This is a genomic window from Ktedonobacteraceae bacterium (assembly GCA_035653615.1).
GTDB lineage: Bacteria > Chloroflexota > Ktedonobacteria > Ktedonobacterales > Ktedonobacteraceae > DASRBN01.
The window spans coordinates 57,672-173,014 of the sequence record DASRBN010000044.1; the positions used below are offsets into that span (position 1 = coordinate 57,672).

Annotated in this window: 95 protein-coding genes, 2 pseudogenes and 1 riboswitch (2 of these 98 cut by a window edge); of the genes and pseudogenes, 48 read left to right on the forward strand and 49 right to left on the reverse strand. The window is 55.0% G+C overall.

What is annotated here, in order from left to right; genetic code table 11:
• Positions 1 to 723, forward strand: the 3' portion of a protein-coding gene (locus tag VFA09_27180; GenBank protein HZU70990.1) for an arylamine N-acetyltransferase. 162 nt of this gene lie to the left of the window's left edge; 723 of the gene's 885 nt are visible here — the last part of the coding sequence; its start codon lies off the left edge, out of view; its stop codon occupies positions 721 to 723.
• Between the two features lie 5 nt (positions 724 to 728).
• Here the strand turns inward: VFA09_27180 and VFA09_27185 are convergent, their stop codons facing one another.
• The 3 genes from VFA09_27185 to VFA09_27195 are packed head-to-tail and all read right to left on the reverse strand — an operon-like array spanning position 729 to position 3,040.
• Complete coding sequence (locus tag VFA09_27185) at positions 729 to 1,682, reverse strand: HAD family hydrolase (protein ID HZU70991.1); 954 nt, start codon at positions 1,680 to 1,682, stop codon at positions 729 to 731.
• Between the two features lie 15 nt (positions 1,683 to 1,697).
• Positions 1,698 to 2,204 carry an AAA family ATPase gene (locus VFA09_27190; GenBank protein ID HZU70992.1) on the reverse strand — a complete coding sequence of 169 codons (507 nt, stop codon included), beginning with the start codon at positions 2,202 to 2,204 and terminating at the stop codon, positions 1,698 to 1,700.
• Positions 2,205 to 2,245: 41 nt separating this feature from the next.
• Positions 2,246 to 3,040: a Uma2 family endonuclease gene (locus VFA09_27195; protein HZU70993.1), complete on the reverse strand. Its 795-nt coding sequence runs from the start codon at positions 3,038 to 3,040 to the stop codon at positions 2,246 to 2,248.
• Positions 3,041 to 3,353: 313 nt separating this feature from the next.
• Here VFA09_27195 and alaS point away from each other — a divergent pair, with 313 nt between their 5' ends.
• From alaS to VFA09_27210, 3 genes are all read left to right on the forward strand, one after another.
• Positions 3,354 to 6,017, forward strand: a complete 2,664-nt coding sequence (gene alaS / locus VFA09_27200) for an alanine--tRNA ligase (protein HZU70994.1) — start codon at positions 3,354 to 3,356, stop codon at positions 6,015 to 6,017.
• Between the two features lie 382 nt (positions 6,018 to 6,399).
• Positions 6,400 to 7,740: a cell division FtsA domain-containing protein gene (locus VFA09_27205; protein HZU70995.1), complete on the forward strand. Its 1,341-nt coding sequence runs from the start codon at positions 6,400 to 6,402 to the stop codon at positions 7,738 to 7,740.
• A 218-nt stretch (positions 7,741 to 7,958) separates the two neighbouring features.
• The gene (locus tag VFA09_27210) at positions 7,959 to 10,835 is read left to right on the forward strand and encodes a baseplate J/gp47 family protein (protein HZU70996.1); all 2,877 of its coding nucleotides are present in this window, start codon (positions 7,959 to 7,961) and stop codon (positions 10,833 to 10,835) included.
• A gap of 262 nt (positions 10,836 to 11,097) precedes the next feature.
• On the opposite strand, the gene VFA09_27215 is transcribed toward VFA09_27210, so the two are convergent.
• On the reverse strand, positions 11,098 to 12,063 hold the full coding sequence (locus VFA09_27215) for an aromatic ring-hydroxylating dioxygenase subunit alpha (GenBank protein HZU70997.1): 966 nt from the start codon (positions 12,061 to 12,063) through the stop codon (positions 11,098 to 11,100).
• A 254-nt stretch (positions 12,064 to 12,317) separates the two neighbouring features.
• Between VFA09_27215 and VFA09_27220 the strand changes: the two genes are divergently transcribed.
• The 4 genes from VFA09_27220 (at position 12,318) to VFA09_27235 (ending at position 16,188) form a co-directional block, all read left to right on the forward strand.
• The gene (locus VFA09_27220; protein ID HZU70998.1) at positions 12,318 to 13,142 is read left to right on the forward strand and encodes a Stf0 family sulfotransferase; all 825 of its coding nucleotides are present in this window, start codon (positions 12,318 to 12,320) and stop codon (positions 13,140 to 13,142) included.
• Positions 13,143 to 13,369: 227 nt separating this feature from the next.
• Entirely contained in the window at positions 13,370 to 14,485 is a 1,116-nt protein-coding gene (locus tag VFA09_27225) for a molybdopterin-dependent oxidoreductase (GenBank protein HZU70999.1), read from the forward strand.
• A 28-nt stretch (positions 14,486 to 14,513) separates the two neighbouring features.
• On the forward strand, positions 14,514 to 15,230 hold the full coding sequence (locus VFA09_27230) for a hypothetical protein (protein HZU71000.1): 717 nt from the start codon (positions 14,514 to 14,516) through the stop codon (positions 15,228 to 15,230).
• A 112-nt stretch (positions 15,231 to 15,342) separates the two neighbouring features.
• Positions 15,343 to 16,188, forward strand: coding sequence for a PhnD/SsuA/transferrin family substrate-binding protein (locus tag VFA09_27235; GenBank protein HZU71001.1), 846 nt, complete (start codon positions 15,343 to 15,345; stop codon positions 16,186 to 16,188).
• 53 nt (positions 16,189 to 16,241) lie between these two features.
• Here the strand turns inward: VFA09_27235 and VFA09_27240 are convergent, their stop codons facing one another.
• Both VFA09_27240 and VFA09_27245 read right to left on the reverse strand, forming a co-directional pair.
• Positions 16,242 to 16,412 carry a hypothetical protein gene (locus tag VFA09_27240; protein ID HZU71002.1) on the reverse strand — a complete coding sequence of 57 codons (171 nt, stop codon included), beginning with the start codon at positions 16,410 to 16,412 and terminating at the stop codon, positions 16,242 to 16,244.
• A gap of 135 nt (positions 16,413 to 16,547) precedes the next feature.
• On the reverse strand, positions 16,548 to 17,852 hold the full coding sequence (locus tag VFA09_27245; protein HZU71003.1) for a sulfatase: 1,305 nt from the start codon (positions 17,850 to 17,852) through the stop codon (positions 16,548 to 16,550).
• 307 nt (positions 17,853 to 18,159) lie between these two features.
• On the opposite strand from VFA09_27245, the gene VFA09_27250 reads away from it, so the two are divergent.
• Positions 18,160 to 19,005 carry a Stf0 family sulfotransferase gene (locus tag VFA09_27250; GenBank protein HZU71004.1) on the forward strand — a complete coding sequence of 282 codons (846 nt, stop codon included), beginning with the start codon at positions 18,160 to 18,162 and terminating at the stop codon, positions 19,003 to 19,005.
• A gap of 164 nt (positions 19,006 to 19,169) precedes the next feature.
• Here the strand turns inward: VFA09_27250 and VFA09_27255 are convergent, their stop codons facing one another.
• Positions 19,170 to 20,450: a DUF790 family protein gene (locus tag VFA09_27255; protein ID HZU71005.1), complete on the reverse strand. Its 1,281-nt coding sequence runs from the start codon at positions 20,448 to 20,450 to the stop codon at positions 19,170 to 19,172.
• The gene (locus tag VFA09_27260; protein HZU71006.1) at positions 20,444 to 21,817 is read right to left on the reverse strand and encodes a DEAD/DEAH box helicase; all 1,374 of its coding nucleotides are present in this window, start codon (positions 21,815 to 21,817) and stop codon (positions 20,444 to 20,446) included. The genes VFA09_27255 and VFA09_27260 overlap by 7 nt, the downstream gene beginning before the upstream one ends.
• Before the next feature lie 311 nt (positions 21,818 to 22,128).
• Between VFA09_27260 and VFA09_27265 the strand changes: the two genes are divergently transcribed.
• Complete coding sequence (locus VFA09_27265; protein HZU71007.1) at positions 22,129 to 22,599, forward strand: MGMT family protein; 471 nt, start codon at positions 22,129 to 22,131, stop codon at positions 22,597 to 22,599.
• Positions 22,600 to 22,627: 28 nt separating this feature from the next.
• Here VFA09_27265 and VFA09_27270 read toward each other — a convergent pair whose 3' ends face one another.
• On the reverse strand, positions 22,628 to 23,026 hold the full coding sequence (locus tag VFA09_27270; GenBank protein HZU71008.1) for a hypothetical protein: 399 nt from the start codon (positions 23,024 to 23,026) through the stop codon (positions 22,628 to 22,630).
• Positions 23,027 to 23,293: 267 nt separating this feature from the next.
• On the opposite strand from VFA09_27270, the gene VFA09_27275 reads away from it, so the two are divergent.
• Together VFA09_27275 and VFA09_27280 are read left to right on the forward strand one after the other, a co-directional pair.
• Entirely contained in the window at positions 23,294 to 23,797 is a 504-nt protein-coding gene (locus VFA09_27275) for a peroxiredoxin (protein ID HZU71009.1), read from the forward strand.
• 1 nt (position 23,798) lies between these two features.
• Positions 23,799 to 24,065 (forward strand): HAD hydrolase-like protein, encoded by a 267-nt coding sequence (locus VFA09_27280; protein ID HZU71010.1) that lies wholly within the window; start codon positions 23,799 to 23,801, stop codon positions 24,063 to 24,065.
• Positions 24,066 to 24,397: 332 nt separating this feature from the next.
• On the opposite strand, the gene VFA09_27285 is transcribed toward VFA09_27280, so the two are convergent.
• The 5 genes from VFA09_27285 to recQ all read right to left on the reverse strand — a co-directional run bounded on the left by VFA09_27285 (position 24,398) and on the right by recQ (position 32,080).
• Complete coding sequence (locus VFA09_27285; protein HZU71011.1) at positions 24,398 to 25,018, reverse strand: zinc ribbon domain-containing protein; 621 nt, start codon at positions 25,016 to 25,018, stop codon at positions 24,398 to 24,400.
• 278 nt (positions 25,019 to 25,296) lie between these two features.
• On the reverse strand, positions 25,297 to 26,802 hold the full coding sequence (locus VFA09_27290) for a cytochrome P450 (GenBank protein ID HZU71012.1): 1,506 nt from the start codon (positions 26,800 to 26,802) through the stop codon (positions 25,297 to 25,299).
• Between the two features lie 311 nt (positions 26,803 to 27,113).
• Positions 27,114 to 28,118 (reverse strand): TIGR03557 family F420-dependent LLM class oxidoreductase, encoded by a 1,005-nt coding sequence (locus VFA09_27295; GenBank protein HZU71013.1) that lies wholly within the window; start codon positions 28,116 to 28,118, stop codon positions 27,114 to 27,116.
• 237 nt (positions 28,119 to 28,355) lie between these two features.
• Positions 28,356 to 29,570: a glycosyltransferase family 9 protein gene (locus VFA09_27300; protein HZU71014.1), complete on the reverse strand. Its 1,215-nt coding sequence runs from the start codon at positions 29,568 to 29,570 to the stop codon at positions 28,356 to 28,358.
• A gap of 299 nt (positions 29,571 to 29,869) precedes the next feature.
• A complete protein-coding gene (recQ, locus tag VFA09_27305; protein ID HZU71015.1) occupies positions 29,870 to 32,080 on the reverse strand; it encodes a DNA helicase RecQ in 2,211 nt (736 codons plus the stop codon).
• 249 nt (positions 32,081 to 32,329) lie between these two features.
• Between recQ and ruvX the strand changes: the two genes are divergently transcribed.
• From ruvX to VFA09_27330, 5 genes are all read left to right on the forward strand, one after another.
• Complete coding sequence (gene ruvX, locus VFA09_27310) at positions 32,330 to 32,833, forward strand: Holliday junction resolvase RuvX (protein ID HZU71016.1); 504 nt, start codon at positions 32,330 to 32,332, stop codon at positions 32,831 to 32,833.
• Positions 32,830 to 33,984, forward strand: a complete 1,155-nt coding sequence (gene mltG / locus VFA09_27315) for an endolytic transglycosylase MltG (protein ID HZU71017.1) — start codon at positions 32,830 to 32,832, stop codon at positions 33,982 to 33,984. Before ruvX ends, mltG begins: the two co-directional genes overlap by 4 nt.
• Before the next feature lie 23 nt (positions 33,985 to 34,007).
• Positions 34,008 to 34,916, forward strand: coding sequence for an undecaprenyl-diphosphate phosphatase (locus VFA09_27320; GenBank protein ID HZU71018.1), 909 nt, complete (start codon positions 34,008 to 34,010; stop codon positions 34,914 to 34,916).
• Between the two features lie 137 nt (positions 34,917 to 35,053).
• Entirely contained in the window at positions 35,054 to 35,251 is a 198-nt protein-coding gene (locus tag VFA09_27325) for a hypothetical protein (GenBank protein HZU71019.1), read from the forward strand.
• 221 nt (positions 35,252 to 35,472) lie between these two features.
• Positions 35,473 to 35,688, forward strand: a complete 216-nt coding sequence (locus VFA09_27330) for a hypothetical protein (GenBank protein ID HZU71020.1) — start codon at positions 35,473 to 35,475, stop codon at positions 35,686 to 35,688.
• A gap of 281 nt (positions 35,689 to 35,969) precedes the next feature.
• Here the strand turns inward: VFA09_27330 and fmt are convergent, their stop codons facing one another.
• Entirely contained in the window at positions 35,970 to 36,944 is a 975-nt protein-coding gene (gene fmt / locus VFA09_27335; protein ID HZU71021.1) for a methionyl-tRNA formyltransferase, read from the reverse strand.
• Between the two features lie 144 nt (positions 36,945 to 37,088).
• Between fmt and VFA09_27340 the strand changes: the two genes are divergently transcribed.
• From VFA09_27340 to VFA09_27360, 5 genes are all read left to right on the forward strand, one after another.
• Positions 37,089 to 39,209 carry a tetratricopeptide repeat protein gene (locus VFA09_27340; GenBank protein ID HZU71022.1) on the forward strand — a complete coding sequence of 707 codons (2,121 nt, stop codon included), beginning with the start codon at positions 37,089 to 37,091 and terminating at the stop codon, positions 39,207 to 39,209.
• 305 nt (positions 39,210 to 39,514) lie between these two features.
• Positions 39,515 to 41,176, forward strand: a complete 1,662-nt coding sequence (locus VFA09_27345) for a fused MFS/spermidine synthase (GenBank protein HZU71023.1) — start codon at positions 39,515 to 39,517, stop codon at positions 41,174 to 41,176.
• A 66-nt stretch (positions 41,177 to 41,242) separates the two neighbouring features.
• Positions 41,243 to 42,052 (forward strand): cyclase family protein, encoded by an 810-nt coding sequence (locus VFA09_27350; GenBank protein HZU71024.1) that lies wholly within the window; start codon positions 41,243 to 41,245, stop codon positions 42,050 to 42,052.
• A 31-nt stretch (positions 42,053 to 42,083) separates the two neighbouring features.
• On the forward strand, positions 42,084 to 43,478 hold the full coding sequence (locus VFA09_27355) for a hypothetical protein (GenBank protein ID HZU71025.1): 1,395 nt from the start codon (positions 42,084 to 42,086) through the stop codon (positions 43,476 to 43,478).
• 49 nt (positions 43,479 to 43,527) lie between these two features.
• Complete coding sequence (locus VFA09_27360) at positions 43,528 to 44,892, forward strand: hypothetical protein (GenBank protein HZU71026.1); 1,365 nt, start codon at positions 43,528 to 43,530, stop codon at positions 44,890 to 44,892.
• A gap of 9 nt (positions 44,893 to 44,901) precedes the next feature.
• Here VFA09_27360 and VFA09_27365 read toward each other — a convergent pair whose 3' ends face one another.
• Complete coding sequence (locus tag VFA09_27365) at positions 44,902 to 45,420, reverse strand: hypothetical protein (protein ID HZU71027.1); 519 nt, start codon at positions 45,418 to 45,420, stop codon at positions 44,902 to 44,904.
• Positions 45,421 to 45,561: 141 nt separating this feature from the next.
• On the opposite strand from VFA09_27365, the gene VFA09_27370 reads away from it, so the two are divergent.
• Both VFA09_27370 and VFA09_27375 read left to right on the forward strand, forming a co-directional pair.
• Positions 45,562 to 47,325 (forward strand): NAD+ synthase, encoded by a 1,764-nt coding sequence (locus VFA09_27370; protein ID HZU71028.1) that lies wholly within the window; start codon positions 45,562 to 45,564, stop codon positions 47,323 to 47,325.
• 294 nt (positions 47,326 to 47,619) lie between these two features.
• Complete coding sequence (locus VFA09_27375; GenBank protein HZU71029.1) at positions 47,620 to 48,396, forward strand: ferritin-like domain-containing protein; 777 nt, start codon at positions 47,620 to 47,622, stop codon at positions 48,394 to 48,396.
• Between the two features lie 69 nt (positions 48,397 to 48,465).
• Here the strand turns inward: VFA09_27375 and VFA09_27380 are convergent, their stop codons facing one another.
• Both VFA09_27380 and VFA09_27385 read right to left on the reverse strand, forming a co-directional pair.
• On the reverse strand, positions 48,466 to 49,416 hold the full coding sequence (locus VFA09_27380) for an ABC transporter permease (protein ID HZU71030.1): 951 nt from the start codon (positions 49,414 to 49,416) through the stop codon (positions 48,466 to 48,468).
• On the reverse strand, positions 49,413 to 50,387 hold the full coding sequence (locus VFA09_27385; GenBank protein HZU71031.1) for an ABC transporter ATP-binding protein: 975 nt from the start codon (positions 50,385 to 50,387) through the stop codon (positions 49,413 to 49,415). The genes VFA09_27380 and VFA09_27385 overlap by 4 nt, the downstream gene beginning before the upstream one ends.
• Positions 50,388 to 50,747: 360 nt before the next feature.
• On the opposite strand from VFA09_27385, the gene VFA09_27390 reads away from it, so the two are divergent.
• Both VFA09_27390 and glmS read left to right on the forward strand, forming a co-directional pair.
• The gene (locus VFA09_27390; GenBank protein HZU71032.1) at positions 50,748 to 50,897 is read left to right on the forward strand and encodes a hypothetical protein; all 150 of its coding nucleotides are present in this window, start codon (positions 50,748 to 50,750) and stop codon (positions 50,895 to 50,897) included.
• A 248-nt stretch (positions 50,898 to 51,145) separates the two neighbouring features.
• Positions 51,146 to 53,020 carry a glutamine--fructose-6-phosphate transaminase (isomerizing) gene (gene glmS, locus VFA09_27395; protein HZU71033.1) on the forward strand — a complete coding sequence of 625 codons (1,875 nt, stop codon included), beginning with the start codon at positions 51,146 to 51,148 and terminating at the stop codon, positions 53,018 to 53,020.
• Between the two features lie 254 nt (positions 53,021 to 53,274).
• Here glmS and VFA09_27400 read toward each other — a convergent pair whose 3' ends face one another.
• Entirely contained in the window at positions 53,275 to 53,502 is a 228-nt protein-coding gene (locus VFA09_27400) for a type II toxin-antitoxin system MqsA family antitoxin (protein HZU71034.1), read from the reverse strand.
• Between the two features lie 661 nt (positions 53,503 to 54,163).
• Here VFA09_27400 and VFA09_27405 point away from each other — a divergent pair.
• A complete protein-coding gene (locus tag VFA09_27405) occupies positions 54,164 to 54,547 on the forward strand; it encodes a hypothetical protein (protein HZU71035.1) in 384 nt (127 codons plus the stop codon).
• A gap of 61 nt (positions 54,548 to 54,608) precedes the next feature.
• Here the strand turns inward: VFA09_27405 and VFA09_27410 are convergent, their stop codons facing one another.
• The 3 genes from VFA09_27410 to cobT form a co-directional block, all read right to left on the reverse strand.
• Complete coding sequence (locus VFA09_27410; GenBank protein HZU71036.1) at positions 54,609 to 55,019, reverse strand: VOC family protein; 411 nt, start codon at positions 55,017 to 55,019, stop codon at positions 54,609 to 54,611.
• Between the two features lie 170 nt (positions 55,020 to 55,189).
• Positions 55,190 to 56,056 (reverse strand): arginase family protein, encoded by an 867-nt coding sequence (locus VFA09_27415; protein ID HZU71037.1) that lies wholly within the window; start codon positions 56,054 to 56,056, stop codon positions 55,190 to 55,192.
• Positions 56,057 to 56,065: 9 nt separating this feature from the next.
• Positions 56,066 to 57,127 carry a nicotinate-nucleotide--dimethylbenzimidazole phosphoribosyltransferase gene (cobT, locus tag VFA09_27420; GenBank protein ID HZU71038.1) on the reverse strand — a complete coding sequence of 354 codons (1,062 nt, stop codon included), beginning with the start codon at positions 57,125 to 57,127 and terminating at the stop codon, positions 56,066 to 56,068.
• 146 nt (positions 57,128 to 57,273) lie between these two features.
• Here cobT and VFA09_27425 point away from each other — a divergent pair, with 146 nt between their 5' ends.
• The 4 genes from VFA09_27425 to VFA09_27440 all read left to right on the forward strand — a co-directional run bounded on the left by VFA09_27425 (position 57,274) and on the right by VFA09_27440 (position 60,960).
• Positions 57,274 to 57,972: a histidine phosphatase family protein gene (locus VFA09_27425; GenBank protein HZU71039.1), complete on the forward strand. Its 699-nt coding sequence runs from the start codon at positions 57,274 to 57,276 to the stop codon at positions 57,970 to 57,972.
• 19 nt (positions 57,973 to 57,991) lie between these two features.
• Entirely contained in the window at positions 57,992 to 58,795 is an 804-nt protein-coding gene (cobS, locus tag VFA09_27430) for an adenosylcobinamide-GDP ribazoletransferase (protein HZU71040.1), read from the forward strand.
• 138 nt (positions 58,796 to 58,933) lie between these two features.
• Complete coding sequence (gene cobU, locus VFA09_27435) at positions 58,934 to 59,560, forward strand: bifunctional adenosylcobinamide kinase/adenosylcobinamide-phosphate guanylyltransferase (GenBank protein ID HZU71041.1); 627 nt, start codon at positions 58,934 to 58,936, stop codon at positions 59,558 to 59,560.
• A gap of 41 nt (positions 59,561 to 59,601) precedes the next feature.
• Positions 59,602 to 59,815, forward strand: a riboswitch (cobalamin riboswitch).
• A 152-nt stretch (positions 59,816 to 59,967) separates the two neighbouring features.
• A complete protein-coding gene (locus VFA09_27440) occupies positions 59,968 to 60,960 on the forward strand; it encodes an ABC transporter substrate-binding protein (protein ID HZU71042.1) in 993 nt (330 codons plus the stop codon).
• A 69-nt stretch (positions 60,961 to 61,029) separates the two neighbouring features.
• On the opposite strand, the gene VFA09_27445 is transcribed toward VFA09_27440, so the two are convergent.
• The 5 genes from VFA09_27445 to VFA09_27465 form a co-directional block, all read right to left on the reverse strand.
• Positions 61,030 to 62,016, reverse strand: coding sequence for a GNAT family N-acetyltransferase (locus VFA09_27445; protein HZU71043.1), 987 nt, complete (start codon positions 62,014 to 62,016; stop codon positions 61,030 to 61,032).
• Positions 62,017 to 62,142: 126 nt separating this feature from the next.
• Positions 62,143 to 62,544: a VOC family protein gene (locus VFA09_27450; GenBank protein ID HZU71044.1), complete on the reverse strand. Its 402-nt coding sequence runs from the start codon at positions 62,542 to 62,544 to the stop codon at positions 62,143 to 62,145.
• A gap of 182 nt (positions 62,545 to 62,726) precedes the next feature.
• Positions 62,727 to 63,188, reverse strand: coding sequence for a nitroreductase/quinone reductase family protein (locus VFA09_27455; GenBank protein ID HZU71045.1), 462 nt, complete (start codon positions 63,186 to 63,188; stop codon positions 62,727 to 62,729).
• 79 nt (positions 63,189 to 63,267) lie between these two features.
• Entirely contained in the window at positions 63,268 to 63,897 is a 630-nt protein-coding gene (locus tag VFA09_27460; protein ID HZU71046.1) for an SDR family oxidoreductase, read from the reverse strand.
• A gap of 88 nt (positions 63,898 to 63,985) precedes the next feature.
• Positions 63,986 to 64,558, reverse strand: coding sequence for a TetR/AcrR family transcriptional regulator (locus VFA09_27465; GenBank protein ID HZU71047.1), 573 nt, complete (start codon positions 64,556 to 64,558; stop codon positions 63,986 to 63,988).
• Positions 64,559 to 64,714: 156 nt separating this feature from the next.
• On the opposite strand from VFA09_27465, the gene VFA09_27470 reads away from it, so the two are divergent.
• Both VFA09_27470 and VFA09_27475 read left to right on the forward strand, forming a co-directional pair.
• The gene (locus VFA09_27470) at positions 64,715 to 65,107 is read left to right on the forward strand and encodes a hypothetical protein (protein ID HZU71048.1); all 393 of its coding nucleotides are present in this window, start codon (positions 64,715 to 64,717) and stop codon (positions 65,105 to 65,107) included.
• A gap of 34 nt (positions 65,108 to 65,141) precedes the next feature.
• Complete coding sequence (locus tag VFA09_27475) at positions 65,142 to 66,008, forward strand: methionyl-tRNA formyltransferase (GenBank protein ID HZU71049.1); 867 nt, start codon at positions 65,142 to 65,144, stop codon at positions 66,006 to 66,008.
• A gap of 113 nt (positions 66,009 to 66,121) precedes the next feature.
• On the opposite strand, the gene VFA09_27480 is transcribed toward VFA09_27475, so the two are convergent.
• The 9 genes from VFA09_27480 to VFA09_27520 all read right to left on the reverse strand — a co-directional run bounded on the left by VFA09_27480 (position 66,122) and on the right by VFA09_27520 (position 75,837).
• Positions 66,122 to 67,423, reverse strand: a complete 1,302-nt coding sequence (locus VFA09_27480; GenBank protein ID HZU71050.1) for an MFS transporter — start codon at positions 67,421 to 67,423, stop codon at positions 66,122 to 66,124.
• A 188-nt stretch (positions 67,424 to 67,611) separates the two neighbouring features.
• On the reverse strand, positions 67,612 to 68,070 hold the full coding sequence (locus VFA09_27485) for a helix-turn-helix domain-containing protein (GenBank protein ID HZU71051.1): 459 nt from the start codon (positions 68,068 to 68,070) through the stop codon (positions 67,612 to 67,614).
• Between the two features lie 319 nt (positions 68,071 to 68,389).
• Complete coding sequence (locus tag VFA09_27490) at positions 68,390 to 68,812, reverse strand: ATP-binding cassette domain-containing protein (GenBank protein ID HZU71052.1); 423 nt, start codon at positions 68,810 to 68,812, stop codon at positions 68,390 to 68,392.
• Positions 68,779 to 69,081 (reverse strand): ATP-binding cassette domain-containing protein, encoded by a 303-nt coding sequence (locus VFA09_27495; protein ID HZU71053.1) that lies wholly within the window; start codon positions 69,079 to 69,081, stop codon positions 68,779 to 68,781. The genes VFA09_27490 and VFA09_27495 overlap by 34 nt, the downstream gene beginning before the upstream one ends.
• Before the next feature lie 19 nt (positions 69,082 to 69,100).
• Positions 69,101 to 71,860, reverse strand: coding sequence for an ABC transporter permease (locus VFA09_27500; protein HZU71054.1), 2,760 nt, complete (start codon positions 71,858 to 71,860; stop codon positions 69,101 to 69,103).
• A 21-nt stretch (positions 71,861 to 71,881) separates the two neighbouring features.
• On the reverse strand, positions 71,882 to 72,847 hold the full coding sequence (gene lepB, locus VFA09_27505) for a signal peptidase I (protein ID HZU71055.1): 966 nt from the start codon (positions 72,845 to 72,847) through the stop codon (positions 71,882 to 71,884).
• 621 nt (positions 72,848 to 73,468) lie between these two features.
• A complete protein-coding gene (locus VFA09_27510; protein ID HZU71056.1) occupies positions 73,469 to 74,020 on the reverse strand; it encodes a TlpA disulfide reductase family protein in 552 nt (183 codons plus the stop codon).
• A 42-nt stretch (positions 74,021 to 74,062) separates the two neighbouring features.
• Positions 74,063 to 74,584, reverse strand: a complete 522-nt coding sequence (locus VFA09_27515) for a MauE/DoxX family redox-associated membrane protein (protein ID HZU71057.1) — start codon at positions 74,582 to 74,584, stop codon at positions 74,063 to 74,065.
• Positions 74,585 to 74,898: 314 nt separating this feature from the next.
• Entirely contained in the window at positions 74,899 to 75,837 is a 939-nt protein-coding gene (locus VFA09_27520; GenBank protein ID HZU71058.1) for a tyrosine-type recombinase/integrase, read from the reverse strand.
• 96 nt (positions 75,838 to 75,933) lie between these two features.
• Between VFA09_27520 and VFA09_27525 the strand changes: the two are divergent.
• From VFA09_27525 to VFA09_27555, 7 genes and pseudogenes are all read left to right on the forward strand, one after another.
• A pseudogene (locus VFA09_27525) lies at positions 75,934 to 76,655 on the forward strand (Tn3 family transposase).
• Between the two features lie 244 nt (positions 76,656 to 76,899).
• Entirely contained in the window at positions 76,900 to 79,509 is a 2,610-nt protein-coding gene (locus VFA09_27530) for a tetratricopeptide repeat protein (protein HZU71059.1), read from the forward strand.
• A 296-nt stretch (positions 79,510 to 79,805) separates the two neighbouring features.
• On the forward strand, positions 79,806 to 81,671 hold the full coding sequence (locus tag VFA09_27535; protein HZU71060.1) for a hypothetical protein: 1,866 nt from the start codon (positions 79,806 to 79,808) through the stop codon (positions 81,669 to 81,671).
• 421 nt (positions 81,672 to 82,092) lie between these two features.
• The gene (locus VFA09_27540; GenBank protein ID HZU71061.1) at positions 82,093 to 83,598 is read left to right on the forward strand and encodes an FAD-dependent oxidoreductase; all 1,506 of its coding nucleotides are present in this window, start codon (positions 82,093 to 82,095) and stop codon (positions 83,596 to 83,598) included.
• Between the two features lie 44 nt (positions 83,599 to 83,642).
• Positions 83,643 to 85,376, forward strand: a complete 1,734-nt coding sequence (locus VFA09_27545) for an AMP-binding protein (protein ID HZU71062.1) — start codon at positions 83,643 to 83,645, stop codon at positions 85,374 to 85,376.
• 112 nt (positions 85,377 to 85,488) lie between these two features.
• Positions 85,489 to 86,134 (forward strand): annotated as a pseudogene (locus tag VFA09_27550) (hypothetical protein).
• Positions 86,082 to 86,258, forward strand: coding sequence for a hypothetical protein (locus tag VFA09_27555; GenBank protein ID HZU71063.1), 177 nt, complete (start codon positions 86,082 to 86,084; stop codon positions 86,256 to 86,258). Before VFA09_27550 ends, VFA09_27555 begins: the two are co-directional and overlap by 53 nt.
• 251 nt (positions 86,259 to 86,509) lie before the next feature.
• On the opposite strand, the gene VFA09_27560 is transcribed toward VFA09_27555, so the two are convergent.
• A complete protein-coding gene (locus tag VFA09_27560; protein ID HZU71064.1) occupies positions 86,510 to 87,259 on the reverse strand; it encodes a DUF998 domain-containing protein in 750 nt (249 codons plus the stop codon).
• Positions 87,260 to 87,302: 43 nt separating this feature from the next.
• Between VFA09_27560 and VFA09_27565 the strand changes: the two genes are divergently transcribed.
• Positions 87,303 to 87,722 (forward strand): hypothetical protein, encoded by a 420-nt coding sequence (locus VFA09_27565; GenBank protein HZU71065.1) that lies wholly within the window; start codon positions 87,303 to 87,305, stop codon positions 87,720 to 87,722.
• A gap of 131 nt (positions 87,723 to 87,853) precedes the next feature.
• Here the strand turns inward: VFA09_27565 and VFA09_27570 are convergent, their stop codons facing one another.
• From VFA09_27570 to VFA09_27585, 4 genes are all read right to left on the reverse strand, one after another.
• Complete coding sequence (locus VFA09_27570; GenBank protein ID HZU71066.1) at positions 87,854 to 88,726, reverse strand: ABC transporter ATP-binding protein; 873 nt, start codon at positions 88,724 to 88,726, stop codon at positions 87,854 to 87,856.
• 59 nt (positions 88,727 to 88,785) lie between these two features.
• Positions 88,786 to 89,745: a hypothetical protein gene (locus VFA09_27575; GenBank protein HZU71067.1), complete on the reverse strand. Its 960-nt coding sequence runs from the start codon at positions 89,743 to 89,745 to the stop codon at positions 88,786 to 88,788.
• 116 nt (positions 89,746 to 89,861) lie between these two features.
• Positions 89,862 to 90,704: a hypothetical protein gene (locus VFA09_27580; protein HZU71068.1), complete on the reverse strand. Its 843-nt coding sequence runs from the start codon at positions 90,702 to 90,704 to the stop codon at positions 89,862 to 89,864.
• 12 nt (positions 90,705 to 90,716) lie between these two features.
• Complete coding sequence (locus tag VFA09_27585; protein HZU71069.1) at positions 90,717 to 91,280, reverse strand: sigma-70 family RNA polymerase sigma factor; 564 nt, start codon at positions 91,278 to 91,280, stop codon at positions 90,717 to 90,719.
• Positions 91,281 to 91,553: 273 nt separating this feature from the next.
• On the opposite strand from VFA09_27585, the gene VFA09_27590 reads away from it, so the two are divergent.
• Entirely contained in the window at positions 91,554 to 91,664 is a 111-nt protein-coding gene (locus VFA09_27590; GenBank protein ID HZU71070.1) for a transposase, read from the forward strand.
• 69 nt (positions 91,665 to 91,733) lie between these two features.
• On the opposite strand, the gene VFA09_27595 is transcribed toward VFA09_27590, so the two are convergent.
• From VFA09_27595 to VFA09_27610, 4 genes are all read right to left on the reverse strand, one after another.
• Complete coding sequence (locus tag VFA09_27595; protein ID HZU71071.1) at positions 91,734 to 92,594, reverse strand: DEAD/DEAH box helicase family protein; 861 nt, start codon at positions 92,592 to 92,594, stop codon at positions 91,734 to 91,736.
• A 106-nt stretch (positions 92,595 to 92,700) separates the two neighbouring features.
• On the reverse strand, positions 92,701 to 94,731 hold the full coding sequence (gyrB, locus tag VFA09_27600; protein ID HZU71072.1) for a DNA topoisomerase (ATP-hydrolyzing) subunit B: 2,031 nt from the start codon (positions 94,729 to 94,731) through the stop codon (positions 92,701 to 92,703).
• A gap of 371 nt (positions 94,732 to 95,102) precedes the next feature.
• Positions 95,103 to 95,747 (reverse strand): zinc ribbon domain-containing protein, encoded by a 645-nt coding sequence (locus VFA09_27605; GenBank protein ID HZU71073.1) that lies wholly within the window; start codon positions 95,745 to 95,747, stop codon positions 95,103 to 95,105.
• Between the two features lie 245 nt (positions 95,748 to 95,992).
• Positions 95,993 to 99,073 carry a glycoside hydrolase family 38 C-terminal domain-containing protein gene (locus VFA09_27610; GenBank protein HZU71074.1) on the reverse strand — a complete coding sequence of 1,027 codons (3,081 nt, stop codon included), beginning with the start codon at positions 99,071 to 99,073 and terminating at the stop codon, positions 95,993 to 95,995.
• A gap of 342 nt (positions 99,074 to 99,415) precedes the next feature.
• On the opposite strand from VFA09_27610, the gene VFA09_27615 reads away from it, so the two are divergent.
• Complete coding sequence (locus VFA09_27615) at positions 99,416 to 100,315, forward strand: hypothetical protein (GenBank protein HZU71075.1); 900 nt, start codon at positions 99,416 to 99,418, stop codon at positions 100,313 to 100,315.
• On the opposite strand, the gene VFA09_27620 is transcribed toward VFA09_27615, so the two are convergent.
• From VFA09_27620 to VFA09_27635, 4 genes are all read right to left on the reverse strand, one after another.
• A complete protein-coding gene (locus tag VFA09_27620; protein HZU71076.1) occupies positions 100,305 to 101,726 on the reverse strand; it encodes a LuxR C-terminal-related transcriptional regulator in 1,422 nt (473 codons plus the stop codon). The two genes, VFA09_27615 and VFA09_27620, sit on opposite strands and share 11 nt — an antisense overlap.
• A gap of 202 nt (positions 101,727 to 101,928) precedes the next feature.
• Entirely contained in the window at positions 101,929 to 104,514 is a 2,586-nt protein-coding gene (gene clpB, locus VFA09_27625) for an ATP-dependent chaperone ClpB (GenBank protein HZU71077.1), read from the reverse strand.
• 148 nt (positions 104,515 to 104,662) lie between these two features.
• Entirely contained in the window at positions 104,663 to 105,346 is a 684-nt protein-coding gene (locus tag VFA09_27630) for a response regulator transcription factor (GenBank protein ID HZU71078.1), read from the reverse strand.
• Complete coding sequence (locus VFA09_27635; protein ID HZU71079.1) at positions 105,336 to 106,658, reverse strand: sensor histidine kinase; 1,323 nt, start codon at positions 106,656 to 106,658, stop codon at positions 105,336 to 105,338. The genes VFA09_27630 and VFA09_27635 overlap by 11 nt, the downstream gene beginning before the upstream one ends.
• Positions 106,659 to 106,955: 297 nt before the next feature.
• Between VFA09_27635 and VFA09_27640 the strand changes: the two genes are divergently transcribed.
• From VFA09_27640 to VFA09_27660, 5 genes are all read left to right on the forward strand, one after another.
• Positions 106,956 to 110,228, forward strand: a complete 3,273-nt coding sequence (locus tag VFA09_27640; GenBank protein HZU71080.1) for an FtsX-like permease family protein — start codon at positions 106,956 to 106,958, stop codon at positions 110,226 to 110,228.
• 46 nt (positions 110,229 to 110,274) lie between these two features.
• Positions 110,275 to 110,919: a hypothetical protein gene (locus tag VFA09_27645; GenBank protein ID HZU71081.1), complete on the forward strand. Its 645-nt coding sequence runs from the start codon at positions 110,275 to 110,277 to the stop codon at positions 110,917 to 110,919.
• A 113-nt stretch (positions 110,920 to 111,032) separates the two neighbouring features.
• Complete coding sequence (locus VFA09_27650) at positions 111,033 to 111,842, forward strand: ABC transporter ATP-binding protein (protein HZU71082.1); 810 nt, start codon at positions 111,033 to 111,035, stop codon at positions 111,840 to 111,842.
• Entirely contained in the window at positions 111,835 to 115,068 is a 3,234-nt protein-coding gene (locus tag VFA09_27655) for an FtsX-like permease family protein (GenBank protein ID HZU71083.1), read from the forward strand. The genes VFA09_27650 and VFA09_27655 overlap by 8 nt, the downstream gene beginning before the upstream one ends.
• A gap of 52 nt (positions 115,069 to 115,120) precedes the next feature.
• Positions 115,121 to 115,343, forward strand: the 5' end (the start) of a protein-coding gene (locus VFA09_27660; GenBank protein HZU71084.1) for a hypothetical protein. Its footprint extends 392 nt past the window's final position; only the first 223 of its 615 coding nucleotides appear in the window; it begins with the start codon at positions 115,121 to 115,123; its stop codon lies off the right edge, out of view.

The following is a 115,343-nucleotide window of genomic DNA, read 5'->3' on the forward strand; positions in this document are numbered from 1 at the left end:
TATGGGCAACCAATCATCTTGCAAGAAGATGCGCTCTTCGATAAAATCGTGCGGCGGCGCAGGGGCGGCTTCTGCTACGAACTCAACGGTCTCTTCGCGTGGTTGCTGCGCCAGCTGTGTTTCGAGGTAACACAGCTCTCCGCTGAAGTTGCCAATGATTCTGGTGCGTTCAGTCCTCCTTACGACCATCTGACGCTGCTGGTTCACGGGTTGGATGGCGCCGATTGGCTGGCAGACGTCGGCTTCGGCGATTCGTTCCGGCTGCCAAAACGCTTTGTAGCTGGAGTAGAGCAGGACGATACAGATGGACACAGGTATCGCCTGGTGCCAGATGTTGAGAACGAGGAGCACGCCAGAACCGGGTACTGGATATTGCAGCAATTTAATGACGAGCGGTGGGAGCCACAATATCGTTTCACCCTTGAACCTCACCGTTTGAGCGATTTTACAGATAGGTGTTATTTCCAGCAGAACTCGCCGGAGTCGCATTTCACCCAGCAGCGGGTATGCTCGCTCGCCACTCCAACGGGGCGTATTACCCTGTCGGCTCATAGCCTACGTTTCAACGCCGCCAGTGCTCAGTTGCCGCCACATGAGCAGGCAACAGAAGAAGCCGATTTGCGCCTGATTACGACGATTGATGGGCAAAAGGAAGAGCGGCGGTTGCAGTCGGAGGAGGAGTTTCAGGCACTCCTGGCACAGCTGTTTGGCATCATATTGTAGACAATTCACTCCAGTAAGTCCGTAACGGCGCCCACAATTATATCTGCCCCGCGCTGCTGGTACAGTTTGACCTCGTCCTGGTGTATGAGCATGACGGCCAGTATATCCGGCTCATGCGCCTGCTTTGTAGCGCGATAATTCAGCACCACATCGAGATCATCGCCGGTATCGCCAATGTATAGGCCGCCCTTGACACCCGGCCCAATGCCTTCGAGAGCCAGCCGAATAGCGCGTGGGTCGGGTTTGGGGCAGACATCGGCGGGAATGACCACATCCCACCAGCGCTCGCCGCAATAATCCTCTATTCGTTCCAGCACGCTATCCACTTCCGGTCCGACGCGCCCGGTGATCATGCCCATATGCCGGATGTCTCTTTTCCGCAAGCGCGTAAAGAAATCCGGTGGGAAGAGCATCTGCTCGTTCTGCACGAAGCCGGGAAAATCTGGCAGGTAGCGTGGCGGGTGGCCAAACCAGCGCTCGTATTCGGACGCGCCCCAATATAATTCATGATAGATATCACCAATGATATTATAAGGAAGCTGCGCGGTGGCCGGCATTACCTCTCGTACCCATGCAATTCCACCGTGACCCTCCACGTTGGCAGCTCGTGAGAGCGCCGCCCATTCCAGGCTGCTGCGCGCGGCAAACGATGTACCTTTCCATTCGCGCAAGCTAGCAACGCCAAGCGTTGCCAGCAGGTAACACATATCCCAATCGTTATTGTAACCACCTGCCTGCTTGAACGCGAGTACATCATCATGCGTGAATAGCGACTTTCCCTCATGTTGTCCCCAATCCAATCCGAAAATCGTGCCCGCGACATATTCTGCCGCCGCGATATCAGTGGCATGGAACGAATCTATGGTTTGCACCAGCACGCCGTCAATATCGAAAAGCATGGTATCGAGAGAAGAGGGGAAATCGACGCCCGGCCGCCGCCAAAAAATCGAGCTTCGCATTAAAAAGCCTTCCATTTAGACAATCTCAACCACCACATCCATATCATCTTCGCCCAGCACGTGAACCTGCTCCCATCCCTCATGTGGAGCGTCCTGTAATGCGCGCTGCAATAGTCCCGCATGATAGGCCACCACTTGCTCTCCTACAATACGATGGCGCATCTTATCGCGTGCCAGGCATACCTCCGCTGGAATATCGAAGATCAGCAGGCATCCCAGGTAGCCGAATTGACGCGATAGCTCACGCAGCTTGCGCCTGGCTTCGGATTGAAGAGCCGTGCTGTCCGCGACGGTAAAACGCCCCAGGAACAGGCGCTTGTGAATAATATAGTAGAAGAGATCGAAGGTATCGCGGTTGACCTGTTGATTGTTTTCATCGTCGCAGATCATAGCGCGGCAGTGATCAGATGAGACGATACTGGTTGGAATGAAGCGCTGAGCCGCGAAGGTGCTTTTGCCGGAGCCTGCCGGGCCGCAGAGGACAAGGAGGGTTCTACGAGGAACCTGTATAATTTTCGGCATGATTGGTGATTAAAACCCTCCTGAGTTGATAAAGTTCAAATTCAGACCAGCTGGTCCGGGTCTATGCCAAGTGAGCGCAAGCGTTCTGCCAATATCCTGGCTTTCTCGGCCTCGGACTCAGCTAAACGCATTGCCATCCTCCTCGCTTCCGCTTCTGCCTTGGCTAAACGTAGAGCGGCCCTTTTTGCCTCAGCTTCCGCCTCGGCCTCGGTCGGTCGAACATGCCAGGAACGATCATAGAGGCGCAGCTCAGGGCCATCGGGAACGAGCAGGCTATCAAGTTGCTGGCTCCATAAGCGCCCGCCTGGACCAGGGGTTATCTTCTGCATCAGACCACTTTCTTTATCTAATAGCCATCCACAGAGCCGGTAAGGTTCATTGCGCCACACCGGTGGCTGGTTCGGGTCATAGGCAAAATATTCCTGTACTCCCATACGTGCATACAGGTGGGGCTTTTCTTCCAGATCACGTTTCCAGGTCTCCTCCGACGCAATCTCGAAGACGACATGCGGAGCGGGTCCATGAACCCCAACTCGCCAACTGCGTTCCGGCCAACGCGCTACTCCTTTAATAATAGCGATATCAGGAGCCAGTGGCTTCTCATATTTATTGCGTGTCTGGTAGAAATTGAAGTTTTCATAGATAGCGCACAGTTGATCGCGAAAGAGCCATTTTAGAACCTCCATGAGATAATGCACCAGTTCCGCATGCAGCCGGGATTCCCCCATCAAATCCTCCTCGGTAGGATGGCGGTCGTAGTAATACTCTATCTCGTCCCTGGTCTGCTCGATCATGGCATGCTCCTTGTCCTGTATCCACTGCCTATCTAGCTGCATCCTGGTCGTCCCCTTGCGAGCCTTGATTCCTACCTTATCCTTTAGTAGAACTTCTGGTCTTTTCGGAGCCAGGGTAGGGCCTTGCCTCTAATAATAACATAACCGGCAGTGACTCTACAAGCCGATTTTCATACACCACATAGCCTGTTATGACTGTTTTTTAGATATAGACATTTATGTTATACTCGGATAAGGTGGCAAGGGACGAACGAAAAATTGAAGTTTAACAAAAAGAGGCCAGCTGATCGGCCAAATAGAATGCCCTTTCGCCCTCAATAAAAATACATACCTATCTCTGAGGAGGATTGATGCTGTGTCTATAGATATGAAATTGACGGGTACCGAAATTCGCCAGCTTTTCCTGGACTTTTTTGTCAGCAAAGGCCATATGCTTATGCCCAGTTCTTCGCTTGTGCCGCGCAACGACCCGACGGTGCTGCTGACAACCGCAGGTATGCAGCAGATGATCCCTTTTTTCCTGGGGCGTGAAACCCCACCTGCGTTACGGCTCACCTCTGCTCAGAAATGTTTCCGCACGACGGATATCGATAAGGTTGGCAACGAGCGCTCGCTTACTTTTTTTGAAATGCTGGGAAATTTTTCTGTCGGCGACTATTTTAAGCGCGACGCGATTGCTTTTGCCTGGGAATTTCTGACACAGGTGGTCAAGCTGCCTGCCGACCGCCTGTATCCAACGGTGCATCCAGAAGATGATGAAGCACCACACTGGTGGAACAAGATCGCGGGTTTCCCCGATGAGGCGATTGTGAGGCTCGAAGACAACTGGTGGGGGCCCCCGGGAGCCTCTGGTCCATGCGGGCCTGATTCCGAAATTTATTATGACCGCGGCGTCGAACACGGCTGTGGCCGGGCCGACTGCAAACCCGGCTGCGACTGCGAGCGCTTCCTGGAAATCTGGAACCTCGTTTTCATGCAGTTTTACCAGGACCTCGACGGCACGCGCACACCACTACCAAAGAAGAATATCGATACCGGCCTGGGCCTGGAACGGCTCTCGATGGTCTTGCAGGGCAAAGAATCGGTCTTCGATACCGATCTCTTCCGCCCCATCATCGATAGTTTTGCATCCCTTGCCGGCACCACCTATGGGCAAAATCCGAAAACCGATACCTCATTGCGTGTCATCGCGGATCACGGTCGCGCGCTGGTCTTCCTGGCTGCCGATGGAGTGCTGCCGAGCAACGAGGGACGCGGCTATATCTTCCGGCGCATCCTGCGGCGCGCGGTGCGACACGGCAAGCTACTCGGCCTGGATAAGCCGTTTCTTTCCGAGGCCGCCGATACGGTGATCAACCTGATGAAAGGGCACTACGTCGAGCTTGCCACGCAGCGCGACCGCATCGTAGAAATCTTGAGCCTGGAAGAGAAGAAGTTTGGCCAGACGCTCAATACAGGCCTCTACCTGCTCAATAACCTGCTTGAGGAGTTGCGGCAAAAAGATTCGCATGTCATACCGGGCGAAGAGGCCTTTAAGCTATACGATTCGCATGGCTTCCCCCTGGAATTTACGCAGGAAGTGGCTGCTGAACACGATTTTACCGTCGATATCCCCGGCTTTGAGAAAGCGATGCAGCAACAGCAGGAGCGCAGCCGGTCAGCTGCTGCCTTTACGCAGGGCAAAGATGTCGAGGCGCTCACGGCAGTTTTGAAGAGAGTTGGGCCAACCGAATTCACCGGCTACGACGGTATCAGCGGCAGCAGCAAAGTCGTGGGTTTGGTCGCGGACGGTGTAGAGGTTGAGAGCATCAGCGCGCCGCAGTCGGCCCTGGTTATACTCGATGCGACTCCATTCTATGCCGAGAGCGGTGGGCAAATCGGCGACCGCGGCGACCTCAGCGGCCCGATGGGCGTCTTCCACGTTGAGGATACAAAGCGCCCGCTTAAAGGATTGATCGTCCACTACGGGCGCATTGCCGAGGGCTACCTGCGCGTTGGCGATACTGTGCAGGCCGACGTGATCGCCCAGCGCCGGGAAGATACCATGCGCAACCACAGCGCCACACACCTGCTGCACAAAGCGTTGCGCGATATCATCGGCCCGCAGGTGGAGCAGCGTGGTTCGCTGGTTGAACCGGAGCGCCTGCGCTTCGACTTTGCCAGCTCGCGCCCGCTTACCGCCTCTGAAATCGCGCAGGTCGATGAGCAGATCAATCGCTGGATTCGGGCCGACCTGCCGGTGCATACCAACATCATGCCGCTACAGCAAGCCTTGCAGACCGGCGCTATGGCGCTCTTCGGCGAGAAGTACGAGGACAAGGTGCGTGTCGTCTCAATGGGCAGCAGTATCGAGCTATGCGGCGGAACTCACTGCGCCTCAACGGGGCAGATAGGCATCTACATCACCATCCAGGAAACGAGCATCGCCGCCGGTATCCGGCGTATCGAGGCACTGACGGGTCGAGGGGCCGAGGCCTATTTGCGCCGTCGCAGCGCCCTGGTAGACACCTTGAGCGCTAAATTGCAGACGCAGCCGGATATGCTAGAATCGAAAGTCGAGCAGCTTGTGGAGGAAGTTGACACGCTGCGCCGCCAGGTTGCGCAATTCCAGCGTGAAGCGGCCCAGCGCCAGGTGGAAACACTGACAGAAAAGGCGCAGGATGTATCCGGCGTGCCCGTGGTCATCGCGACAGTTGATGTGCCTGACGATCGGATGCTACGCGAGATGGGCGAAATGGTGCTGAGCAAGCTCGGGCGGCCAGGCGTGGTCGTACTCGCGAGCAATTACGCCGAACGAGCCGGTATCCAGGTCAGCGTCTCAGCTGAGCTGGCCAGGCAGGGATTGCATGCCGGTAAAATCGCCGGGACAATTGGCCAGCGTCTCGGCGGCAAAGGCGGCGGGCGACCCGAATCGGCACAGGGTGGTGGCAAAAATAAGGCTGAACTGGGAGCCGCGCTCGCCCTGGTACCAAAATTGGTGAAGGAAAGCCTGGGATACGGGCAAGATTATGCGGTTTAAGAAATTGGCGTGGTAATCCGCACTGGGCGATGATGGGTTTTATCAAAGTATTCCGGCAATGGACGCGGGGCCGATCAATCGGCGCTGGGCGCGATAAATCGGCCCCTACGGCACAGCCGTAGGATTGATATTGGTTTCATTGCCGTTGCAATCCCCATGGGGATTGATATCGGTTTCATTGCCGTTGCAATCCCCGTAGGCCCCGATTTATCGCGGGCACCGCCGATTTATCGGCCTTCGGGCCTTGCGGTCGCCTGCTGTACGTGTTATAAAGTACTTAACAGATTCAAGTTCAGTATAGAATCATACGGAAAACGTTGAGTTCAGTACACGTCACGTTCTCTTAAATAAGGATAGATTGACCTGGTTTAGGAAGACATACATGAGGAATCCTCTTCAACAATTACGCAAACTCATATTAGGGCGAGTAGAAGAGAACGGGTATCACTATGGGTATGATGGCGCGGCAGGGCCACAGCACACCGACGACGGGGGTGAAGAGCGCGCGGTCTATACTGCCCTCGACATTGGCACAGCCTACGCCAAGGCCATCATCGTCGAAGTGCAGGACGATGTTGGGGTTGTGCTGGGAGCAGGACGACACAGCCAGAGCTATACGCACATGTCAGACGGCATCGTTACCGATATTCCGGGGGTGATTGAGAATTGTAATCAGGCACTACTGCGCGCTGAGGAAGCGGCAGGTGGCATCATTGCGCCGATGGCAGTCATTGGCATCGCGGGCGAACTCGTCAAGGGCAGTTCGACGACGATAACCCAGCAACGGTCGCAGCCAACAAAACCCATTACGCAGGAAGAATTGGATGCCGCGATTACGAAAGCGCAGCAGAAATTGCTCAAGATCGCGAAAGAGCGTATTGCCGCCGAAACCGGCTACCAGAATATCGAGGTGCGTTTGACCAACGCGGCGGTGATTTCTGTGCGCATTGATGGACAGCTTGTTAACAACCCGATCGGTTTTCGCGGTCGCCATTTCTCGTTAACGCTTTTCAGCGCCTTCGCGCCCCTCATGCAATTGGGCGCGCTGGAAACGGTGGCGCAGGGATTAGACCTGACGCTGGTCACGATTGTTACGGAGCCTTACGCGCTTGCACGTTGCTTGAGTAGCAACGCCAGTACGGAAAGTGGAGCGATCTTCATTGACATCGGCGGCGGCACAACCGATATCGCCCTGGTGCGCCAGGGTGGAATTGAAGAAACGCGCATGTTTGCCCTGGGAGGGCGGACGTTTACACGCCGCATCGCCACCGGGAAGGGCGTTACCCTGAAAGAGGCAGAGAAGATCAAGCTCAGTTATAGCAATGGTCTCATAAAAGGGGTTGAACGCGAAGAGATACAACATATCTTAGCGCCGGAAGTACAAACCTGGATGGACAGCGTGGAACTGTTGATTGAGGAGCTTTCCAAGGGTTCGCTGCTGCCACCCGCGATTTACATGGTAGGGGGAGGCTCTTCACTGCCCGACTTGCGCGAGCGCCTTGAAGCATTCCCCTGGACAGAGCGCCTGCCATTCTCGAGCCGGCCCCTTATCGAGATCATCCAGCCTGGTATGGTCACGAATATCGCCGACCCCGACCATCATTTGAAAAATGCACAGGATATCACACCAATGGCGTTAGCATACCAGGCCATCGAACTGCAAAATGAGAATAGCGCGCTGGAGCGGTCGCTCTATCGCGTCATTCACAGCATGCATATCTAGGCTACCAGGGCGCCCGCAAGGGGACGCCCCTATCCTAAACGTGCCCCGCCACCCTGTATAGGGTAGGGGCGTCCCCTTGCGGGCGCCCTGGATGGCAGTTGTCAAGCGCGAATACACCAGGCACCGGCGATGCTGAATGGGCTCCTGTAGGGACAGTGCCTTGCGTCTGTCCGCTTCGGGGCCACAGAATATACAACAGGCAGGGGGATACAGGGTATATGGCTGATGAGCAGATTATTTATCTCAGCCCGGATGAAGATTTGACGAGTACACGTGAACGCCTGGAGCAGGTTCAGGCCAGGAAAATAATTCTCGTCATACCACCACAAACGAGCTTGCGCAGCCACGTGGGTTGGCGTGTGCTGCACGCCCGCGCGCGCGAACTGGGGCAAGAGGTGCTCGTGATTAGCTCTGATCGCCAGATTCGCGCCGTTGCAAAAGCAGTAGGATTCAGGGTTGCCGAATCCCAGGAATCTCCTTCCCCGAACAAATCTCGTCCGGCCAGGCGACCACAAGGAACACCCATACAGCGCGGGGGGCGCACACAACGCCAGAATGAGAGTACTTCGACCAATCGGCCTATGAGGTCTGGTTTCGCAGGGCGTCCCGGTGATCTTGAAGGACGAGCTGTGAGGCGGGATATTGCAGGGCGACCACAAGGATCGCCCATACAGGGTCCACAAGCAACCCGTAGAGCAGGGCAGCCTGGCCAGGAGCCTGGGCGACAAATCTTGAGCGAAACCGAAAGGCAACCTCAGGTACCCGAGCCGCGCGCGCAATCGACATTCCAGGAACCTGCTGATACAACCGGCAGCATAATACCTCCAGGGCCAGCAGCTCCCCTACTCCCCGCTGACATGCCGCCGGATCAGCAGCAACATTTCCATATTGAAACGTCCCCCTCTGTCAGCCCGCGGCTTCCACAGCACGACGAGGACGAACTACCAGATTCGCTGATCGATCATTACAATCAGGCTCAGAGTATTCGCAAGCAGTTTTTGGGCAGTAATCTGACCTCTTCGCGTTCCGCCGACCTGGAAGCGCCTGCGCCCCTGTCAAAAAAGCAAGAGCTGGAGGCGGATCAGGAGGAATACAATAGACCGGGAACCGGCACGAGTAGCTACCAGCAAGGCCCGGCAATACCATTACCCTCCTGGAGTACGCGCGACGAAGCAGGATTGCTGAATAAGCAGCCAGTATTTGGGCAGGAGGATACGGATGTTTATGAGTATTACCTTGAGGATGTCGCGCCTAGCTCTCTGCCAGAGCAACGCGGATCGGCATTCATAGAGGAAGTTGATACGGGTATTCCCGATCTCTCGGATAGGCCAACTGATATACTGGAGGGTGAGATCGAGGATTTAGGGGACGAGGGCGCTATTCTGGTGCAGCCGGAGACCTTTGTGCCAGAATGGAATGAGCCGGTTGAGGATGAGATGGAACAACCACCATCAACGCGCGGTTTTGGCTCGCGCTTTCAAACCGGTCGCGCCGATATCGATGACGCGGAAATGCTTCCCCCTGTGACAGAGAGGCCCACGCAGGTAAGGCAGCAGCCCGCGCCTGCACCAGCGCCGGTAAGACGATCAGGCTCGCTTCCAGCCCCTGCCGCGGGGAGCAGCTCTGGCGCGCTGCGCAATCGCGGGAAGCAGCCAGCTATCCCCACGCAAAAGCAGACCGGGAATGGGCAGCCAGATGGGTCCGCCGCGCCGGTGAAACAGGCGCCTGATAGAGAACGTGCCGTCGCCTCCCCGCAAGCACCGGTACCTGCCCGCGCAGTCAAGGCCAGCAAGCAACCAGGAGGCAGTGCTCCAAAACAGGGCTGGCGAAAACCGGTAACGCCGGGGCAGCCGAGAAAACCGGCGGCACAGTCCAGGAATGATCGCAAAGTCTTCGCTGGCTTCCTGATCGTGGTGGCCTGCCTGCTGATCCTGTTCGCGCTGTTTTACTTCTTGCCGAGCGCGCGGGTAACGATTGCTGTGCCTGCGCGTCCTCTGACGATAAGCGCTCTGCATTTCAGCGCCAGTACGAATTCACATAATGCGGCGGCGAATACGGTCGCCTCGCAGGTTCTCAGCTTTGAGAAAAGCGCGACGGGTAACGGTACAGCTACCGGGACGAGCCAGGTTGGAAACGCCCGGGCAACAGGCCAGGTCATTTTCACCAACCATGGCAGCCAGCAGGTGGAAATTCCTACCGGAACGATTCTGGCAACCAGCAGCGGTGTGAAGTTCGCGACCACGGCGGACGCGGTCATTTTCCCACCGGGTGGTGGTTCCAATCCACCCATCCCGGTGCAGGCAGTAAATGCAGGAACCAGTGGCAATGTGGCAGCAGGCAGCATCACGGTTATTCCTCAGATCAGCCTGACCGCCATCGCGCAATACAATAACGTGTCGACCTCGGCGTTGAGCCTGGACGTGACAAACCCCCAGGCGCTGGCGGGTGGCGGCGCAATGGCAGCAACTACCGTTACGTCGAAGGATATCTCAGCTGAGAAGGCAGCGCTAGAGAAACAGTTAAAGACGAATTTACAGAGCTGGCTGGCACAACAACTGCACACTGGCGATATCTCAGGAACACCGGCTCAGCAATCAGAACAGGTGACGACGAATCCCACGGTGGGTCAGATTACAAAAGATGGCACGTTCAGCATGACGGTCACAGTGCATACAATGGTACTGGTAGTGCGGGCGGCGGCCTTGCAAGCAGCAGCGGCGAAGCAGGTCAACGTCAGGGCAATGCAGATGCAGCCGGCTTATATGCTGGTGACCGGTGAACAACTGAAGCTCTCAAAGATCAAGAGCAGTCCTTCGAAAGACGGCAGTTCCATCGCCATCACCCTTGATGCCACCGGGCAGATTATCCAGCGCATTTCTACGAATGATATTCGCGCAGCTCTTGCGGGCAAGTCGATCGGCCAGGCGAACAGCGACATTAAAAATGGGCTGGCAGGTCTCCATGGCGTCCTGCGCACCAGCATTGTAGAGTCTCCCGGCTTCTTGCCCATGCTGCCGTTCCGCTCGGACAACATTACGGTAATCTTGCTGCCTGTGGCTACGACGACACCAACACCGGGAGTGCCGAACGGCTAAACAGCCCTGACGAATGCTGACAACCGAATGGAGCAATCAATCTCCAGCCGTGTCATGCTGAGCGCAGCGAAGCATCTCTGCGGCCTCAGTGATTCATGTCATGCTGAGCGCAGCGAAGCATCTCTGCGGCCATGGAGCTAGATTCTTCGCTACGCGCAGCATGAGACCACCAGGAATGACACCACCGATTTTGCTGGTGAAAATTCATTAGGGATAGAGTACGAATTGATCTAGCGCGTGGCCTCATGCCTGTCCCTTTCGTTCAGGACGTGCCGAAGCTCAACCCCAGCTGCCGCAGCCACTTACGATAGGCGATTGCCGTGCGGTCCGAGCGCAAGTGCAACTCGGCCTGCAAATCCAACGGCAGCAATTCGGGCCGTTGCGACTCCACGATGGGCACATCCTGCCAGGTAATCATGTCTTCAAAAGCGCGAATCTCTTCTTCTGGAATATTGTCGTAATCTTGCGCCACATAAGTCCAGGCAATGGACTCGCGTTCGGAAACCGGCGTCACGGTAAAATACATCGCAAAACGCGCGCCGCCGGAGGTCTTTACAAAGCAAGCCGTCAAAGGACGCAGTACCTGGTACGTATAGGTCACGCTCGCTCCCTGGCCCGAACCATCAGGATCGGGCTGCCAGACCGTAATATCGCGCGCAATCACCCCATCAGGGCGTATCTCGGCCTCATAGTCGCTCACTTCGGGGTGTTCAGGATCGCCCAGGTAGCCCTGGTGAACGAATGGAAAGTGCGTCACATCGAGAAAATTCTCGACGGCCCGCGGCCCGCCGGCATGAAACTGATACGGGCCGCAATGGATTTTCCGAAACGAGCTATCATCCCACTGCACAAAAGCTGGGATATCCTGCGCCGGCTCGCCCAGGCACACCCAGACCCAACCGTATTTTTCCTGCGCCTGGTAGACTTTTGCCCGCGCCGTAGCAGGGGGCTTCTGATGGGGATGCGCCGGAAAGCGAATGCATTGCCCCTCTGAATTGTAGGTCCAGCCATGGTACGGGCAGATCAGCGTCTCAGCTTCCACTTTTCCCAGCGACAGCCTGGTTCCCCGGTGCAGGCACAGATCACGCCAGACATGAATCTTATCGCCTGCGCGCCAGAGAACAAGATCTTCCTCTAACAGCCGCGCAGCCATGGGCTTTCCTTCTTGCAGGTCGGGCGCATAGGCCACCACATGCCAATCGTTGAGCAGAACAGGGTCATTGAGCATCGGAGTATCCTCGTTTTTGCCCTGATTATATCATATCCACTTAGCTCCCAAAGCATCTGTTCCCGGGGGATAAGATGAAAAGCGAACATAGATGTTTCATCCATTCATAACAAATTGGAATGTACTAAATAACTTGAAGGAATGAGAAAAATATGTTATTGTTACATTCAAGGATGTGATTGTAGAAATCTGGTAAAGGACATCGTTGTAAACGCATTTGGCACCAGGCTATCCAGGTTGATCAGGAGATAATCATGCAACCACACACTTCTTATCTTATTTGCGCCACCTTCTTTAGTGGTAGCGCATTGCTTAGTAAAGTTTTAAGTAGTACCGGAGCAGCCGGTCGGCCAAAGGAGTACTTTATGGCCCGCCGTAACGTTCATGCGACAACTTTTCAGCAACATGCTGCTCATAGTGGCTCCCTGCCGCCATTTTTATGCGACGAGCAAGGGCAGGTTCATGTTGATTCGCTCGCTCATATATTTGAGCAGGGAACAACAGCCAATGGGATATTCGGTGCGAATGTGATGTGGGACTACTTCGACGACTTTATCTGCGACCTGCGACGCATTCCTCATAAAGAGATACCGGTGGTAGATTTACTGCCTGCAGTTTTTCCCAATCTGCACTATATCTGGGTAACGAGGCGCAACAAGGTACGGCAGGCTGTATCTCTATGGAAAGCCGTTCAAGAATGGACCTGGAATAAAGAAAGGCCGCTACGCTCAGCAAACAGGCACCTTCTCTCCGAGAGAAAACTGGTCTTCAACTTTGAGGCGATTGACGCGCTTGTACGGCGTATTTTAGCCGATGAGGCCGATTGGCAAATGTATTTTGATATCTGCGGTATCTCGCCGATTACTGTCGTGTACGAAGAATTAGAGATGGCGCCCGAAGCTATGGCGCGCTCTATCCTGCACGGTTTGCATATTCCTGTGCCGGACAGCCTGGCATTCAGCCATTGTTCTACTAAAAGACTGGTAGATACGCTTAGTATGGACTGGGCGCAGCGCTACACTACTCTCAAACGACAACAAGAAAATGGGGTAGTAATGAATAGTCCCAATTCCCCTTAAATAGCTCCAGGAGAGGATGAGGAGTGGAGGATGATCGCAAGAAACTCTACTCTACTCCTCATTCGTAAAGGTAACTCCAGTTACTTTTATTGAAAAGGGAGTTTCTCTTCTTTCGAAGAATCCCTTCGTAAAAGACACCCGAGGAAATTGTTCTCGGCTATTTTTGTCTCTTACACAGCATGGTTCGTAACAATAGTTACATTTATTATAGCAGGAAGGAGCAAGCAATGTCGCTCACGCACGAATCACTTGAAGCGGGAGTAACAATCGAACAGGAGGAAATGGTTTTACACTCGCTACATCCGCTCAATGCCGGGATTGCGCCTGAAGTAGCGCGCGAGAAATTTATCACGCCGCAGAAACGCTTTTTCATCCGCAGTCATGGCTCTATTCCAGATGTGGATGGCGAGACCTACCGCCTTTCGGTGAGCGGGAGAGTAAAGGTTCCATTGGAGCTGTCTCTTGATGACTTACGGATTGAATTTGCCAGTTCTAGCGTTGTTGCTACGCTACAATGTGCGGGGCACCGGCGTAGCGAACTTGCCGCTGTTCAACCAATCCGGGGAGAGGTTGCATGGGACGCCGATGCGATCAGCACTGCGGAATGGCGGGGCGTGCGATTGCGCGAGGTGCTGCTGGCGGCGGGTATAGGACCCGGTGTGAAACATGTAGCATTTCTGGGCCTCGATGAGATTGAGAAAGGTGGGGAGCGATTTGGGTTTGGCGCTTCAATCCCTCTCGAGAAGGCGCTATCCGGAGAAGTGCTGCTGGCCTATGAGATGAATGGCGAGCCATTGACACGCGAGCATGGTTTTCCGCTGCGCGTTGTGGTGCCCGGCTATATCGGCGCCAGGAGCGTGAAGTGGCTGGGCGGCATTCGCCTGCAAGCTTCTCCTTCCAACAATTATTTTCAACGCCACGCTTACAAGCTCTTTCCACCTGATACGCAGGCCGCAGATGCGAATTGGGAGGAAGGAAAGGTGCTGTCTGACCTGGCGATCAATACCGTTATCTGCCGGCCTCGCGCATCTGAAGTGCTTCCCGCAGGGCCAGTGACGATCCAGGGATACGCGATTACGGGTGAAGGTGCGCATATCGAAGCGGTTGAGCTTTCGCTGAATGGTGGCGCAACCTGGCGGGAGGCGACACTGCTGGAAAGGCCGCATCCATGGACATGGTGCTTCTGGGAGGCTTCTTTTCAACTGGAGCCTGGTTGTTATGAGATTGTTGCGCGGGCCTGGGATTCGAGAGGACGCACGCAGCCTGCCAATCTGCGCGAGGTCTGGAACTTCAAGGGATATATGAACAATGCCTGGCACCGCCTACACGTGTCAGTATTCTAGCATAGAAAGAGAAAAGGGGGATAAATTCATGCAACGCTTTCGCCCGGTCGCCCAAGAAGGTCTGAGAAATGATGCCGGTAACACCGATATTCAGAAAGGCAAGTTAGATCTGGTCGTGCTGCGTTATATGGCGCGCAGGCTCCACTTAACGGTTCGCCAGCTAGATGAGCCTGTTCCCGCGTCGCAACCATTATTGTACCGCTTACAGGAACGGTACGGACGAATGCACCGTATAGCGATTTACAAACAGCAGGAACTGGTGCTGAGAGATACACTTATGTTCGTCGGTTTTATCAGTCGCAAAAGAAAGGCATTGCAAGACTCGATTGCTGATCAGATCGAGGATATCGATAGACAATTGCTGGTAGAGTTGGTGAATGCGCCGGGCATCGTCAGTTATTCCTCGCTGGAATTGCGCAATGGAGATTGGTGCAACCTGGTGCTCTTAAGCGATGTGGAGGCGAAGATGCATATCAGGGATACGCCTATCCATCGTTACGCGGCCTATAGGCTGTCGGAGGCCTATTATGAGTGGATACGCCTGCATCATGGCATCATGCCGGAGGGGCTGGATCATACCGAGATGTTGTTGCAAAAGACGAGATACTACTTTTTTTCGGCACCACAAACGAGGCCAACAATTTGGGAGCGTATCTACGATTCTGTAGGGATAGCGCCTGGTGGCGATCCTGAGCAACTGAAGTGGACAGGGACAAGCCGCTCTCCCTACAGAATGAGCGTCTAATTTCAGTACCCTCAACAGGGTCGTGAAAGGATACGGCACCTGCTGCCCCAGGAGCGCCAGTATACCTATCAAACCCGAAAAGATCAAGTGGAAATGCACTAAGGAGCAAAAGATGGTAGGAATGGAGAACAATCAACCGCTACGCTTTGCGACGTTCCTTTCGTCCAACCTCTGGGATACGTACAGTTCTATCGCCAGGTATGTTGGGAAGGCACTGGGATGCAAGAGCTTGCTTACGGTCGGGCATTCTTTCGATGCGTTTGCCGAGGACGAGATAGATGTTGGTTTCGTGTGCGGCCTGATTTATGCGCGTATGGCCCGCTATGCCGACTGCCCCATCGAGCTGTTAGCGGCGCCGGTGCTGCACGGGAGACGTTACGCGGGGAAGCCGATCTATTTTTCGGATGTGGTTGTGCGCAAAGAGAGTTCTTTCTTTTCGTTCGATGACCTGCGTGATTGCACCTGGGCATATAACGAATTCATTTCTCACTCGGGCTGGAACCTGGTATGCTACAGCCTGCTGCAACAGGGTAGAACGCCTGGCTATTTTGGCAGGATCGTCAAATCAGGTTCGCACCTGAAGTCCTTGCGGATGGTGCTGGATGGACAGGTCGATGCGACAGCCATTGATTCGCACGTACTGGATGTGATGCTCCGGCAAGACCCGGCGCTGGGAGCCAGGTTGCGCGTGATCGAGACCCTGGGCCCCTCTGGTATTCCCCCGGTGGTCGTTGCGAAACGCCTGGATGATTGTCTAAAGCAGCGCATTCGGACTGCTCTGCTCCATATGCATCATAATGCAGCCAGCGCAAATGAACTGCGCAGGGGATTGATAGAGCGATTTGCCCCTGTTACTGACGAACATTACGCGGGCATGCTTGGGATGCTGGCACAGGTTGAACTGGCGCAGTTCTCACATCCACTCTCCGGTCTGGTACTGGCAAGCGGAAGAAGATAATGCAGCAGGCGGGAATAAAGCAGAATACGCCCGTCATCTCCTTGAGTCCGCTCCTATGGAATGCTCGTCGTGGGCGCCATAGGGGCGGGCTTTGTATACCGCAGTGTTGGGCCGATTGATCGTGGGCATCGTCGATAATGAACTTTCACGACCAACACCGGCAATGCGAGCGGCCAGGGCGTGTCATTCTTCGCTGCGCTCAGAATCTCTGGCTCGATGGGCACAGATTCTTCCCCGTTCGCTCCGCTCAGGGCTTCGGCTCACACGCTCAGCATGACACGTCCTGGGAGGATTCCCAAATTTGATGGTGAAAATTCATCATCGGCCCTCGCGGGGACAGGGACAAGCCGCTGTCCCTACTACACCCTATACATTGGCTCATACGGTGAGAGTTGATCCGGGTCGTTGAACTCGGCGCCGGCAGGGGCAACAACTGGACCTCGTAAAAGCGGATCATCGGTACTGCTCATCCATTGTTCCAGGCGACCGCGCATCTCATCCAGAACTGGGGCCAGCGATGGATCATTCGCTACATTGCAAGCCTCGCCGGGATCAAAGATCAGATCGTAGAGCTGCTCCTGTGCGATGGGACGATCTTTCCAGCCGTAACGCAGTAACAACCGCTTGCTGGGGCTATCGTCCGTATTGGGCAGCACAGGCGTGAGGCGATCACCGAAGCGGCGGATGTACTTCCAACGCTCAGTGCGCACGGCCCGTTGCGGTTCGTAGGCAGCGTGGTAAGTCGTCTCGGCGAACACCTGCTCGTTGACTCGATCAGTTTTGTTTTGAATGAGGGGCATCAGCGATTTGCCTTGCAGCCATTCCGGTCGCTCAATCTCAAGCAGATCACAGACGGTGGGGAAGAGATCGATCTGTGAAACCATCGCATCGCAGACCTTGCCGCCGGAAAAACCACCCGGCCCCCGCAGTATCAGCATCACGCCAATGCCATGATCGGTCAGATTGGTTTTCATTCTTGGGAAGGCCAACCCATGATCGGTTGTACAGATGACCAGCGTATTCTCAGCCAAACCGGCGGCCTCAAGAGCATTCAGGACGGCAGCGACGCCCCTATCGAGGGATTGCGCGCTGACCTTGAACGCGGCCATATCCAGGCGTGTCTCAGGAGTGTCGGGTAAGGTCGGTGGCGGCAAACAGTAATTGGCATCTTGCGGCGAGACAGGCTCAAAAAATTCGCGATGGGTCTCGAAAAATCCGACCGAGAGAAAAAATGGCTGTCGCGGCACATTGCGCAGGATATCGATGGCGATAGGCGCGACCGATGCCACATGATTAGTTTTAATCTTGAACACGCGATCATAGCCGATGATATCAGGCTCCTTTGAGATGTGCTGCTCGCCGATTAAGACCGAATAATAGCCGACTTTGCGCAGTGTATGGACAATATGATGACGATAATTGCGCAAAGAGAAACCACGATGGGCCAGTCCAAGCATACCATTGCTATGCGCAAACTGGCCGGTCAGCAGGCTCGCGCGACTGCCGGAGCACGTTGGAGCAACGCAAAAAGCTTTGCGGAATAAGACTCCTTGCTCGGCAAGACGTTGAATGTTGGGCGTTGGGATGGCATAGCCATAAGGTTGAACATAGCGCCCGGTATCATGAGAGTGAAGATAGAGGATGTTTGGATACTGTTCTTGCATAGGTATGTACTCTTTCAACTACTACGACGATTCCACCAACAACAGTTGCCACAGTAGAGGCGGGGGTTACGGCAGCGGCAGGGTGGGGGAGCTTGCTCCGTCCATCGCCCCCAATAGCTGGTGGAACCTACTATAACCCCAGAATCGTATCATAGATACAGCATAACACATCGGTCTAGTGCTCACGCACCAGGCCTCTCTATTATTATAACATATGAGAATAAAATAAATAACTTGAAAGAATGAGGAAAATATGCTATTGTTCATTTACAGACGTTTCAGATAGGAAAAATGAGAGGAGTACAAGGTGCCAAAACCGAATACATCTTACCTTATCTGTGCCACCCCGCGCAGCGGAAGCACGCTGCTATGCGAGGCGTTGGACAATACCGGCCTGGCCGGGCATCCAAAAGAGTACTTCGAGGCGCTGAAGAAGACGGGACTGCCCCGCCGGCCGAGGGAGTACTTTGAGAACGTAGAAAATACTGCTATTCTGCAACTCCTTGGGAATTACTCACGCCTGGATGATGAGTATGGCCAGCCCACATTTTGGGATGGTCCCGGTTACGCGCAGTATCTTGCGCACGTGCTTGAGGAGGGAACTACCCCCAATGGTGTTTTTGGCGCGAAGATGATGTGGGGATACTTCGGTGATTTTATCGAGAATGCGCGGCAAATTCCGGCCTATCGTTACATGGCCGTACCGGATATACTGAATGCGATTTTTCCTGACCTGCATTACATCTGGGTGACGAGGCGCGACAAGGCGCGGCAGGCAGTCTCGCTGTGGAAAGCCATTCAAACCTGGACATGGAAACATGATTGGCACGATGCACTGGCAGGCATGCACAATCATAAAGAGCTTGTGTTCAACTTCGAGGCGATTGATCATTTAGTACAGCGAATCAATGCACATGATGAAGCCTGGCAGCGGTACTTTACTGAATGCGGTGTGCGACCATATACGGTGATTTATGAGGAACTGGCCGGCGCATATGAGGAGACAGCTTTGAGCATTTTGCGCTACCTGCATATTCCCATAGGTGAACCTGTTGTTTTTGGTGAGCGGCGCATGAGGCGGCAGGCGGATGGGCTGTCTGAGGAATGGGTGCAGCGCTACTACGCTCTCAAACGCGTAGATTCGGTGGTTTAAAACATCTTGAAGAAAACCTGAGCAAAGATGACCACAAGGGATTCACTCTTGTGGTCATCTTGTTTTCTCTCCCGGATGCTTTCTGTGTTCTCCCTGCTTCCTACGAGAAATTTGCTGGTGGAGTGTCCATCTGGGCGGCGGGCTGCTGCTGGCGAACCAACCGATCAATGGAGTTGGTATATCATGTTATTCTTCTTATCACTCTTCTTCCGCGGCCCATAAATCCGTCCGGCCATCTCCTCGACCCGCTCCATCACCTCTTTCAGCACCGGTTTTTGCGCGAAGAAGATAACTTCGCTGGCGGTATCTTGAAACACATCGCCGGCGATATTCAAACCACGGTAGACGAGCAGCAGGAGATGTTCGCAATGCGCGGCGCGGACTTTTTCCACTTTGCGCCGCAGGTATTCGGGATGCCAGAAGCCTACGAGTTCGATAAGAATCTTGCGCGTTTCATCCTCGTCGTCAATCAGCGTAAAATCGGGAATCATCACCGTATCGCCGAGCAGCAAGACCTCGCTTTCGCGTCGCAGTAGCCAGTGGCCGCGTTTGTCGCCCATCTTTTGCTCAAACTCGCCTGCGAAGTCGGCCTCAAGGCGGCTGTCGAAGAGGCCGCTCTGTTTGAAATGACTCTGAAAGGGCATCGTATAATCGAGCCGGTAGGTTGCCATAGCGCCTGTCTGGGGAGCGATTATTGTAGCAGTCATGCGCCAGCGCTCGCAGAGGAAGAGCGCCGGTAAAAAGGCAGCGAACTGCCGCCCGTAGCGCGTTGTGGCATTGACGAAAGGAGAAATAGGGCCATCAAGGTCGAGCAGGTAGCCATCCTCCAGTACATGTCCCCAGAACATGAGTTTAAACAATTTGAGGTACTTCCAGAGGTCTTTATATCCCCTATGCACTTCGATCTGCACCTGAGTCGCCCAGTAGAGAACGCCGCGCGCCAGTTCCAGGTTATAGCGAGAGAGCAGGCTTTCAGGCGTCCATGCGGGGCCTGTATCGTGAAGCGCGTAGGTGGCAGGACGGTCGGCGAAGAGCATTGCCGCTACCTGCTGCGCGGGAATACCAATTTCGTCCGCGACATGCTGGATGACTTCATAATGCGTTTTTGGTGAGAATAATTGCGGCGTGGTGAAAACCGGCCCATAGGAAAAGGCGCGCTCGCGGATTTGCATAGGATGAATAGAAGTTGCCAGGGGCGTAAACGTCGCCGCATCGGTAAGTACCTTTGCCAGCCCGCGCACAACCACATAGTCGAGGCGTTCTCCCTCGTACATCTCCAGGGCGTTTTGCCAGTCGGCCTGCGATTGGCCCCTGAACTGCTGAAAGAGGTCGATCAGGTCGGCGGCAGTAGAAAGCCAGTGGGGATCGCTTGTATCGAGCAGGTCGATTGTCAGTTCCGATTTGCGGACGCGCACGCGTGGTTTGACGAGGTCGGCGGTCAGCATGCTTCCGGTTCCTCTCGTTTGCGTCGCCTTCTCTGGGCTTTCCCCTCCTCCAGGGTCTTGCGCGCGATGACCTCGAATAGCACGGCTTCGCGATTTTCAACCTTGCGCAGCACGCGACCCAGGCGTTGAATATACTCACGCGCGCCGGACGTGCCTCCCAGCACAATGGCGACTTTGGCTTCCGGCACATCCACACCTTCGTTGAGGACGCGCGAGGTGACGATGACGCGATAACGACCGCTTTGAAAGCCATCCAGGATATGCTTGCGTTCGGCGGCATTCGTTTCATGTGTAATTACGGGCACGAGGTGACGATAGGCAATCTCGTAGGCCGTCGAGTTATGTTCCGTGAAGACGAGTATCTGTTCTGAGGCGTGCTCACACAGCAGGGCATCAAGAGCTTTGAACTTGCCCTCGGCGCGGGCAAGCAGGCGAAGTAAGCGCTGGCGGGCGAGAAATGCCTGCCGCGCCTGGGCATCTACAGCAGAGAGGCGCATCAATTCCAGAATCCATCTCGCGCCATGATGCCGTCTCAACTGGCGTGAGCGAATGAACGCGGTGTAGACAGCGTAATCAGCATCATAGCTTGCGCGTTCTTCAGACGTGAGATCGATACGCAGGCGCTGGGTGCGATACTGCGCAAGCTGCTTGCCGACGAGGTCTTCGATGCGCTTGCTATAAATAACAGGCCCGATGAGTTCATCGATGCGCCAGCGCCCATTACTCTGTTCCTCTTCTTCGGGATATGTCGCCGTCAGTCCCAGGCGGAATGGAGCGGGAGTCATGAGCGCGGTTTCTCCCCAGGTGGGCGCGGGCAGGTGATGCACCTCGTCGAAAATAATCAGCTTAAAGCTGTTCCCGCACTCGGCCATCAGGTCGCCTGCCGAATGATAAGTCGTGACGGTTAAGGGCAGAACGCGCTTTTCGCCACCATAATACACTCCCACGTCTACGGCAAAAGCGTTAACAAGCCTGGCATACCACTGGTGGAGCAGATCAATGGTGGGAGCAACGACAACGGTGGAGCGTTTGATGCGCTGGATAGCCTGGATAGCAAGAAAGGTTTTGCCCGCCCCGGTCGGTAAAATGATGCTGCCCCGCCGCTCCTCCTGCTCCCAGGCAGCAAGGGCCTCCAGCTGGTAATCGTGCGGCTCGCGATTCTCATGTAACGTGAGATCGAGATGCTGCCAGCGAGCCACATTGTTGCGAATATGCTGTTCTTGCAGGTATGGCAGAAGCGAGCCGTAGTGATAGGCTTCGCAGCGCCACTTTCCCTTGATGAAGCGAAAGGGCGCGGGTTGATATTCCTGCTCGTCAATACCCTGTAAGACAAGCGTACCGCCTTGAAAGAAGATAGACGCGCTCATATCTTTCATGATGGTACAGTATAGCATATGTGGAGAGGAAAAGGTAGATCATGCGTTCTTTTATACCGAGAAATTCAGCATGTAGAGGCCCAATCAAGAGAATGAGGGGTCTTTGTTATACCATACGTGTTTCCAGAGTGAAAGGCATAACAATAGCAAGAATTGGATATCCAACCGAAAAGGGCTATGGTATTGTTCCTTTTGACACAGGTATCAGTAAGAGGATACGATTGCCCTGTAATGAATTGTTCTCGTACTCGTATCCTTTTTGCGTTACTGAGAAACTTTGTGTTTCATATGAGGAAAATATCATGCCAGACGAACCATCATCTACTCAGAACGAGGTTGCTAATCTTAAAGCTCGTGTCTTCGCGCTCGTGCGCGCCTGCCCTCCTGGTCGCGTCACCACCTATGGCTGGCTCGCCAAAGCCATAGGGTATCCTCGCGGAGCGCGTTTCGTGGGCTGGATTATGAACGAAGCAGCTGAAGGCGTACCGGCCCAGAGGGTTATCAATAGCAAGGGAGAGTTGACAGGCAGCTGGGCTTTTGGTCAGAAAGGGAGGATGCGCCAGTTGCTGGAAGCCGAAGGAATCGTTTTCACTGACGAACACGTCGATCTCAAACGCTATGGCTGGGACCCCTCGCGTGACCTCTCGCCTGAGGAATTGCAGCGCATCCTGAACGAAGCCGATGCTGGTTCGGTCGGCGTCAGCGATAAATTGCTGTATCTCATGCAGCATGATGCGGCCTCGCCATTTCGCATTATATCAGTTGAGGAATGATCTGCCTCCTTACAGTCAGGATGGTCTTTTATCTTGGCACCGCCAGCAGGATGATAAATATGGCCACGTGCAGGAGACCAAAGAGAATTATTGCCCAGGCAAACCAGGCGAATTCGCGTTGGAATGTCTGAACTTCATTCATATATGCCTTAGGCGAACGTTCGGCGGCCACAAAACCCATGGCGATGCGCAGGCGTAAGGGCGAACGTATGGTGGAACGGCCCAATTCCTGAAGCAACACATTATGGCAAGGCCCGCAGAGCATCCATTCCCGCCGTGGTTCCGGCGCTTCAAGCGGCTCTTTCATCCTGATTGGGTGAGACCAGATAAAACTCGTGCAAATAGAACAGCGTGCAGGTCTGTACCAGCGCCGTCCCCACCTCGTTTCTGGCCTTGTTGTGACAGTTGCATCATCTTCTGGCATCATTTGTTGCTTTGTTCGCGATTCTTTGCCGTTGTTCCAGCACAGGCACCAGGCCCTGTCCCTACAGGGTTTTCATACAGAGGACGTATCTTGATTACTCTTACTACTATTACGTTCGAGCGGCGTAATTATTGTACCATATACATGGTGATGTGTTTATGATGCCGGAGAAGTTTCGTAAGTGCCGCAATTTGCCATCTCCGATAGATGCCGGGCGGCATAGCATTTAACATGTAAACACCAGTAGAAAGATGGTCAAAAGCATTAACCATGAGCATTCAAGATGATCAGTACCAGGCAGCAACGGGAAAGGTGCAGGTGGGTCATCGGGCCCCAAATTTCACCCTTCCATCATTGGACGGTAAACCGGTCAGCCTCGAAAGTTTTATCGGCCAGAAGAATATTGTGCTCTACTTTTACCCCAAAGATAACACCCCAGGCTGTATAGCCGAAGCATGCGCCTTTAGAGACAGCTATGAGGTCTTTCAAGAGGCTGGAGCGGAGGTGATTGGCATCAGTTCGGATTCCGAGGAGTCCCACCGGCATTTTGCATCCGGCTATCGCCTGCCGTTTATTCTGCTGAGCGATGTAGGTGGCAAGGTCAGAAAACTTTACGGCGTTCCCACGACATTTAGGCTGCTACCGGGACGTGTCACCTATATCATCGATAAGCGCGGCATCGTGCGCCACATTTTTTCCGCCGCATTCGCGCCACAAAAACACGTCGATGAGGCGCTCAAGGTGCTGGAAATGTTACGAGAAGAGCAAGAGTAGAGTGAGCAGCGCCGCTACCGGCATCAAGCCCTACTTCGTTGGCAAACCGAATCCACTGATGATGCGCACGGCGCTGCGCACGCTTAATGCCCATTCCGAAGATTCGGTGATGATCGGCGACCGCATGGATACGGATATCATTGCTGGTTTTGAAAGTGGCTTGCGCACCATCCTGGTGCTGACAGGCGTCACTTCAGGCGAGCAAGTGGAGCGCTTTCCCTATCGCCCAACCTGGGTACGAGAATCAGTGGCAGAGATCGAGGTGTGAAGCATATGTCACTGCGTACAGAAGAGAGGATTGTTGAAGCTGTAGCCTTCTAGTGATTCTTCTGCAAATCCCCAGGCGATTTTCAGCGGTGGGGGTGCGACGCAGGCGTATGTCGTTTCCCCAGAAGTTGAGCGGCTCAGTTGCATGAAAGAGCGAGAGATGCTTCGCTGCGCTCAGCATGACACGTCCAGCTCGGGTTTTTTATGACAGGCTCTTAGACCCGTCACATCAGCAACTGCGAAATCCGCCTTCGCAACCACTGATAGGCCTGCTCAATTATGGGTCTGAGATCGGGCATAAAGAACCTCCTTTCGACCTGGAGAGAATCCCGGTCACCTTAGAGGTTTCCCACACTTTGGGCACCACTGCGCATCTGGCAAAGCCGTCGTCGCGCACTCTGGACACACTTTGGGATGCTCGACTACCGGGGTGCGGCAATACTGGCAGAATTCGGCTCCAATCTGCAGCGGCTTCTGGCAGACGCGACAGGTTCCTTGTGTGGGGGGCAAGATACCAAGTTGCGCCTCCAGTGAAGCGATGTAACGTTGCTTCTCAAACTCCTTGCGCTGCTCCTCCCGCCGCCGACCCACAACAACACGAGCAAGGTAAATCGGCAGCATAATTTCGGGGAAGAAGAGGTAGAGGATGACATAAAACATCTTAAAATCCGCCAGCAGGCTTTCCTTCATAAGCCTGGACTGGGTCCAACCACGCAGGGTAACAGCTCCGCGCCAGTCATATATCATAACGAAGATGACCTGAATGATGAAGATCAATATACCGATATTGATCAACGCATTCAACACTTCGTCCACGTGATTTGAGCCGGCACCACTGAAATTGCCCAATAGGGCGATGGGCACGATCATCAGCAATAAGCTGACGGCATACGTAATAATTAGCGCCAATAGCGCCTTCTTGTTGTAGTAACGGAAATTTGCGAGCTTTTCCATAACCAACATCGCTTTCTGAGCGGTCGAACTATTATTTGTTTTTCAACTCTACATAGTATTGACGTTTCAGAACAGTTGCGATAAAACCCTTTGCCTCCTTTTATCGCTTATTGAATGGGGCTATGCCTACGTCTTCACCCTCACCGCCAATTTCTTCATCGTCCGGTTCCTCATCATCTTGATAAGTCATCTGCTACTTCCTGCATATGATATTATACGTCAAAACTTCATTTGAAGGTTGCCGAAGCGAGGTTTCAGCGTATGCTTACGATTTTTAACTACAATCCCAACAGTCCCAATAGTGCCGTCCTGCATCCTTTACGTTCCACACCATTTTGAACTGCCAGCTCATTACGGCGAACAAGCTGCTTCCATTGGGCATTTGCTTCACCGGATGACGCGGGCATCAGCGTTACCTCTAAATGCCGTTTTGGGCGCAGCGTAATCACCGGCTGGAAACCAGGAGTGTAGCCGGAAACAGGCTGTGGCGTGAATTTTTGCAGAACGCTCGCCAGGATAATACGCGCCTCCATTTGTGCCAATGGCATGCCGATACAGGTGCGCGGACCACCTCCAAAAGGAAAGTATGCTCCCGGCGGAATCTGCTGTCCATTTGCCGGGTCCCAGCGTTCGGGCTTGAATGTTTCCGCATCCTCCCAGATATCGGGCAGGCGATGAATAACCCACTGGCTGAGAATGAGCATCGTACCAACGGGCAGTCGGACGCCATCCAGCTCAGTTTCCTTCGCAACGAAGCGCATCTGCATCCAGGCTGGAGGATAGAGGCGCATCGATTCGTTTAACACCCAATCGAGATAGGGCAGGTGCGCCAGGTCTTCCAACGTTGGCTCGCGACCGCCTAGCACCGAGTGAAGCTCATCCTGCAATTTCAGGCGCGCTTCTGGATATTGCGCCAGCAGGTAAAACGTCCACACCAGGGCAATCGCCGTTGTCTCATGCCCGGCAGCTAAAAATGTCAGGATGTGATCGTGGATCTGCTTCTCAGTCAGTTTTGTACCCGGCTCCTCGCCGCTTTGTGCCGTCATCAGCATGGAAAGCACATCGTGATAATCGCGCTCGTCGTCGCGGCGCTGCGCTATCAGCGTATAGATCAGCATATTCAACTGGCGTATGGCGGCCCTACGTTTGCCATAGCCGGTAACGGGGTTGTCAATGCGAATATTCAGCAGGTCTTCGGCCATGCTGGTTGAACTACCGATGACGCCATCGAAGGCGTCGCCGAGTGGCTCAAGCTGCATTGACAGATCAATGCTGAAGAGGCATTTACTGACGATGCGCAGCGTTAATGCTTGCATGGCGCGCGACATATCGACCTTATCCCCTACCTGCCATGTCTTGAGCAACTCCTGTGTGTATTGCTGCATGATCGCGGCATAGCCCTCGACACGCTTCTTATGAAAGGCGGGCTGTACCGCGTGGCGCTGCTGGCGATGTTTTTCGCCGTTGATGGTCAGCAATCCCTCGTTACCGAAATTATCGTCGCCGCCCCTATTTTCCTGGAACGAGCCGATATTCGAGAAATCGCGGGGATGTTCCACCAGCACGTAGCGCACGTGTTCCGGGCGAAATAGCAGCACGGCGGGATTCTTCATGAAGTAGATCGTCGCCATATTGCCGTATATGCGCTGCAACTTTTGCAGGTAGCCGAGCGGATCTCGCCTCAATGAGAGCAGGTTGCCGATATAGGGCAACCGGGGCGGGCCGGGTGGTAGTGCTGCCTTTGTCGTCTCCGTCGTTTCCAGTTCCTGAGCAGTGGTCGCCATTGTTCTGTTTCCTCCAGGTGCTAAATTATCTCATTTTGTATCATACTGTGGAAGTAGAGGAGAATCAATGGTTAAAGAGGGTCTGGAAACGGGTAATATTTCATGTCATTCTGAGCGCAGGAGCCGAAGCCCTGCGCGGAGCGAACGGGGAAGAATCTCGGTCTCCCCGGGCGCCGATTCTTCGCTCCGCTCAGAATGACACGGTTATGAACACAATGACACGGTTATGAACACTCGGATTGCCGGTGTTGGTTGTGAAAATTCATTATGAACCGCATATGGTTGTCCGAATTCATTTCTTCAAGAAAGGATCACGCGACGCCAGCTTTTGAGCGCAATTTGGGCAGCACATGCTGGCCGTATGCCTCAATCACGCCGCGCTGGTTCGGATCAGCTGAATGGAAGACCAGCTGATCGAAGCCCATGTCGATATACTTCTGCGCAAACTTGACATGGTCATCGGGATTGGCAGAAATGCATGTAGCCTTCTTGATGGTATCCGAGCCGACAACCTCGCCATTCTGAGCAGACATGGCCGGAGTATAAATCTTCTGGTCGAACAAAGCCGGAACATAGGTACCCGCCCAGTACTTCTTTTGATTCTGAATGGCGGCCTCTTCATTATCGGTAAATTCGACATTGATCTCAATGAGTTTCGGCATCTGCTGCGGATTCTTGCCCGCCTCCCTGGCGCCCTTCTCGAAATTCTTGAGGATATTGGCATAGAGATCGGGCTGCTTGCCGCCAACTGTAATCAAGCCGTCGCCGTGCTGACCGGCAAATGCGGCGCTGCCGGGCGCGAGCGTGGAGATATAGAGCGGAATCTTTGAAGCCGGAGGTGTATAGAGCTTTGCCTTGCGCGTCAGGTAAAACTCGCCGTCAAATGAGATCTCTTCACCAGTCCATAGGGCGCGGATAAGCTGTATGGCTTCCAGCAGCCGCTCCTGGCGTTCGTCGTAACCAGGCCACATGCCGGTCGCCGCGTATTCGTTGAGCGCCTCGCCGGTTCCGACGCACAGGAAGAAACGACCGGGCGCCATGGCCGAGACGGTGGCAGCTGCCTGCGCGATAATAGACGGATGGTAGCGCAGGATAGGGCAGGTAACGCCGGGTCCCATGCTGATGCGGTTAGTGCGCGCGGCTACAGCGCCGAACCATGTCCAGGTAAACGGAGCCTGTCCTGCTTCACTCCACGGATGAAAATGATCGCTTGCCTCGATAAAATCGAATCCTGCCTGCTCGACGGCAATCGCCTGGTCGAGTAGTTCATTCGGTGGGAATTGTTCTGGTCCTGCTTTCCATCCAAATTGTACCATGATGTTGTTTGTTCCTTTCACGTTGTGAATGTAGATATATGCTTCGTCATCTTTATCGGAACGCACCTGTAATAGGATTCGTCTGAGGAGCAGGGATGGTTTCAAGAGGGGTTGTCGAAAAATCTGGTGAAGAGGCCGATGATGGATTTTAACAAATAAATTTGGCACTGGTTGGTTCCCCGCATAGTGCCGATTTATCGGCCCGCGTCGTTCCAATTGATCGTGCCCACCGCCGATTTATCGGCCCGCGTGATTCATAATCGCCCCGGCCACCTCTCGCGGCGCAATGTGGTCAAAAAGATTGCGTCCATGGGTATCGTACCCCTCTTTGGCGAAACCAGGCCGAAAGGCATTCTGCTCTTTGCGGCCTCGTCCAATAATGGTGGTGCGTTTGCTGTAGCCGTAGTAATCGGGATTGGTGCCGCCGAAGAGCGTAATGATCTTCAGCGTGTTACGCGGGCGGAAAACTAGCTCGGAGCCGGGTTTCAGCATTTTAGTGGCCGCTGCCAGGTGCATGATGCCTGTATCACCACTGACAAGGATATCAGCCTGATCCAGAAATGCCGCCGTTTCAAGCAGCCCGGCTCTGGGAGTGGCAGGCAGCAAAAAGACGCGCTTTTCAAAGCGAGGGGAAAGTGCTGAGTACAGGTTTTCCGAGGCCGCCGTATCGGTGTAGCTCGGTAAAATGCTTACGATCAGGTTGGGGCATTGCGCTAACGCTTCTGATAACGCCGCTGCCAGCAGATCCGTTGGGGGCCTTGTCACCGCGGATGCGCTGTCCGGCGCAACAAGTAGCAGGCAAGTCCCAGCCCCGTCTATCCTCGCCTGTTCTTTAAGCAGTGTAACGGCCTGCATGGCTTTACGTACCTGTCCGGGGTCAAGGTAGAGCAAAACCTCTTCCTCCTCGAGCCTGGCATCGGATACCTGCTTGCCAAAAGCGCGATTGACCATCTGCCTGGCCAATGTTCGTAAAGAAACGTCCGCCGGATGATGCCGTAGCAACAGGTTCTGCGCCAGCCTCAAAATATTGGGCAGCATGATATGCGAGTGCAGTCCGAGATAGAGGCCCGGCGCTACAATACTGGGGAAGACGCCTTTATAGTGCTGCTCGCGCAAAAAAAGAACCATCGAGGCTTTCTCGTTTTCCAGAAAAATTGTTTTAAGCCAGGATGATGGCTCAAGCGAGGGGAAAAAGGTGATACCGGTCGCGAAAATGTTTTTGATGCGCGGGTCGTAAGCAAATATTTCAGCCTGTAATGGGTTGCAGAGTATATCAATATTTCCGTAAGCCGCCGGATCATTTTGTATGATTTGATCGACCACGCTCAACCCTATCGCAACGGCATCGCCAATACCTTTATCTATCGTAATCAGGTAGCGCGAACCCTCCAATGCGCGCGCCCGACCCTCAATCTGAGGCGATAGCGCCTGGAAGGATTGTTTTTCAAGCATACTTCGTTCTGGGCATCCTAGACCATAGTTAATCTATGCAATAACAGACGTGCTTTCATCACTATTACGTAAGGCGCCAGGACGGCGTTGCATGGAGAGAGATGGGCCGATTGATCGGCCCGCGAATATGAACACCTTATCAAAATAAACTACCAGGATCGGCCCTGTCATTCTGAGCGCAGCGAAGAATCTGATTCGCCGGACGCCGGGATTCTTCGCTGCGCTCAGAATGACAGGGGTGGCTCTGCTCAGAATGACAGGGCCGATTTTGATTTTTACTATTCATTAAGGCGTGCTCATCATGTTTTAGCGGATTGTCGCAGAAATGCCCGCACCAGGCGAATCTCGTCGTAGGAATATTCCTCGCCCAGGGCATCTTTAATCGGGCGCAAGGTATCGCCACCAAGCTGGCGGATAGCACCGGCGATCACTTCAAAGCGGTCTGGTGGCACCAACCTATCAATATCGGTGATTTCACCGGTCTCGACAAATTCGGAAAGATAGCCGGTGATCGTCCCCTGCGTAAGATTGCGGGCGCGGGCGATTTCCTCAACGCTCATGCCCTGCCGGTACAGGTCGAGCGTCAGCCGGCGTGTTGGCGTATTGGCGTTGACGATTTGAGGGTATTCCCTTTTCTTAGCGGGAGCGGGCTGCGGCTCCTCATCCGGGTTCATCATGCTCAGGTTGTGCGCGAGGCAGTAGTCGCGAATTTCTGCCGTGAATAGCATGAAGTAGGCATCCAGCTTGTGACTGCCAACGCCCGGAATCTGGGCGAATTGCGAGCGACTCTGCGGTCGCTGCTCTGCCATAGCTCGTAGAGCGTTATCCGAGAAAACCATGTAGGGGGCGATGTCCTGTTCGTCCGCCAGGTGCTTGCGCAGGGTGCGCAGGCGCTGCAACAGGCCTTCTGTTTCCGATTCTGGCGCCGGAGAGGCACTCCCGGCCTTTTCCGGGCGCGTTTCCACGCTTTTTTTCTTCCGCGGCAGGCTGGGAATCTCGACGCCACGCTGCTTGCGCAAGACCTCCCATGAGAGCGGGTTGAGCCGCAGGATATGGTACTCGCCGACCTCATCCACCAGGCCTTGCTGTAACAGCGACCGCCCGATATGCGTCCATTCATCGCCGCTCAGATGCTTGCCGCTGCCATAGATGGGAAGCAGGTTATGATTATAGTCGCGAATCTTCTGCGTGTTCGCGCCCCGCAGCACGCTGATGACGTATTGCATGCCGAAACGCTGCTGTGTTTTAGCGACGCCGAACAGGAAAAGATAAGCGTCCCGAGTGCGGTCTTCCATGACTGCCTGGCGCTGGCAGTTATCGCAGTTATCGCACTGCCCCGGCGGCAATGTTTCCCCAAAGTAGGCCAGCAGGGCGCGGCGGCGGCAGCCCGTATCCTCACAGTAGGCAATCATCTGTTGCAATTGTTGTAGCGCGATGAACTGTTCCTGCTCATTGCTCTTCTGCGCAATGATATATTCTTGTCTCACGCGGTCGCCATAGTTAAAAAAGAGGATGCATTTCGCGGGCAAGCCATCACGTCCGGCCCGGCCTGACTCCTGGTAATATCCTTCCAGGTTGCGCGGCAGGTCGTAGTGAATGACGGCGCGCACATCCGGCTTGCTGATGCCCATGCCGAAGGCAATCGTGGCAACCAGCACCGGCACGTCATCACGTATGAAGCGATTCTGGTTTGCGGTGCGCTCCTCATTGCTCATGCCTGCATGGTATGGCAGCGCGTGAATACCATCGCTCCTGAGCATTTCGCTCAGAACATCGACGTTGCTGCGGGTGGCACAATAGATAATGACCGGGTCGTTGGGCTGCTCGCGCAATAATTGCAACAGCTCTTTATAGGAACTCTTATCCTTTTTGCGCACCTCGTAGGAGAGATTCGGGCGGTTGAAGCTGGCAATGTGAATGTAGGGATCGCGCAGGCGCAATTGCGTGATAATATCCTCGCGCACGCGTTCGGTTGCCGTCGCGGTGAGGGCCAGCATCGGCACGTCCGGGTAGCGGCGGCGCAATTGCCCCAGCTGCCGGTACTCTGGACGAAAATCATGGCCCCATTCGCTGACGCAGTGCGCCTCATCGACCGCCAGCAACGAGATGCCCATACGTTCCTCGATGGCGTCGAGCTGCGATAAGAAACTATCGCTCAATAGTCGCTCAGGCGCGACATACAGCAGCTTAAGCTCGCCATTCAACGCCTGGCGCTCCCGCTGCAAACGTTCTGCCGTGCCCAGCGAACTATTTATAAAAGTGGCGGCGATGCCATTAGCCTGCAGGCGATCAACCTGGTCATGCATCAACGCGATCAGGGGCGAAATAACGATAGTCAGGCCCGGCATCAGCAAGGCAGGAAGCTGGTAGGTGAGCGATTTACCGCCTCCTGTGGGCATCAGGACAAAAGCATCATGCTGCGCTAAAACCTGTTCGACAATTTCCCGCTGCCCAGGCCAGAATGTATCGTGGCCAAAGTTGTACTTGAGAACTGCTTCGATCTGCTCCAAAGCTGCGAGATTCCTCTCCACATATTTGCATTGATGATACCACAAAGTTTTGCCAGAGCAAGAGAGGAAACCAACGTTACATAACTCGCCCGCTATACGTAGTTACAATGAGAAAAGTTGCTTTTAGCTCGACTATTAGAATATGTATACCCTTAATGGTAGATATCTAGACAAATCAGTCGCTCCTTCGTTAGAATGCTAAAGAGTTTTTTCTTACGTGCGTTCAACGGTAGGGAGAGCACGCGAGACATGGCACGATTACTGGCATTGGATGTCGGCGAGGCCCGGATCGGCGTGGCGATCAGCGATGCTACGGAATTTCTGGCTTCTCCTTATACGACATTGCATGTTTCTCGGAATGAGTCTCAAACCTGGGAGGCCATCCGGCAGATTATCAGCGAGACGGATGCCGGGAGTCTCGTCGTTGGATTACCTGTGAGCCTGGATGGGCAGCTTCACGAGCAGGCAAGGCGCGTGCAGGCCTTTGTTGAGCGTTTAAAAGAGCATATCTCCATCCCAATCACGTTTTGGGATGAACGTTTTTCGACGGTCGAAGTTGAACGCTTGCTTGCCGAACGCGGCCAGGTTGAAACGGGGAGACGTTCTGAACGGGGCCGGGGACGCAGGCAGGGCTATGGTGGAAGCAGAAAAAGAAAACGTAGCAACGCGGGGGTAGATGCCCTGGCAGCGACTCTCATTTTACAAGAGTACCTGGATCACCGGTCAAAGAAGACAGAGGATGAATCATTATGAAAAAACGCGGATCACGAGGGGCCATCATTGCCGTCCTGTTAGTTGGTATACTCATTTTTGCCGGTGTCTACTTCGCATGGACCACCGTGACCGACGTTTTCCAACCGGTTGATTCCGGTCCCGGTAAAACGATTCCGCTTGTCATTCAAAGTGGTGAAAGCACCAGCCAGATAGCCGACCAGTTGCAAGCCGAGGGGCTTATCCGTAACGCGCTGGCATTTCGTCTCTGGGCGCGTATCAAGGGCCTGGATACACACCTGCAGGCGGGGGCCTACAACCTCAATACCAACATGACGATTGACGCCATTATTAACCAGCTTTTACAGGCCCAGCCCGATGAACTGGTGGTGGCAGTTCCACCAGGATTGCGTATAGAGCAGATAGCACAGCGGGTGGCAGACGCTGGACTTCCGAATTTCAAGATACAGGACTTCCTGAAATATACTGAGCATCCCAACCAGTTCCCCGATGCATCCAGGTACCCCATCCTGGGATGCACGCTCGACACGACCACGCATACGCAATACAGTATGGAAGGCTTGCTCTTCCCTGACACTTACCTGGTACCGGTAAGTGGCACAGCACGGGACGTGGTGAATATCATGCTGAAGGAATTCAACGACAAAGTGAGTCAAAATCATCTCGACACGCTTGCCCAGCAACACCTTCCCATCGCTCCTGACTCGTCGAAGCGCAACTGCTCATCGAAAGAGTACCAGTTATACCAGGGGGTCATCCTGGCCTCGATTGTCGAACACGAGGTGAATTCCGTTAGTAACATGCCAGGTGTGGCCAGCGTCTACTGGAACCGGGTCTATATTGCCGGAAATGAAACCGCGAATTTCCTCGGAGCCGACCCGACGGTACAATACGCGCGTGATACGCAAAATCCACCAAAGGACGGGAAATACTGGACGCCGCTAAACGATGCTGGCAAGAATATTGCCCCGGATAGCCCATGGAATACCTACACCCATAAGTACTGGCCACCGACTCCGATCGGCAGCCCGCAGCTGGCAAGCCTGCTGGCAGCCATCAATCCGCCCAAAAGCGATAACCTGTACTTCCTGGTCACAAAAGACGGACATCTTGTTTATGCGAAGACATATCAAGAGTTTCTACAAGACGAACAGAAATATCCGACCCAATAAGTAACATTTGGAGTATCTCATCCATGACGCTAAATATCTGGCAGACCATCTTCCTGGCGCTACTCCAGGGAGTGACAGAACTTTTTCCGATTAGCAGCCTGGGTCATACTGTTATTCTGCCCGGTCTATTCGGTTGGGCCAACATCGAAACAAATACGGCCTGTGGAGGACAGAGCTGCTTTTTACCCATTGTAGTCGCGTTGCACCTTGGTACCACAATCGCCCTGGTGGCCTATTTCTGGCGCGACTGGCTCCAGGTCATTCTGACCCTCATCAACAGTGTCAAGCGCGGAGAAGTGAAAACCGGCACAGAAGAATGGGTCAGCTGGCTGGTTATTATCGGAACCATTCCGGCAGGCCTGATCGGGATTTTCTTGCAGGACCCCTTGAAGCAACTCTTTGCCTCTCCGGTGATTGCCGCCGCTTTTCTGGTTGTCAACGGTTCCATCCTCTTTGCCGCCGAACGTTTGCGCCAGCGCTCAGAAGTCAACGGTAAATTTCTTACGCCCAAAGAGCGTGAGGCGCAGTATCGCCCGCTTTCTTCGCTGACCTGGAAGGATGCTGTTATTGTAGGTCTTGCGCAATCGCTGGCGCTTATACCGGGAATCTCACGCTCCGGGTCGAGCATGGTAGCGGGACTTGGCGTCAGGCTCAACCACGAGGACGCGGCCCGGTTTTCTTTCCTGCTCGGCGCTCCCATCATTGGCGCGGCTGCCTTGCTCGAAGTACCCCAGCTTTTCGGTCAATCCGCGTCTACATGGATACTGGTAGGGATTGGCATGGTTCTATCCGGGGTAGCTGCCTACTTGAGTACCAAATTCCTGATGAAGTACTTCGAGACCGGGCGGCTCAATCCTTTCGCCTACTACTGCTGGGGAGCTGGCATCGTCTCGCTTATCCTGCTGGTCTTCGTACTGCATAGAGCGAGTTAGCGGTAGAAATACCCAAAATGGCTACCGGGTATTCTATTGTGCAGCTAACATCGCTTTACACGTTTGTTACAATAGTAGCGTCCTGGAAGGGCCAGGACAGAAAATAAAAAAACTAGAAGAGGTAGGTATCCAATACTATGAAGAATCCGGTCCTTTTTTATGGTGTTATTGCTTTAGGCGTTATTGCACTGGTGATTGGCATCCTATTTGAAGCTGGTATGTTTGGCGCGCATCCGGCGCGCGGCATTGCCGGCATTGTTGTAGGCGCAATTCTTCTTATCGCAGGCGTCGTAGGTATATTCATGTCCCGCACTCCTACTGTGGCGACAAAGTAATTCTTCTGGATGAACGAAAAACGACCTCAATCGCCGCGGCGATTGAGGTCGTTTTTCGTTCATCCGTATAGGCTACATCAGCTATCTTGATTTGAAAAGTTCAACTTCTTTGCTATAATGTGCCTGTCCTGCAAGGGATAAAACAAAAATCAACGCTATAAAGAGTAAGTCAGGGCGACTGTAAGGATTCGCCTAAACGCACGGGAGGAATTTGAATTTTTATGAGCAAAACCACGCTATTCTATGGCTCGATAGTAATCGCTATTATTGCGCTTGCCCTCGCCATCTACTACATTGTTCCCGGAGTCTATCACCCTTTCACATTCAGCGGTACGCCCACAGATAGCCACAAGACGCATGCAATTGGGTTTGCCATCATCTGCGTGCTGCTGATCATCGTAGCGCTGGTCAATCGACCGAAATCCAATACGTATTAGAAGAAATCCGTAAAGGCTGGCAATGGTTTGATAAAATTCGGGCGGCGGGCCGACGATGAATATTACCAAACAAAATCGGCCCTGTCATTCTGAGCGATGAATGTTACCAACCAAAGTCGGCCCTGTCATTCTGAGCGCAGCGAAGAATCTCGGTCTCTCCGGGCGCAGATTCTTCGCTGCGCTCAGAATGACATGCTGGGCTGCTCTGTTTCCTGGTTGACCGATGTTGGTTGTGAAACTCCATCCACGGCGATGAACACGATCAATCGGCCCCCTACGATCTATCCCAATACCTCTCCCACGATCTGCGGATAGCCGCGGAGAAATTCTTCCGCGCTCATGGCTCTCTTGCCCTCGGGTTGGAGACGCTCTACTTCGAGAAAGCCTGAACCGGTAACGATAGCAAGCACCTCGTGCCCGGCTTCTTTACGCGAGGTGACGGTACCCGGTGCCACCTCTTCGCCCGGCTCGAGTGCCTGGGCACGCGCCGTAATGATTTTCAAGAGCCTGCCTCGCCAGTGGGTGTAGGAGCCGGGCCAGGGATTGTAGGCACGCACTTCTCGCGCCAGCACCGCGGCGGGCCGCTCCCATGCTATTTCGCCATCCTCTTTGCGCAGCATATGCGTATGCGATGCCTTCTGCTCGTCCTGTGGCTGCGGCGCAATCTTTCCCTGTATCCATAAAGGTATAGCTTCGAGCAGCGCCCCGGCCCCCAATCTGGATAATTTATCCGCCAGGCTACCGGTCGTCTCATCCTCGGCTATAGGAATAGAGCGGGCGAGCAGGATAGGGCCGGTATCGACGCCCGCGTCGATCAGCATGATCGTTACACCGGTTTCCGCGTCGCCCTGCAGGATCGCTTCAGAGATGGGAGAGACGCCACGATATTTGGGCAATAGGGAGGCGTGAATGTTCAACGTGCCATACTTCGGTTGATCCAGCACGGCCTGCGGTAGAATCTGGCCGAACGCGGCAACAATATACAGGTCTGCCTTATACGCGGCCAGCTTTGCTATATTCTCCGGTTTCTTCAATGATCCCGGCTGCCATACAGGAATACCATGCGCTATGGCGGCTTGCTTGACCGGCGAATAAACGATTGCTTTGCCGCGACCGGCAGGTTTATCAGTGCGCGTAATGACGGTGACGATTTCGTAGCCCCCCGGAAGCACCTTTCCCGGCGCCGCGTGTTCGATCAGAGCCTCCAAGGGAGGTACGGCAAATTCGGGTGTTCCCATGTAAATGATACGCAACATAAAACGATCCTTCGCTTAATGGATTTCGCGGTTTGATAAAGCGCAATATCTCCTATATTAGCATAATCAGGCTACTACCGAATAATGAACAGAGCCATAGTGCTATACTGCATGCAATAGCTTTGGGGGAAGAACTGCAGATACATGCATAAAGAGAAAAGGGGAAAGAAGATCTTGCAGCCGTATCACTACTCAAGGATGAGTATCCACACAACAACACCTCCTGCCACCGATCCTCCACACATATTGCAGCGGGCCGACGAGGTTCGCACGGTTCTGCGTATGCTCAGAGAGCGTGGAACCAGCGTCACAATCCTTACAGGCGATCCCGGCGCGGGCAAATCAGTGCTGGCAGCGCTCGTCTACCGTTCACTGGAGGCCGGGGCACAGGCAGAGCCATCTCCTTTACAGCACTTTGTCTGGTTACGTATTGGACCCAATGCCACATTGCCGGACATTATCGCAGCTATCCTGGATCGGCTCGATACCATATTTGATGGCGCAACACACGCGGGAATGAATGAGAATGGGAAAGTAGATGCACGGATGCCAGGTGGAGCAAGCGCTGCTGAGCGGCAAATTGGAATGCTTATGGAGAGGCTGCGTCACTCGAGCGAGGGCGTTCTTATCGTGCTGGATCAATTCGACGACTTGCTTGACGCGGGCCACTTCCAGGAACCGGTGGGACGCGGCGCCGTCTCGCATTTCCTGCGGGCGCTGCGGGAAGACCTGGGAGCCAGCCGCTTTCTTTTGACGAGCCATCATTCACCCTACGGTTCAACGAATGGCGAGTCCGCGCGGGTACGTTCGTATCTCGTCTCAAGAGTAAGCATTCCAGAGGGCGTAGCGCTGCTTCAACAGCGGGGAGTTGTGGGAACGCACCAGCAGTTATCGCTCGTCTGGCAGCGCTGCGCCGGGCATGTCTATGCCCTGGTACTGTTCAGCACGCTCTCTACCCTGAGTGGTTTTGCCCTGAGCTACCTGCTCGACTCGCCCGATTATGCCCAGATGTGGCGCGGAGAGGTCACGCTCAACCTGCTTGCTGCCGCGGCATATTTTCTCAATCCGGTCCAACGCGGGCTCTTGCGCACGCTCTGCCTGTTCACCGAACCGGTCGCAATAGATGGCATCCTGGCAGCTATGATGGGGGAAAATAGCGCGATACATGAGAATAATACAGGCAAGAATGTTTTCGCGCAAGAACTGGCAGCGCTGGAGAACCTTGGGCTGGTTCAACAGCTCCCAATTGAAAGCGGCCTGCTGGGAAATGGTCAATCTAGTCGTTATATCTTGCACGTGCTTGTGCGGCAATTCATGATGGCTCATTACCTCGATGATAATACAGAGCGTCGTAGCGGGAATAGTACGACAGCGCTCGGAGTTGCGATACTGCCAGATTTGACGCCAAACAATCCGCAGGCGCTGGAAGTTGCCCTGGCGGCCGGCCACATACGCGTAGCCGCTTCTTACGCCAGACGCGCGCGAAGTCTCTGCCCACCGCGCGCGTCAAGGAGCGGCTTTCAGGACATTGAACCGTTGTTGGCCCGGATTGTCCACTTATGCCTGGGCTGGCGCTGGCAGGAGGCCTATGAGTGCATGCAGGCGGAGGGGTTGCACGAATGCCTGCTGCAATGGGGTGCGTGGAATACATTGATTCGTTTGTATACGGCAATGGTACCGCCCTATGGCATCCTGACTCGTCGTGACGAGGGGCAGGTACGGAGCCACCTGGGATTCCTCTATGGACGCGTGGGCGACTATCCACAGAGCCAGGCTTATTATGAGCAGGCCCTGGCAATTCAGCGCGAGGTGAGTGATCGCCACGGAGAGGCTGTGACGCTGGCAAATCAAGGCGAAATCTTCCGCGAACAGGGAGAAGCGCAGCTGGCACGAGCTAACTTCGAGCAGGCGCTTACACTGAACGAACAGGAAGATGATCCGCACCTGAAAAGCGTTTTATTACATAACCTGGGACTGCTGGCGCAGCACGAAAAAGATTATGCGCGGGCATTCCAGCATTATGTGGATGCATTGAAGCTGGCCCATAGCTCGCAAGAACAATTTCACCAGGGGACGATCCTTACCAATATGGGGATGCTGCTTTACGAGCAGGGCCGTGTCACCGAGGCTCTGAAGTTGCTATCCAGGGCATTACGCCTGCGCCTATCCTTACAGGACCCCGGCGCGGGGTCCGTCATGCTTTTTCTTAACACACTTGAGCAAAAGATGGGTACAGAAGCTTTCGCGCGCCTGAGCCAGGGATAAAGCCAACAGCACGGATTCTTCGCTGCACTCAGAATGACAGAGCGGCACGGATTCTTCGCTGCACTCAGAATGACATGTCGAGGGCATGCCCTCGACATGTCATTCTGAGTGCAGCGAAGAATCCTACGTTCCTGAGACCACGTGGGCTTCCCTTATCCTGGGAACGTATGGGTAATCACCAAGAGATCAGGCCTGCCAAGGCTTGCCTGTATATGATATGCTTTTGAATATCAGATTCTGCAATTCAGAACTTTCAGGGGCGCGATCAAGCTAGTCCCCTACGGCATAGAAAGAGAGCTTTTCTTATGTCCACTACCACTCGCCGCCCTCGCAAACCCCAGGCAGATGAAGGGACAATCGCTTCCACGGCCGGTAGCACGCTACAGGGCTGGTTACTCATCCTGCTGGTCTTTGTGGCGGGCGCGTGTTCGCTGGCCGTGGAACTGTCAGCATCGCGTTTACTGGCGCCTTATTTTGGCACCTCGCTCTTCGTGTGGGCTAATCTCATCGGCCTCATTTTGCTCTATCTCACCATCGGCTACTATCTTGGTGGTCGCCTTGCCGACCGCTATCCACGACCGGCCACGCTCTATTCGCTGACAATTATTGCCTCGTTCCTGATCGGACTGATCCCGTTCATCTCGCGTCCCATCCTGCTATGGTCGCAGAGTTCTTTTGCAACTTATTCGATAGGCGTCTTCTATGGCTCGCTGGTCGCTGTGATTCTGCTGTTTGCCATTCCGATGATCCTGCTGGGCTGCGTCTCGCCTTTCGCGATTCGTTTGCGCATCGAACAGTTAGGCAAGTCGGGGCGCACCGCCGGGCAACTCTATGCCATTTCTACCGCGGGCAGCATCCTGGGTACTTTTCTGCCCGTCTTGTGGCTGATACCCACGATTGGCACTTATCGCACCTTCTTCACCTTCGCCGTTTCTCTGCTGCTCGTCTCGATTCTGGCCCTGGTGGTCACGCGGCTCAGGACGCCGCGTCCAGGTTCGAGAAAAGGGCGCATAGACAAAAGTTTGCTCTCGATCTTACTCCTGATCCCGATGACGCTCTCGATTTTAGCCATACGCGGGCCGATCAAGCCTGCCGATGGCAGCAACGGCGGGGGTGTACTGATCACGGAAAGAGAATCGGCTTACAACTATATCCAGGTCGTGCAGGTGGGCGAGGAGACGCAGCTGGTTTTGAACGAGGGCGTCGGCATCCATTCGATCTATAACCCTTATCAAGTTCTGACGGAAGGCCCCTGGGATTACTTCATGATGGCCCCGTTTTTCAACAATCCACCCTATACCTGGCAGCAAGTGAAAAAGGTCTGCATTATCGGACTGGGCGCGGGCACCGCTGTACGTGAATTTACCGCCGCTTATGGGCCGATTCCTATTGATGGCGTTGAGATTGATCCAACCATCGTCAGCCTGGGGCGGCAATATTTTGATATGAACGAGAAGAATCTGAATGTGATCGTACAGGATGGGCGCTATTACCTGCAAACGACCGCGAAAAAGTATGATGTGATCGCTATCGATGCCTACCAGCAGCCCTACGTGCCATTCCAGTTGACAACGAAGGAGTTTTTCCAGACGGTGCGCGATCACCTCACACCTACGGGCACGACGGTCATCAATGCCGGGCGCACAAACAAAGATTTTCGCCTGGTAGAGGCGCTGGCACAAACCATGCGCTCCGTCTTCCCGAATGTCTATATCATCGACACGCAGCGTTTCGAGAACAGCCTCATCATTGGTACGAACGCGCATACCGCGCTCTCTAATTTTGCGACCAACATGAAGGGCCTGGACAATCCTATCCTGGAAGACGTGGCAAGTGCAGCTATCGCCACCGGAAACATACGAGAAGAGCATTACAGCACAGTCTGGTTTACCGATGACCGCGCGCCCGTCGAGCAATTGATCGACTCGATCATTTTCGATGCCGTAACAAATCCTAACGATAAATAAAAATGTAGCGTGGTGGAGGCGCACCTTCAGGGTCGCCCGCGCCGTCTATTTACTGAAGGAGGTTTTATGAAGCCGATTGATTTGAGTAACATGCAGGTGATTGACCTGTCGCAGAACTGGGATGTCAATACGCCCTCGTTCGCGACCTATGAGGGGCCTACGGTCAAGTGGATTAAACGGCCCGCTTTTGAAAAGGTGGGCGGACAATTTATTTCTTCCACGCTGCACGTGGGCACGCACCTGGATGCTCCGCTGCACTTTATTACCAATGGGCAGGATATCGGGAGCATTCCGTTGAGCAAGCTGGTGGGGCCGGGAGTGGTGGTGGACCTGGAGGCGATGGGCCTGGGCGACTTTGATATTTATACGTCCGAACACTTCGAGGAATGGGAACGCAAGACGGGACTGCGCATTGAGCCGGGCGATATTGTGGTGGTGCATACTGGCTACCACAAATATTATCAGAGCAACTGGTACGGCGAGTGCGAGCCAAACGAGATTCGCTATTTCAATATGCATCCCGGCCCAACACGCGAGTTCGTGGATTGGACCTTGAAACGCCAGATCTCCTGGTTTGCCATCGACGCCAGTTCGATGGATCATCCCATGAACACCGTTTTGCGCACGGTACGCGCGGACCTGGCGGCCAAGTGCGCCAAAAAGCATGGGAAGCCTTTGGAAGAAATCTGGCCCGATGATGACCTGCAGTTGATGCATTACCAGTTGTTCCCTCATGGCGTCTTCCACGTGGAAAATGCCGGTGGTATGATTGATGAAGTACTGGATCAGCGCCTGTGGATTGGCTGCTTCCCCTGGAAGTTCAATATGGGCGAGGCAGCGTTTTGTCGCCTGGTTGCGTTCGTAGCCAAAGAGTAAATACGTTCTCATTCTGCCCCTGGAACATCCGATGGATGATACAGAACAAGAACAATTTGACAATGACGATGTCGAGATAACGGACCTGCCAGAAGAGGCTGGCGGCAGCCATAGACCAGGCTACAGGCGAGTGAGGGCGGGGGCGGAGCAAGCACCGCCCCTACTAAGGGGGCTATTCCATCCACCTCTCTCGCCACGACAACGTTTTTTGCAATTAGCGACGATGAGTGTTAGCCTGGCTCTGATTGCGTTGATCATTCTGGCAGGCTCCGCCAGCACTCGAAATGCATTACTTACCGGCATCTTCGGGCGGCAGCCAACTCCCACGCCGACACTATTTCCCGGCACCAACCTTTTTTACATCCAGGGAACCCCTTCCTGGGGAAGAGCGATACTGGATGGTCATACACTCGCCCGTTTACCAGTTGTGGGCAAAGATCAACCTTTACAGCTATCAAGGGGCCGGCATGTGTTGCAATGGCGCGCGGCCCCATTCCTGTTGCAAACCTGTATCGTAGCCATACCCCCAACGGCAGGATCAAATAATTGCGAGCAGGATGAAGCCGTGCAGCTGAAATCCGGCTTCTTTGCCGCGATTATACGCTTCTCTGAAACCCTGGATTCGCTTCCACCAGATCAATTTGTAGCCCTGGCAAATGCCGCTCAGTCGGCTGTTAATGGCTTACAATCGACCACTATGGTTGAACCGGGCGAGCAATATATCGATACACTATCAGATTCTGACATGGCTACTGCCAGCGAGCCAATGCACGCGACGCTCAATTTTCAGCTGGATATCGCCTCTGCATCCAATGCGCCATGTGTGAGCAGCCTGGCGCGGTCTGTTATTCTGTCATGCCAGGATTGCAGGGAATTCTGTACTGCCCCTGACCAGGCCTTTCCGGCCACACCCATCAATCAACCATGGAACGTCCTGGCTTTGATAGCGGCTACCTGGAAATTTATGACACTGGATGGTCACATTGTTGAGCAAAATCAGCCAGATACTTCAGATGAACATCTCATTGAGCTACAGATCACGTGGGATGGTACGTACTGGCATGTCAAAGCACCTATCAGTACCCTCGAAAGCTCTACCACCGATAACCCTATCTGCGAGTCAGCACAGGAAGAGATTGGCATGAACGGCTACTTTGGTCAGACCGGAGGGAATGTGGAAGAGGCGGTTGTATGGCAACAATTTGCCTCAGAAAGCAAGCTTGCGGATGGTTGCCTCGCCGTAGGTATTCCCCAGCAGAATTCTCCTGAGCAACCACGCCTTCCGACCGCTTATCTGTTGTATCGTTTTGGCGTGGTCGTGGCTGGAAATCAGGCGGCTTATAACTACTGGGCTTCCCAGCCTTTAGCCGATTCATATGAGCGCCATTTAGTTCAACAAATCATCACTCAAATTTCACGGGCGTAAGGACGTTGTAAAGCAGTGACAGGGCAAAAATTGTTTGAGGGAGCGTCCCATGAATAACAGAGACCGGGAACAATTTTACGAGGATGATGTCGAGATTATCGATATACCGGAAGAGGAAATCATTCGCCCGCGGCCTGGATGGTTGCAACGCCGTGGTGAAGCCTCGCTCATGCACCTGCGGCAGCTTTCACCGCGCCGGCGCAACCTGTACCTTGCCGCGACGTTGGGGATCATAGCGCTGGTCATCGTCGTCATTATCGGAAGCTCGCCTGCCACCCGCAATTCATTGCAAACCGGAATCTTCGGCCAGGTACCTACACCTACCCCCACGCTGGCGCCGGGCATCGATCTTTTCTACATCGAAGGAATCCCTTCCTGGAGCCAGGTTTCTATTGATAACCACCCCGTTGCCCATCTCCCTGCAATTGGAGAAACACCGATTCGCATACCTCGCGGGCAGCACGTGATCATCTGGGACGCCTATCCTTTCGACGAGCAAAGCTGTACCATATCTGTGCCCCCCGTGTTTGCCACCGATACCTGTCGTGTCAATCAAGCAGTACATCTCGATTCTGGCCTGAGCGCGTGGGTGATTTCATTCGATGTCTCACTTGCCATGCTTCCTGATAACCAGCAAACTGCTTTGATTCAAGCGACACAGGCGGCCCTGGATAAGCTGCAATCCACCACCACCATACGGTCTGGAGAGCAGTATGCAATGAATGTCCTGACCGGGGGAGATTTGCAAGAAATGGTCACCAGTGTAACCGCGACGCAGCCCTTGCAGGCTACACTGAGCTTCCACCTGGATGCCGGCCCCAACTCGCAACAGACTTGCGCGACTCAGGTCATCTTACAGGATTGCCAGTCCTGTCACCTGTTTTGTCCTATCCCACTTTCTGCTTCTAAGGTCGCAACGGACGCGCGACAATGGAATGTTCTCGCCTTGATCTACTCCACCTGGACGTATGCAACAATCGATGGGCGCATCATCGCGCGCGACCAATCCAACAGCGCGGACCACCTGCTTGAACTCAGCATTACATGGAATGGTAAAAACCCGCATGTTGGCATCGTGTTTAGCAAGCAGATAACTTCTCGGGGCGATCTTGCCTGCCTCTCAGCTGAGGAAGAGATTGGCTCGACCGGAGAGTATAGCGTTACCAGCGATGAAACCGGCGTAAACTGGCAATTTAGCACCGGATCAGACCTTTCCGCCGGGTGTCTCGCCATTGGCACGCCATTGAATGGTTCGACCACACCTGCTGCATCCAATGCCTATTTGCTAGACCGCTTCGGAGTCATACTGGCCGCCAACTTTGCCGCTCACCAGTACTGGCGGCAATTGCCGGTGGCAGATACTTACGAACTGGAACTGGCGCAACAACTGGCCGTTCAGCCCCCATCACAGTGATAGAGGCCCCTACGGGTTCGTTTGCGGCCTCTGCTCGCCGGATACTGGCACGAGCAGCCTTCGAAACACGAAGAAACCCGCGTAGAACATCACTACCCACAAAACAAAATCCAGCGGACCGGCCAGGGGACTATCCCACGTAATAAAGCTGGAATGTGTAACCAGCGCATCCAGCAGATCACGCACAAAGCCGAACAGCGGTATGCCAATAATGAGCAGCCAGGCGAACCAGCGCGCTCGCGTGTTCCAGAAGCGCCAGATCAGCAGATAACCGACTCCACCGAAGATCAAAATTGATGTAACATAAAGGGGCAGGGGCAGATGCAAAAGCAGACCGCTGGCGGTATAATGCCACCAGGAGGCATAGTAGGCGATGAGATCGACAACCAGATTGATTATACCCATCACCAGCCCTCCCGCGAGTGTGGCAACGATCACTTCCTTTGGTGGCTGCATGAAGAGCAGAAACCCCAGGTATACAAAGACAACAAAAGGTATGACATGAATAGCGTACAATTGCATGTCCATCGGGATTGGCCTCTTTCATCTATTTACGCTTATCGCGATTTCAATCAATCTACAGGAGGGGAGGATTGGGGACACCCCAAATCCCGTCAGGGGAGAACCCCTGCACCCCCTCGCGTCATTTTCTGAGAAAGGAATCTTCCTATGAATATTCTACCGCTTCGAGTGGCACTTGCTCAAATCAATGTGACCGTGGGTGACCTGGAGGGCAATGTGCAAAGCATGCTTGACTCTATGCGGCAGGCGCACGCTGCCGGGGCGCATATCGTGTGCTTCCCGGAACTGGCGCTGACGGGTTATCCGCCCGAAGACCTGCTGCTCAAGCCGGGATTTGTGGACGACAATCTGCGCAAGCTGGACGAACTCATTCAGGCGAGTCGCGACCTGCCCGGATTGACCGCGGTGATCGGCTTTGTCGACCGCGACCACGATATTTATAACGCAGCGGCGGTTATTCACGAGGGAGAACTTTGCGGCGTCTATCATAAACACTACCTGCCCAACTATGGCGTGTTCGACGAGAATCGCTATTTCGCGGCGGGCAGGAAAGCGCCTATCTTTCTTATCAATGGTGTGCATGTCGGAATCAATATTTGCGAAGATGTCTGGTATCCTACCGGCCCCATGACCTTGCAGGCATATGCCGGGGCCGAGGTCATTATCAATATCAACGGCTCACCCTATTATGCCGGCAAGGGCATTTTCCGCCAGGAGATGCTGGCAACCCGCGCCGCCGATAACGGCGTGATTGTGGTCTATCTGAACATGGTAGGCGGCCAGGACGAACTGGTATTTGATGGCGGCAGCATGGTCTTCAACGAACAGGGGGCGCTCATCGCCCGCGCTAAAGAGTTCGAAGAAGATATGCTGTTTGTTGACCTCGACACGGCCTCCGTTTTCCGCTCAAGACTACATGATCCGCGTCGTCGCCAGGAACGCCTGGCAGCCAATCCACACGAGGTGCCAATAATTCCTGTAAATGAAAAAAACGCGCCGGCAACACAAAACGGCGCTGTTGTCCTGGATAGTCCACAGCGTATGGAGCCGAAGATGGGTCGCCTGCAGGAAATCTATTCCGCCCTGGTGCTGGGGACAGGCGATTACGTGCGCAAAACCGGCTTCAAACAGGTAATTATCGGCCTCTCGGGAGGCATCGATTCCTCGCTGACGGCAGTGATTGCCGTTGACGCGTTGGGCGCCGAAAACGTCCTTGGCGTCTCCATGCCCTCCGGCTTCTCATCTGAGGGCAGCAAGACAGACGCGCAGCAACTGGCCGAAAATCTCGGCATCCAGATGCTGACCATCCCAATCGAAGAGACTTTCCGCGCGTCCTTGAAGATGCTGCGGCCAGCACTAGGCGAGGGCGACCTGGGACTGGCCGGAGAGAACCTGCAGGCGCGTATTCGCGGCAACATCCTGATGGCCATTTCTAACAAGCTGGGGCCGCTGGTGCTGACGACCGGCAACAAATCCGAAATGGCCGTTGGATATAGCACGCTGTACGGCGACATGGCCGGGGGCTTCGCCGTCCTCAAAGATGTGCTCAAGACGCTGGTGTACGAACTCTCCATCTATCGCAATAGCATCGGAGATACGCCTGTTATTCCGCAAACGGTTATCGAAAAACCGCCCTCCGCCGAACTGCGCCCGGGGCAGAAGGATGTCGATAGCCTGCCGCCCTACGACGTACTTGATCCCATTCTCAAGGCCTATGCCGAGGATGACCGCAGCTTCGAGGAGATGCTGGCGATGGGCTTTGACCGCAAGACGGTTGAGCGTGTGATGCGCATGGTGGATTTGAGCGAGTACAAACGCCGCCAGGCCCCTCCAGGAGTGAAGATCACTACACGTGCCTTTGGACGAGACAGGCGCCTGCCCATAACGAATAAGTACCGGGAAATCTCTTGAAAATTATGTAACCTAATATGTAACCATACGCCGGCTTTTACTAGAATAGTAGCAGGTTAGACTGTATTGGCCCGAAAAATGCAATCCAACCTGCTATGCCAGGCGTATTACCTGATGACGAACAACGAAGAACGATTACTGCTACAGTTCTTATACAGCCTATGATCTCCTTCTTCTTGTGCGTCCACTTCCTCTGATTTTATCTATCCTGGAAGTGTAAAAAAGAAGGCAGTATGACATCGTGTTGTACTGTCGTCAGGTTCATTTTATCTGTAGAAAGGAAAATCTGTTTCAATGGAGAAATCAAACGAAGGCATTACCCCGTTCTCTAGCCTGAAATCGCGCCGCACGGTTCTCAAGAGCGCGCTCACCGGTGCGGCAGGAGCAACCGGCCTGGCAGTTGGAGGTGTCCTGCTGGCGCGCAATGGTACGGCCGCACACGCAGCACCGGCGGTAAAATCATCGACTTGCCCGGTCGATAGTATTGCCACCATTCTGAGCGTTGCGGCAACGGCGGAGCAACTGGCGGTGACATTCTACGCCAATGGCATCGCTAACGCCGATACGCTTGGCATCAGCGGGTCAAACTTTGAATATCTGGAGGGAGCGATTGTGGAAGAGCAACTTCACCGCGACCTGCTGGTCAAAGCCGGTGGCTCCCCGTTGACAGGCACCTTCAGCTTCCCGAATGGGATGGGTACGTTCCAGAACCTGGACAAGTTTATTGCGACTCTCGACATGCTCGAAACGGCTTTCGAATCGGCCTATATCGCGGCCATTCGCGAGTTCGCGGATATGAACCGCTCGGACCTGGCGGAACTGGCAGCCCAGATTTGCACCATCGAGGCCGAACACCGCGCAATCGGTCGTTCCATCAATCCTGCCATAGAGCTTCCCAATAACTGGGCATTCACTCCCGTCTATGTGAAATCGGTAAGCGATGCCGTCAACGTACTGAAACAAGAAGGATTCCTCAGCCCCAAGAAAAACAACTCGTATAAGTACGAACGCACGCAGGTGAAGGAACCGGATGTGATTCATCGAATGCCATACGTGGTTCCCTGCTCGTAAGCAGTCTCTCTGCGTAGCACAAAAAATCCTTCATCCTGGGCAGGATGAAGGTTTTTTGTGCCAGTTTTCTTACTCCATCACATCACGCCGCCATGTCAGCACAATGGCAATTGCGGCGAAGATCACTCCATAGACGATTGCCACAAACACGGTATGCGTCCCATCGACGAGGATACCGTGCGCCTGTCCAGACTGGTCAACGAAGTAGAGCGGTGTCGCTCCTATAGATTGAAGTTTGGCATTGATCGCGGTAGGCATTATATTCAGGTTTGGCCCCAGGAAGTAGGCCGTGGCGCTCAACCAGAAATCGCTGTGGGTTACGCGATAGGCCAGCGTCATGATAACCGTCCCGATGTTGTCGATGGGGAAGAAAACCAGCGCCGCGCTCAGCCCGAAGGACAGCGAACGCCCCACGACCGACGCGGCAATCGCCAGCAGGATGGTGACGGCCATGTTCAGCAGGATCGTCAGGACATAGGTCCAGGCATCCGACCAGAACTGCCCATTGAGGGCGCTGTAAGCGTTCAGATTCCCGGTCACGCCGGCCACCAGGATTAGCGACATCAGGTAATTGAGCGCCAGGCCGATTACCAGCAAGCCCAGGGCGACGATTGCCACCGTCAGCATCTTGGAGAAGAGCAGTTGCAGGCGACCCACGCCGCGCGATAAGAGGACGCGAATCGTTCCTAACTGGTATTCCAGGCCAACTATACGCGCCCCCAGTATCAGCAGGTAGATGCCACTGAAGACGCGCACGATGGAGAGTCCAATCGACAGCACGTCATAGAAGTAATGCAATGGCTGAGTTTGAATATCGGTCTTCACATTGGGAGCGGTAAACTCGATGATGTAGGGCAAAATGATCACGCCCAGGTAGAGCACCAGGAGGATCCAGGTCGTCCACTGGCGAAACATCTTGAAGAATTCGCCTCGCACCAGGCCAAAAAAGCTGGGAGTAGCGCTGTGCAGATGCAGATATTCTTCCGGCGTGGTTTCTGCCGTTGTCATAATTGTACTCAATGTACACCTCCTGAACCATTGCCTGTCAGGCGTAAGAAGACTTCTTCCAGATCCTGCGTTGCCTGTGTGATCGTATCGGGCGCGAACCCGGCATTGACCAGGAACAGATTCAGATCGCGCCCGCGATTGCCGGGCGCGGGGGTAATCAATGCGCCACTCGCATCCAGGTGCGCTCCCTTGCCCCACGGCTGCCTCTGAATGAGCGCGAGCGCATCAGCCGCGCGCTCTAGCGTGACGGCGAAATCTCCCTGGCCGCGCGTGAGATTCTCGACCGTGGATTCGGTGACGAGCTTACCCAGGTTGATGATGGCCACACGCGTGCAGATCTGCTGCACCTCAGTGAGCAGATGGCTAGAGATGAAAACAGTTTTACCTTCGGCAGAAAGACGGTGCATGAGATCGCGCATCTCAACGATACCGGCAGGGTCAAGGCCGTTGGCAGGCTCATCCAGGATCAGTACATCCGGGTCTTGCAACAAAGCCAGTGCAACCCCCAGGCGCTGCTTCATGCCAAGCGAGTACGTGCGAACGCGGTCCTTCTGCCGTTCTCGCAGTCCCACGAGTTCCAGCACATAATCGATGCGCGACGCGGGTACACCACCTAACGCGGAGCCGACCGCTCGCAGGTTGGCGCGGCCCGAGAGGTAGGTATAGAGAGCAGGCGTCTCGACCAGCGCGCCTACCCGTGGCAGGATTTGCGCTTTGGAAGTTGCCACGTCCTGTCCGAGAATCTCGACCGAACCGGCGGTTGGAGTGATCAATCCAAGGGTCATACGAATGGTTGTCGTTTTACCGGCGCCATTGGGGCCAAGAAAGCCAAAGATTTCGCCGCGCTGCACTTCCAGATTAAGGTTATCCACGGCGAGACGTTTGCCATATTGCTTGGAAAGATTGCGCGTGCGCAGGACGACTTCTCCGGCGCCCGGCCGGCTAGTGCTGCTTCCTGGCATCGCCATTGTTGTCTCAGTCATACTACTCCGTTCTTCTTCATATAGTTAAGGACAAACGATAGGGATAAACGCTTTTATCAATTCCCTGCTACTTTACCCACCGCTTTATTAGTAGCCCTCTACGGTCAAAAGGTTCACTCCCTTCATCACCTGAGCCACGTATGCACGAACAAGACTCAAGCATACAAAAGCAGATACGTAACCATGCACGAAAAGTTGTAGGGACAGCGCATAGTGTAGCGCAATCCGCTCTGCGCTTCCAGGCTTTGAGGTCGCTTGCCGTGGCACTTGAGTGCTGAGCCTGCCCGATTCGAGTGCCTGCGTTCCTTTTGTTTGTCTGAAATAGCAATATGTTACCGTTCATTCAAGTGAATCGTGAGTATGGTATATACTATGCTTTATGTGGGGCAAGATAATGGGTCTGACAAAATAGTCGGATACCCGGCCAGGCCGATCAATCGGCGCTGGGCGCAATACATCGGCCCCTATGAGGATGTTGTCGCGGCAAGTAGCGCATGGGCCGGGCTCTAGGAGGAAGCTCCGGTTGACGAGGTGGAGGCTGTTCGGACCTTCAGCGGGGAGCCTCCAGGGTACATCATTCCCCTGAGAAGATAGCTGACAAACCCAACCGGCAACGGCTGGCACAATAGGCTATCAGTGATGTAGCAGATGTTCAAAAAACAGAACGGAATCATCCAGGATGGTGATACCAGGCCAGCCCAATAATTGATTCGCTCTGTTGTCGTCTTCTACTGTGAAAAGAAAGGGTACCCGACTACATGTGCGGTATCATTGGCTACGTCGGCGCGAAGGGCACCGATGTTACTTCCATATTGCTTGAAGGCCTCAGCAAACTCGAATACCGCGGCTACGACTCCGCGGGCATCGCAGTACTCACTTCTACCGGTACGCTGGCGGTACATCGCCGCGCCGGGAAACTCTCCAATCTCGTCGCCGCCGTTGAGAATGGCTCGCGACCGGGAACCGGCCCGCTGGGCATCGGCCATACGCGCTGGGCCACGCATGGTCGTCCCAACGACATCAACGCCCACCCACATTCCGACTGCACCGGTGTGCTGACCGTCGTTCACAACGGCATCATCGAGAACTATACCGAGCTGAGAGCGGAACTGGAACGCGAGGGGCATACATTTCGCTCGGAAACGGATACCGAAATCCTCTCGCACCTGGTCGAACGCGCCTACTATGGTGAAGCTCAGCATGATCTCGAGCAGGCCGTGCGGCTGGCATTGCGCTCCGTCCAGGGGTCTTATGCCATCGCGGTGGTCAGTTCCGAGCAGCCAGACCTGTTGATTGGTGCGCGTTACGGCGGCGGCCCGTTGATCGCCGGACTTGGCAAGGACGAACAATTCCTGGCATCCGATATACCCGCTATTCTGAAGCACACACGGAAAGTGCTGATCCTGGACGAGGGCGAAATGGCGGTGCTGCGTCCTGGCGGCATCTCGATCAGCAAAATCGATGGCACGCCCGTGCAGCGCGAGCCAATCACAATTGAATGGGACGTGGAATCGGCGGAGAAAGGCGGCTACCCGCACTTCGCACTCAAGGAAATTTATGAACAGCCCGACGCGCTGCGCCGCTCTCTGCTGCGAAGGATTAGCAAAGATGGCCAGTTGCACCTGGACGAGCTGGAGGAGATGCGGCAGGCGGGTATCATCGACAGGATACAACGCATCGTGATTGTGGCCTGTGGCACCTCATATCACGCCGGGCTGATCGCCAAATACGCCATCGAGCAGTGGGCGCGCATTCCGGTGGAGGTAATTACAGCAGCCGAATTTCGTTATTGCGATCCCATCCTGGGGCCGGAAACGCTCTGCGTCGCGGTAACACAGTCGGGCGAGACAGCGGATACGCTGGTCGGCATCCGGCAGGCGCGCGAGCAGGGAGCGCCCGTTATCGCCATCACCAACGTTGTCGCCAGCGCCATCACGCGCCTTGCTGGCGCCGTCCTCTACCTGCAAGCGGGGCCGGAGATCTGTGTGGTAGCGACGAAGACATTTGTTACCTCTGTTACCGTCCTCTACCTGCTTGGCCTCTACCTCGCTCAGCAGCGCGGAAAGCTGCCGCCGGAAGAAATGCGCCTCATCCTCGCCGCGTTAGAGCGCATCCCCGAACAGGTGCAGCAGATACTGGATAAGGCCGCGAGTCCCGGCGATATCATCGCGCCGCTGGCGAAACGCATGTCGAAGGCCAGCAGCATGATGTTTATCGGACGCGGTGCCGGCTACCCCACGGCATTGGAGGGCGCGCTTAAACTCAAAGAGATTTCCTACATTCACGCCGAGGGCCTGCCTGCCGGCGAACTGAAGCACGGCTCCATCGCCCTGCTCGATCCCGATACCCCCCTGATCGCCATCGCCACCGCCTCACACGTCTATGAGAAGGTGGTGAGCAACATCCAGGAGGTGCGCGCCCGTGACGCGCGCGTGATAGCCGTCGCGACGGAAGGCGACGAGGGCATTCGCCAGCACGCCGATGACGTTCTTTATGTACCCGCCACGATAGAGATGCTCAGCCCGCTGCTGGCGATCATCCCTTTGCAGTTGTTCGCCTATCACGCGGCGGTTGCACGAGGGTGCAATGTGGATCAGCCGAGGAACCTGGCAAAGTCGGTGACGGTGGAGTAGGGAGGGGTTGGGTAGTGCAGGCGTTGTTGTAGAGGATAAATAAAGTTGTTCCGTTGCCGGAGACTTTTAGAGAGACAGGAGGCATTCAGGACTCTGAAATGCCTCCTGTCTCTCCCTATGTATTACGTTAACCGAAACGATAAATGTATCCCCTACTTCATAGCCATAGACTCGATACTGTAGGCGTGAAATTAATACGAAGTAGCCATTACAGGATAGATAAACCTGCTCAGCCACTCTTTCCGTTTCCTGATCTACGCAGCTTTATAGCGCCGTATATCGACTTGTACGCCTTCATTCACAGCTGTTTCCGCGATCTGAGAGAGTCGCTTACCTGTAACTGCATCCACATATTCCTCGCCACAGACCGTGCAGATTTGGGCCGGGACATCACGAATCACAACAGTCGTCTCATCTCGAGTAAGCGTGACCGTTGTGGTTCCTGGTTCAGTTTCTCCATATTGGCAGATCACACACTTCATGCCTGCCTCCTCCTGGTCTTCATATCCGCTTGCCACTTCTTGAGAGTTGGCTCATATGCTGTGATGACAATCACTTGCTGTTTGCTGCTATTTTCTGCAGCTACAACATGGATCGCTCGTCCGTTACATCAACCCAGCAGCAGCTTTGCCGGAAACGGAAACGCCTGCGGGTAGTCTTCTATCGCTTCACCACGCTGTAAGATGTGCTCTACACACTCATCAGAAATAGAGCGTGTAAACATGGACTGGCGTGCATGAATCCGATAGATCAGCTCCTTATATTGCACCTACGCTCTCCGTCAGTTCATTTTCCTGTACTATATCATAGAACAAAGAAATATCACAGAGATGAACACTGGTGATTGTCCACAAATCCTTCAAACCGTGTGCTGGCTACCCTATTTAGCTTCTACGGTTGTCCACAAAGAATACGGCCGTGAACTCGTGGAATAAAACGGAGCCTGAACCCAGCTGAAAGCTCCATGAGACAGCCATCGAGAGGCGCATTCAATACACTGGCGGTCACCAGGATGATTGGTGACCGCCAGGTGCTACCTCATGTCAGAGATTTGCTTTTCACCTGTAAAAGAAAAGCTCCAGGTACATTTAGCAGTGACCTCCGGTTAAAGAGGCACACCAATGGATCGATGCAGCCCTCGCGATGGGACAAGACACTCCGGTGAAGGTACGCGCCAGGCTGTTGCTGGCGGCCTCAAGATTGGCGACATGGGAGATGGCTGGCGAGCGCGTCAGGACGCTGGCGCCGCTCCTCAACAAAAACCTCATCGTAAATGGAGATGCGGAAATGGGGCAGGGGTCTCCTGATGGTAGCAGCCTGGTTAGCATCCCTGGCTGGAGCAGGATAGAGCAAAGCAATGTCTTACAATATTCGGACAGCGAGCAGGTTGACAGGATCAGCCTGCATGATCCTGGCCCGGCAAACCGTGGGAAAAACTACTTCTCCGGTGGCTCTAGCGATTCTACTCTGGACATACTGGAGCAAATCATTGATGTCTCTAGTCTCGCGGAGCAGATCAATAAATGACAGGCCCCGGACACATCCGGGTGTGTCCGGGGCCTGAACCCGTTTGGAATTGAAACAAACGCTAGCTGCGCAGGCCCATTTGTTTCTGCATCTCGATAACCTGCGGATACAGGTGATAGACCTGGATGTAGTGGCCTTCAGGGTCCCTGGCAGTGAAGCTCCGCCCGGCTCCGATATCGATGACCTCACCAACAAGCTCAACGGACTGCGCCTTCCACTCCTGGTAAAGCGCGTCGGCATCCTCGACTTCAAAACCTGGAATAATGCCGCCATGCGCCAGCGGAACGCCATAGCTTTCGCCGGTGGTCTGCTGCAGGGCAATATTCGTTCCCCCGCCGCGCGAGCGCAGCATTACAAATTCATCCCCCGAAAATTCTGGAACTACCTCCAGGCCCAGTTTTTCCGTGTAAAAGGCTTTCGAGCCTGGCACATCTTTGACCAGCAGCATCAAAAGGCCCAGTTGTGATGACATGAGTAACTCTCCTTTTTGCTAAGAACCTGTACGATCAAATTGTTTGCCACTAATCTATTCTTTCCCACCTGATCAGAGACGGCAAACTAATAGGGAAGAATACCATATTTTCCCAGATGTCCTCCCTGGCAAGCAACAAGTCCGCTGCTTCGCGCAAAACTTCTGCTTCCCTACTCAAACAGTGCTGCTGCCATATCCAGGCCGAAGCGTACCCCGCGCCCATCCACATCCGTTGACGGATTGTAGACTGCCAGCGATGCCACCTTGACAGGCAGCGCCTGCATCGTCGCCTGGGCCGCTTCCAGAATATGTTCGCGTGGGGGCCAGTAGGGAGCAGGGGTAAATCCGCCTGGACTTTCCTGCGGCCCTCCTATGTCCAGGTCAATATGCAGGTACCAGGCATTGGCCGCACCTGCCCGGCTCCGCAAAGCGGCTCGAACACGCGCTCCGACACCGGGCCGCATCATCTCTTTTGCATCGATGTGCAGGATTGGATAGCGTTGCAGTAGCTCCACTTCCGGCACATCAAGATCACTCGTCCCAATCAATACAGCCGCCTCTGGCCGTACCGGTTGCTCCAATCCTGCCGCCAGTCGCCAATCGTCCAGGTCCAGGCCCAGCGCTACCGCGTAGGGCATGCCGCCCAGGAATCCGCTCGTGGTCGTCTCCATGGTATTCAAATCGCCATGCGCGTCAAACCATACCACACCTGGATTGCCTGTTGCCTGCGCGAGTCCTCCAATGGGTCCGAGGGCATGCGTGCAATCGCCTTCGAGTACCAGCACAAAAGCGTCATCCTCTGCTAATGCCGCTCGCACCGCCGCAGCCGTTCGCTTAGCGATGCGCCCCAGGTTCGTGACCGAATCGCGCGTGCGTTCGGCCTTTGGCAATTCAATCCAGACTGGCTGCGCGACGATATGGCCTTTTGCTTCCAGGAGAGGAATAAGGCCGTGATCGAGGAATGCCCGTGGCCCGTTGGCATATCCCCAACGAGTAACATCGACTTGATAAGGGATGCAGATGATGGTAACGTGCATATAGATTTTCTACTCCTCTTCCTTTGTGCTTACTCCAGCCTCAGCGAAGGTAGCCATCTCGCGGTGCGCGCGCAGGGCGGCCTCGATGATGCTCGTTGCCAGCACCGCGCCCGTCCCTTCGCCAAGCCGGAGTTGCAGATCGAGCAGCGGGGAGAGGCCGAGCTTCGCGAGAATCAGGCGGTGGCCCTGTTCCACCGAGACGTGGCCGGCAAAGAGGTAGGCGCCTATCTGTGGATTGAGTTCACATGCAACAAGGGCCGCGGCACCCGAAATAAAGCCATCGATCACTACGGGTACGCGGCGCGACGCGGCAGCAATTATCACACCAACGAGACCCGCAATTTCTAAGCCGCCTACTTTCATCAGCACATCGAGCGGGTCCCCTGGATCGGGAGCGTTGCGTGCGATAGCTTTTTCGATCACCTGTATCTTGTGCGCCAGTTGCTCGTCATTGATCCCCGTTCCACGACCCGTGACCCGTGCGACAGGCTCTTGCAGCAGCACCGACGTGATTGCGCTCGAAGCCGTCGTGTTGCCGATGCCCATATCTCCTGTCGCGACGAGATCGACGCCCTGTTTCAACTGCTCATCAAAGACATCGATACCAACCTGAACTGCCTCCAGCATTTGTGCCTCTGTCATGGCCGGTCCAAGGGAGAAACTGGCCGTGCCGGGGGTCACCTTGCGCGAAATCAAGTCAGGATGAGCGAGTTCGGCTGCCACGCCTATATCGACGACGATTACCCTTGCCCCGGCTGCGCGAGCGAGGACATTGATAGCAGCGCCGCCGCGCAGGAAATTATGCACCATTTGTGGCGTCACCTCGGCAGGATAGGCGCTCACGCCTTCTCTGGCCACGCCATGATCGGCGGCCATAACAATAACGGCCTTGTGCTTGATGTCCGGTAGCGGTTGTCCGCTGATGCCCGCCATCTGAATCGCGATGTCCTCAAGCCTTCCCAGGCTGCCGGCAGGTTTTGTAAGCTGTTGCTGGCGAGAACGCGCCTGCTCCATCGCCGCCGTATCAAGGGGCGTTACGCTTAATGCCCGGTCAAGTATCTTTTGTCTCATACGGTTATCCTTATTTCGTTGACACATATCCCGGTGCATTCTATAATGGCTTGCCGGTAGAAGTCCAGTAGGAAAAAGATAAGGAGCGATACAACATTTCTGCAAGGCAAGGAGGCGATGGGCAGGAAGCCCGCCGCCTGTGGCTCGTGAGGCATGGACTGACCGAGTGGAACATACAGCAAAGGTACTGCGGCCATAGCGATATCCCGCTTGCGGCGCAGGGACGGGAGCAGGCTCTCTGGATTGCGGAACAGTTGCAGCAAGCGAGCATTGTTGCTATTTACGCCAGTGACCTGCTGAGGGCGCGTGAGACGGCTGAGATCATCGCGAGCCGGAGAACACAGGTGATACAGATCAAGGCATCCGCCGAGTGGCGCGAAATGGACTTCGGCGCGTGGGAAGGACTCACCTATATGCAGATTGTGGAACAGTTCAAAGACCACCTCGCGTTCTTTACCGACCCCGAACATCATGCTCCCCCTCATGGCGAATCACTGTTTCATTTGAAGCGACGAGTAATGGATGCGCTATCAGCTATGCTACATGACAATGCATCACCGCCGGGCGATATAGTGATTGTTAGCCACGGTGGCCCACTGCGCATACTGCTATGCAGCCTGCTGGGAATGTCGCTATCGCGCCAGTGGCAATTGCGGCTCGATCCCGGCTCAATCAGCGCCATTGATCTCCTGCCCGGTTCAGAGATTCTTCGCTGCGCTCAGAATGACAGGCCTCTGAGACACAATGACCCTGGGACCTGTCATTCTGAGCGCAGCGAAGAATCCGAACCACGGGCGACACTTGCCTTGCTGAACGTTCAAGCTCCGTTCAGTATCAGGCCATAACGCGAAAAACGAGATAGGCATGGATAACCAGCACCCTCTACAGCGTATCAAACGCGTGCTTCTGAACCAGTATAGAGAATTCGCCGCCGCTGCGCGCTTCCTTTCCCTGTTGCCTGTGCCGGGAAGCGCCCAGCTTTTCGAGAAGGATGAGGGCAAACCACAGATCGTAACCGGCTGTGAATATTTTCCGGTCGTGGGATTGCTGCTGGCGTTGATCCTCTGGTTGCTAACGTTGCTACTCGCTCCCCTCGGCACGCAGCTTGTTCTGGCAGCGCTACTGGTCGTCGCCCTGGTCATCCTTAGCGGCGGATTGCACCTGGATGGACTGATGGATACATGCGATGGACTTTTTGGCGGCAGAACGCGCGAGCGCAAACTGGAGATCATGCGTGATAGCCGCGCAGGCAGCTTCGGCGTACTTGCCGCAATATGCATTCTGCTGCTCAAATTCGCGCTGCTTGCCAGTATAAGATTATCCGCGCTTCCAGTGGCGCTGTTGATAGCGCTGCCTTCGGCACGCTGGGCAATGGTAGTGGCTCTGGGTCTCTTTCCCAGCGCGCGTCCAACGGGTTTAGGCGCCGCGTACCAGCAGGCGATTACCGGCAGGCGCCTGCTGCTGGCAGGCATCATCTCGCTTGTCATCGTACTCATAGTGGGTCAATTGTTGGGGCTGATCGTCTGGGTGGCAGTCAGCATCACATCGCTGCTCCTGGGCCTCTGGATAACTCAGAGCATCGGAGGGCTGACAGGCGACACCTATGGCGCTATCGAGGAAGTGGCGGAGATCATGGCCCTGCTACTACTGGTCATGCTGCGAATATGAAGGGCTTTCACAAAATACTTCAGCAACAGGCCCATCAATCAGCCCACGGCGGAGCCGTAGGGGCCGATTGATCGCGCCCACCGCCGATTCATCGGCCCGCGTGCATTGCCTGAACAATAGACAGGAGAAAAAACCATCATGTCTTCCGAAAACATCATTCCCCCACGATTGATATTGATATTGGGAGGCGCGCGCAGCGGCAAGAGCGCGTTCGCGGAACGCCTTGCCGCCGGAAGCGGCAAACCCGTCGCCTTCATCGCCACAGCTACGAGCGGCGACGACGAGATGCGCGAGCGAATTGCGCGCCACCGCGCATCTCGTCCCCACGAATGGCATACAATCGAGGAACCGCTTGACCTGGCTGGAGCGCTACAGCAGGCATATAAGCTGGCGAATGTGGCGATTCTGGACTGCATGACGCTCTGGCTGTCAAATATGTTGTTGCAGCAGCCAGGAGAGAAGGGGCGTGAAGATCAGGGAAACGCGGAAGGGCCTATCACGAACAGCCTGTTCGATGAACAATGCATGCAACGTATCGAGGCGCTGCTTGCCGCAACCCAGAACGCGCAGGCGGGTAAAACGCTCATCGTCGTCTCCAACGAGGTAGGCCTGGGAATCGTTCCGGCTTACCCGCTCGGACGAATCTACCGCGATACGCTTGGTTACGTCAATCAGCGACTGGCCAGGGCCGCTGATCGCGTCTACTTGATGGTGGCAGGTCTGGCGGTAGATATCAAGAGGCTGCACCAGGAAGCCATGCTGTGAGCCGTTGACATCCTTGCTGCACCATGCGTATATTACCAGCATAACTTTTGTTCTCACCGGGTGGCCTGAGATAGAGGCAGAATAGGGAAGGCCGGTGCAATTCCGGCGCAGTCTCACGCGCTACTGTAACTGGTGAGTCGCTCATCCTCTCACTGAAAAGAGATAAAGCCACTGTTCCGCAATGGAATGGGAAGGCAGGATGAGCGGCGATTGAAGCCAGAAGCCAGGAGACCTGCCCAGTGAGCTATGCTCACGATCCTTCGCGTAAGAGGAGCGAGCTGCCAGGGCAGTATCTACAGCCACCGTGAAGCGATTTGATACTTCATTGCAGACACCTGTATGCGTCCCTGGTTGACCTCCAAAGCCGCGAGAGACAACGAGCGTTGTAATTTGGAGGTTACAACTCGATGTTTTCCCGCCCTTTCACCTTCCGATTGTCTCTTTTGTTGCTCTGTTTGCTATGCCTGCTGCTCGCCGCATGTGGATCGGGAACGGCTACAACGAGCGGTTCGCAGGCAAATCCAACTCCTACGCCGGCGCTTGATTACTATGGTACGCCGATTGCCTTTCCGAAGACCGCTCCCCAGCGCATTGTTTCACTCCTCCCAAGCACCAGCGAGATATTGGGAGCGCTGCATTTACAAGATCGCGTGGTTGGCGTCGACTACTACACGTCCTATCCGCCCGCGCTTGCATCGCTGCCAAAGGTATCAGACGCGAACGGAAAATACAATATCGAGCAGATTATCGCCCTCAAACCCGACCTGGTACTCAGCTATGGTGGAGAGACAAAAGATTATGATTCTCAACTCGCGAACGCCGGCCTGCAGGTCGTCGATCTGCCGCTCTCCAATTTCTCTCAATCGCTACAACAAATCCTGCTTGTAGGTCGCCTGACATTCACCGGGAACATCGCTCAAGCACTTGTGAATCAACTACAGCAGCAAATTCAGACCATTAAGAAGGCAGTAGCAGGTACAACTGCCCCGCGAGTGCTGCTCGAAGTGGACGATAGCACGCCAGGAAAACCCTACGTCTTTGGCGGTGGCTCATTTGGCGATGAACTGCTGCAAGATGCCAATGGCATTAACATCTTCCATGACGACAGTACTAACGGCGGCTACCCGCAGGTGACGGATGAAGCCATAATCGCCGCCAATCCCCAGTTTATCATTCTCACTGAAGACCCGGCCTACGGCGGCAATCCCGCGCAGGTCTACCAGCGGCCCAACTGGAGCAACATTGACGCGGTCAAGCTACGCCACGTGTACCGCATCAACGTCAACATCATGCAACATCCTGGCCCGCGGCTGGTAGAGGGGCTGCGCTGCCTGGCGCAACTGATTCACTCCGACAGGTTCTCCGGCCCTCTGCCTGATTACTGCTCCGGGACGGTTTGAACAAGTGAGCGGACAGCCGATTGACTGTCCGCCTTCTGCCTCTATCTATTAGGAATAGCATCCCAATGCCTACAACAGTATCTCTAACTCAATCTCATCGTGTATGGGAATCTGGTCATTGCCGGTCAAAGGGATGGCTGGCTTCAGCTGGCGCGAGGCATCAACCGCGTTGCGATGCACGGCAACCAGCCTGAAGCCACGCTTTTGATAGAAACGCAACGCGTGTAGATTATCATTGGTAGTGATGAGCCAGAGTCGCTTGCAGCCTGCCTCACGTGCCACCCGCGCGGCTGCCTCGATTAGCAGCGTACCAATACCGACCCCTGGCTTTGTGCTATCAAGCGTGACGATCTCACAGCTCTCACCCTCGAGCGAGTAGGTGAGCAGTCCAACGCGATTTCCTTTCAGTACAGCCACGAAGCCGGGTAGTGTCTCCGGTTGATAGACCTTGCCGTGAGCGACGACAATGGCATCACCCCAGTGTTCGATGATAAATTGTCGTACCCACGCGCTATCTTCGGAAGTGAGGGGGGTTATCTGGAGATCAAGGCTCTCTAGCGGACGATGAGGATGCCTGCTATAGGTGTAGATGGCATCGGCCTCGATACGCAGGTAGACGCCATCGCCCCACTCACCAGCTTTGGTATGGGTAGATGCATACAGAAGGTTCTCTAGGGTCTCAAAATCCTCGTGGTCAGGCGTGATGACGGTTGCGGAGCCATGCACGATGATCGCCAGTCCATTTTCATGAAATAAGGTCAGGCTCACGGCAGGGCGCTTCTGAATATGGCGCGTGCGGGCGGCGGTGGCGACGGTCGGAATATAGATATCGCCACGATAGAGCAGCGAGCCAATCGGCGCAACGCGCGGCTCGCCCTTCGTCGTGACCGTTGCCAGCGCGACGGTCCGCACATCTTGCCAGCAATCGATCAATTCCGAAGCAGTGAGCGAGTGTTCCGGCATCTGAAACGAGCGGCGCAGGAAAGTTCCCGCCCGCTCAATGCTGTGATCTAGAAGTGCCTGCAGGCGCTCAATGTCTTCCGGCGTTTCTTTCATATATTAGCTCTACTAATGGGGTTTAACTCATTTATCCAGCAACCATGTGGAGGGCCGATTGATCGGCCTTTCGCCCATTGCATAGTAATGTGCCAAAGCGCATAACCCAGCCCCCTACAATACCCATTACAGGCCAGGAGCCGTGATCGAATACAGCTCCCACGCGATGCCATCGGGATCGTAGAAGCTGATATACTTGTCATGTGTCTCCGGGTCTTCCTCGACTCCGTGGTTGACTACACCCGCCGCGTCTAACTCCTTCTGCAAACTTTCTAGCAGACTTACATCCTCTATGGCTAAGGCGAGGTGATCGAGGCCAACGCGAAACGGATCGAAGCGGTCCTGGCGCGCGAGATACGAATCGGCCCCATACAGCCCAATAAGAATGCCATACATATTGATCAGTATGGCACCCTCTACTTCCCTCACCACCTTACTTCCCAGTATATCAACATAAAAGCGTTTCGCCTGTGGTAGATCGGTAACTCTCAAGCCCAGGTGGCTCAAGCCCTTGGCGTTTAAATTCATGATGGTTTCCTTTCAAGATACGTAGCATCTCTCTACCCTATGGAAACCAATCTTTGCCTGTCTAAATTCCTGAACGGAGAAATAAGCCTGAGTCATAAAGAACATCACTGGTAATTAACCAGAAGTTTGTCAACTCAGGTGCGGTGGCTCAGATGATTATCGGTAATCCGCGGAAATCAGGCTTACTCCAGATGAACGCGTATCAGTACAAAACGTTCAGCAGCGTTACTCAGCGATTCCTGATTGGGCTTTCCATCTTCATCGAAGCTGACGCCGTAAGCACGGGCCGCGTTTGGGAGATGGCGCACGAACACCTCCATCTCGCGAGCAATCACTTCTTTATCCTCGCGAATCACCTCAGCGGTTCCCGTGTACTCTTTTCCCTGTATACGCACCTTGACTGTCGGAAACTTCAGTAAATTTTTATACCAGGTATGATCGGTAAAAAGCCTCAACATATTGCCTTCGCGCTGATAGCCTATTGGAATCGTGTACCTCTTCCCAGTTTTGCTTCCCGTAAAGGTCAGCAAAAGCAGGAAGTTGCTCATAAGCCGGTGCATGGGCGAGCGCAATAGCAGCGCGGCAATCTTATTAGCGATCTTTGGGGGTCTGCGCGCGGCGGATGCTTTTGTTTCTACAGCCATACAACACGTACTCCTTTCGTGTGGCAACCAGAAGCGCTGCCACTCTATTTTTTTCTAAAATTCTCCCTTGACCTGGCTATTAATCACTGACCATCGGCGCCTGCCGCAGGTAGGTGGTGTCGGTCGTCTGCTTGAGGATAAAATCCGCGAGGTCGGCGCGCGAAATGCGCGAACCCGTATTGACGCCAACCCAACCGACGCGATACCTGCCGGTATATGGTCCTTCGTTGAGCATCGGCCCGCGCACAATCACCCAGTCCAGGTCGCTCTTGCGTATCACCTCAGCATGATTCTCGGCGTCCTTCAATACGTGGCCGGACATCAGTTTCAAGGCCAATTTAATCAGGTGGTTGGGCAGTTTTGGACGGTCGTGCGGATCGTCGACCCCGGCCCCGGTCAGGCTGACCAGGCGTTTGACGCCATATTTGTGCATCGCGGCAATGATATTGGTGATCGCGACCGTCATCAGATTCCGGGGCGCATCTTTTGTCTGCCCGATCACGCTGATCACCGCGTCGCTGCCCTGCACGACCCTGTCAACATCGTCCTGGTTCAGCACATCTCCCTGCACCACTGTAAGCTTAGGATTCTGTACAGTAAGTTTCGCTGGATTGCGCACCAGCACGACCACCTCATTGCCGGCCTTCAATGCCTGCTCCACCAATGGCCTCCCGGTATGCCCGGTCGCGCCAAAAATTGCCAGTTTCATCCTTTGTGTCTCCTTTTCATTGTGCTACTATATAGACCAGTTGGTATAACGACCACAAAACAGAGAGCCAGGCAAAATAACCCGTGCTTCAATCCTTTGAGGCCACTTGCAGGTAGTTTCCAAGCTCAGCAGCGACCTGCCGCAGCGGGTCTCCGCTATGGTTTGTACGGCTCAAGATGATGCCTCCTTCGATAGCGGATACAACAAATGTTGCCAGTGCAGCCGCCCGTTCGGGAGTAAAGCCGCCCGCGACCAGTTTCTCCGCGAAGGCATCACGCAGCCAGCCATATGCCTCACGACAGGCCAGATTCAGGCGCTCGCTCGAATTGACGGTTTCCAGGGCAACCGAAGTCAACGGGCCGCCCGCGCTGAAATTCGATAGTTCAACGCCCCGAGCAATCGAGCGCACGAAGTTTGAGATGGCTTCCGCCGAGTCCTTGATGCTTGCCAGGCCGGCACGAATATTTTGTTCGACAATTCTGCCTGATCGTTCAATTGCCGCGGCGGTCAACTCCTCCTTGCCCTTTGGAAAGTAATAGTATAACGAGCCTTTGGGCGAACCGCTCTCGGCGATGATCTGGTTGAGGCCGGTCGCGTGATAACCCTGCGCCTCCAGCAGCGTACACGTCGTTTCAATAATCTGGTCGCGTGTCGAAGCCATGATACTACTCCTTTCTCACTTCTATTCTATAGACCGGTTGGTATAATGTCAAGCCAACGAATCCCGCAAGTTTCCCTTGACAGGCTCCTTCTGTTTTTCTACAATTCAGGTGTTCTTCTGTAAAATAAAGATTTGAACGAGTGAGTTGGACAAAGTATGACTGAAAGAGACGTTTGCGTGCCGGTATGGAATAGCAGGATTGGCGATTGGGAACCCGTCGATTTCCGGCATGGGCAGCGAGTAGGGCAGTGGCCTGCCGGTTTCAGTCCGCGGCTACTGCCCGTTCCTGAATATTCTGAGGGTGATCGCGTGCAATTCATCCGTGACGAGTGCTGCGCGCGCGAAGGAACTATCCGCATGATTCTTTTCCAGGGAGACATTTCAAAGCTCCAGGAAGAGCAGGATAGTGCTACGAAACTTCCTGAGATGGACAGGATCATCTATATTGTCACGGCACGTGGTCACGATCATCGAATCAGAGCCTCACAGATACTTGGACGTTTTGTCTCTTTTCAACGAAGCCCGTTTGCCCGGCATTTACAAGAATAGCTTTCGTTGTTACTTTTGACAAGGAGATGTTTGTATGTCGCAATCCTCTCTACCATCCATGCGCGTCGTTCTTTTCTCAAACCAGCCACCGCCGCTCGTCAATGCTATAGTGGAAGTTCTGGAAGCTATGGGCCAGCAACTATTACTGGTCGTCACCACTCCGGGACCGAGCAGCCGGCCAAATGAAAACTATCACCGCATCGTCGCCAATATCCGTCGCGACCTGGACGTGCTGGTCACCAATCATATATCGCGCTTGCCTGCTATGCTGCGCGGGCTGGAACCTGATGTGATCTTTTCGGCAGGCTTCCCATGGAAATTACCTCCCGCATTGTTGGAAGTCCCACGCCTGGGCTGCATAAACGCGCACCCTGCACTGCTGCCGAAGTATCGCGGCCCCGAACCGGTTTTCTGGCAAATCATGAACGGCGAACCGCAAATCGGCATAACGATCCACCGCATGGACGCCCAGTTCGATACCGGCCCAATTCTGGTACAACGAGCGATGGACATTTCTGAAGACGACGACATTGACAGCGTTTTCGCTAAATTGCCAACATTGGGCGGGCTGCTGCTTCCCGAGGCATTTGCGGCTGTAGCAGCGGGCATTCCAGGTACGCCGCAGCCTGTCGAGGGCAGCTATGCTCCCATGCTTACCGAGGCCGAGCGTTTGCTAGACTGGAACCGCTCAGCAGTGCAGCTACGCAACCAGGTACGCGCCTGGGGCAGCCAGGGAGCGCTTGCCAGGATTGATGGCAAAGCATATCTCGTGCGACGCGCCCGCGTGGTTCCCACTGCTTCTCCAGGACAGCCCGGCACTGTGCTTGAACGCTCCAATGAGAGAATGCTTGTTCAGACAGGGCAGGACGCCTTGTTGATCGAGGATTTCAGAGAGGCATAGAAGGTCAGGATGCCAAAGGGCAATATGGCATCCGGGTATGTAGATTTACAACGCAACCGGCAAGAGGTGCGGACATGCTCCGCACCTCTTGCCGGTTGCCGGTATCTCCTGGCTCAGGCGCGTTCTGCCCGGCCAGGATTCTTCAACAGGAGGAAGGCTACCAGAGCCATCATTAACGACAGAGCGATGCCGGTAGCAAAGGTGATCTGTGGCGTGATCCAGAGGCCAACGAGCGCCTGAGTGAGCGGGCCGAGCATGATGGCGAGCGAGATGGCCGATCCACGTATGCCCATGATCTGACCGCGATTTTCGTCGGTGGTGGCGCTCAGGTAGATGCTGCCCATGGCCGGTTCGACGAAGGCGCTACCCAGTCCCGCCAGCGCCGCGCCCGCTATCAAAAGCGGATAGTGGGGAGCCACTAACATGAATACCAGTAAGGCGCTGAAGAGCAGGCTACCGGTGACGATGAGCGGCTTTTTCGGCATAGTCTCTGAGAGCCTCCCCAGCACGAGTGGGAAGATGGCCAGCGCCATGCCATAGACGCTAAACAACATGCCATATTGCGCCGGGCTGTAGTGCAGCACCTTTCCAAAGAAGAAAGGAAACTGCGGGAACACGAACGGGTAGGTAAAGATCATCCCGAAATCGATCACCAGGAATGGAGCTACGAGCCAGATCAGGCGAGTCATACGCCATTCCTTCGCCTTCTGAGCTTTTGGCCCGCGCCCGATTTGTCGCAGTTTCGCCTCAACTCGCACATGTTCCGGCAGGGTTTCTGGCACCATGAAGATGGCCAGCAGGGAAGCCGCCAGGGCGATACCGGCTGAGAGCAGGAACGGACTCCTGAAGCCCAGCGTTTGATACAGGAAGCCTCCAATGCCAGGGCCCAGCGCAAACCCAACTGCCTGCGCCGTCGTGAGAAAACCTATCCAGCGCCCCTGTTTCGCAAGCGGAACCGTATCGCCCACCATCGACATCGCGGCAGGTATCAAGCCAGAAAGCAACATACCCTCAACAAAGCGTATGGGAATGAATAGCAGCGGCACATTCACGAATGCCAGCAGCAGGTTGGTGACGATAAAACCGGCCAGCGAGATGAAAAGGATCGGTTTGCGACCAACGCGACCAGACCATGTTCCCATTGGCGTGCTGAAGAGGAACATCCCTAATCCAAAAGCTCCCTCCATCAATGCCAGCATTTCAGAACCCAGTCCCAGGGCTTGCAAGCGCTGCGGGAAAACAGGAATGATCACGGCAAAGCCGGTCATCATCAGCATGACGCAACCGATCAGGAACATCAGGGTGGCGGTGATTGAACGCGATTGCTTCGCAGGAGAAGCCACGTTGGGTCTTACACCCAATTCATCTAACAGAGAGAGAGGAACGGTATCATGATCGAGGATTCTCGTAGCCATGTATTTCATCCTTTCCGGTCTTGCAAAAGGAAGCGCCACCACCCCTGTACGCCTACCCTCTTCCACGCTTAACGCCGGTTGTACGCTTTCCTTCTCGCGTAAATAACTTGCAATTTGCAAGTATCATCTATATATCTGTTCTTCCTGACCTTCGCAAAACCGGAAATTTTCAGACCCTTGCGGTCGTCCTAGACCAGTTGACTTAGAAGACTCTTCTCGCCGACAAAAACAGAGCCGCCGCTTTGTACCGTCTCACGAATGCGCCGGATCATGTTCTCCCTATCGGCCTTCATCAGGGCAATCCAGGAGGGAGGGGCGCCGGTGTGCGGATCATATTCGGCGCTCCAGTTCGCCATTTCCACCAGGACGGGAATGAGATCAAGGCCTTTTTCCGTCAGGACATACTCATCTTTGCGCTTATCTTTCTCAGACGGCTTTTTCATCAGAATGCCCTGTTGTTCCAGGTGAGCGAGACGGCTGGCAAGGATATTGGTCGCCATCCCTTCTTCCGAGGCCAAAAACTCCCCATAGGTTTTCTTCCCAAAGTAGACGATATCACGAATGATCAACAGCGACCACGGATCGCCAAATGTCTCTAAGGCAAAGTTGATCGGACAGGCCGAGCGTTTCTGGCGCGTGTGTTTCATACTCTCGCCTCATTCACTTTCTCTGGAGGGTGACAGCCATCCAGGAAAACCTGCTGCAAAACTCCCACGTAACTCTTTCCAAATGTGCTTGCTGCTTACGGAATAGTATACCATTTTTACTTGTGAATTGCAAGTGATAGTGGTGAAACGATGAAACGAGGGAATGTGAAGTGAGATTGCTATCTTGCTAGGGCTTTGCCCATAGTTGGAACAGAAAGTCGGAATAGGAAGATAGCCCAAAAGAGTCAGGGTTCTCTCAAAGAGAAAGATTACAGAAAGAGGACTCTTCGGAGACGATCACACCCAGCAGTAGTTCAACCTACAGCTTTTTCTCTTGCTCCTTGTGATGCAATTGTGCCAGTTGCAAACGCTCATCTGCCAGTGCCGCAAGCTGTTCCTCATGTGTCACCATAATTAGTGTCTGACCGCCAGTACGCTGCATGTCGCGGAAGATCTTCAGCACCTCTGCACCGGTCGCCGGGTCGAGATTGCCTGTCGGCTCATCCGCCAGGACAAGTTTTGGCCGATTGATGAGGGCGCGGGCAATCGCCACCCGCTGTTGTTCTCCCCCTGAGAGCCGCGCTGGTGGATGATTCAGGCGGCCTCCCAGCCCAACGCTCTCCAGGAGCGCTTGCGCGCGCTGCCTCAGATCAGAGTCCAGCTTGCGACGATAGGGCAACAACGGCGCCATCACATTCTCTAAGGCGGTCATGGCAGGCAACAGGTAAAAGAGCTGGAACACAAATCCCACCTGTTGCCGCCTGAAATCCGCTGCTGCTGGTCCGCGATGCTGTCGAGCCAGATCTCCCCACTTTCTGGCCGATCTAGCGCGCCCAGCAACGAGAGGAGGGTCGTCTTCCCAGACCCCGATGGGCCGGTGATGGCGAGAAATTCGCCACGCCGCACCCGGAACTGAATATCCCGGAGCACCTGAAGCCTGCCATTCGGCAGAGCATAGGCTTTGTTCAGGTACTCTACCCGTAACATCGTCTCTTGCTGTTCTGTACCCATGCGTTCTCTCTCCCTCTGCTCATCCAGCTCGGAGTATGTCAACGACCTGCATCCTGCCCATAGCGCGTAGGGCAGGGAGAGCCGCCAGGATGGCCGTCAGCGAGAGCAGCAAAACCGCGCCAAGATTCACCAGGAGCACCAACAGACCGCTCTGTGCCGCGTGCTGGAGGCTGAGTATCCCCTGGGCGACCAGCACGCCAGGAAGGGTACTCATCAGCGCTAGTATGACTCCCTCGCGAACGAACAGCCTCTGCACCATGCCTGCTCGCCATCCCACCGCCTGCAATAGTCCGATCTCTTGCTGCCGTTCCTGCACCTGAAGCAGCAACAGGTCCGCCACATTCAGGAACGAGAGTACAACGGCAAACACGCACCCGGCGAGTTGCGGCGCTGCCGTCTGTAGCAGTACGAACTGCCCTAACAGAGTACCTTGCAGGGTCTGTTGCAGCGTCAGCGTGCCGCTGACCATGATGACCAACAGCATCGCAGAGAAGAACAGGCTCACCATTACCATCACAGTGCGGAGGCGCGCACGTGCCAGGTTGCGCACCGCCAGGGCCACCAGGGGAAAGACTCGTGACCAAAAGCCTCGCCGACTTCTCCCTCTTGTCGCTGCATTCGATGCGCCCGCCCGCAAGAGTTCCACCGGCTCAAGATGCCAGAGCTGCCAGAGGGGATACAGTGCAGCAAGCAGCGCCAGCACGAGCATCGCCGGCACCGTCCCGATGACTACTGGCCAGAGCAGGACGCTTCCGAGCAGGGCGGTGACGAGCACTGCCACCAGGAGGCCTATGATGCCTCCTCCCAACCCTAGCAGCAGCGCTTGCGTGAGCAGGAGCCGTGCCGGATGCCAGGGCGGCCAGCCCAGTGCGCTGAGGATGGCGAACTCCCGGCGCTCGGCGGCGAGGAGCGCACTGAAAGCGACGACCAGATAGCTCAGGCACACCAACAGCACGGCTCCTAACAACAGGAGTTGCGTCGTCCCGACCTGGCTGAGATAGAGAATGGAAGCTCCAATGCTAATCCAGCGCTCTTCCACCCAGCCGAGCGGAGCAATACTCTGAGTCGCGCCCAACTGCCCAGGCTCGACTCCCGGTACATAGACCAGCGTCGGTCTCGGTGATGATCCCAACGTCACCAGGACGTGCAGATGTGTGCGCTGCTCGATCAACGCAGCGACCTGCCGGACGCGCTGCCAACTTGCCGGATCGGCAGCACTGACCCCGCTGACCCGCACGCGGATAGCGCTGATGATGTTATTCCCACGCAACTGTGCTGCAGCACTCAAGGTGGTGACCGCGAGTGGCGGCTGGAGGAGAAACCCGGCATGGTTGGTGGTCGGCAGCAGAGGTGTTGGCGTCAGCGGATGACCCTGGGCATCATAGCGCAGCACCGTCGGCGGTGAGGTATAGGTATTCTCCGGCAACCAGTTCAGCGGATTGCTGAACTCAGCACTCAGAGTCCCGCCGCTGAAGGTTCCCACCGGATCAAAAAAGTAGAACGCACTGGGAAGCGAATAGGCATCGAGCGTATAATAGGGCTCGCTCGGTCTGCTCACTTCAGCGATGTGCAGGGGATCCAGAGTGCGAAAGGCCGCTTCCGGTCCCTGGATACCACTGGGGACGAGGGTATACGCCGGGCCGCTTTGTCCAGCAGGTGCGGTGGTTGGCCGGTAGGTAAGACCGGAGGCAGCGTACAGGAATTTCAAGGAAGCTGAGGTCGGGTCGCCACCGCTCCCGAACGGCTGCCAACTCTGCCCATCCCAGACGAGTTGATGGACAGAAAAGCGCTGCGGGTCATTCTGCACCAGGGGAACGTTGCCCTGGTAGAGGGTCTCTTGTTGAGGCAGGTGCGCCAGGTAGGTTGCGCCCCCGTGATCAACCACCGTTTGAGGGGAAAGCCCCCCGCTCGCAAGGCGGACAAATGACCCCTGGAGAGTGATCTGACCGGGGAGTTGTGTCTGAAAGAGGACCGGGATGTCCAGGTTGGGTATCCAACACGCGGAAGAGGGAAGCTGTGGCTGGTCCGGTTGACAGATCCCGATGGTACCAATGGCTAGATTGGGATTGGGATGAATGGTATCCTGAGGCGTGAGCATCCGTCCGTCGGTTATACTGGTGTCGAGGTGAACCAGTTGATTCTCTGCTGTCGGGTCAATCGCCGCCAGCAGAAAGGTTCCGGTATCGACGGTGCTGAATTGCGAGTACGGAACGCTTGTCGAGGTGCAATCTAGCAGGATGCCTTGCTTATTCAGTTCATCTCCGATGACTGTCAAATTCAACTGATTCGGGTCGGTGTCGCAAGCGGAGAGATGATAGAAGAACGTGCGCTCGCTGCGCTCCACGATCTGGTGCTGTCCATTGAAGGCCGTCAAGGTCCAGGCTAACTGATAAAACCCATCCGGTAGGGCTTGTGTCGAGAAGACCACTTGCGGGACAGGCATCTGGACATAGCCCACAAATGCTATGGGCGCTGCGACCGCGATGCCGGGTATATTTTTGATCTGCTGGTACTGGGCGAGATTGATGCCTCCATCGTATCCTTCCAGGAAATCACTTGGGATCACGCCTGATGATGGAAGATGCGCCTGTGGAGGGAGTACGACCAGATCATAGCTCGGGCGCCAATTCTGGCTGATAATCTGGTTGGCTCGTACCACCGTTGTTTGTGTCGTGGCGCTCAGAAGAATCAGGGCACAGGCGGCCAGCAGAAACCCGCTGCCCGCCAGGACACTTTTGCCAGGTTGTCGCCGGAACAGTGCAAAAATATATGACCACATCTGCTTCCTGCCTTTCAATGTTCAGCGTGGAGAAGTATCTTGCTGAAGTTGTCCTGCTTGTTCGTATCGGAGCAGTTGCTGCCATGAGCGATCGTATTCACTTGGAGAACCTGCAGCCAGGACTGTCCCTTGCTCATCTAGCAAGCAGTATGCAGGTGTCGGGGACACCTGATAGTCATCGAGGAATGCATTCTGCTCGCGCGGCGCGACCAGGATCGGCACAGTGAGGTGTAACTCCTCTCTGAAAGCACGGGTTTTCTCCAGTTCATCAGCACTCACACAGACAACTGTCAGTCCTGTCGCCATAGCATGAGCAAGTCGGCTTAGATAGAAGGGGAGGTGAGCACGGCACAGCTTGTGCGCGGCAATAAAGAGGAGAAGTAGTTTTTGTCCGCGATAGTGATGCAGCGTGATCATTTCCCCGCTGAGAGAGGGGGCCGAGAAAGCCGGAGCTAGCTGTCCTAGCGCCAATCCTCGCCGTACAGTCGTAATGGTAGGCTGTGATGCTTTTCGTGCAAGCTTGAGCAAGACGATCCCTTGTACACTTTTCAGGGGTAAAGGGCCCCAGATGCGGGAATCGATGCTTCCGTTTTGATTGTCACCACATACGAAAAGGAAGCCTGAGGGAATATGCCAGGTACATTGCCTCTGATCTAACTCCGTATCAATGGTCCTTCTATATGCGCTGATATGCGTGTCTTCAAATGTTTCACCTCCAAGTGCTACAATGCGTTTTATGTAGAGGAGTGGCTTCGAGTTTTTGGTGTTTCTTTCAGATTTATGAGGAAGAGTTAAAATAACTATCTGGCCTTTGCGTAAATGAGGAACTAAAAATTTGCGCAAGACGATTACACGATCGCCTGCTTCTAATGCAGGAGCCATACTCTGGGTGCTCACGGTGATCACCAGTATACAGGTGCGAGTTAGCACCAGGGCGAGTGACAAGACCAATAGACAAGCACAGCAAACGAGTACGAAAGATATCATACAGACCGTTCCTCACATCTATTACAAGTATAGAATGGGATAAGTGATACGGAGATACCATCGAACGCGGGACGCGACTTCAAAGAGCCACATCCCGCATGCCCACGCTACATGCTGAAAGGCGCATTTTATCGACTAGCAGTCACATCCTAGTAAGTTCGACCAAGTCTCGCCGCGTTGACAACCAGTATAGTCATAGGAGCAGATTTCGAACTCGTACTGGCCGTACTGACAGACGCCAGAGCATTCGTAGTGACAGAGTTGAGGGCAATACTGTGCCATGGCTGTAGCTTGGGGTGCCAAGCGTGTCACAGTACTGTCCAGTAACGTGGTCAGAAAGCCAAGCTTTCCGGTGACACGATCAACCATGAACAGCAGGCGTTCACTGAAGTTCTGCATGCGGTTTCTCCTTGTGTGCGTAATGTGACAAAGCACCAAAAGTTGAAAGGGTCCACAGTTACGAATGTGTTACTTTTTCTCCTTGTTGCTCACCTCCTCTGTTCTAGTTACCCTCTGCCCCTCTCGACTCAGTGCTGTGGAAACTATCTGAACCAATTATCGCGTGAATTGCACAACCTACATATACAAGCCACATGACGTGGCAGTTGTCCAAAAATCAATTCATACAGAGATAGCTTTTTTTACCCAGTTATTGGATAGTGCCTTCCATTCTCCTCCCGCCATATTTGGGTGACCTGCTGACTGCACCTTGCCTTGGTTATCGATATAGCAGTAAAAAGGAGTGCCCTTGACCTGATAATTCTGGAAAAAAGGATTCTCGCTGCGTGGCGCTATCAACATAGGGAGATGGATATTGTTCTTCCTGGCGTAGCCCTGAATTTCCTCACGCTGATTGTCACACACAAGCACCAGATTAACACCTGCACGTATCGCCTGAGGGCCGAGCGCTTCCAGTTCGGGTAAGAGTTTCTCGCAATGGCTGCAACGTGTGGAAATAAAGACGAAGGCTGTTGGGTGTCCTGCGTAATCCTGGAATTTCACGCTTTCTCCAGAGAGCGTTTGGGCGGTAAAGTCTGGGGCCATCTGTCCATGCTGCAAACCTGTCTGCCGCGAACTAATGTTTAATCGACGGATGATGGCGAGCGTCAGGAGTAGATTCAATAAGACGACGATCCATAAAAGGATCAGGCTGATCAGAAATCCCGTTGGCATAAGCTTTCTCCTTTCGTTGCCTGCCGCTGCAGGGATGGCGCTTTAGCGGAAGAGTTGAACGATGTCATCTAAAAAGCCAACTGTCAGCACAAAAATGATCGCCATCCCGCCGATCAGGAGCCACATGAGCAGCTCTAGTTGTTCCAAGCCTATTCGACCAAGAGTCAAGACACTCCCACCAAAAGCACAGAGTAGGAAGGCTGTGTCCCGCCAGATATCTGCTTGTGTCACCGGCTTTTCGTTGCTTCCAAAACAGTTACAGGGAGTTTGAATCTGGCGCGTGATGACAGAAATGATCGCACCAACAAATATGAGCAAAAGGAGGAGTGCAAGCAGAAAGCCTGGAAGGAGGAACTTCCCTCCAAGAGCAATCAGGAGGACGACAGCAACTTCCGCGCTCACAAAGAGGAGCGAGGTAGGATAACTCATTTGCGCAGGCAAGAGGCGGAAATTAGTAATCGTCCGCTGGAACTGTGAGAGGTCGCGCAATTTGCCCATGCCAGAAAAGAGGAATACTAACCCGATAGCAACTCTACAGAACGCGAGGACATACGACCAGATCATTTGGCATCACACCTTTCTAGTAACTTGTCACGATTACTGAGGGGGTGAAATCACTATTGGATGCTTCGATCTGCCACAGAAATTCCCGCTTTTCTCGAAAAATTCTTCACTGCTCCTTTTATTCTAACATGAAATGCGGTTTAGATCAATATGAGTGAAAAGCTGAAAAGCTGGTAGCTGTTCGGAAAGCAAGAAAACTGGGGTAAATGAGCGAAGGGGCTTCGTACTCATTCAAGCGCAACCAATTTGGGTTGGGTGCGCCTCACTTCTACATGTGTAATTCCTAAAAACAGCATGTGGGAGAATAGTCTTGCTTATATCCATGCGATCTTCTCTACCTCTTTCTGCAGATCGTGTCGCGTGGCTTGCACATAGATCATCGTGGTATCCAGCGAGTCATGCCCCATGAGTTGGGCGAGGCGGTGGAGCGGGACAGCTGTCGCCATGCGGTAGCCAAAGCGGTGGCGCAGATCATGGGGACTCACATCAGAGAGCTTCGCTCGCTCCGCATATTTTTTGACGAGATAGCCCAATCCTCGTTCCGTCAGGCGCGCATGGCGCTTCTCCGAGAGAAACAGCGGGGTCGCATCATGTGAGAGTGGATTGCCCAAGACCGGATCATACGCCTGGAGGGCAGCACGCGCGGTCGCATTGAGGGGATTTTCCCGATACTTGTTGCGCTTGCCATGTACGACGAGCATTCCGCTCCGCTTGCCCAGCCGGATGTGTGCGCGGGTCAAATGGCAGACTTCTCGTGCGCGCAGACCGGTATGCAGCATAAGTACAAGAATGGCTCGGTCTCGCGCACTTCCCGTCTCCATCACTGCCGCAACCAACGCCTGTTCCTCCTGGTCGTCGAGATGACGTGGCGGGGTGACTTCCTCTCCCACCAGCTTGACCACCCTGGCCGGGTCATAGCTGAGTTGCCCGGTCGTGACTAACCACGCAAAATAGCGCTTGAGGCTGATGAGCGACCGGTCGACCGAGTTTGGCTTGAGCTGGAGGGTCTGTTGCAGGTACAGCCGATAATCGGTGAGGATGGGCGTCGTGACTGCTGCGGGGAGAAAGGATGCAGCATCCTCACGCCCCTGCTGCCAGGTTCCTTCGCACCATGCCGCAAACTGACGAAGATCGCTGAGGTAGTTCCGAATGGTGGGAACCGACAGGTCTTCTTCGACGCGGAGCCGTTGCTCATAGTGCGTGAGGACATGCTCACCAGCATCTGAGAGCGCTGGCTGTGCGGCTCGTTTCATGACAGCCTCCCCGTGAACTACCTTAGCAGGCATAGTATCGGGTCGTTCCCGCTCGCCTTGCTCGAACAAGAAAGTGGCCTCATGCCCACAGAGATTATGAGCGACTCCGGGTCGTACTCGGATCTTATGTTCGGGTTGTTCTGGAGTCTGGGCTATCAGTTCAGCCCCAGGCTCGCCGAGTTGAAAGATGCCCGCTTTTGGCGCATGGACCCAAGCGCCGATTATGGCCCCTTAAATGGTCTGGCACTGCACCGCATCAATCCCAATCTGATTGCCACCAACTGTTGCGCGTAGCTGGATCGCTCAAGGTGGGTATGGTGCATGCCTCGACGCTGGTGCAGGCTTTGCAGCGCGGAGGACACCCGACGACCCTGGGGCGCGCCATTGCCGAGCTGGGCCGGATTCCCAAAACCCTGCACGTGCTCAACTTCCTTGACGACGAATACTATCGTCGGCGCATTCAAACACAATTGAATCGTGGCGAGGGACGCCACAGCGTGGCACGGCATGTGTTTCATGGCCAGCGAGGCGAGCTGCGTCAGCGGTATCGTCAGGGGCAGGAGGATCAACTGGGAGTGCTGGGGCTGGTCGTCAATATGATCGTGCTCTGGAATACCTGGTATATGCAGGATGCACTCGATGAACTGCGGCGCAGTGGACAAGAGGTTCGACCGGAGGATGTGGAACGCTTAGCTCCGCTGCGCTTCCAGCATATCAATGTGCAGGGGAAATATCACTTTACCCTCCCAGAAAGCGTGGCCCAGGGCCATCATCGTCCACTTCGACAACCTTCCTCCTCGTCTGAAGAGCTTTTCTAAGCTCTCTTTGAGAGAACCTCAACTCTTTGGGCTAGATTCCTATTCCGACTTTCTGTTCCAACCATGGGCAAAGCCCTGCTATTGTCGAAGTTACTGCGGCTTACCTTAAGCATATGATATACTAGCCAGTAACAGTTGCTTACTGTACCCCTGATACTTGTAATGAAGAAAAACACGAAAAGGAGCAGCGACTATCCAGGACCATATCAGCGCTTTACGTACTGGTCAGGCACGCCGCGATCCCTTGCTCGCCTATACCCTGACGGCTCCACTTACCCCACTCATTGGCCGGAAGCGCGAGGTAATGGCGGTATGTAATCTCCTACAAGACCCACAAGTGCGCTTCGTGACGCTTCTTGGCCCGGGCGGCGTTGGCAAAACACGTTTAGGTTGGGCGGTAGCTGGCGAGTTGCTCGATCACTTTGCCCATGGCGTCTGCTTCGTCTCCCTGGCCCCGGTCAGCGACCCCAAACTGGTTATGGCGACCATTGCTCAAACGTTAGGACTCTGGGAAGCTGGAGATCGCCCCTTGCTCGAACAAGTGCGAGCATATTTGCGCGATCAGCACCTGCTGCTGCTCCTCGACAACTTCGAGCAGGTGGTGGCAGCGGCTCCACAAGTGGCCGACCTGTTAGCATCCTGTCCTCAGTTGCACGTGCTTGTGACCAGTCGGGCCGCCTTACGTATTCAGGGTGAATACGAGTTCATGGTCTCTCCCCTGGCCGTGCCTGATCTCCGGCAGCTTCCCACGAACGAGGAGCTGGCGCAGATTTCAACGGTGAGCCTCTTCTTGCAGAGGGCGCAGGCTATTCGATCTGACTTCCAGTTGACTGCTGCCAATGCCCGCACCATTGCGGCTATCTGCGCCCGTCTCGAAGGCTTGCCCCTGGCCATCGAACTGGCCGCGGCTCGCATTAAATTGCTTCCTCCCCACGCCCTACTTAAGCGCCTCGAGTCCCGGCTCCAGGTGCTGACCGGCGGGAAGCAAGACCTGCCAGCACGGCAACAAACGTTGCACAACACGTTGCAATGGAGCTACGACCTGCTTACCACTCAGGAGCAACACCTCTTCCGTTTGCTCTCGATCTTTGTAGGTGGTTGCAGTTTGCAGGCTGCAGAAGCTGTAGCACAAAGCGTGCGCTCTACATCTCTTGCAGACGCTACAGCCAACCATCAGAGGATGGAGGTGTTGGACGGGGTGGTATCATTGCTCGACAAGAGCCTGTTGCAGCAAACGGAGATGGAGGCCGAGGAGCCGCGACTGCTCATGCTCGAGACGATCCGTGAGTATGGCCTGGCATGCCTACAGGAGCAGGGAGAGCTGGAGGTGACGCGGCAGGCACACGCGGCCTATTACTTGCAGTTAGCGGAGGAGGCCGCACTGTATCAATTCAGCCCCGAGGCAGGCAAATGGTTCGAGATAATAGAGCGAGAGCAGGAGAATCTGCGGGCCGCCCTGCAATGGACCCTGGAATACCAGGGCGAGCAGGTAGAAAATGGCATTGAGACGGCGGCGCGTTTAGGCTGGGCATTGTGGAGATTCTGGAGCGTGCGAGGGCGCCTGCATGAAGGGCGTACCTTCCTTGAGCGCGTCTTAGTGGCCTCAGAGAAGAGTGAGGCATCTGTGCGGGCGAAAGCGCTCTCGGCGACGGCTCTGCTCGCCTCATATCAGGGCGATTATGTGCGGGCAGAACAACTCTGTGGAGAGGCTCTCACCCTCTTCCAGCAGCTCGCAGATCAGAAAGGGATCGTCCATGTCCTCGCTGTTCAGATAGGAGTCGCCTTGCATCATCGCCAGTCTTCACACATCCTCGCCCTGGCCGAGGAATCTCTCGCTCTCCTTAGAAGGGAAGGCCACCCCTGGTGGACCGCGTACTTCCTCATTGTCCTGGCGCGTGCAGCCTCTTTCCAGCATGAGTATGCCAGAGCCTCTCAACTCTTTGAGGAGAGCCTGGCGCTCCTGAGGACGCTGGGCTACCCAGGAGATATCGCATGGCCGTTGCTCTACATGGCACACGACCTGATTATCCAGGGAGAGTATACGCGAGCACGGCCCTTATTAGAGGAGGGCCTGGCCCTGTGCCGGAAGGCGGACAGCAAGGGCGGACTGGCCTACGCGCATAGTCTCCTGGGACAGGTAGCTTTTGAGCAAGGGGACGTGGCCAGTGCCAGCTCTCACTTTACCGAGAGCCTGCGAATCAACCAGGAGGTGGGGCATCGACAAAGTGTTGCCCGCTCGTTCTTCTTCCTGGCAAGTGTGATGGCATTGCAGGAGGATTATGTGCAGGCCCACACCCTCTATGAGGAAGGCTTGACCATTGCCATTCCGTTGGAACATCGTGGGTTAATTGCCTCGTGCCTGGAGGCGCTAGCAATTGTGGTAACTGCGCAAGGACAGCCTGCCTGGGCGGCGCGCCTATGGGGGGCTGCCCAAACAATGCATCAGGATCGGAACGCGTCGCTGCCCCAGGCGATGCACGCTCGTGACGAGCAGGCACAAACCACCGCACGCGCCATCCTGGGAGAAAAAGCCTTTACCGCGGCGTTGGAAGAGGGGCGGACCATGTCACCACAGCAGGCACTGACCGCCCAGGAGCCAGTTTCCTTAACCAGGCAGGTGACTACTGCACCGGCGAGCAGCCATGGAAAGACGCGCTTCCCCAATCAATTGACGCGCCGCGAGACAGAGGTGTTGCGCTTAGTGGCAGAGGGACTGACCGATGCGCAGATAGCCCAAAAGCTGGTCCTGAGTTCTGGCACCGTCAGTTGGTATGTGAGGTCTATTTGTGGCAAATTGAGCGTCTCTTCACGCACCGCTGCTACTCGCGCTGCTATCGAGCAGCATCTCCTCTAGCGCCTGACTTCTCTTCCTTTACTATCCCTCTGACACTTTCCACAACCCTATAATGCACGCGGGAGTATCATGCTTCCCTCTAATTCTACAGGGGAATTCTCGAACTGAACCCAAATACCTCGCGCAAAAAATCCTCTACTTTTACAGATGTACTATGGGCCGCCTCCAGGTAGACTATGTGCAGTGGTTCTCACTGACGAGAACCGGGAGACGACTTCTTTCCAGTGAAAATAAAAGTCTCTCTACTGAAAGAAATTTTTGAGCGAAGATTCAAAAGATTCAGAAAGGAAAACACAATGCGAGTATCTCATTTTTGTATGCAGTTCATCAAGCTGAGTTTCATTGTCGTTGCACTGCTTGGAGTGCTGGGCCTGCACGGCACCATTGCCCAGGCAGCATCCGGCCCGATCAGTGAATTCAAAATTCCCACTGCCGACAGTTTCCCTGGCGACATCGTCAAAGGACCCGATGGAGCCAGCTGGTTTACCGAGATTGAAGGCAACAAGATCGCACGCATCTCTACCACCGGCCAGTTCACCGAGTACCCGCTGCCCAATGGCGGCAATCCGCAAGGCATCACGGTTGGTCCTGATAACAACCTGTGGTTCACCGAGACCAGCGGCAACAAGATCGGACGCATCACCACCAGTGGCCAGATCACCGAGTACCCGCTGCCCACCCCGAACAGCATTCCAGAGGAAATCACGGCTGGTTACGACGGCGCTCTCTGGTTTACCGAGACCAACACGAGCCGGGTAGGAGCCATCGATACCAATGGCAACTTCCTCTATGAGTTCCAGGCTACTCCTGGCAGTTCACCGGGTGGCATCACGGCGAGTACGGATGGCAGTATCTGGTTTACCGAGGATACCGGCAATGCCATCGGGCATCTCACCGGTGGTCAGATCACCGAGTACGCGGTTCCTACAGCCGATAGTGGACCTGCGAGCATCATTACCGGCCCTGATGGCAACCTCTGGTTTACTGAGGCCGACGCGGGCCAGGTGCAGTCCTTGAACCCTTCCGGTCAGTTCCTCAAGACATACGCTGTCAACGGCAGTCCGGTTGGCATCACGCTTGGCGCTGACGGTGACTTCTGGTTCGCCGAGCAGAGCGGTTACATTGGACGCCTCACTCTCGCTGGCAACCTCACCCAGTATGCCGTTCCGAGCGGTGCTACCAGCCAGCCAACGAATATCACCCTCGGCTCAGACAACCACCTCTGGTTCACGGAGTTTCGGGCGAGTCAGATTGGCCTCGCCAATACCATGTTCAATCAGTTCAAGCAGTTCACTATCAAAACCGCCAATAGCGTGCCGGTTGGCATCACGAGAGGCCCCGATGGCAACCTCTGGTTCGCCGAGTCGAAAGGGAACAAGATCGGGCGCATTACCACCAGTGGCAAGATCACGCAGTTCAAGATACCGACGGCCAACAGTGGCACCTGGTACATCACCGCTGGTCCCGACAACGCCCTGTGGTTCACCGAGTCGAATGCGAACAAGATTGGACGCATCACCACCAGCGGTACGATTACCCAGTTCAAGATTCCCACCGCCGCAAGTGGACCTGAGGGTATCACGACCGGCCCAGATGGAGCCCTGTGGTTCACCGAGTACAACGGCGGGGCCAACAAGATCGGACGCATCACCACCAGTGGCCAAATCACCGAGTACGCCCTCCCCAACGCCTTCAGTGGTCCGTGGAGTATCGCGGCAGGTTCAGATGGAGCCTTGTGGTTCACCGAGCTGAACGTGAGCAAGATCGGACGCATCACCACCAGCGGGCAGATTACCGAGTACTCCATTCCCACGGCCAACAGTTCTCCGTATGACATCGTTCCAGGGCCTGATGGTGCGCTATGGTTCACCGAGCAGTTTGGGAATAACATTGGACGCATCACCACCGGCGGCCAGGTCACCGAGTATCGGGTACCCACCAGCAAAGTCCAGCTGGCTGGCATTACGGTAGGCTCTGATGGCAACCTCTGGTTTGCCGAAGCCAACACAAACGAGCTTGGACGCATCACTCCGAGTGGTCAGGTCACCGAGTTTACCTTCCCCAACTCCACGAGTGGGCCCTTTGAAATCACAGGCGGCTCTGATGGCAACCTCTGGTTCACGGAGTTGACCGCGAACAAGATTGGTCGTGTCTTCCCCTAAATGAGGTGAAGGACGGGCTTGTGAGCCAGGCAGCGAGCGAGGAGAGATCGTGCGCACGATCTCTCCTCGCTCGCTGCCTGGCTGCTTCCATATGCCTGCAAGGCACATAGGATTGCTCTGCCTCCCTGCAATTCTATAGGGTGATTTTCGAACCGAACCTGTTGTACCTCACACAGAAAATCCTTTATTTCTACGGATGCGTTACTGCCCTCCATCAGGTAGACTATGAGCAATGGTTCTGGTACGCGAGAACCACGAGGCCTCTTTAAAGAGGTAGATCAGTTCATCTACATAATTCCATATGAAGATGTGTGTGAAAGAGTTATACGAAAGGTATTCATTGCTACTTCCAAGCGGCTCAATGGATGAGCCAGAAGATAGACAAGATGTTAAAACAGAACACAAATGAAGGGAGAAACTCATGAGTAACCAGCAATCGTCACGAAGCGGCTTCGGCGGCCAGCATGCCGTGGTTATCGGCGCCAGTATGGCAGGACTCCTGGCCAGTCGCGTCCTGTCCGAGCATTTCGAGCAGGTAACGGTAATCGAGCGCGATCAGCTTCCACAGGAGGTGCAGGCTCGCAAGGGTGTGCCACAAGGCCGGCATGTTCATATATTGCTGCACAGGGGTGCATCTATTATGCAGGAACTCTTTCCAGACCTCTTTCCCGCACTTCTTCAGGATGGAAGCATCGCCATTGATACAGTTGCCGACTTCCACTGGTATAATTTTGGCGCGTGGAAACCTCGCTTCAGAAGCGGCATCACATTCTACAGTCAGAGCCGCCCCCTGCTAGAAGGACACGTGCGCGAGCGGGTAGCGGCGAGAAGCAATGTGCGCTTTCTCGATGCTTGCGATGTGGTCAAGCTCTGTGCCACTGATGATGCGACACAGATTACTGGCGTTCAGATACGCCATCGCGCGGGTGAACTGCACGAAGAAGTTCTTTCCGCCGATCTCGTCGTGGACGCCAGCGGGCGCGGCTCGCAGACTCCTCAGTGGCTAGCCGCTCTTGGCTATGGTGCAGTAGAGGAAAACACAATCAAGGTCAATGTCGGCTATGCGACACGTATCTACCGCCGCCCCGAACACAATAACTTTGACCACGATGTCCTGGCTGTCTACTCGACTCCTCCTGCCGGGAAACGGGCTGGCGTTCTCGCTCCTATCGAAGAGAATCGCTGGATCGTGACGATGATCGGCTGGATACGGGATTATCCGCCCGACGATGAGGCTGGTTTTCTCGCCTTTGCTCGTAGCTTGCCGCAACCTGACCTCTACGAGGCGATTCAAGATGCCGAGCCATTGACGCCGATTGCCATTCATAAGTTTCCTGCCAATCGTCGACGTCACTATGAACGTCTCGCTCGCTTCCCAGAGGGCTTCGTGGTCCTGGGCGATGCCGTGTGCAGCTTCAATCCTGTCTATGGACAGGGTATGACGGCAGCGGCCCTGGAAGCAGAAACGCTCAATACTCTGCTGTACCGGCAACGAGAGCGTCATCCACGTGGAGATATCACGGGTTTCTCGCGCCGCTTCCAGAAGAAGATCACGAAGATTGTGGATACCTTCTGGCTGCTAGCGGCGGGCGAAGATTTCCGTCATCCTGAGGCGCAAGGGAACAGACCCCTCGGCGTCAACCTCCTGAACCGCTATGCGCGTCGCGTTCACGAACTCTCAACGTTCGACCCGCAGGTAACGTTACTCCTCTATCAGGTTTTGCAGGCGATCAAGCCTCCAACGGCACTGTTTAGCCCGCGTATACTGGCGAAAGTACTTTTCAAAAGGGCACCTCGCCAGAGCGATCAGGCAGGAACGAGTGCTTCACCAGAGGTATCAGGAGACACTATCGCCTCCTCTACGGGAGAGCATGAAAAACAGCGGCAGACGGTGTCCTCTGTACAAGAGAAGACCCGCTCGTTGTGAGTACGGAGCAGACACAGAAAAGTAGTCATGACAGGAGGATGAATATGGGAATGACCAACGATGGCCTGTCCTATTGGCAGGCCGAAAGCGAGGGGATAGAACTCCTTGACATCACCATTGGTGATCTTTTAGACCATCAAGCTGAAGCTTTTTCCGACCGGGAAGCTCTTGTGTACTCGTGTTATCCTGAGTTCGGTACGACACTCGACATTCGCTGGACGTACCAGGACTATCATGAACGGGCCAACGCCGTCGCCAAGGGATTACTGGCTCTGGGCCTGGACAAAGGGGATCATATCGCTATCTGGGCTGCTAATTTGCCGCAGTGGCCGCTCTTGCAAATGGCCGCGGCCAAAGCTGGCCTGGTTCTGGTCACGATCAATCCCGTCCTGCGCGCTAGCGAGGTCGAGTACATCCTCAAGCAGGGGGATATCCGTACGCTGTTCTGCATGGCCCGTATACGCGATCATGATTGCCTGGCAACGATCCGTTCGCTCATTACTCCTGGCAACCAACGAGGCGAAGTAATGAGCGAGCGCCTCCCGCTGCTGCGCACTGTATGCCTGTTAGGTATCCCTCCTGTTGATGAATCCCAAGAGGAAGACTGGCCACTGCTCTTCGATGAGATGGTCATACGCGGAAAACAGATCAGCGACGTGGCGCTGAGCGAACGACAAACGTCCGTCACGCCTTTTGATCCAGCCATGATCATCTATACGTCCGGCACAACAGGCTCTCCTAAAGGCACACTGCTGACACATTATGCCCTGATCAATAATGCGCGTCTGCTTGCGAAGCGGTGGGGAGCCAATCAAGATACCCGCATGGCGGTACTGGTGCCATTCTTTCATGCCATGGGGTGCGTGGCGGGAACGCTCGGCTCTCTCTGCCCTGGCAGCTCTCTTCATCCCCTTCTGGCTTTTGATCCCTTGCAAGCGTTACGCATCATCAGCCATGAACGCTGCACCTTTTTGTCAGGAACGCCCACCATGATTACAGCGATTATGCAGCACCCTGCTGCCAGCACATATGATCTTTCTTCGCTGCAACTGATAGGTACGGGCGGGGCTCCTGTCCCTGTTGCCCTCATGGAGCAGGTTAAAAAGCAAATGGGAGCAGATGTTTTTATTGGCTTTGGTCAGACCGAGGCAACGTGCGGCATTACAACAACGCTCTCAGACGATCCATTCGAACTGAAGGCAGCGACGGTGGGCATACCGCTGCCGCATACTGAGGTCAAGGTCATCCATGCGGAAACAGGCAGCGTTCTTCCTGTTGGAGAGCGTGGAGAACTCTGCTGCCGGGGCTACCTTGTGATGGCTGGCTACTACAAGATGCCGGAAAAGGCAACCGAGGCGATTGATGCCGAGGGTTGGTTACATACGGGTGACCTGGCAACGATGGATGGGCGCGGCTACGTCAACATTGTGGGCCGGCTCAAGGATATAGTCATTCGTGGCGGCGAGAACCTTTTTCCACGTGAGATTGAGGAGTTCCTCATTCGCCATCCCAAGGTGGCTGACGTCCAGGTTGTGGGCGTGCCGGATGCCTTTTTTGGTGAAGAGTTGCTCGCCGTTGTTATCCCCAAACAAGGAGAGCAACTGAGTGAACGAGAGCTGCGCACCTACTGTAAGGGAAAGATCAGTCACCAGAAGATCCCGCGCTACTTCCAATTTGTGACCTCCTATCCTTTGACCGGGAGCGGGAAGGTGCAGAAGTTTGTGCTGCGAGAAAATGCCATCAAAGCCTGGGATCTCGCGATTCTGCCGCAGGAATAGAATAGAGAACAGGGCAATTTTTGCTCTTTACGAGCTTTCGTGCAACCAACGTTGGCACGCGGCAATGTCCAATCGATTTGGCCCTGCCAACTATTTGTGGCAATAAGCAGACAGCGGCGAGCGCACACTGGAGGAATTTTACGAAAGCCTCCAGCCCTTTGCAATCCCCTTCATGGCGCTCTTTGAGCGTAATCGGTTACCTTCTCGTTCAGCACTCTCGCGCTTTTTGGCCGCCCTCACCGAGGCTACCGTCGAAGCCCTGCGCACGCTCTTTCTCGATGACCTGCTGAGCCGCCCGCTGACACCCGACAAGCAAACGGGAGGGTTGATAGATCGGCAGGGAAACCGCTGGAGGGTCTTTGACATCGATGGCACGCGGGAAACTGCCCGTCAACGCGCCTTACCCCAGGGAAATGACGTGCCTACGGCCTTTCGCCGGTTGGATGACGTCTGCGCACCTGGCTACCGAGGCCGTAAGCGAGGGGAAGTAGTTAGGATACGCACAACGGTTTCTCAGGCCCATAGTTATCAGTGGCTCGGCAGTTTCGGCAATCGCGGGAACAGGCGCCTTTGCACCGGCGCTCTCCGATGAGGATCAAGAACAGGATCCCGACCGGTGCTGCAGCCACTGCGCCTGGGGGCAGGAGTGCTGGCAGATCATCTCGCAATGGATCTGGAACCTGCGCTTAGAGTGGGGGCATCAGCTTGAACCTTCTTCTGTGCGCACAACGGAGTGTGCTCCTGCTCCTGCGCCGGCCTCGTCTCGGCTTTCAAGAGCGGCTGGCCCGCAATGCTCGCGTTTCCACCGATGGGCCAGTTACGATCAGGATGTTCGGCGTCCCAGCAGCCTTTGCCGCCTCGCTCGAGTGGGCGACGGCTTGACTCTGTCCTGACCGCCGAGGGCGTCCTTCGGCTCGGACAAGCTGGCTTCTCCGAGGGAAGTCTCATGCCCTCTTTTCTCGTCTGGTGCTTACTTCTTCCACTCCGCTGCCTGCTTCGCTCTCCCTCTCACTGGTTTGGCCGTCTCTGATGAACTCCCCGCCCGCTTCCGCATGACTTTCGCCTCCCGATCAACGATGAGCTCTTCAACCAGCTCGTTGCGCATCGCGTGGGTGTTTCCTGGAAAGGTTAGTTCATACATTTTCCTGCAAAGATGTGTTGATATCTGCTTCTTCTGTGGAATGCACCGGGGAGACCGACAAAGGCATCTGTCGCAGGAGTCGGATAGCCAGGAGCGCGATCCAGCCCCAGCCGAGGATGATGGCGATGCGTTCAAGCAGGCCCGCTGGTGCGTTAGGCATGAGGCCTTTTTCATCGAGGACTGCCACCGTGAGGCTGGCGATGAAGGATGCCACGAGTATTATCCCTGTGACCAGCGAGTAAGAGGCCCAACCGCGCCAAGCAGGATCGCTTGCGAAGCGGCGGGCCAACACGAAAATGGCAATTGCCAGAGAGCCGAAAGCGAGAGGAGCACCGATGCCATGGATCGTTCCATGCAAGGTCTGAACGCCACCTGAGGAGCCAGGTGGATAGCCCAGGCTCGGATCGGTGACGAAGATGCCGACGATGATGAGGGAGAGCCCGAAGATGCCTAGCAGCAGCGGACCCCAGGTGGAACCTTTGCCCGAGCGAAAAACCTGCCGCAGTCCGAAAGCGAAGCAAAGGACCAGTACTCCACAGATGAGGAAATTCGCGATTTGTATCCAGCCCTGGTTGCTCAGGCTGAGTTCACTGACGAAATTGTGCCAGGCGCTGTAGCCGGGGCGTGTGACATCCTCGACTAAAAAGACCAGGATGAACAGGAGTGGGCCGATTGCTCCACACACAATCAGGAACCTGATTAGCAGAGGATAGTTCAGGGTTTGATTGTTCTTTGTCAGCATACTATTTTCCTTTCCTTTGTCAAAATGCAATAATGAGGAACGTATGGATTGCAATGCATCTATTGTAGAGGGGACGCGGACCACGATCACGAAATTTCCGCCCGGAGGCATCGGCTTCGATTGGGCATTTCTTGTTCCCTGCACCTGGTTGATGGTGGGCATCTCCCTTGACGGGTGGGTGCATAATCACATTCCGGCACTGGAAACCTTCTTTACGCCCTGGCATGGGGTGTTGTATTCCGGCTACCTGGCTATTGCTGTGTTTCTCCTGGTCGCGCTTGCGCGCAAGCACCGGAGAGGTTCTTCCTGGCAACAGGCCCTACCCGCAGGTTATGGCTTATCACTCTTTGGCGCAAGGAGGGAGCAAATTAGCGGGAGAGCAAAAGCCTCGATGATTTCACCATCCCAGAGGTGTTACAGAAACAGCGGAAAACCGGGAGTGCCTTTCCCCGTCTCCAGGTAGGATTTCAGGCGCTCCAGGAAGTACTCCCAATTCGCGTATGTCTGTTGATAGGCCTCATCGTTTCTCCTTTCTTTGCGAAATGGTTTCAGCATTTCCATCGTTTTCTCTCCTCGTTTTGTCGTGATGACTCCCTACAAAACGGGAACTTGCATATTGATAGCAAGCAACGCTTCTTCCAGATTCGGCTCGGCAGATCGGGCGTCCTCGTGAGGACGCGACGCACTGATGAGACGGAGATACACGCCCTCGGGCTTGCTAATCATCGTACTCACCCGGCTTGCCATCTGCAAGCGTTGAGCCGTCGCCGGATCAACGGTGATTTCCCATACCTTGCCGTTTGCCTGGGTTAAGAGCCCTTGAGGAGTCGTATCAGTAAGGATGCGTCCTTCGCGCAACACCACCAGGCGGGATGCGACCGCTTCGACGTCACCCACAATGTGCGTAGAAAGCAGGATGATACGTGAAGCGGTCAGGCTCGCCAGTAGCGTGCGAAATCTCACGCGTTCCTCAGGATCAAGACCGGCGGTGGGTTCGTCCACGATCAGGAGTTCCGGGTCGTTGATGAGCGCCTGGGCAATGCCGATGCGCTGTTTCATGCCTCCCGAGTACGTGGTGAGACGCCGGTCCGCCACCTGTTTGAGATTGACGAGTTCCAGCAATTCCTCCACGCGTTGGCGAGCCAGGGTGGAGGGTAAGCCTTTCATCGCAGCCAGGTACAGCAAAAATTTGCGCCCGGTAAACTCTGGATAGACGCCGAAGTCTTGCGGCAGGTAGCCCAGCACCTGTCGCAAGCTACTCCCATGTTTCTGTATATCTTTGCCATTCCAGTACACGGCTCCTGTGGTTGGTTGCAAAAGGGTCGCGATAATGCGCATGAGTGTTGTCTTGCCCGCTCCATTGGGGCCAACCAGCCCGATCATGCCAGGGCTGCAGCGCAATGAGAGGTCGCGCAATGCCCATGTCGTGCGATATTGCTTACTTACCTGCTCAATGATGAGTTCCATGTGTTGTTTCCATCCTTCCTCTGGTGTTTTTTCTCATAGGTGATTTTACGGTAACTCCTTTACGCACGCATATCGCGGAAGCGACGGAACAAGAGCGTTGCGAGGATGACGACAGCGATGCCGAAGCCAACCCACGCCAGGCGAGGAATAATCCACGTCCTCATATCCGGGAGCTGCTGCTCGAGCGTGTACAACTTCGAGAAGAAGACCTGATTGCTGACATGTTGGGTTTGCAGAACCAGTTGAGTCAGCATCTGACCGGTCGACTGTGCCTGCGCGACCAACTGGCTGGTCGGGTCCCAGGCGGCCAGATTTCCTACATGCAGTCGACTGATGATGGGCGCGCTCAGAAACCAGAGGAGCAGCAGGGCTACTTTGATAAACATGGAGAGGCGCGGCCAGAGCGTCCCCAGTGCGAAGCTGACGCTACTCAGAATGAGAACCGGCGGCAGGAAGAGAACTGCCCACAGGATGGTAATGTTCGACAGATCCGGCGGCACAGAGAGGCTGGCAGGCTGCACCTGATGCAGGAGCAGGGCGACTGAGATGATCGAGAGGAGCATGACACAGGCCAGGCCCAGGCTCATCAGCAAGCTCACCAGGTAGCGCCCGCCCACATAGGCCCAGGACGGGATCGCGGTCGTCATGAGTAATTCATGCGTGCGCCTCTTCAGATCGCGAGCAACGGCATCGGTACAGAGAAAAGGGATGAAGAGCGCCATCACCATACCGAGGTAGGTGGGCGTCGTGTGGAACAGGCCATAGGTGCTGAGCCAATCGATACCAAAGGTCCGTACACCGAAGGCGGTCGTAACCGTTTGCGGATCAGTATTGGTGCCGAGTGCCAGTTCGAGCATACTGGCAAGGGCAAAGACCAGCAGTGGAATGAGCCACGTAGACCAGGCAAAAGCCAGCCGGCGCAGTTCCCAGCGTATCACTGTGACCAATGAGTTTGGATGACGAGCAGGAGAGAGCGGAGAAGCTCCCACTGACTTCGAAGATGTTAATGATGTAGCCATAGTAACCTCTTTTCTCTGTGCTGCACAGGGCAGCGTCTTTTCAATTTTATTTGATAAGGAGAGTGATACCTTAGGCGTTTTTTGGGATGCGTGACGGGTCTGTGAGCCGGACAGTTTCATGGGGTCGTTGCTACTAAAAGATGACGTGGAATCTGGAGTGTGAAACGCCAGAGTGCGACCGCCAGCATGACGGCTCCTATCCCACCCAGAAGCAGCTCCCCGGAGAGGCTCATCAGGATACCGAGATAGCCTGTACTGAGAACAACCAGCAGCAGCCAGCTACTGTAGGCCAGCACGGTTGCCAGCAGTATCGAAAGCCATAACGAGAGAACCAGCGCCAGGCTGGCGACAAGGAGCAACGGCATCAGCCAGTACAGCGTCACCACAAGGAAGCTTCCATTGCCATGTATCCAGCCGACCAGGCTCAGCAGCACCCCCAGGCTCACGTCGTACCCCAGCACTACGACCAATCGCGCCACGATGAGTTGGAGCGCAGATGGAGGGCAAGCCAATTCCCACTCCAGGGTATGCAGCCTGACGCCACGAAAAGCGCTGGTCACGCTGAGATAAGCCAGCAAGGGCGCGAGCGCCCTCAGCCAGGCAATCGTCAGCGGATTCTGGGTACTCAGTTCAACGATTGCCCCGATCAAAACGATGAGCAGGCTGAATATCCAGAAAGGGGGGTGCTGGACGCTGACCTGCGCGCGAGCAGTGTGCAGCAGCGTGATCAGCCGGCTGCGCTGCACCATGCGCTCGCGAATGGCCTGGCGCACGGCTGAGTGCAGCGGCATCGCCTGTTCCAGGACAGACAATAGGCGCCCCCGGTCAGCAGAGGTGATGCGCCGCTCAGGCCATTCCGCCAGTCGTTGCACAACGGGCATCCAGGCAGCGATTTCAGCCGGGCCTGCATCCAGTTCTTGCAGGGCTTCCTCCAGGTCATTGAGATCGTTGTTCTCCACAGGTCTCCTCCTTTAGAGATAGGTGTCCGCTGATGTTGCCAGAACACTCCGTAATCGCCGCAATCCAGTAGAGAGTCGCCATTTGACCGTTCCCAGGGGAATATCCAGCGTATCAGCGACCTCTTGCAGGCTCAAATCACAGTAAAAACGCAACCAGAGCGTCGCCCGAAACTCCATACTCAACAGGTTTAAGGCGCCGACCAGTGTGGATCGCTGCTCGCCGCGCAAGGCCTGTTCTTCTGGACCAGGAACAGTGTCTGGTATCCAATCCTCATGTTCAGACGCCAGAGGCGTTGAAAGCCGTATAGCACTCGATTTGAAATGGTCGCGAACCAGGTTGGTAGCGATGGTATAGAGCCAGGGTTTGAACAGGCGATCACCACGTGCAGTGTGCTGGCGAAGTACGCGCAAGAACGTCTCCTGGGCAAAGTCCTGGGCAAGTGCCCAGTCCCCGCCGAGCAGCCGGTCGAGATATCCAGTCAGCGCCTGCTGATACCGCTCGACCAGCGTGGCCAAAGCAGTCATCTCACCTGCCATAACATCGCTGAAGAGCTGCTCATCACTCAAACGCTCCATGTCAGTGCTTTCTTCCTACGGTGCTTGCCTGTTCCATCTGCGTTCTTCACATACACGAGCGAAGGGAGCAAAAGGTTGGCGAGGGCAAACATATGATATCGGTCTTTCTCGTTGCTGCGACATAAGAGGTGAGACATTACCTGCTCAAGTGTTCGTTCCGGCTGTTGCTTGCCATCTTTCGATCTCCAGCCAACTAAACCATCCGGTCTCTGGTCTTGACCAGCTTTCCCAGAGGGGATAAACCTGGACAGGAGTCTCCAACGGGAGGGCAGCATGCCAAAGGAACAGCGGACCTTTACCAAGGAATTCAAACTGGAAGCCGTGCAACTAGTGCGCACGAGTGGCAAATCTCAGGTGCAAGTGGCGCGAGTTGGGCATTGCTGATAGTACGTTGCATCACTGGTGCAAGCTCTTTGTAGATCAGGGTCAGCAGGCCCTTGTCGGCAGTGGGCATCAAACGCCACAAGAAGAGGAACTGCGCCGGTTGAAGCAACTGGATACTGAAAGCTGTGGAAAGACCTGCATCATGCTGGGGTAGGTCGCGAAGTGAATGCGCCCATCGACTTTGATTGCTCCGCCCTCGATACGCACGCGCGACTCATCAGGAACGTGATCTTTGAAGGCATCTTCAGCCTGCTTCACCAGTTCGCGCCGATCAGCCAGGAAAAGCACACGTTTGACCCAACTCGCTCGTATAAGCATCTGCACTAGCGCGATAGTCGTGCGCGTCTTACCCGTACCCGTTGCCATAACAAGCAGAAATTTCCGTTGCTTCAACCTCATGCCATCGATGATCGTTTGAATAGCTCGAAGCTGGTAATCACGCTCAACAATTGAGGGATCTGGCTGGAACAGATGGAGGGGTTGTGAGTACTGGCGCAACAAATCCAGTCTTTCCAGGTCATCCTGTGTGAAAAAGCCATTAATCCTTCTGGCCGGATATCTTCCCTTATCCAGGAAATATGTTTCATCTCCATTACTGAGGAAAATAAAGGGGAGCCTGCCAGTCTTCTGGCTAATGCGCTCCGCATACTCGACAGCCTGACGTTCCCCTTCCAGGGGAGAACGAGAATCGCGTTTCGCCTCCAGCACCACTAGTGGTTTACCATCCTTGCCCAACAACACATAATCGGCAAATGCCCTGCTTCCCTCAGTGCCTGCTGAGGGCAAGTAATCCTGGGAACGTTCCCTTATACCCTTACCTGTTCCTGAGAGGAACATCTCTGTGACCACGTTCCCCTGATTCCGGCTCCAACCGGCTTCGGCAAGCTGCTTATCAATATTCTCTTGCCTTATTTCTGCTTCTGAGGGCATCTCTTCTATATCCACCTCTTTCTACAGATCCGATCAAACTCAGTTTTTGTGAAATACTATCTGGCCCTGCCAAATATTTGTGACAATGACTAAAATCCGACAACCCCTACACGTCCAGCTTCGCGCTCTTGGCATGGCTCTCAATAAACCGCTTGCGCGGAGCTACCTCGTCTCCCATCAGCATGTTGAAAACCTTGTCGGCCTCCACCGCCTCTTCAATGCTCACCTTCAGGATTGTGCGACGGGCGGGGTCCATGGTGGTCTCCCAGAGGGTTTCGGGATTCATTTCGCCGAGACCTTTGTAGCGACCGACTTCGGGCTCTTTGCCGTTGTGCGTAGCCCTGTACTCTTCGATCAGACGATCGCGCTCCTCGTCGCTGTAGACGAACTGAACGTTTTTGCCCGTTTTGACGTGGTAGAGCGGCGGCTGCGCAATGTAGAGGTGCCCGTCGGTGATCAGCGGCTCCATGTAGCGGAAGAAGAAGGTCAGCAGCAGCGTGCGAATGTGCGCGCCGTCAACGTCAGCATCGCACATGATGACGATGCGCCCATAGCGCAGCTTGGATTTGTTGAAGTGTTCGCCGATACCGACACCGATGGCAGTGATGATGTTCTTTACCTCTTCGTTGGCCAGCATCTTGTCGAGTCGCGCGCGTTCGACGTTGAGAATCTTTCCACGTAGCGGCAGGATGGCCTGGAAGTGGCGGTCGCGACCAGACTTTGCCGAACCACCTGCCGAATCACCCTCAACCAGGTACAATTCGCATCTGTCGGCATGTTTCTCGGAACAGTCGGCCAGCTTACCAGGGAGCGTCGTGTCCAGGGCGTTCTTGCGCTGGATCAGGTCGCGGGCGGCGCGGGCGGCTTCGCGCGCGCGAGCGGATAGCAAGCACTTCTCGATGATGGCCTTGGCTTCGCTGGGCGTCTCCTCCAGGTACTTGGTGAGCATTTCCGCGGTGACAGTTTCCACGATGGGACGTACTTCGGCGTTATTCAGCTTGGCCTTGGTCTGCGCCTCGAACTGTGGATTGGGAACCTTGACGCTGACGACCGCCGTCAGGCCCTGCCGCACATCGTCACCGGTCAGGTTGCTGTCTTTTTCTTTGAGCAAATTCACTTTGCGCGCGTAGTCATTGAGCGTGCGCGTGAGGGCACTGCGGAATCCGGTGATGTGCATGCCGCCATCGACGGTGTTGATGCCGTTGGCGAACGAAAATTCGGTGGGGTTCCAGCCATCGTTGTACTGCACGGCCAGCTCGACCTTGATCCCATCTATCTCGCGAATGGTGCTGACAGGGCGGCCCATAAGACGCCCGCGGTCTTTGTTCAAGTAGCGCACGAACGAGACGAGACCACCCTCGAAGTAGAAGGTCACCTCGCGGTCGGTACGCTCGTCTTTGAGGGAGATGGTCATGCCGCGGTTCAGGTAGGCCATTTCGCGGAAACGCTGCGCCAGGATGTCGAAGTTGTAGTCGCGCGTCTCCATGACTGTCAAATCAGGCAGGAACGACGTGATCGTACCGGTATCGTCTTCTTCAACGAGGTCCACTTCCATCAGTGGCGTGACCGCTACACCGCGCTCGTAGCGCTGGCGGTACAGGATACCACCGCGTTTGACATCGACCTGGCACCATTCGGAAAGCGCGTTGACGACGGAAACGCCGACACCATGCAGGCCGCTACTGATCTGGTAGCCGCCGCCGCCGAATTTGCCGCCGGCATGCAGGATGGTCATCACAACTTCGAGCGTGGAGAGGCCGGGGCGCTGGTGGTGTTCTTCGACGGGGATGCCGCGGCCATTATCCTCAATCGTTACCGAGCTGTCGGCGTGGATGATGACCTTTACGGTATCGGCGTAGCCCGCCATTACCTCGTCGATGCTATTATCGACGACCTCGTAGATGAGGTGATGCAGACCGCGCTGGTCGGTTGCTCCAATATACATGCCGGGGCGCACGCGGACGGCTTCCAGGCCTTCGAGAATTTGAATGTTTTGTTCGCTATATCCACCATTACCGTTGCCGTTTACTTTCCCATCGCCATTGCCGTTGCCAGTTTTTTGTTCAGGATAGTTACTAAGAACACTCTTATTCTCGTCTATCTGCTCTGCCATTATGGATTCTCTCGTTTTTGCCATAGCCTTGATACGCCCCTTGTAAACACCTTCTTGTACATATTTTCTATATTATACACCTTATACTGGCACATTGTCAGCCATATCTAAGCTGTATGCGGAGATAATAACTCTGGTGGATGAGGCATTGTTTGGACCCGGATGGGCTGTCTGTCTTCTCGTAGAAATACCTCAACACCTTAGATTGGTTTTCTCATAGAGCGGAGAAAACACGGTAATATGACCATATTCTTTCACCTCTCTATTATACCACAATCCGCTCGACAAGCAAAATTAGGGGGCCTTTTGGTAGGGGTAATTCATCGCAAGATATTACGACCTCGCGGTAGGGAAGAACTGGCCTGCGAGGTCGTAATATCTTGCGGCTCATTGTTTCAGTAGCGGTTGCCCAGCTGGCCACTCATAGGCATTCCTGGCGTACTCTGCATCCCTTGCATGACCGGCATTCCCGGCATATTTTGCATAGGCCCGGCAAGATTTGTGGCGCAGTAAGGACAGAATGCCCAGCGCAGTTCGAGCAGGCGCTCGCACTTGGGGCAGGGGCGCTTGAGTTTCTGGCCGCAGGAAGGGCAGATCTGGAAATCCGACTCGACGCGCGCGTGGCAGTTATTGCAGGTCTGGCGCTCGGTCATTTCGGCCAGCAGCGATTCTTCTTCCAACTGGCGTTCGTAAATCTCCGCCAGCGTCTGCCGCGGGCGCAAGATCATGTAGATGAAAAGCCCGCCGATGAAGAAGAAAGCGACGAGCAGAGTTGCCAGTATCTGGGTCAGGAAGTCCTGCGAGCGCGAGCGAATATCGCGGAACGTCCAGACAATCAAGCTGATCCAGAAGATGACAATAAATGCGACCAGGAAGCCGATAACGATACCCAGTACCTTATTTAATGTATCTAGCAGGCTGCTTGAACTCGATGTTGTCGGCCCGGTCACGACTGTTGGCGTCGCAGTTGGAGTGGGAGAACCGGCCAGTAGAGATAATGGTTGTGTTTTGGAAAGAACCTGAACAAAATCCGCAATCACAGGATTACCGTCCCTTTCAGAATAGCCTCGGCTCCTATGCGCCTGAGCAAGCAGGGGCGCGATACACCTGGCCCCTACGCGTAAGCCGATAGGAGTTAGCGCGCATAGTATGAGCGCCTGCAATAGTTATCATAAGTGAGTTTTCGGGCGCATGGTATGCCTGTGTGCGCCCCTACATTCATCATAAGAATACAACGCGTAACAGAGATACAAAGACAACAGAATAGGACTTAGAGGTACGACAACTATTGAAACAGTATGGTCACTATCTCCCCCGCACGTATACCTACATGTACTGCTTCTCCTGGGCGTCCCCTCACGCCATCCTCGCCGCTCCAGAAGATTTGCTCCTGTCGTTCCTCCAATAAGTTTGTCACAAACGCGCGCGTGCAGGCAAACTCAGGTAGAATTTTGCCCTCTACAGCATGGCCGAGAGGATTATACACGCGCACAATTGTACCCTCTCCATCGTTGCTGCGCTTGATGGCGCTCACAACCAGTTCGCGCGGCTCAACCTCCACCTGCGAAGCTCGCGAGTCCAGCACTCCCTTGTGCTGTCCCGTCACGCTGGCCCAGACCGGTATATTGAAAGCCTGCGCCTCGCGCAGCACAAGCGCCTCCTCCGCCTCCCAATCGCCGCCATGAGGCACGAGCGCGTAATCGAAAGCCTGCTCGCCCAGGCATTGTGCCTCCGGCGTAAATTCCATCGGGCCGGCATGCCCATGACGAGTAGAGAGGTCACCGCGAGAAAGCCATTCCACACAACGTAAAAGGGTAACAGCAACTGCCATTCCTCCCGGTTCGACGCCTGGGCCTTGCTGCAAGACCTCGTATTCCGGCAGGCCGCGATTGAGTATACCCAGCCCGATTGTGCCATTGCTGATATCCACAAAGCGCTTCTGCGGGAAAGTGTTGACCGGCGCTTCCGCCCAATCCGAAACATCGGCAGGACGAGGAGCTGCGACGGGTCTCATACGAACCTCAAAAGTACTTTCCGCGGCAACATGCTCTACTGTATATGATACAGGGAAGACCACACGCAACCGGTGATCTTTAACCCTGTTATCAATACGAGTATGAATGGCAATACGTCGCACACCTGGAATCAGGGATACTTCGCTTACGATGGGACACTCGATCATATTGGAACTGCGCTCGTCGCGATCAGGAGAGCAGGAGGCCGGTAGCAGCCAGGTTCCCCGGATACGCAGCGTCGCCTGTACTCCCCCGCTGTTGATCACTTCAATCTCAGGCGGGTCAATCGGCTCGCTAATCAACGAATCTTGCGCCGGCGGGCTGTAATTGTACAGGTCGCCTACATCGCCGCCATCCACAAAGCGGTTGAGTCCTGTAAAGACTGCCCCGGTCTGTTTATCCGTGATGGTAAGTGTTCCATCATCCCTACTAGCTACAACGTTGTAGAATTCATTTTCGATGCATGCTTGCTGTTGCGATGCCATTAGAGAAGTTGAGGTCACCGTGACATCATTTTGCAATCCTCTTGGATAGACCCAGAAAGTTTTGAAGCCAAAAGCAGGCAGATCGGCTGCGACAAATTCGATGGTCTCGCGCGCTTCATCAATCAGGGACGCCTCAAGAATATCGATATCTTCGCCCTGGATCAACGCCAGCAGGTCCCGCTCAGCCTTAATCAAGGCCTGTTCATCGACGGTTACACGTCCACGCGGTGTGATCATCACTTCGACCGAGGCTGTACGAGGTTGTTTACCCATCTCAAGATGAATGCGGCTGATGACATAGGAACTCTCAGGCTGCCCAAGTAAGGATGTCACCATGCTCTCGGCTTTATGCACAAGTTCACCGGCGGCCTCCGTTCCTTCAACAGCCAGCGCCGCGGCCAGCGTTTCACGTGGCAAGGTCATAGAGCCGAGATCCTGCGTCCAACGATTAATGATGGCGAAGGGCATATGCCTGCCCTGCTCGTCGACAATGGCTGCATCCGCCAACGAACCGGGGAACTGGATCACGACTCGCACTTTCTCTGTGCGCGCTCCCGGTGCCGGATTGAACACGACGATGGGTATAGGCTCCAGATCCTGCCCGGCTTGCAGTGATGGGAAAGGCGCGCGCGTGTCAATCTTCGACATAATGCGGTCGATGGCCTGCCCAACCAGGCTGTTGCCGACCTGCTGGCTCTGAGCGAAGCGCACGTTATTTTCACGATGGACCTGATCGATGCTACAGCCACAGATGCTGTCATGGGGATGATTTTGCAGCAAGAACTTCCAGGCAAGTTTCACCAGGCCGGTGGGATATGGCGCCCCTAATTGGGATGCCCAGACAGTCAACGGTTCAACCGCGTGCTCCAACAGGTGTTCTGTGAAGGCATTCTGTTGCTTGATCCACATGCGTGTGGAGAGGACTGAAGGCAGCAGATGCGAGAACTGGCTGCTGCGCATATCACCGCTTAATACCTGTAATGGAGCGGCATCAGGATTGCCCGCTTGCCTGCGCACAACATCAACATACTGCGGCAGCGTCCCGATTTGTATCCGAATGGAGCTGTATTGAGGCGCATCCGCATTTTTTCTGGGACGCGCATACTTCGCCAATAATTGCTGGTGTTCAGGCTCAAGATGCGCCAGCAGTTTGTTCACGTTCGCGATGATCTCCGGCAGGCCATTCTGCGGCATCAGGTGATCGGAGCCGTTCATGAACAAGAGCGTATCAGTGGTAGCCTTAGAGAGGAGCGGGGCAGCGAGCAATTCGACGCGCGTGATGAATTCGTCTACATTCAGCGGCATCTGGCGCGCATTGGAGTATCCAAGAGCATCGGCAAGATGAATGACCAGCACACGCGTGCCGTCGGGAGCAGTCCAGTAGAACTCGCTTTTCTCGGCCTCCGCGCCAACACCGCGCCAGAAAACGGCGTTATCGATGCCGAACCCTTGCAGTATCTGGGGCAACTGCGCAATATGGCCGAAGCAATCCGGTACGTAGCCAACGCGCATTGGCTCTCCAAATTCGCCGGCCTGCCGCAAGCCCCTCTGCAAGTTGCGTACCAGCGATTCACCACTGACCAGGAACTCGTCCGGCTGGATATACCAGGGACCGACCTGAATGCGACCGGAGCGCGTATATTTCTTCAGGCGCTCCTCCTGCTCCGGTTGCACCTCCAGATAGTCTTCCAGCACGACGGTCTGTCCATCTAACAGAAAATGAGTGAAGCCAGGGTCGTTGTCCAGGATGTCAAGCAGGCTGTCGATTGTCTGTACCAGCCGGAAACGGAACTGCTGAAAAGTCTGATACCATTCGCGGTCCCAATGAGTGTGTGGAACGATGATGATGTTGAGCTGCTGAGCCATGGTCTCCCTTTTCCAGGATGTTGCGGGTAAAAAAATAGCGTCTTCCTTGCGTCACTATGATTAGTAACGAATGATACCGGGTGGTAGTGACTTTCCATCATTATACTTGATAAGCTAACTTTTAGACAACCTTTCACCTTTCACGCTTAAAATTGACAGTCTGCTTTTTTCCTGATACTATTTCATCGTATGCCGTTCTGTATTTCACGTGGATGAGGTTGCACGCAAACAAATCAGCCGGGGAACGACCACAAGAAATCACCGGAGAAATCAGTCTTGCGTGGGAATGAGTAATGTGTTACACTAAAGGAACTCGTACATGCGTTCTAGAGGAGGTTCTTCATGGCCCGAGGGAGTAGCTATGGCGATAAACCCCCGCTGACTCCTTTACCTTTTCCGGTCGACGCGCCAGTAACCAGGCGTGCCACCCGTGTGCTGCCGGAAGCGCAGCCACAAAAGGAAAAAGTAACACAGATATTACCAATAAGACAAAAAGAGACTCAAGCTTTCACGTATAAAGGCCCTCACCCACTGGCGCGGCATCGCTCCTGGCTCGCACCGTTTATCTTATGTATAGTTATCGTCGTACTGAGTTCTTTCGTGCTGATTAGTGCGGCTGTTTTTCAGCGGCATGATAATCAAAATCTTGTCACGTATAATGGACAGTCCTTTCCTATTCAAGTAGGTGGCTCTATCAGCGCGTTTAATACCTGGCAGAACAGCACCGGGCCGATAGCGACCAGGACGCCTATTCCCGTACAAGTAAGCACAGGACCCTATTCCGTACTGGGCAAGCCGACCATTTCGGCTGCTTTCATCAACCAGGTACTCGCCGCTTACGGGTCGCCCGCCGCGGGCACCGGACAGCAGATGTACGACCTGGGCGTGAAGTACGGCATTGACCCGGTATACGCGCTGGCCTTCTTCATGCATGAAAGTCTCTTCGGCACGACCGGTGAGGCACGCACCACATTGTCACTTGGGAATTTGCGTTGTATTCCTACACGCCCCTGTATCGATCAGGATAGAGGAGGATACGCGCAGATGTATAGCTGGGTAGACGGATACGAACAGTGGTACAAGCTTATACGCAATCTCTATGTTGCTCAATGGGGGCGTGTTACTGTTGATCAAATCATTCCCAAGTACGCTCCCAGCAGCGACGGTAATGACGAAGCTGCGTATATTGCATCGCTCAAGCATGAGGTCGATACGTGGCGAGCGGGGATTCTCAGGCCGTAAGCAGTCCCCGTTCGTGCGCCTTGCTCAGCGCCTCGGTGCGCCCCGAGACATTGAGTTTCTGGTAAATGTTCGCCAGGTGGAAATTGACTGTCCGCTCGCTGACAAAGAGCCGGGCGGCAATTTCCTTATTGCGCAGGCCGCGTGCCAGCAGTTGCAGCACTTCCTGCTCGCGCGCCGTCAACATCTCATGGGTGATGTTTCCGCGGGCCTGCTGGCCGAAGCGCGAGATCAGGCGCCCGGCGATCTGCGGCTGTATCAATAGTTCGCCGCGCGCCACCGTTCGTATGGCATGAGCCAGTTCATCGGGGGAGATATCTTTCAGCACGTAGCCGTCCGCACCCGCTTGCAGCGACTCATACAGCAATCCCTCGCGATCAAGCGTTGAGAGCAACAGGACGCGGGTTTCGTTATTGAGTTGTTTTATCTGCCGTAAGGCGCCCAGGCTGGAATTATTGGGCAACAGTGTATCCATCAAGACGACCTGCGGCCCCAACTCCATCATCTCGCTCACCGCCTGCACGCCATCAGCTGCCTCGCCCACCACCTCAAGATCAGAAAAACCCTCCAACATGTGTTGCAATCCCGCGCGGGTCACCGCCTGACCATCCACTACCAGAACCCGTATGCGCCCTTCTGGATTTGCTTTAGTGCCGGGAGTATCGTGGAACAGTGAGGCCTTCGCTTCAGAGTGCATATGATGATTGTAGGGTACGCGCACCTGTACCTGGGTTCCCTGCTCCAGGCCGGCATGTATCTCTAATGAGCCACCGAGTAGTTCAATACGAGCGCGCAGGGCATCCAGAATGGGCATCTTCCATTCTACCCCTCCCACTGCCTGTCGTGAGGCCGGCACAAAAGGTGGCGCGGGAGCACCATCATTATTCGCGAGAGTCGCTTCGTCGTCCTCAGATGGCACCCCATCGTCTTCGATGCTCATCAGCAGATCATCGTGTCCATACACCAGTGTGAAACGCAGCTTGCGCGCGCCGCTGTGCCGCTGAACCTGGCTGAGGGCCTCCTGGCCAATGCGGTACATCAGCCGCTCAATATCATTGGAAAGGGGACGCTCTTCGCCTGAAAAGGCCACACGGCTTGAAAGGCCCAGTCGTTCCGCCGTCTCGTCGACAAGACCCGAGAGCGCTCCAGTCAATGAAACGCCGGGTAGATCGACCAATTGCAGTTCACTGCCGGTAATACTCACTTCGTAGAGTAGTTCGCGCGTCATCTGCTCAAGTACTGACAGCCCATTGCGCATAGCATCTCTATCAAAAGGCATACCGTTCTGAGATGAATTATCCCCCGCCTCGTTGCTCACAAGATTTTGCAGCGCATTGATCTGAAGCATCATTGCGCTCAACCCCTGGATGAGATGCACGTGATCTGTTTGCTGTAGAGCGTCTGCGGTTTGCATGCGCTTTTCCCTCTGGCCTGCTCATCGATAAGATACAGGTACATTATCGCATATATTTTCCTGATGATTCATCTACTAAGGCTAATTACAGATGATGGCAAAGTAACTGACAAACCGGCAGGGGGTCGAATATGGTTTTTTACAACGTATTCCGGCAATGGACGCGCGGGGCGATGAAGCGGCCCGTGAGGGCCGCTTCATCCTAGTGTACGGCCTCCAGCACGATTTTTCCGTCCTTCGCGTCGATGTCCACGGTATCGCCGTCACGCACGGTGCCGTCGAGGATGGCGCGGGCAACCCGGTTCTCCACCTCACGCTGGATGACACGCTTGAGGGGGCGAGCGCCGAACTGCGGATCATAGCCCAGATTCGCCAGCAATTCTTTGGCCCTATCGCTCAAATGGAGCGTGATGTGGCGCTCGGCCAGGCGCGGGCGCAGGCGATTGACCTGTATTTCCACAATCTGCTTCATCTGATCGCGCGTGATCTGGCGGAAGACAATCACCTCGTCAATGCGGTTGATGAACTCAGGCCGGAAGCCCTCCTCACGCAGGCGCTGGCGTACCAGGCGCTCTATGCCCTCCTCGTCCATACCATCGAACTCATGCAGCCAGGCTGTACCGACGTTGCTGGTCATGATAATGACCGTGTTCTTGAAATCGACTGTGCGACCCTGACCATCGGTCAGACGGCCATCATCGAGGATTTGTAGCAGCACGTTGAAGACTTCGGGAGCCGCCTTTTCGATCTCATCGAAGAGAATAACGCTATATGGGCGACGGCGCACAGCCTCGGTGAGTTGACCTCCTTCTTCATAGCCCACGTAGCCGGGAGGGGCGCCTATCAACCTGGCGACACTGTGCTTTTCCATGTACTCCGACATGTCGATGCGAATGAGTGCGCGCTCATCGTCGAAGAGAAATTCCGCCAGTGCGCGCGCCAGTTCAGTCTTACCAACGCCGGTTGGACCCAGGAAGATGAAGCTGGCCAATGGACGATTGGGGTCTTGAAGCCCGGCACGCGAGCGACGGATGGCATCTGAGACGGTACGCAATGCCAGTTCCTGTCCAACCACGCGCTCGCGCAGGCGATCCTCCATCGTGAGCAACTTCTGCACCTCGGCCTCCATCAACTTGGAGACGGGAATATGCGTCCATTTCGAAACGATCTCGGCGATATCCTCGGCATCGACCTCTTCCTTGAGCATACGCGCCCCCTTGATGTTGGTCAGCTTCGACTCCATATCCTGGATGCGCCGCTCGAGGTCGGGTATAGTACCATAGCGAAGCTTGGCGGCTTTCTCGTAGTCATAGGCGCGATCAGCCTTCTCGAGGTCAAGTTGTGCCTGTTCCAACTCCTTCTTCAACTGGCGAATTTGCTCGACAGGCTCTTTTTCACTCTCGAAAGAGAGGCGCAGGTTGTGCAATTGCTCGCTCAAGTTGGCAATCTCTTGCTCAACTCTGGTGCGACGCTCGCGGCTGGCCGGGTCGGTCTCTTTTTTCAGCGCTTCCTGCTCGATCTGCAACTGGCGAATGCGGCGGTCCAGGGCATCAATTTCCGCGGGTGTGCTGTCGAGTTCCACGCGGCGGCGGCTGGCGGCTTCGTCAACCAGGTCGATGGCCTTGTCCGGCAAGAAACGGTCGGTGATGTAGCGATTGGAGAGGATAGCGGCAGCAACCAGCGCGCTATCCGTGATGCGCACGCCATGATGCACCTCGTAGCGCTGTTTAAGCCCGCGCAGGATACTGATGGTATCCTCGACCGTTGGCTGGTCGACCATCACGGGCTGGAAGCGGCGCTCCAACGCGGCGTCCTTCTCAATATGCTTGCGATACTCGTCCAGGGTGGTTGCGCCGATGCAGTGCAGTTCGCCGCGCGCCAGCATGGGCTTCAACATGTTGGAAGCATCCATCGCGCCCTCAGCAGCTCCCGCGCCTACCAGCGTATGCAGCTCGTCAATAAAAAGGATAATATTACCCTCGGAACTGGTCACTTCTTTGAGTACGGCTTTCAGGCGCTCCTCGAACTCGCCACGATACTTGGCGCCTGCCACCAGCGCGCCCAGATCGAGAGTAACGACCTGTTTATCGGCCAGCGTTTTCGGAACATCGCCGCGCACAATACGCTGGGCCAATCCTTCAACAATCGCGGTTTTGCCCACGCCCGGCTCGCCAATCAGCACGGGATTATTCTTGGTGCGGCGGCTCAGCACCTGGATGACGCGACGAATCTCTTCATCTCGCCCGATTACCGGATCGAGCTTGCCCTGCTCCGCCAGTTGCGTCAGGTTGCGGCCATATTTCTCTAACGCCTGATATTTGCCCTCGGGATTTTGATCGGTCACACGCTGCGCCCCGCGAATCGATGTAAGGGCCTTCAAAACATTATCGCGTGTCAGGCCTGCCGCCCTTAATGCTCGCTGCACAGGCCCATCGCCGGTATTGAACATGGCGAGCAAGAGATGCTCCACGCTCAGATATTCATCGTGGAAATTGTTCATTTCCTGCCACGCATCGTCCAATAGCTTGCGCAGGCGCGGCGAAATGCTCGGCTCGCTGCCACCATAGGCACGCGGCATGCGCTCAATATCGTTCGTAATCATACGCTGCGCCGCGGCCAGGTCGCCGTTTACCTTGGCGATGATCTGCTGCGTTACGCCGCCTTCCTGATCCAGCAGCGCCGCAAGCAGGTGTTCGACCTCTATCTGACTGTTATTGTATTGCTTTGCTAACTCGTTTGCCTGAGTTATAGCCTCTCGTGCCTTTTCAGTGAATCGTTCAACTTTCATAGTCTGCCTCCCATAATCTATCCTTCATAGTGCATCTTCTATGATATTCTAATAGTTTACTTAGTGCTTATCCGAAAACCTCTACTTTTTATGCACTCAGCATTCTATGAGGGAAAAGAGGTCAATCTGAACGTGCTTCTTTTTGCCCCTATCGCTCAGGATTGAGCAGGCCACGTTCTATGGCGAGAGCAACGGCTGAAGCGCGCGAATCTACTCCGAGTTTGGCGTAGATGCTGGCAAGATGGGCTCCCACTGTGCGGATACTGATACCTAAACGAGCGGCTATTTCTTTGCTGCGTTCTCCGCGCGCTACTCTCTGAAGAATTTCTCGTTCTCGCTCGGTCAGTTCCATGCCTGGAACTGTGTCCAAAGAAGGCGTTGCATCTTTCGCTTGCGATGACGTCAGCGCAAACACACGCGCCAGCATTTTCGGTTGGAGGAGCACTTCACCACGCGCTGCTGCCCGGATCGCATGAAAAAGTGTTTCACGATTGGTGTCTTTTAGAAGATAGCCGCAGGCACCTGAGCGCAGTCCACGCACCATCAGATCATCTTCGTTGTACGTGGTCAGGATAACTACCGCAATCTGCGGCCAGGTGTTGCGAATATGCGCAATGGCCTCCAACCCATCCATGCCCGGCATCCGCAGGTCCATCAGGACCACATCTGGTTGGCATTCCTCCACCACGCGTAGCGCCGTTGCACCATCCGCCGCGTCTCCGACCAGAGTAAACCCTTCTCCTGCCAGTTCCAACATCATACGTAAGCCCTCCCTGACCACCAGGTGATCATCGACAACCACCACGCGAATGACCTCTTGCTCATTGCTCATCACATCTACCTCCCTCTGTTCCCAGAAGTCGCAAGCGAATGGTGGTTCCCTTGCCCGGAGCACTGATAATCTGAAGGTGCCCTTGCAGCAAGCGCGCGCGTTCGCGCAATCCAAGCAAGCCATAATGACCGGCCTGCCGCACCGCAGCTTCCGGGTCGAAACCAATCCCATCATCTCCTATCTCAAACGTGCATCCCTGTTGATCACAGTTCGCGCAGATCCAGGCTCGCGTGGCCTGCGCATGGCGCGTAATGTTCATCAGGCCCTCAGCAACCAAGCGCAGGAGATGCTCATGTAAAGCAGGCGGAAGCAACAGCGTTTCCGGCAGAGAGCAGGCACAGACGATACCAGTGGCGGAGGTAAAGCGTTGGATTTCGTCCTGGACTGCCTGGAAAAAGCTTTGCGTGTTCTGCGTTTCGGCGCGCAAATCCTCGATTGCCGCGCGCGCCTCTGTGATCGTGGCCCGTGCGCGTGTCATCGCCTGTTGCACAATGGCTTGTGCCTGATTGGCTTGCTGTTTGAGTAACAGGGCATCGACCGTCTCCAGTTGCATGGTCAAACCAACCAGCCCCTGGGCCAGTATATCATGCAGTTCGCGCGCCATGCGCTGGCGTTCTGCCATCAATGTAAGATCTTCGACCTGAGCCGCATATTCCTCCAACTGCTTGTGGGTGGCTTCCAACTGGTCGTGCGTCGTCTTGAGTTCCGCGTGGGCGCTTTCCAGTTCTCGCAGCATTGCCTGGTCCCTCTGGTGCGCTCGGCCCTGCTGGATATAGAGCAAGACGCACGCGATGACAAACAAGATCAGCGTTGTACTCCCAGTTAAGATGCTGGTCAATTTATTCACAGCCCCAGAGCTCAGGATGGATACAATCTGCGTTCCCTGGGCCAGGCCAAAGAGGAGAAGGCAGCCCGCTCCTACCAGAATCGCCAGGCGTGTTTGCTTGAGCAGAGTAATGGCCTCAATGGTGAGCGCAAGACAGAGGCCAGGGATCGCACTCTCAGCCTGGGCCAGAAAAAAGATCAGAAGCACAAGTCCTCCCTGCGCGAGAAAAGAGAGCAGGAGATCCCAGTTTTTGCGTAAAGAGAATGCACCCCAGTGTAGCCCGGCATGCACGACCATCAGGAGTGTAAAAAGGATCAGGTTAAACTGAGGACCACTTACGGCTCCTGGGGGCACCTTGCCAGGATTCTGGCTCTGGCCTGGCAAAGCTGTTTGCAAGGTTTGAATATAGACCAGCACTATCCACAAAAGGAGAAGCCAGCGCAAGGGAGATGTTTGATTGCTGCTCATGTGTGTGTGTTCTCTCATCAGTGTTTTCCTCTGTAGCCCGACCACGCTCTGACTCTCTTTCAAATACTTTCTGGTCTCGCCTCAGCCTCTCACCTGTTCAAGTATAACATGGCTGGCTGGATAGCACAACAGCCATTTCAGCAGCTTTGTTCGCCGAAACTACCTATGCCTCTTTCGGCAATTTTTGTTGCCCGGTTTACCGAGACGCGTGTGCCGGAAATGCTGATGTCAGGGATCTGAGAGAGAGATAGACTGGTTTCAACAAGCAGAAGCCAGGGATGAAACTATATGGCCTTGCAAAAGGGGAAAGAATTTATGACACAGGCGATCCTGCCAATGACATTAGTTGTCGGCATATTCTTGCTACTAGGAGCGATGATTTACCTGGGCGTGCGTAACCCGGTCTTGCTGCGTCTGGGGTTGCGCAATACGCTGCGCCATCCTACCCAGTCACTGATCATCATCGCCGGTCTGGTGCTTTCGACCGGGCTGATTACTACGTTCATTGCGCTTCCTGACAGTCTCAACGCTTCAACCGTGGCTGATCGGCTGGCACGAGTTGGATACGTGGATGAGGCTGTCACCGGTCCGCTGACCCAGGATCAGGTGACACAAGCTCTGACAGGCCTGGGAAGGCTATCGCAGGTACAGGCGGCAACAACAGCCTTTCTTCAAGGGGCAACGGTGACCTCCGAGCGGACGCAGGTTTCCTTTGGCAATCAATCTGCTGATGGCCTGTATCTCCTGGCAGTCCCGCCGGCATTTGACCAAGTCTATGGACCTATTACTGACAACCAGGGTCATGCACTTCATTTTGCAGACCTGCGCCCTGGCGATGTGTTCATCAGTAATACGTTGGCCCAGCGTTTTGATATTCGCCCTGGAGATCGTCTTCAGATGAAACAGCATGGCCTGGTGGGTACATTTCCTGGCGCGGTACGGGCTATTCTTTCCCATGATCTGGTGTTGACTTCGGCTGAGCTTGCCGGCAATGCCGCGTTGCCCGAGGTCATTGTGTCCACGGCAACGATGCAACAGGTGTTTGCGCAGCGCTATCATCTGTCCTTTGTTCCCAATCTCTTGTGCGTGAAGAATGTCGGTTCGGGGGGCCTGGATGATAGTGGACCTGGTGGCAGCCGCAGCCAGGCCGTGCTTCACGTGTTGCAATCGATTTTCAGGGTGGCTCCCGTCGATACCTCGAACCCGGAGATTACGCGTTCCTCCACCGATCTGACCAACGTCAGCATCCATCCACTCAAACCCGGCGCGGTCACATTCCAGGGATCGGAGAGCTTCGCAGGCAACGTCTCCCTGGTCCCGATTCTCAGCGACAAACTGGAACTGAGCCTCTCCCCTGCGGCGCGGCAGCTTTTTCTTTTGCTCCCGACGTTCTCCTGTTTGCTGGTGGTGGCAGGCATCTTGTTGCAGATCCTGCTCAGCCTGCTGTTGGCAGTAGAGCGACGGATGGAGCTGGGCATGTGCCGCGCCATTGGGTTACAACGTCGTCACCTGGTCTATGCCCTGCTGATCGAGGGGTGTGGCTACGGCGTGGGAGCCTCGTTGTTTGGCGTCGGACTGGGGATTGCAGTCCTGGCACTGGAACTGGTTGTGCTTGGACAGGCTCCCACCCTTTTTGATCCGAATGTGCCTATTCATACGGGACGTATTGGGCTTTTCCTGTCTGTGAGCTGGCAAAGCATCGTGACGGCCTGGAGTATCGGGGTGCTGCTCACCGTTGCTGTTGTGGGGATCTGCTCCATCTGGATAAGCCGCGCGAACATTGTCGCAGCGTTGCGCGACCTGGATGATCCGCCCACAGCGCGCATTCCACTCCAGATGATGGTGCGAGCTCTCAGATGGCAGTTCTTCGATGCCGCTGGAGAGCTGCTGCCGGAGACGCCAGCAAAGCGCCATGCTCGGCTGCTCGGAATGGCTGGCCAGATCATGTGGGAACTGTGCGCGCGGGGCGTGCTTCCTCTCATTCTCGGTTTTCTCTGCTTTGAAGCAAACATCCTGCAGGAACCGCCAAACGCCTGGCTGCAACTGTCGAGTATGGCACTGTTTATCGCTGGCGGGGGACTGCTTGCCAACTGGGCCCTGTCCCAGTTCGATCTGGCACCATCTCTGGTACACCGGATTAGCTTCAGTCTCATAGGCCTGGGATGGCTCGCCCTGGGGCTTCAAGCGGGTATGACGCTCTTTGTGCAGGCCTTCGCTCCCACCGAAGCAGTTTTAGCCCGTGGCTCGTCTGTCGAGCAACAGCCCGTGCTCCAGACGCTCCTGGTGCTCTTTCTTCCCCTGCTAGGAGAGGTGATTCTCGTGATGAGCAACGCTGATCTGCTCGTGGGCGCGCTCTCCCTGCTCGTGCGCTGTATCCGCAGGTTGGCCCCACTCAGTCGTCTCAGCCTGGTCTATCCACTCACCTTCCGTTTCCGGGTGGGAGTGACTGTCTTGCTCCTCGCGCTGATTACGTTTCTGGTGCAACTGCTGGCGGTGAACAATCTGAGCGCCATTCAACAAACGCAACTGCCGTTGACGACCGGGAATTTTCAGCTCGAACTTTCCACCACTGATCCACAGGCAAGCCAGATGCTGGGACCACAGCTCCTCGCGACTCCGACCACGCTGCGACAGGATATTGCCGTTGCAACACAAATGCGCTTCCTGTACAGCCCGACCGGCCCTACAACACCTATCGTGCTCCTTCCCGGCCATCCTACCTACGGCTCTGGCTATCCGCCAATGGTCGTGGATGCGACCTACCTGTCGCAAACCACGATGCCGATGTACGCGCGTGCGCAGGGATACACTTCAGACCAGCAGGTGTGGGCAGCAGTGCGTGATCAGCCGGGTGACGTGGTCATGCACTACCAGGATGGCCTAGGGCTTCCGGCAAGGAATGGATTTGCGCCCTTTGGCGTGGATATTCCTGGTAGCGCGGCTCCAGGTGCCACCCACCACCGGGTCACGGTGGTTGGGATCGTGGCGGGCAATACACACTGGCCAACGATTTTCCTCTCGCAGAGAACAGCGGCAGCGATGGTTATGCACCCCTCGTCCTGGGTCTATTACTACTTCCGGTTTCAGCCAGGAGTCAGTGCCGATCAGGTGATCAGTGATCTGCACCGCACGCTGCCCCTTTCCGCATATAGTGTAGAACTTCGCCCACTGGAGGAAACTGATCAGAATGCCTACACGGCCAGTCTTACCTCGTTTTTGTCGAGCTACCTGGCCATGGGCCTGCTCTTTGGCGCTTTCTCTATCGGAGTGATTACGAGTCGGGCAGTCGTCGAACGCCGCCAGCAGATCGGGATGCTGCGCGCGCTGGGCTTTTCTCGCGGCCTTGTCCGGCGCTCGTTTCTGCTCGAAGCGAGTTTTCTCATCACCCTCGGCTTAGTCATCGGAACTATTCTAGCCTGGTGGCTCTATATCCAGGTTGCCCACGCGGCCTCACTGAGTGTTGCGATCCCACCTGTCCCTGTAGTGGTGCTCTTGATCGGCAGTTACCTTGTAGCCTTTGGCTGCATCGTCCTGCCCGCGCGGTACGCTTCGCGCATTCCCCCCGCTGAGGCTCTGCGCTATGAATAGAAACATGAACAATGAAAATGCTGAAAAACGAGGAGATAATAATTCCATGCGTGATAACAACAAAATCCTGAAAGAACAACCGGCTTTGCAGCTCTCACAGCAGAATGGCTCACCGGCGCGACCGCGACGTGGAGGCTTCATCTTGCTCATCATCCTGGCGGCAATGGTCATTCTCGGTGCCGGTGGCTTGATGCTCTGGCAAGCATCCATGTACCCGGCTGCACCGTCCCCCGGCACAACAAAAAACGTCCAGGCAGGCTCATCGACAAACGCTGCTGGGCCAGGAAAAGGTCCTGGTGGAACAATCCAGGCAACTGTGCTGGGCCAGAATGACCCGCCAATCTACTGGGAGACCATTCAAACGCAATTTGCTCAGGGCATCCATCTGAGTGTGGCTCAAACACAACAGGAGCTTCAAGCTGCCAATGCCCAGGCAAAATCGCAGCAGAGCGCAGATCCAGGCGCGGCAGTCGCTATAGTAGCGCAGCAGCAGGGCATTTCGACCGACCAACTGCGCCAGATTGAGATTGGAGCGATTCAACAGGGCTGCGCACAACTGGTTCGCCAGGGCGCGCTAACTCAGCAGCAGGCCGATCAACGCGTGCGGACCGTGCAAAGCTGGGATCAGAATGCCTTAAACCAGTATATTCTGTACGCCTTTTCCACCAATCAAAATACTCAGAAGCACTAGGAGCCGAGCCGCAGGCAAGCGGCGGCTCTCTATTCCAGAAAAGATTAGCATAGAGAGCGGCTGCTTGCCCGACTCTCTTACTGATCGATCACACAGATAAAGGGGCATGTTTCATGAAAGCAGAACAGGCATCACCGATTGGATTCACGAATACAAGTCAGAGCCAGGTTGAGGCCATCCAGGTTTGCAAAATCTATGATACAGGCAAACTCAAAGTCGAGGCGCTCAAAGGGGTGAGCTTGCACATTCGGCGAGGGGAAGTGGTCGCGATTATGGGACCAAGCGGCTGTGGTAAGACCACGTTATTGAACTGTCTGAGCGGCCTTGACACTGTGAGTTCGGGTACGGTGAAAATCGCCGGGCAGGATATCCGCGCCCTGTCCGATCGGGAATTGACCGCGTTTCGCGCTCGCGAAATGGGTTTCGTCTTCCAGACGTACAACTTACTGCCCGTGCTCACCGGGCTGGAAAATGTCGAGCTTCCTCTGCTGGTGAGCGGCGTTTCTCCCAGGGAAGCCCGCGCGCGCGCCAGAGCGAGCATCGAGCAGGTGGGACTGCTCGATTGGGCACGGCACCGGCCTGCAGAGATGAGCGGCGGTCAGCGCCAGCGCTTTGCCATTGCGCGCGCGCTGGCCACGATGCCCTCAATCGTGTGGGCCGATGAGCCGACCGGGGCGCTGGACAGCGCGACCAGTCAGGAGATTATTGATCTGATGCTCCATCTCAATCGCGAGCATGACCTGACCTTCGTCTGGGTGACGCATGCCATGGAGGTGGCCCAGCAGGCTCATCGCCTGGTCACGATGCGCGATGGGCGGATCGAGGATGATCGCCGATTGCAGGACGAGAGCCCCGGACCTTTCGCCACAGAAATGACTCGTGTCACAGGCGTCAGGCAGGAAAGTGAGGGCAAGCATGAATAATCTCCTCTCTAGCTGGTCTCCAACATCGCTCGCCCTGCTCCTGGCAGCGCTTACAATGGGCATTTTGCTGGTCATGTTCGGGTTGGGGGCCAGTAATCCGTTGATCCGGCGCATGGGCCTGCGCAATGTGGTGCGCCGTCCCGGCCAGACCCTGATGATGCTGATGGGTCTGACGCTCGCGACGATTTTTATCACTGCTTCGTTTGGACTCCAGGAGAGTTTCAACCAATCGATGGTCTCTGACCGCTTGCTGAAAATGGGCAATGTCGATGAAGCGGTGAGCGGCACCTTTACCCAGGCACAGGTCAACGAGGCGCTCGCCCACCTTCGGCAGATGCCCCAGGTTCAGGCCGCGACTGGCATTCTGTATCTGCCAAACGGGGCGAGCATTCTCTCTGAAAGAACCGCGCTGAACAATATCGATCAATATGTCTACGGGGTTCCGCCAGCGTTCGATCAAGTTTACGGACCCCTCTTCGATAATCAGGGGCACCAGGTGCATTTTGCGGATCTGGGTCCTCACGACGTTTTTGTCAGTAGTACGGTCGCGCGCGATGAGGGTGTACGGGCGGGAGATCGGCTCCAGCTCGTGTTCGAGGAGCAGACCAATGAGACACTGGAAGTCACGGTGCGCGCGGTGCTTTCCCATGACCTGGCGGTGACTGATGGTGAGTTAGAGTTCAATGGCTCCTATCCTGAAATCATCATGCCGCTCGCAACCGCCCTCACACTCGGCGCGCAGACGCATTTCGGAGTTCTTATGCCCAATGTGCTGTGTGTGAAAAATGTGGGGTCGGGCGGCCTGGACGATATCGGTCCGGATGGTAGGCGTGGCCAGCCGGTGCTCGATTACCTGGCGCAGTTCTTTCATGCTGCCCCTGATACGCGAGGCTTCTTCCCGACCTACTTCGATTCGGCGATCCTTCATCCCCTCAAGCCTGATGTCGCTGAGAGCCAGGGGAATTTCTCGCCACTGGATAATAAGAGCGACTATGATGCCTCGCCTGCCGCACGCCAGTTTTCATTGATGCTACCCGTTTTCACGGCGTTGCTGGTAGGAGCCGGCCTGCTCCTGCAGGCACTGCTGTGCCTGTTGCTGGCTGCTGAACGCCGGGCAGAGCTGGGGATGGGCCGGGCAATTGGTCTGCAGCGCTCTCACCTGGTGCAGGTTTTGCTGATCGAGGGCTGCGGGTACGCGATCATTGCCTCCACGCTCGGCCTCCTTCTGGGTCTGGGAGCGGTCGTGCTCGAACTGGCGCTCCTCTCTCAGGTACCGGCAGCCGGGGTGCTCTCCAGTCATATAACGCTCCACTTGGCTGTAAGCTGGCAGAGTTTGCTCAGTTCGTGGTGTGGGAGCGTCCTGGTGATCCTGGCGGTCGTCTTCATCACAGCTACCTGGATCAGCCGTATGAACATCGTGGCAGCCATTCGTGACCTGGATGAGTCTATCTCTACGCTGGTGCCTTTCAGAGCGAGGCTGCGCTCTCTCTGGATGTCGCCTCGCGACGCGGAAGGCCAGCCGTTGCCGGAGACATTCGCGCGCCGTTTCTCTCGAAAGACGGCTGCTCTGGGCCAGTTGTTGTGGGAAGGCTTTCGCCGTGGTCCGGTCTGCCTGCTGCTGGGAGGTATGCTGTTCAAACTGACGTCCACGCAAGGAGGAAGTTGGATGCAGCAACTGAGTGTAGCACTTCTTCTCATGGGGGGAGGGCTGCTGGTGAGCTGGCTGATGATGATGCTGAAAGCTCCCGGCACGCTCGCCCGGCGTCTGGGCTTGAGCCTGGTCGGTCTCGGCTGGCTTGTCTACGGTATCTGGACGGGCAAAAACTTGCTGCTGATCATTTTTACCTCTGATGTCTCAGCATTAGGTTCCCATGTGTATATCGATGCCTCTCCTCCCGATGTCCTGGTCGGCCTGTTTTTGCCACTTTTCGGGACGGTGCTGCTGGTGATGAGCAACCTTGATCTCCTGGGAGCGCTGCTGACCTTCTTGTTCCGCCGTGTGCGTGGTCTGGCCCCGATCAGCCGTACCGGGCTGGCCTATCCACTCACCTTTCGTTTTCGGAATGGCGTCACCGTCACGCTGCTCTGCTTGATTGTCTTCCTGGTCGTTCTGGTGGTCTCCAATAATCTGAGTAGCATTCAACAGACAGCTAGTCAAACAACCACCGGCAATTTTCAGCTTGAGATCGTAGGCGAAGAACTTGATCTGTTTGACTCGGCTCTCAACGCGCAGTTGCTCGCGACCCCGCAGACACTGCGGCAAGAGATTGCGCTGGTGACACGGATGCGTTTTGCGTATGATCCCCATCACGCTCAACCAATCCGCCTCTCGCTGCCAGGCCACCCGGTTTATACCTATACCAAAGCCCCCGGTCCGCTTGTGGTCGATAACACGTTCCTCTCAAACACGACCATGCCTCTCTTCGCGCGGGCGCGAGGGTATGACTCAGATCGCCAGGTCTGGGATACCGTGCGGGATCAACCGGGGTACGCGGTGCTGCAATATGTCGGAAACGATGGATTGCCGACGAATCAGGGCTTTGCGCCCTTCACGGCTGAGATACCGCAGACTGGCGATCCGCATGCACCGTACCGCCAAGTGACTGTGATCGGGCTGCTGCCCTCGAATGCCTACTGGGGGACCATGTTCTTCTCCGAGAAAACGGAGACCAGTCTTGGGGCAACGCCCTATAGTCGCTTCCCCTTTTACTACTTCCGAATCCAATCAGAGGGTGATCTGGCCCAGGCTGCCACCGCGTTGAACAATGCGTTCCAACTGAACAGACGTGGTTTGGTTCTGAATTCGCTTGTGCAGGATTCGCTGAATGCCTATACCGCCAGCTTGACCCTCTTTCTTGCAATCTACCTGGTAATGGGTTTACTCTTTGGCGCCTTCTCTCTGGGGGTGATCACCAGTCGTGCGGTAGTGGAGCGGCGACAACAGATCGGGATGCTGCGTGCCCTGGGTTTTTCACGCGGCCTCGTGCAGCGTTCATTTCTCCTGGAAGCAAGCTTTGTGATCACGCTGAGCGAGCTTTCAGGCTCTCTCCTGGCCTGGTGGCTTGCCTCTCAGATCACCGTCCCGGCAGGCCAGGCATTTTCTTTCCCATATAGCACGATTGTCCCGCTTTTCGTAGGAAGTTACCTTGTAGCTCTGTTGTGTACGCTCCTGCCTGCGAGGAAAGCTTCCCGCATACCACCAGCCGAGGCTTTACGCTACGAATAGGACGTCCGTGGAGAAAAGAAAACGTTTTTGATCGTGAAGAAAGGATAGAACAATGTCAGAAGAACAGACACAAGAGGGAACAAGGCCGGAAGTATCAACGCTTCTCCAGAGCAGGCCCCAACGGCGCTCTCGCCGTGGATTAGCACTCCTGCTCTTCTTGCTGGGCGGAGTTGTGATGGTGAGTGTGGTAGCCTTCATCGCCTGGCAGGCTCTCTCGCTTGGTTCGAATACGACAGGAACAGGTGCGGTGATCACTCCGAAAGGGAATACTAACG

Bases quoted from the DNA above. Each gene is read 5' to 3' on its own strand.
- VFA09_27360 (HZU71026.1), top strand. From the start codon at position 43,528: ATGAATAACAGAGACCGGGAACAATTTTACGAGGATGATGTCGAGATT.
- VFA09_27225 (HZU70999.1), top strand. From the start codon at position 13,370: ATGTCGCTCACGCACGAATCACTTGAAGCGGGAGTAACAATCGAACAG.
- VFA09_27440 (HZU71042.1), top strand. From the start codon at position 59,968: ATGTTTTCCCGCCCTTTCACCTTCCGATTGTCTCTTTTGTTGCTCTGT.
- ruvX (HZU71016.1), top strand. From the start codon at position 32,330: ATGGCACGATTACTGGCATTGGATGTCGGCGAGGCCCGGATCGGCGTG.
- VFA09_27645 (HZU71081.1), top strand. From the start codon at position 110,275: ATGCGTGATAACAACAAAATCCTGAAAGAACAACCGGCTTTGCAGCTC.
- gyrB (HZU71072.1), bottom strand. From the start codon at position 94,731: ATGGCAAAAACGAGAGAATCCATAATGGCAGAGCAGATAGACGAGAAT.
- VFA09_27630 (HZU71078.1), bottom strand. From the start codon at position 105,346: ATGAGCAATGAGCAAGAGGTCATTCGCGTGGTGGTTGTCGATGATCAC.
- VFA09_27480 (HZU71050.1), bottom strand. From the start codon at position 67,423: ATGGCTACGAGAATCCTCGATCATGATACCGTTCCTCTCTCTCTGTTA.
- VFA09_27365 (HZU71027.1), bottom strand. From the start codon at position 45,420: ATGGACATGCAATTGTACGCTATTCATGTCATACCTTTTGTTGTCTTT.
- VFA09_27275 (HZU71009.1), top strand. From the start codon at position 23,294: ATGAGCATTCAAGATGATCAGTACCAGGCAGCAACGGGAAAGGTGCAG.
- VFA09_27370 (HZU71028.1), top strand. From the start codon at position 45,562: ATGAATATTCTACCGCTTCGAGTGGCACTTGCTCAAATCAATGTGACC.
- VFA09_27620 (HZU71076.1), bottom strand. From the start codon at position 101,726: ATGCAAACCGCAGACGCTCTACAGCAAACAGATCACGTGCATCTCATC.
- VFA09_27265 (HZU71007.1), top strand. From the start codon at position 22,129: ATGCCAGACGAACCATCATCTACTCAGAACGAGGTTGCTAATCTTAAA.
- VFA09_27495 (HZU71053.1), bottom strand. From the start codon at position 69,081: ATGGGTACAGAACAGCAAGAGACGATGTTACGGGTAGAGTACCTGAAC.
- VFA09_27190 (HZU70992.1), bottom strand. From the start codon at position 2,204: ATGCCGAAAATTATACAGGTTCCTCGTAGAACCCTCCTTGTCCTCTGC.
- VFA09_27485 (HZU71051.1), bottom strand. From the start codon at position 68,070: ATGAAACACACGCGCCAGAAACGCTCGGCCTGTCCGATCAACTTTGCC.
- glmS (HZU71033.1), top strand. From the start codon at position 51,146: ATGTGCGGTATCATTGGCTACGTCGGCGCGAAGGGCACCGATGTTACT.
- VFA09_27245 (HZU71003.1), bottom strand. From the start codon at position 17,852: ATGCAAGAACAGTATCCAAACATCCTCTATCTTCACTCTCATGATACC.
- cobT (HZU71038.1), bottom strand. From the start codon at position 57,127: ATGAGACAAAAGATACTTGACCGGGCATTAAGCGTAACGCCCCTTGAT.
- VFA09_27535 (HZU71060.1), top strand. From the start codon at position 79,806: ATGCGAGTATCTCATTTTTGTATGCAGTTCATCAAGCTGAGTTTCATT.
- VFA09_27615 (HZU71075.1), top strand. From the start codon at position 99,416: ATGGCCCGAGGGAGTAGCTATGGCGATAAACCCCCGCTGACTCCTTTA.
- VFA09_27455 (HZU71045.1), bottom strand. From the start codon at position 63,188: ATGGCTGTAGAAACAAAAGCATCCGCCGCGCGCAGACCCCCAAAGATC.
- VFA09_27325 (HZU71019.1), top strand. From the start codon at position 35,054: ATGAAGAATCCGGTCCTTTTTTATGGTGTTATTGCTTTAGGCGTTATT.
- VFA09_27285 (HZU71011.1), bottom strand. From the start codon at position 25,018: ATGGAAAAGCTCGCAAATTTCCGTTACTACAACAAGAAGGCGCTATTG.
- VFA09_27375 (HZU71029.1), top strand. From the start codon at position 47,620: ATGGAGAAATCAAACGAAGGCATTACCCCGTTCTCTAGCCTGAAATCG.
- VFA09_27260 (HZU71006.1), bottom strand. From the start codon at position 21,817: ATGAGCGCGTCTATCTTCTTTCAAGGCGGTACGCTTGTCTTACAGGGT.
- VFA09_27470 (HZU71048.1), top strand. From the start codon at position 64,715: ATGACTGAAAGAGACGTTTGCGTGCCGGTATGGAATAGCAGGATTGGC.
- VFA09_27650 (HZU71082.1), top strand. From the start codon at position 111,033: ATGAAAGCAGAACAGGCATCACCGATTGGATTCACGAATACAAGTCAG.
- VFA09_27450 (HZU71044.1), bottom strand. From the start codon at position 62,544: ATGAATTTAAACGCCAAGGGCTTGAGCCACCTGGGCTTGAGAGTTACC.
- VFA09_27230 (HZU71000.1), top strand. From the start codon at position 14,514: ATGCAACGCTTTCGCCCGGTCGCCCAAGAAGGTCTGAGAAATGATGCC.
- VFA09_27515 (HZU71057.1), bottom strand. From the start codon at position 74,584: ATGATCTGGTCGTATGTCCTCGCGTTCTGTAGAGTTGCTATCGGGTTA.
- VFA09_27210 (HZU70996.1), top strand. From the start codon at position 7,959: ATGGCTGATGAGCAGATTATTTATCTCAGCCCGGATGAAGATTTGACG.
- VFA09_27295 (HZU71013.1), bottom strand. From the start codon at position 28,118: ATGGTACAATTTGGATGGAAAGCAGGACCAGAACAATTCCCACCGAAT.
- VFA09_27410 (HZU71036.1), bottom strand. From the start codon at position 55,019: ATGTCATCACAACTGGGCCTTTTGATGCTGCTGGTCAAAGATGTGCCA.
- VFA09_27570 (HZU71066.1), bottom strand. From the start codon at position 88,726: ATGGAACTCATCATTGAGCAGGTAAGTAAGCAATATCGCACGACATGG.
- VFA09_27355 (HZU71025.1), top strand. From the start codon at position 42,084: ATGGATGATACAGAACAAGAACAATTTGACAATGACGATGTCGAGATA.
- VFA09_27215 (HZU70997.1), bottom strand. From the start codon at position 12,063: ATGCTCAATGACCCTGTTCTGCTCAACGATTGGCATGTGGTGGCCTAT.
- VFA09_27510 (HZU71056.1), bottom strand. From the start codon at position 74,020: ATGCCAACGGGATTTCTGATCAGCCTGATCCTTTTATGGATCGTCGTC.
- cobS (HZU71040.1), top strand. From the start codon at position 57,992: ATGGATAACCAGCACCCTCTACAGCGTATCAAACGCGTGCTTCTGAAC.
- VFA09_27340 (HZU71022.1), top strand. From the start codon at position 37,089: ATGCATAAAGAGAAAAGGGGAAAGAAGATCTTGCAGCCGTATCACTAC.
- VFA09_27345 (HZU71023.1), top strand. From the start codon at position 39,515: ATGTCCACTACCACTCGCCGCCCTCGCAAACCCCAGGCAGATGAAGGG.
- VFA09_27465 (HZU71047.1), bottom strand. From the start codon at position 64,558: ATGGCTTCGACACGCGACCAGATTATTGAAACGACGTGTACGCTGCTG.
- VFA09_27560 (HZU71064.1), bottom strand. From the start codon at position 87,259: ATGCTGACAAAGAACAATCAAACCCTGAACTATCCTCTGCTAATCAGG.
- VFA09_27540 (HZU71061.1), top strand. From the start codon at position 82,093: ATGAGTAACCAGCAATCGTCACGAAGCGGCTTCGGCGGCCAGCATGCC.
- VFA09_27195 (HZU70993.1), bottom strand. From the start codon at position 3,040: ATGCAGCTAGATAGGCAGTGGATACAGGACAAGGAGCATGCCATGATC.
- VFA09_27330 (HZU71020.1), top strand. From the start codon at position 35,473: ATGAGCAAAACCACGCTATTCTATGGCTCGATAGTAATCGCTATTATT.
- VFA09_27565 (HZU71065.1), top strand. From the start codon at position 87,303: ATGGATTGCAATGCATCTATTGTAGAGGGGACGCGGACCACGATCACG.
- VFA09_27300 (HZU71014.1), bottom strand. From the start codon at position 29,570: ATGCTTGAAAAACAATCCTTCCAGGCGCTATCGCCTCAGATTGAGGGT.
- VFA09_27655 (HZU71083.1), top strand. From the start codon at position 111,835: ATGAATAATCTCCTCTCTAGCTGGTCTCCAACATCGCTCGCCCTGCTC.
- mltG (HZU71017.1), top strand. From the start codon at position 32,830: ATGAAAAAACGCGGATCACGAGGGGCCATCATTGCCGTCCTGTTAGTT.
- VFA09_27235 (HZU71001.1), top strand. From the start codon at position 15,343: ATGGTAGGAATGGAGAACAATCAACCGCTACGCTTTGCGACGTTCCTT.
- VFA09_27400 (HZU71034.1), bottom strand. From the start codon at position 53,502: ATGAAGTGTGTGATCTGCCAATATGGAGAAACTGAACCAGGAACCACA.
- VFA09_27405 (HZU71035.1), top strand. From the start codon at position 54,164: ATGGGACAAGACACTCCGGTGAAGGTACGCGCCAGGCTGTTGCTGGCG.
- VFA09_27320 (HZU71018.1), top strand. From the start codon at position 34,008: ATGACGCTAAATATCTGGCAGACCATCTTCCTGGCGCTACTCCAGGGA.
- VFA09_27475 (HZU71049.1), top strand. From the start codon at position 65,142: ATGTCGCAATCCTCTCTACCATCCATGCGCGTCGTTCTTTTCTCAAAC.
- VFA09_27500 (HZU71054.1), bottom strand. From the start codon at position 71,860: ATGTGGTCATATATTTTTGCACTGTTCCGGCGACAACCTGGCAAAAGT.
- VFA09_27460 (HZU71046.1), bottom strand. From the start codon at position 63,897: ATGAAACTGGCAATTTTTGGCGCGACCGGGCATACCGGGAGGCCATTG.
- VFA09_27290 (HZU71012.1), bottom strand. From the start codon at position 26,802: ATGGCGACCACTGCTCAGGAACTGGAAACGACGGAGACGACAAAGGCA.
- VFA09_27640 (HZU71080.1), top strand. From the start codon at position 106,956: ATGACACAGGCGATCCTGCCAATGACATTAGTTGTCGGCATATTCTTG.
- VFA09_27390 (HZU71032.1), top strand. From the start codon at position 50,748: ATGGTATATACTATGCTTTATGTGGGGCAAGATAATGGGTCTGACAAA.
- cobU (HZU71041.1), top strand. From the start codon at position 58,934: ATGTCTTCCGAAAACATCATTCCCCCACGATTGATATTGATATTGGGA.
- VFA09_27595 (HZU71071.1), bottom strand. From the start codon at position 92,594: ATGCCCTCAGAAGCAGAAATAAGGCAAGAGAATATTGATAAGCAGCTT.
- VFA09_27635 (HZU71079.1), bottom strand. From the start codon at position 106,658: ATGAGAGAACACACACACATGAGCAGCAATCAAACATCTCCCTTGCGC.
- VFA09_27520 (HZU71058.1), bottom strand. From the start codon at position 75,837: ATGAAACGAGCCGCACAGCCAGCGCTCTCAGATGCTGGTGAGCATGTC.
- VFA09_27185 (HZU70991.1), bottom strand. From the start codon at position 1,682: ATGCGAAGCTCGATTTTTTGGCGGCGGCCGGGCGTCGATTTCCCCTCT.
- VFA09_27385 (HZU71031.1), bottom strand. From the start codon at position 50,387: ATGACTGAGACAACAATGGCGATGCCAGGAAGCAGCACTAGCCGGCCG.
- VFA09_27590 (HZU71070.1), top strand. From the start codon at position 91,554: ATGCCAAAGGAACAGCGGACCTTTACCAAGGAATTCAAACTGGAAGCC.
- clpB (HZU71077.1), bottom strand. From the start codon at position 104,514: ATGAAAGTTGAACGATTCACTGAAAAGGCACGAGAGGCTATAACTCAG.
- VFA09_27205 (HZU70995.1), top strand. From the start codon at position 6,400: ATGAGGAATCCTCTTCAACAATTACGCAAACTCATATTAGGGCGAGTA.
- VFA09_27545 (HZU71062.1), top strand. From the start codon at position 83,643: ATGGGAATGACCAACGATGGCCTGTCCTATTGGCAGGCCGAAAGCGAG.
- VFA09_27575 (HZU71067.1), bottom strand. From the start codon at position 89,745: ATGGCTACATCATTAACATCTTCGAAGTCAGTGGGAGCTTCTCCGCTC.
- VFA09_27445 (HZU71043.1), bottom strand. From the start codon at position 62,016: ATGAAAGAAACGCCGGAAGACATTGAGCGCCTGCAGGCACTTCTAGAT.
- VFA09_27350 (HZU71024.1), top strand. From the start codon at position 41,243: ATGAAGCCGATTGATTTGAGTAACATGCAGGTGATTGACCTGTCGCAG.
- lepB (HZU71055.1), bottom strand. From the start codon at position 72,847: ATGATATCTTTCGTACTCGTTTGCTGTGCTTGTCTATTGGTCTTGTCA.
- VFA09_27610 (HZU71074.1), bottom strand. From the start codon at position 99,073: ATGGCTCAGCAGCTCAACATCATCATCGTTCCACACACTCATTGGGAC.
- VFA09_27220 (HZU70998.1), top strand. From the start codon at position 12,318: ATGCAACCACACACTTCTTATCTTATTTGCGCCACCTTCTTTAGTGGT.
- fmt (HZU71021.1), bottom strand. From the start codon at position 36,944: ATGTTGCGTATCATTTACATGGGAACACCCGAATTTGCCGTACCTCCC.
- VFA09_27270 (HZU71008.1), bottom strand. From the start codon at position 23,026: ATGATGCCAGAAGATGATGCAACTGTCACAACAAGGCCAGAAACGAGG.
- VFA09_27255 (HZU71005.1), bottom strand. From the start codon at position 20,450: ATGCTGACCGCCGACCTCGTCAAACCACGCGTGCGCGTCCGCAAATCG.
- VFA09_27585 (HZU71069.1), bottom strand. From the start codon at position 91,280: ATGGAGCGTTTGAGTGATGAGCAGCTCTTCAGCGATGTTATGGCAGGT.
- VFA09_27415 (HZU71037.1), bottom strand. From the start codon at position 56,056: ATGCACGTTACCATCATCTGCATCCCTTATCAAGTCGATGTTACTCGT.